The sequence below is a fragment of the Citrobacter sp. Cb031 genome (genome assembly GCF_030336725.1).
In the GTDB taxonomy this organism is placed as follows: Bacteria; Pseudomonadota; Gammaproteobacteria; order Enterobacterales; family Enterobacteriaceae; genus Citrobacter; species Citrobacter braakii.
Map to the genome: position 1 here is coordinate 112,445 of NZ_JAOWDA010000021.1, position 115,343 is coordinate 227,787.

General features: G+C 52.9%; 107 protein-coding genes, 1 tRNA gene and 1 riboswitch (2 of these 109 running past the window's edge). Of the genes, 54 read left to right on the forward strand and 54 right to left on the reverse strand.

All coding sequences use genetic code 11. The features are described from left to right. The 5 genes in view from OGV93_RS05000 to OGV93_RS05020 are tightly spaced (at most 53 nt apart) and all read left to right on the forward strand, a layout consistent with a single transcriptional unit that may run on beyond the window. Positions 1 to 109, forward strand: partial view of a PTS sugar transporter subunit IIB gene (locus OGV93_RS05000; RefSeq protein WP_016152439.1) — the 3' end only. Its footprint begins 167 nt before the window's first position; the window shows 109 of its 276 coding nt (coding positions 168-276); the start codon falls outside the window, past its left edge; it ends in the stop codon at positions 107 to 109. Between the two features lie 16 nt (positions 110 to 125). Then, on the forward strand, positions 126 to 1,391 hold the full coding sequence (gene ulaA / locus OGV93_RS05005; protein WP_046274698.1) for a PTS ascorbate transporter subunit IIC: 1,266 nt from the start codon (positions 126 to 128) through the stop codon (positions 1,389 to 1,391). Between the two features lie 12 nt (positions 1,392 to 1,403). Next, positions 1,404 to 2,201 (forward strand): transketolase, encoded by a 798-nt coding sequence (locus OGV93_RS05010; protein ID WP_287109419.1) that lies wholly within the window; start codon positions 1,404 to 1,406, stop codon positions 2,199 to 2,201. Further along, positions 2,201 to 3,112: a transketolase family protein gene (locus tag OGV93_RS05015; protein ID WP_103929067.1), complete on the forward strand. Its 912-nt coding sequence runs from the start codon at positions 2,201 to 2,203 to the stop codon at positions 3,110 to 3,112. Before OGV93_RS05010 ends, OGV93_RS05015 begins: the two co-directional genes overlap by 1 nt. Positions 3,113 to 3,165: 53 nt before the next feature. Next, on the forward strand, positions 3,166 to 3,642 hold the full coding sequence (locus tag OGV93_RS05020; RefSeq protein ID WP_047359387.1) for a PTS sugar transporter subunit IIA: 477 nt from the start codon (positions 3,166 to 3,168) through the stop codon (positions 3,640 to 3,642). A 45-nt stretch (positions 3,643 to 3,687) separates the two neighbouring features. Here OGV93_RS05020 and OGV93_RS05025 read toward each other — a convergent pair whose 3' ends face one another. Then, entirely contained in the window at positions 3,688 to 4,836 is a 1,149-nt protein-coding gene (locus tag OGV93_RS05025; RefSeq protein ID WP_019076392.1) for an MFS transporter, read from the reverse strand. Positions 4,837 to 5,221: 385 nt separating this feature from the next. Here OGV93_RS05025 and ycaC point away from each other — a divergent pair, with 385 nt between their 5' ends. Next, positions 5,222 to 5,848, forward strand: a complete 627-nt coding sequence (ycaC, locus tag OGV93_RS05030; protein ID WP_016152433.1) for an isochorismate family cysteine hydrolase YcaC — start codon at positions 5,222 to 5,224, stop codon at positions 5,846 to 5,848. Between the two features lie 29 nt (positions 5,849 to 5,877). On the opposite strand, the gene OGV93_RS05035 is transcribed toward ycaC, so the two are convergent. From OGV93_RS05035 to lrp, 8 genes are all read right to left on the reverse strand, one after another. Further along, positions 5,878 to 6,741: a dimethyl sulfoxide reductase anchor subunit family protein gene (locus OGV93_RS05035; RefSeq protein ID WP_016152432.1), complete on the reverse strand. Its 864-nt coding sequence runs from the start codon at positions 6,739 to 6,741 to the stop codon at positions 5,878 to 5,880. Between the two features lies 1 nt (position 6,742). Then, the gene (locus OGV93_RS05040) at positions 6,743 to 7,360 is read right to left on the reverse strand and encodes a DMSO/selenate family reductase complex B subunit (protein ID WP_046274693.1); all 618 of its coding nucleotides are present in this window, start codon (positions 7,358 to 7,360) and stop codon (positions 6,743 to 6,745) included. 10 nt (positions 7,361 to 7,370) lie between these two features. Further along, the gene (dmsA, locus tag OGV93_RS05045) at positions 7,371 to 9,815 is read right to left on the reverse strand and encodes a dimethylsulfoxide reductase subunit A (RefSeq protein ID WP_287109420.1); all 2,445 of its coding nucleotides are present in this window, start codon (positions 9,813 to 9,815) and stop codon (positions 7,371 to 7,373) included. 229 nt (positions 9,816 to 10,044) lie between these two features. Beyond that, positions 10,045 to 11,337, reverse strand: a complete 1,293-nt coding sequence (gene serS / locus OGV93_RS05050) for a serine--tRNA ligase (RefSeq protein ID WP_003831902.1) — start codon at positions 11,335 to 11,337, stop codon at positions 10,045 to 10,047. A gap of 92 nt (positions 11,338 to 11,429) precedes the next feature. Then, positions 11,430 to 12,773 (reverse strand): replication-associated recombination protein RarA, encoded by a 1,344-nt coding sequence (gene rarA / locus OGV93_RS05055; RefSeq protein ID WP_016152429.1) that lies wholly within the window; start codon positions 12,771 to 12,773, stop codon positions 11,430 to 11,432. A 10-nt stretch (positions 12,774 to 12,783) separates the two neighbouring features. Continuing rightward, a complete protein-coding gene (gene lolA, locus OGV93_RS05060; RefSeq protein WP_003831898.1) occupies positions 12,784 to 13,395 on the reverse strand; it encodes an outer membrane lipoprotein periplasmic chaperone LolA in 612 nt (203 codons plus the stop codon). Positions 13,396 to 13,506: 111 nt separating this feature from the next. After that, positions 13,507 to 17,328, reverse strand: coding sequence for a DNA translocase FtsK (locus tag OGV93_RS05065; protein WP_200083712.1), 3,822 nt, complete (start codon positions 17,326 to 17,328; stop codon positions 13,507 to 13,509). A 134-nt stretch (positions 17,329 to 17,462) separates the two neighbouring features. After that, a complete protein-coding gene (lrp, locus tag OGV93_RS05070; RefSeq protein WP_002439523.1) occupies positions 17,463 to 17,957 on the reverse strand; it encodes a leucine-responsive transcriptional regulator Lrp in 495 nt (164 codons plus the stop codon). 547 nt (positions 17,958 to 18,504) lie between these two features. On the opposite strand from lrp, the gene trxB reads away from it, so the two are divergent. The 5 genes from trxB (at position 18,505) to infA (ending at position 24,329) form a co-directional block, all read left to right on the forward strand. Next, positions 18,505 to 19,473: a thioredoxin-disulfide reductase gene (gene trxB, locus OGV93_RS05075; RefSeq protein WP_053388974.1), complete on the forward strand. Its 969-nt coding sequence runs from the start codon at positions 18,505 to 18,507 to the stop codon at positions 19,471 to 19,473. Positions 19,474 to 19,587: 114 nt separating this feature from the next. Continuing rightward, a complete protein-coding gene (gene cydD, locus OGV93_RS05080; protein WP_047359392.1) occupies positions 19,588 to 21,354 on the forward strand; it encodes a heme ABC transporter permease/ATP-binding protein CydD in 1,767 nt (588 codons plus the stop codon). After that, positions 21,355 to 23,076, forward strand: coding sequence for a heme ABC transporter ATP-binding protein/permease CydC (gene cydC / locus OGV93_RS05085; RefSeq protein WP_049283208.1), 1,722 nt, complete (start codon positions 21,355 to 21,357; stop codon positions 23,074 to 23,076). It abuts the gene before it with no gap. Positions 23,077 to 23,120: 44 nt separating this feature from the next. Then, positions 23,121 to 23,825 carry a leucyl/phenylalanyl-tRNA--protein transferase gene (aat, locus tag OGV93_RS05090; protein WP_016152424.1) on the forward strand — a complete coding sequence of 235 codons (705 nt, stop codon included), beginning with the start codon at positions 23,121 to 23,123 and terminating at the stop codon, positions 23,823 to 23,825. A gap of 285 nt (positions 23,826 to 24,110) precedes the next feature. Continuing rightward, positions 24,111 to 24,329 carry a translation initiation factor IF-1 gene (gene infA / locus OGV93_RS05100; protein WP_002211347.1) on the forward strand — a complete coding sequence of 73 codons (219 nt, stop codon included), beginning with the start codon at positions 24,111 to 24,113 and terminating at the stop codon, positions 24,327 to 24,329. A 79-nt stretch (positions 24,330 to 24,408) separates the two neighbouring features. Here infA and OGV93_RS05105 read toward each other — a convergent pair whose 3' ends face one another. After that, on the reverse strand, positions 24,409 to 25,320 hold the full coding sequence (locus OGV93_RS05105) for a LysR family transcriptional regulator (RefSeq protein WP_016152423.1): 912 nt from the start codon (positions 25,318 to 25,320) through the stop codon (positions 24,409 to 24,411). 108 nt (positions 25,321 to 25,428) lie between these two features. On the opposite strand from OGV93_RS05105, the gene OGV93_RS05110 reads away from it, so the two are divergent. From OGV93_RS05110 to OGV93_RS05120, 3 genes are all read left to right on the forward strand, one after another. Then, entirely contained in the window at positions 25,429 to 26,289 is an 861-nt protein-coding gene (locus tag OGV93_RS05110; protein ID WP_047359394.1) for a pirin family protein, read from the forward strand. Between the two features lie 16 nt (positions 26,290 to 26,305). Beyond that, positions 26,306 to 26,983: an isochorismatase family protein gene (locus OGV93_RS05115; protein WP_016156101.1), complete on the forward strand. Its 678-nt coding sequence runs from the start codon at positions 26,306 to 26,308 to the stop codon at positions 26,981 to 26,983. A gap of 149 nt (positions 26,984 to 27,132) precedes the next feature. Then, positions 27,133 to 27,220: transfer RNA gene (locus OGV93_RS05120), tRNA-Ser, on the forward strand. Positions 27,221 to 27,361: 141 nt separating this feature from the next. Here OGV93_RS05120 and rlmC read toward each other — a convergent pair. The 10 genes from rlmC to OGV93_RS05170 form a co-directional block, all read right to left on the reverse strand. Beyond that, positions 27,362 to 28,489, reverse strand: coding sequence for a 23S rRNA (uracil(747)-C(5))-methyltransferase RlmC (gene rlmC / locus OGV93_RS05125; protein ID WP_046274662.1), 1,128 nt, complete (start codon positions 28,487 to 28,489; stop codon positions 27,362 to 27,364). A 41-nt stretch (positions 28,490 to 28,530) separates the two neighbouring features. Then, positions 28,531 to 29,019, reverse strand: coding sequence for a YbjO family protein (locus OGV93_RS05130; protein ID WP_016152418.1), 489 nt, complete (start codon positions 29,017 to 29,019; stop codon positions 28,531 to 28,533). A 59-nt stretch (positions 29,020 to 29,078) separates the two neighbouring features. After that, complete coding sequence (gene potI, locus OGV93_RS05135; protein WP_016152417.1) at positions 29,079 to 29,924, reverse strand: putrescine ABC transporter permease PotI; 846 nt, start codon at positions 29,922 to 29,924, stop codon at positions 29,079 to 29,081. Next, positions 29,921 to 30,874 carry a putrescine ABC transporter permease PotH gene (gene potH, locus OGV93_RS05140; RefSeq protein ID WP_019076381.1) on the reverse strand — a complete coding sequence of 318 codons (954 nt, stop codon included), beginning with the start codon at positions 30,872 to 30,874 and terminating at the stop codon, positions 29,921 to 29,923. Before potH ends, potI begins: the two co-directional genes overlap by 4 nt. A 9-nt stretch (positions 30,875 to 30,883) precedes the next feature. Continuing rightward, the gene (potG, locus tag OGV93_RS05145; protein ID WP_016152415.1) at positions 30,884 to 32,017 is read right to left on the reverse strand and encodes a putrescine ABC transporter ATP-binding subunit PotG; all 1,134 of its coding nucleotides are present in this window, start codon (positions 32,015 to 32,017) and stop codon (positions 30,884 to 30,886) included. Positions 32,018 to 32,155: 138 nt separating this feature from the next. Further along, positions 32,156 to 33,268, reverse strand: a complete 1,113-nt coding sequence (gene potF / locus OGV93_RS05150) for a spermidine/putrescine ABC transporter substrate-binding protein PotF (protein ID WP_049040679.1) — start codon at positions 33,266 to 33,268, stop codon at positions 32,156 to 32,158. A 433-nt stretch (positions 33,269 to 33,701) separates the two neighbouring features. After that, positions 33,702 to 34,178 (reverse strand): type III secretion system chaperone family protein, encoded by a 477-nt coding sequence (locus tag OGV93_RS05155; RefSeq protein WP_029139469.1) that lies wholly within the window; start codon positions 34,176 to 34,178, stop codon positions 33,702 to 33,704. A 90-nt stretch (positions 34,179 to 34,268) separates the two neighbouring features. Next, the gene (gene rimK / locus OGV93_RS05160; protein ID WP_016152412.1) at positions 34,269 to 35,171 is read right to left on the reverse strand and encodes a 30S ribosomal protein S6--L-glutamate ligase; all 903 of its coding nucleotides are present in this window, start codon (positions 35,169 to 35,171) and stop codon (positions 34,269 to 34,271) included. A 59-nt stretch (positions 35,172 to 35,230) separates the two neighbouring features. Then, a complete protein-coding gene (gene nfsA, locus OGV93_RS05165; protein WP_016156098.1) occupies positions 35,231 to 35,953 on the reverse strand; it encodes a nitroreductase NfsA in 723 nt (240 codons plus the stop codon). Then, positions 35,937 to 36,227: a YbjC family protein gene (locus OGV93_RS05170; RefSeq protein ID WP_019076379.1), complete on the reverse strand. Its 291-nt coding sequence runs from the start codon at positions 36,225 to 36,227 to the stop codon at positions 35,937 to 35,939. The genes nfsA and OGV93_RS05170 overlap by 17 nt, the downstream gene beginning before the upstream one ends. A 172-nt stretch (positions 36,228 to 36,399) precedes the next feature. Here OGV93_RS05170 and OGV93_RS05175 point away from each other — a divergent pair, with 172 nt between their 5' ends. Beyond that, positions 36,400 to 36,663, forward strand: coding sequence for a GrxA family glutaredoxin (locus OGV93_RS05175; protein WP_016152408.1), 264 nt, complete (start codon positions 36,400 to 36,402; stop codon positions 36,661 to 36,663). 34 nt (positions 36,664 to 36,697) lie between these two features. Here OGV93_RS05175 and OGV93_RS05180 read toward each other — a convergent pair whose 3' ends face one another. Next, positions 36,698 to 37,078, reverse strand: a complete 381-nt coding sequence (locus OGV93_RS05180) for an inner membrane protein YbjM (RefSeq protein WP_016152407.1) — start codon at positions 37,076 to 37,078, stop codon at positions 36,698 to 36,700. Positions 37,079 to 37,347: 269 nt separating this feature from the next. Between OGV93_RS05180 and OGV93_RS05185 the strand changes: the two genes are divergently transcribed. Together OGV93_RS05185 and OGV93_RS05190 are read left to right on the forward strand one after the other, a co-directional pair. After that, positions 37,348 to 39,033 carry an aspartate:alanine antiporter gene (locus OGV93_RS05185; protein WP_016152406.1) on the forward strand — a complete coding sequence of 562 codons (1,686 nt, stop codon included), beginning with the start codon at positions 37,348 to 37,350 and terminating at the stop codon, positions 39,031 to 39,033. 268 nt (positions 39,034 to 39,301) lie between these two features. Beyond that, the gene (locus OGV93_RS05190) at positions 39,302 to 40,099 is read left to right on the forward strand and encodes an SDR family NAD(P)-dependent oxidoreductase (protein WP_046274660.1); all 798 of its coding nucleotides are present in this window, start codon (positions 39,302 to 39,304) and stop codon (positions 40,097 to 40,099) included. On the opposite strand, the gene OGV93_RS05195 is transcribed toward OGV93_RS05190, so the two are convergent. Continuing rightward, positions 40,086 to 40,646, reverse strand: coding sequence for a TetR/AcrR family transcriptional regulator (locus OGV93_RS05195; protein ID WP_029139468.1), 561 nt, complete (start codon positions 40,644 to 40,646; stop codon positions 40,086 to 40,088). The genes OGV93_RS05190 and OGV93_RS05195 overlap by 14 nt on opposite strands. Positions 40,647 to 40,731: 85 nt before the next feature. On the opposite strand from OGV93_RS05195, the gene OGV93_RS05200 reads away from it, so the two are divergent. The 3 genes from OGV93_RS05200 to OGV93_RS05210 all read left to right on the forward strand — a co-directional run bounded on the left by OGV93_RS05200 (position 40,732) and on the right by OGV93_RS05210 (position 43,143). Next, positions 40,732 to 41,940, forward strand: coding sequence for an MFS transporter (locus OGV93_RS05200; RefSeq protein WP_029139467.1), 1,209 nt, complete (start codon positions 40,732 to 40,734; stop codon positions 41,938 to 41,940). Next, positions 41,940 to 42,755, forward strand: a complete 816-nt coding sequence (locus tag OGV93_RS05205) for a Cof-type HAD-IIB family hydrolase (protein WP_016156094.1) — start codon at positions 41,940 to 41,942, stop codon at positions 42,753 to 42,755. The genes OGV93_RS05200 and OGV93_RS05205 overlap by 1 nt, the downstream gene beginning before the upstream one ends. Before the next feature lie 106 nt (positions 42,756 to 42,861). Beyond that, positions 42,862 to 43,143 (forward strand): hypothetical protein, encoded by a 282-nt coding sequence (locus OGV93_RS05210; protein WP_019076373.1) that lies wholly within the window; start codon positions 42,862 to 42,864, stop codon positions 43,141 to 43,143. 28 nt (positions 43,144 to 43,171) lie between these two features. On the opposite strand, the gene OGV93_RS05215 is transcribed toward OGV93_RS05210, so the two are convergent. Next, complete coding sequence (locus tag OGV93_RS05215; RefSeq protein ID WP_047501216.1) at positions 43,172 to 44,404, reverse strand: MFS transporter; 1,233 nt, start codon at positions 44,402 to 44,404, stop codon at positions 43,172 to 43,174. Between the two features lie 297 nt (positions 44,405 to 44,701). Here OGV93_RS05215 and ybjG point away from each other — a divergent pair, with 297 nt between their 5' ends. After that, positions 44,702 to 45,310 (forward strand): undecaprenyl-diphosphate phosphatase, encoded by a 609-nt coding sequence (ybjG, locus tag OGV93_RS05220; protein WP_094168573.1) that lies wholly within the window; start codon positions 44,702 to 44,704, stop codon positions 45,308 to 45,310. Positions 45,311 to 45,374: 64 nt separating this feature from the next. Next, on the forward strand, positions 45,375 to 46,133 hold the full coding sequence (gene deoR / locus OGV93_RS05225) for a DNA-binding transcriptional repressor DeoR (RefSeq protein ID WP_019076372.1): 759 nt from the start codon (positions 45,375 to 45,377) through the stop codon (positions 46,131 to 46,133). 45 nt (positions 46,134 to 46,178) lie between these two features. Here the strand turns inward: deoR and dacC are convergent, their stop codons facing one another. Next, a complete protein-coding gene (gene dacC, locus OGV93_RS05230; RefSeq protein ID WP_016156089.1) occupies positions 46,179 to 47,381 on the reverse strand; it encodes a serine-type D-Ala-D-Ala carboxypeptidase in 1,203 nt (400 codons plus the stop codon). 328 nt (positions 47,382 to 47,709) lie between these two features. Between dacC and OGV93_RS05235 the strand changes: the two genes are divergently transcribed. Then, positions 47,710 to 48,336 (forward strand): glutathione S-transferase family protein, encoded by a 627-nt coding sequence (locus tag OGV93_RS05235; protein WP_016152396.1) that lies wholly within the window; start codon positions 47,710 to 47,712, stop codon positions 48,334 to 48,336. Positions 48,337 to 48,341: 5 nt separating this feature from the next. Here OGV93_RS05235 and OGV93_RS05240 read toward each other — a convergent pair whose 3' ends face one another. Both OGV93_RS05240 and bssR read right to left on the reverse strand, forming a co-directional pair. Further along, on the reverse strand, positions 48,342 to 49,439 hold the full coding sequence (locus tag OGV93_RS05240) for a PQQ-dependent sugar dehydrogenase (protein WP_287109421.1): 1,098 nt from the start codon (positions 49,437 to 49,439) through the stop codon (positions 48,342 to 48,344). A 102-nt stretch (positions 49,440 to 49,541) separates the two neighbouring features. After that, the gene (bssR, locus tag OGV93_RS05245) at positions 49,542 to 49,925 is read right to left on the reverse strand and encodes a biofilm formation regulator BssR (protein ID WP_046274655.1); all 384 of its coding nucleotides are present in this window, start codon (positions 49,923 to 49,925) and stop codon (positions 49,542 to 49,544) included. 230 nt (positions 49,926 to 50,155) lie between these two features. On the opposite strand from bssR, the gene rimO reads away from it, so the two are divergent. Then, positions 50,156 to 51,481: a 30S ribosomal protein S12 methylthiotransferase RimO gene (rimO, locus tag OGV93_RS05250; protein WP_016152393.1), complete on the forward strand. Its 1,326-nt coding sequence runs from the start codon at positions 50,156 to 50,158 to the stop codon at positions 51,479 to 51,481. Between the two features lie 56 nt (positions 51,482 to 51,537). On the opposite strand, the gene gsiD is transcribed toward rimO, so the two are convergent. From gsiD to OGV93_RS05280, 6 genes are all read right to left on the reverse strand, one after another. Continuing rightward, positions 51,538 to 52,419 (reverse strand): glutathione ABC transporter permease GsiD, encoded by an 882-nt coding sequence (gene gsiD, locus OGV93_RS05255; protein WP_287109486.1) that lies wholly within the window; start codon positions 52,417 to 52,419, stop codon positions 51,538 to 51,540. Positions 52,420 to 52,451: 32 nt separating this feature from the next. Then, the gene (gsiC, locus tag OGV93_RS05260) at positions 52,452 to 53,372 is read right to left on the reverse strand and encodes a glutathione ABC transporter permease GsiC (protein ID WP_287109422.1); all 921 of its coding nucleotides are present in this window, start codon (positions 53,370 to 53,372) and stop codon (positions 52,452 to 52,454) included. Positions 53,373 to 53,418: 46 nt separating this feature from the next. Next, positions 53,419 to 54,957, reverse strand: coding sequence for a glutathione ABC transporter substrate-binding protein GsiB (gene gsiB / locus OGV93_RS05265; RefSeq protein ID WP_287109423.1), 1,539 nt, complete (start codon positions 54,955 to 54,957; stop codon positions 53,419 to 53,421). A gap of 28 nt (positions 54,958 to 54,985) precedes the next feature. After that, positions 54,986 to 56,857, reverse strand: coding sequence for a glutathione ABC transporter ATP-binding protein GsiA (gene gsiA / locus OGV93_RS05270; protein ID WP_049282698.1), 1,872 nt, complete (start codon positions 56,855 to 56,857; stop codon positions 54,986 to 54,988). Further along, the gene (gene iaaA / locus OGV93_RS05275) at positions 56,844 to 57,809 is read right to left on the reverse strand and encodes a beta-aspartyl-peptidase (protein ID WP_287109424.1); all 966 of its coding nucleotides are present in this window, start codon (positions 57,807 to 57,809) and stop codon (positions 56,844 to 56,846) included. The genes gsiA and iaaA overlap by 14 nt, the downstream gene beginning before the upstream one ends. Positions 57,810 to 58,001: 192 nt before the next feature. Then, complete coding sequence (locus tag OGV93_RS05280; protein WP_065554864.1) at positions 58,002 to 58,790, reverse strand: aminoglycoside adenylyltransferase family protein; 789 nt, start codon at positions 58,788 to 58,790, stop codon at positions 58,002 to 58,004. A 176-nt stretch (positions 58,791 to 58,966) separates the two neighbouring features. Between OGV93_RS05280 and moeA the strand changes: the two genes are divergently transcribed. Both moeA and moeB read left to right on the forward strand, forming a co-directional pair. After that, positions 58,967 to 60,202, forward strand: coding sequence for a molybdopterin molybdotransferase MoeA (gene moeA / locus OGV93_RS05285; protein ID WP_115190784.1), 1,236 nt, complete (start codon positions 58,967 to 58,969; stop codon positions 60,200 to 60,202). After that, positions 60,202 to 60,951 carry a molybdopterin-synthase adenylyltransferase MoeB gene (moeB, locus tag OGV93_RS05290; protein WP_049282695.1) on the forward strand — a complete coding sequence of 250 codons (750 nt, stop codon included), beginning with the start codon at positions 60,202 to 60,204 and terminating at the stop codon, positions 60,949 to 60,951. Before moeA ends, moeB begins: the two co-directional genes overlap by 1 nt. 119 nt (positions 60,952 to 61,070) lie before the next feature. Here the strand turns inward: moeB and fsa are convergent, their stop codons facing one another. Further along, complete coding sequence (gene fsa / locus OGV93_RS05295) at positions 61,071 to 61,733, reverse strand: fructose-6-phosphate aldolase (protein ID WP_019076360.1); 663 nt, start codon at positions 61,731 to 61,733, stop codon at positions 61,071 to 61,073. A 132-nt stretch (positions 61,734 to 61,865) separates the two neighbouring features. Here fsa and OGV93_RS05300 point away from each other — a divergent pair, with 132 nt between their 5' ends. From OGV93_RS05300 to OGV93_RS05315, 4 genes are all read left to right on the forward strand, one after another. After that, positions 61,866 to 62,765 carry a glycyl-radical enzyme activating protein gene (locus tag OGV93_RS05300; RefSeq protein ID WP_016152383.1) on the forward strand — a complete coding sequence of 300 codons (900 nt, stop codon included), beginning with the start codon at positions 61,866 to 61,868 and terminating at the stop codon, positions 62,763 to 62,765. A gap of 5 nt (positions 62,766 to 62,770) precedes the next feature. Then, entirely contained in the window at positions 62,771 to 65,203 is a 2,433-nt protein-coding gene (locus tag OGV93_RS05305) for a glycyl radical protein (RefSeq protein WP_287109425.1), read from the forward strand. 120 nt (positions 65,204 to 65,323) lie between these two features. Next, the gene (locus tag OGV93_RS05310; protein ID WP_016152381.1) at positions 65,324 to 66,139 is read left to right on the forward strand and encodes a Cof-type HAD-IIB family hydrolase; all 816 of its coding nucleotides are present in this window, start codon (positions 65,324 to 65,326) and stop codon (positions 66,137 to 66,139) included. A gap of 153 nt (positions 66,140 to 66,292) precedes the next feature. Then, positions 66,293 to 67,555 (forward strand): DUF1479 domain-containing protein, encoded by a 1,263-nt coding sequence (locus OGV93_RS05315; protein WP_019076358.1) that lies wholly within the window; start codon positions 66,293 to 66,295, stop codon positions 67,553 to 67,555. Between the two features lie 143 nt (positions 67,556 to 67,698). Here the strand turns inward: OGV93_RS05315 and OGV93_RS05320 are convergent, their stop codons facing one another. Continuing rightward, complete coding sequence (locus OGV93_RS05320; RefSeq protein WP_016156073.1) at positions 67,699 to 69,291, reverse strand: ABC-F family ATPase; 1,593 nt, start codon at positions 69,289 to 69,291, stop codon at positions 67,699 to 67,701. A 232-nt stretch (positions 69,292 to 69,523) separates the two neighbouring features. Here OGV93_RS05320 and ldtB point away from each other — a divergent pair, with 232 nt between their 5' ends. Next, positions 69,524 to 70,444: a L,D-transpeptidase gene (gene ldtB, locus OGV93_RS05325; RefSeq protein ID WP_003035268.1), complete on the forward strand. Its 921-nt coding sequence runs from the start codon at positions 69,524 to 69,526 to the stop codon at positions 70,442 to 70,444. Positions 70,445 to 70,524: 80 nt separating this feature from the next. Here the strand turns inward: ldtB and OGV93_RS05330 are convergent, their stop codons facing one another. Both OGV93_RS05330 and mntR read right to left on the reverse strand, forming a co-directional pair. Next, on the reverse strand, positions 70,525 to 71,634 hold the full coding sequence (locus OGV93_RS05330) for an anion transporter (RefSeq protein ID WP_115190787.1): 1,110 nt from the start codon (positions 71,632 to 71,634) through the stop codon (positions 70,525 to 70,527). Beyond that, the gene (gene mntR, locus OGV93_RS05335) at positions 71,631 to 72,104 is read right to left on the reverse strand and encodes a manganese-binding transcriptional regulator MntR (protein ID WP_003831586.1); all 474 of its coding nucleotides are present in this window, start codon (positions 72,102 to 72,104) and stop codon (positions 71,631 to 71,633) included. Before mntR ends, OGV93_RS05330 begins: the two co-directional genes overlap by 4 nt. A 186-nt stretch (positions 72,105 to 72,290) precedes the next feature. Here mntR and mntS point away from each other — a divergent pair, with 186 nt between their 5' ends. Both mntS and OGV93_RS05345 read left to right on the forward strand, forming a co-directional pair. Continuing rightward, positions 72,291 to 72,419 carry a manganase accumulation protein MntS gene (gene mntS, locus OGV93_RS05340; protein WP_016152374.1) on the forward strand — a complete coding sequence of 43 codons (129 nt, stop codon included), beginning with the start codon at positions 72,291 to 72,293 and terminating at the stop codon, positions 72,417 to 72,419. A gap of 276 nt (positions 72,420 to 72,695) precedes the next feature. After that, complete coding sequence (locus OGV93_RS05345) at positions 72,696 to 74,282, forward strand: phosphoethanolamine transferase (protein ID WP_046274643.1); 1,587 nt, start codon at positions 72,696 to 72,698, stop codon at positions 74,280 to 74,282. A gap of 63 nt (positions 74,283 to 74,345) precedes the next feature. On the opposite strand, the gene ompX is transcribed toward OGV93_RS05345, so the two are convergent. After that, positions 74,346 to 74,861, reverse strand: a complete 516-nt coding sequence (gene ompX / locus OGV93_RS05350; protein ID WP_016152372.1) for an outer membrane protein OmpX — start codon at positions 74,859 to 74,861, stop codon at positions 74,346 to 74,348. A gap of 411 nt (positions 74,862 to 75,272) precedes the next feature. On the opposite strand from ompX, the gene rhtA reads away from it, so the two are divergent. The 6 genes from rhtA (at position 75,273) to ybiO (ending at position 81,921) form a co-directional block, all read left to right on the forward strand. Further along, positions 75,273 to 76,160, forward strand: a complete 888-nt coding sequence (gene rhtA / locus OGV93_RS05355; protein ID WP_016156069.1) for a threonine/homoserine exporter RhtA — start codon at positions 75,273 to 75,275, stop codon at positions 76,158 to 76,160. Between the two features lie 303 nt (positions 76,161 to 76,463). After that, the gene (gene dps / locus OGV93_RS05360) at positions 76,464 to 76,967 is read left to right on the forward strand and encodes a DNA starvation/stationary phase protection protein Dps (protein WP_006685362.1); all 504 of its coding nucleotides are present in this window, start codon (positions 76,464 to 76,466) and stop codon (positions 76,965 to 76,967) included. Between the two features lie 365 nt (positions 76,968 to 77,332). Then, the gene (glnH, locus tag OGV93_RS05365; protein WP_016152370.1) at positions 77,333 to 78,079 is read left to right on the forward strand and encodes a glutamine ABC transporter substrate-binding protein GlnH; all 747 of its coding nucleotides are present in this window, start codon (positions 77,333 to 77,335) and stop codon (positions 78,077 to 78,079) included. 107 nt (positions 78,080 to 78,186) lie between these two features. Beyond that, positions 78,187 to 78,846 (forward strand): glutamine ABC transporter permease GlnP, encoded by a 660-nt coding sequence (gene glnP, locus OGV93_RS05370; protein ID WP_003035248.1) that lies wholly within the window; start codon positions 78,187 to 78,189, stop codon positions 78,844 to 78,846. Then, a complete protein-coding gene (gene glnQ / locus OGV93_RS05375; RefSeq protein WP_003035246.1) occupies positions 78,843 to 79,565 on the forward strand; it encodes a glutamine ABC transporter ATP-binding protein GlnQ in 723 nt (240 codons plus the stop codon). Before glnP ends, glnQ begins: the two co-directional genes overlap by 4 nt. A 118-nt stretch (positions 79,566 to 79,683) precedes the next feature. Continuing rightward, on the forward strand, positions 79,684 to 81,921 hold the full coding sequence (gene ybiO, locus OGV93_RS05380) for a mechanosensitive channel protein (RefSeq protein ID WP_275261954.1): 2,238 nt from the start codon (positions 79,684 to 79,686) through the stop codon (positions 81,919 to 81,921). Here the strand turns inward: ybiO and rlmF are convergent. Beyond that, positions 81,918 to 82,844, reverse strand: coding sequence for a 23S rRNA (adenine(1618)-N(6))-methyltransferase RlmF (gene rlmF, locus OGV93_RS05385; protein WP_047359435.1), 927 nt, complete (start codon positions 82,842 to 82,844; stop codon positions 81,918 to 81,920). The genes ybiO and rlmF overlap by 4 nt on opposite strands. Positions 82,845 to 83,054: 210 nt before the next feature. Here rlmF and mcbA point away from each other — a divergent pair, with 210 nt between their 5' ends. From mcbA to ybiJ, 5 genes are all read left to right on the forward strand, one after another. Further along, positions 83,055 to 83,315 carry a DUF1471 family periplasmic protein McbA gene (gene mcbA / locus OGV93_RS05390; protein WP_016152367.1) on the forward strand — a complete coding sequence of 87 codons (261 nt, stop codon included), beginning with the start codon at positions 83,055 to 83,057 and terminating at the stop codon, positions 83,313 to 83,315. A gap of 293 nt (positions 83,316 to 83,608) precedes the next feature. Continuing rightward, positions 83,609 to 85,894, forward strand: a complete 2,286-nt coding sequence (locus OGV93_RS05395; protein ID WP_287109426.1) for a catecholate siderophore receptor Fiu — start codon at positions 83,609 to 83,611, stop codon at positions 85,892 to 85,894. Between the two features lie 43 nt (positions 85,895 to 85,937). Continuing rightward, positions 85,938 to 86,615 carry a PKHD-type hydroxylase YbiX gene (ybiX, locus tag OGV93_RS05400; RefSeq protein ID WP_200083720.1) on the forward strand — a complete coding sequence of 226 codons (678 nt, stop codon included), beginning with the start codon at positions 85,938 to 85,940 and terminating at the stop codon, positions 86,613 to 86,615. A 75-nt stretch (positions 86,616 to 86,690) separates the two neighbouring features. Further along, positions 86,691 to 86,957 carry a DksA/TraR family C4-type zinc finger protein gene (locus OGV93_RS05405; RefSeq protein ID WP_003035233.1) on the forward strand — a complete coding sequence of 89 codons (267 nt, stop codon included), beginning with the start codon at positions 86,691 to 86,693 and terminating at the stop codon, positions 86,955 to 86,957. A 300-nt stretch (positions 86,958 to 87,257) separates the two neighbouring features. Beyond that, positions 87,258 to 87,518, forward strand: coding sequence for a DUF1471 family protein YbiJ (gene ybiJ, locus OGV93_RS05410; RefSeq protein WP_016152363.1), 261 nt, complete (start codon positions 87,258 to 87,260; stop codon positions 87,516 to 87,518). Between the two features lie 99 nt (positions 87,519 to 87,617). On the opposite strand, the gene OGV93_RS05415 is transcribed toward ybiJ, so the two are convergent. The 4 genes from OGV93_RS05415 to rhlE form a co-directional block, all read right to left on the reverse strand. Continuing rightward, positions 87,618 to 88,703, reverse strand: a complete 1,086-nt coding sequence (locus tag OGV93_RS05415; protein WP_019076349.1) for a malate/lactate/ureidoglycolate dehydrogenase — start codon at positions 88,701 to 88,703, stop codon at positions 87,618 to 87,620. A 161-nt stretch (positions 88,704 to 88,864) separates the two neighbouring features. Then, entirely contained in the window at positions 88,865 to 89,833 is a 969-nt protein-coding gene (gene ybiB, locus OGV93_RS05420) for a DNA-binding protein YbiB (RefSeq protein WP_016156063.1), read from the reverse strand. A gap of 29 nt (positions 89,834 to 89,862) precedes the next feature. After that, entirely contained in the window at positions 89,863 to 92,013 is a 2,151-nt protein-coding gene (gene dinG, locus OGV93_RS05425) for an ATP-dependent DNA helicase DinG (RefSeq protein ID WP_046274637.1), read from the reverse strand. Positions 92,014 to 92,109: 96 nt separating this feature from the next. Further along, the gene (rhlE, locus tag OGV93_RS05430) at positions 92,110 to 93,453 is read right to left on the reverse strand and encodes an ATP-dependent RNA helicase RhlE (RefSeq protein ID WP_016152359.1); all 1,344 of its coding nucleotides are present in this window, start codon (positions 93,451 to 93,453) and stop codon (positions 92,110 to 92,112) included. 221 nt (positions 93,454 to 93,674) lie between these two features. Between rhlE and cecR the strand changes: the two genes are divergently transcribed. The 5 genes from cecR to OGV93_RS05455 are packed head-to-tail and all read left to right on the forward strand — an operon-like array spanning position 93,675 to position 99,316. Then, positions 93,675 to 94,352 (forward strand): transcriptional regulator CecR, encoded by a 678-nt coding sequence (gene cecR / locus OGV93_RS05435; RefSeq protein WP_016152358.1) that lies wholly within the window; start codon positions 93,675 to 93,677, stop codon positions 94,350 to 94,352. After that, entirely contained in the window at positions 94,349 to 95,344 is a 996-nt protein-coding gene (hlyD, locus tag OGV93_RS05440; protein WP_016156061.1) for a secretion protein HlyD, read from the forward strand. The genes cecR and hlyD overlap by 4 nt, the downstream gene beginning before the upstream one ends. Continuing rightward, entirely contained in the window at positions 95,337 to 97,073 is a 1,737-nt protein-coding gene (locus OGV93_RS05445; RefSeq protein WP_065554857.1) for an ATP-binding cassette domain-containing protein, read from the forward strand. Before hlyD ends, OGV93_RS05445 begins: the two co-directional genes overlap by 8 nt. After that, the gene (locus tag OGV93_RS05450; protein WP_016156059.1) at positions 97,066 to 98,199 is read left to right on the forward strand and encodes an ABC transporter permease; all 1,134 of its coding nucleotides are present in this window, start codon (positions 97,066 to 97,068) and stop codon (positions 98,197 to 98,199) included. Before OGV93_RS05445 ends, OGV93_RS05450 begins: the two co-directional genes overlap by 8 nt. 10 nt (positions 98,200 to 98,209) lie before the next feature. After that, positions 98,210 to 99,316, forward strand: coding sequence for an ABC transporter permease (locus tag OGV93_RS05455; RefSeq protein ID WP_016152354.1), 1,107 nt, complete (start codon positions 98,210 to 98,212; stop codon positions 99,314 to 99,316). Here OGV93_RS05455 and OGV93_RS05460 read toward each other — a convergent pair. After that, positions 99,278 to 99,688: a YbhQ family protein gene (locus OGV93_RS05460; protein WP_016152353.1), complete on the reverse strand. Its 411-nt coding sequence runs from the start codon at positions 99,686 to 99,688 to the stop codon at positions 99,278 to 99,280. The genes OGV93_RS05455 and OGV93_RS05460 overlap by 39 nt on opposite strands. A 131-nt stretch (positions 99,689 to 99,819) precedes the next feature. Between OGV93_RS05460 and OGV93_RS05465 the strand changes: the two genes are divergently transcribed. From OGV93_RS05465 to OGV93_RS05475, 3 genes are read left to right on the forward strand one after another with little or no spacing between them, the layout of a single operon-like run. Continuing rightward, positions 99,820 to 100,581: an endonuclease/exonuclease/phosphatase family protein gene (locus tag OGV93_RS05465; RefSeq protein WP_016156057.1), complete on the forward strand. Its 762-nt coding sequence runs from the start codon at positions 99,820 to 99,822 to the stop codon at positions 100,579 to 100,581. Beyond that, a complete protein-coding gene (gene clsB, locus OGV93_RS05470; protein WP_287109427.1) occupies positions 100,578 to 101,819 on the forward strand; it encodes a cardiolipin synthase ClsB in 1,242 nt (413 codons plus the stop codon). The genes OGV93_RS05465 and clsB overlap by 4 nt, the downstream gene beginning before the upstream one ends. After that, a complete protein-coding gene (locus OGV93_RS05475) occupies positions 101,819 to 102,781 on the forward strand; it encodes a lysylphosphatidylglycerol synthase domain-containing protein (protein ID WP_287109428.1) in 963 nt (320 codons plus the stop codon). The genes clsB and OGV93_RS05475 overlap by 1 nt, the downstream gene beginning before the upstream one ends. A 39-nt stretch (positions 102,782 to 102,820) precedes the next feature. Here the strand turns inward: OGV93_RS05475 and OGV93_RS05480 are convergent, their stop codons facing one another. From OGV93_RS05480 to moaA, 6 genes are all read right to left on the reverse strand, one after another. Continuing rightward, positions 102,821 to 103,525: a Bax inhibitor-1/YccA family protein gene (locus OGV93_RS05480; protein WP_003831536.1), complete on the reverse strand. Its 705-nt coding sequence runs from the start codon at positions 103,523 to 103,525 to the stop codon at positions 102,821 to 102,823. Positions 103,526 to 103,566: 41 nt separating this feature from the next. Further along, positions 103,567 to 104,019: a molybdopterin synthase catalytic subunit MoaE gene (gene moaE / locus OGV93_RS05485; protein WP_046274634.1), complete on the reverse strand. Its 453-nt coding sequence runs from the start codon at positions 104,017 to 104,019 to the stop codon at positions 103,567 to 103,569. A 1-nt stretch (position 104,020) separates the two neighbouring features. After that, on the reverse strand, positions 104,021 to 104,266 hold the full coding sequence (moaD, locus tag OGV93_RS05490) for a molybdopterin synthase sulfur carrier subunit (protein WP_109017309.1): 246 nt from the start codon (positions 104,264 to 104,266) through the stop codon (positions 104,021 to 104,023). Further along, positions 104,259 to 104,744 (reverse strand): cyclic pyranopterin monophosphate synthase MoaC, encoded by a 486-nt coding sequence (moaC, locus tag OGV93_RS05495; RefSeq protein WP_003035188.1) that lies wholly within the window; start codon positions 104,742 to 104,744, stop codon positions 104,259 to 104,261. The genes moaD and moaC overlap by 8 nt, the downstream gene beginning before the upstream one ends. Before the next feature lie 2 nt (positions 104,745 to 104,746). Then, positions 104,747 to 105,259 (reverse strand): molybdenum cofactor biosynthesis protein B, encoded by a 513-nt coding sequence (gene moaB / locus OGV93_RS05500; RefSeq protein WP_016152347.1) that lies wholly within the window; start codon positions 105,257 to 105,259, stop codon positions 104,747 to 104,749. 19 nt (positions 105,260 to 105,278) lie between these two features. After that, positions 105,279 to 106,268, reverse strand: coding sequence for a GTP 3',8-cyclase MoaA (moaA, locus tag OGV93_RS05505; RefSeq protein ID WP_016152346.1), 990 nt, complete (start codon positions 106,266 to 106,268; stop codon positions 105,279 to 105,281). After that, positions 106,256 to 106,401, reverse strand: a riboswitch (molybdenum cofactor riboswitch). It overlaps the preceding gene by 13 nt. 392 nt (positions 106,402 to 106,793) lie before the next feature. Between moaA and yvcK the strand changes: the two genes are divergently transcribed. Further along, positions 106,794 to 107,702 carry a uridine diphosphate-N-acetylglucosamine-binding protein YvcK gene (yvcK, locus tag OGV93_RS05510; RefSeq protein WP_016156054.1) on the forward strand — a complete coding sequence of 303 codons (909 nt, stop codon included), beginning with the start codon at positions 106,794 to 106,796 and terminating at the stop codon, positions 107,700 to 107,702. A gap of 64 nt (positions 107,703 to 107,766) precedes the next feature. Here yvcK and nhaC read toward each other — a convergent pair whose 3' ends face one another. The 3 genes from nhaC to uvrB form a co-directional block, all read right to left on the reverse strand. Continuing rightward, the gene (nhaC, locus tag OGV93_RS05515; protein WP_049043054.1) at positions 107,767 to 109,233 is read right to left on the reverse strand and encodes a Na+/H+ antiporter NhaC; all 1,467 of its coding nucleotides are present in this window, start codon (positions 109,231 to 109,233) and stop codon (positions 107,767 to 107,769) included. Positions 109,234 to 109,248: 15 nt separating this feature from the next. Next, positions 109,249 to 110,460 (reverse strand): trans-sulfuration enzyme family protein, encoded by a 1,212-nt coding sequence (locus tag OGV93_RS05520; protein ID WP_200009994.1) that lies wholly within the window; start codon positions 110,458 to 110,460, stop codon positions 109,249 to 109,251. Between the two features lie 315 nt (positions 110,461 to 110,775). After that, positions 110,776 to 112,797, reverse strand: coding sequence for an excinuclease ABC subunit UvrB (uvrB, locus tag OGV93_RS05525; RefSeq protein WP_016152344.1), 2,022 nt, complete (start codon positions 112,795 to 112,797; stop codon positions 110,776 to 110,778). Between the two features lie 770 nt (positions 112,798 to 113,567). Here uvrB and OGV93_RS05530 point away from each other — a divergent pair. After that, on the forward strand, positions 113,568 to 114,290 hold the full coding sequence (locus tag OGV93_RS05530; RefSeq protein ID WP_287109429.1) for an ATP-binding cassette domain-containing protein: 723 nt from the start codon (positions 113,568 to 113,570) through the stop codon (positions 114,288 to 114,290). Here OGV93_RS05530 and bioD read toward each other — a convergent pair. Together bioD and bioC are read right to left on the reverse strand one after the other, a co-directional pair. Further along, complete coding sequence (bioD, locus tag OGV93_RS05535; protein WP_101699852.1) at positions 114,256 to 114,954, reverse strand: dethiobiotin synthase; 699 nt, start codon at positions 114,952 to 114,954, stop codon at positions 114,256 to 114,258. The genes OGV93_RS05530 and bioD overlap by 35 nt on opposite strands. Further along, a protein-coding gene (gene bioC / locus OGV93_RS05540) for a malonyl-ACP O-methyltransferase BioC (protein ID WP_016156049.1) crosses the window boundary here: on the reverse strand, positions 114,947 to 115,343 show its 3' portion. 359 nt of this gene lie beyond the right edge of the window; 397 of the gene's 756 nt are visible here — the last part of the coding sequence; the start codon falls outside the window, past its right edge; it ends in the stop codon at positions 114,947 to 114,949. The genes bioD and bioC overlap by 8 nt, the downstream gene beginning before the upstream one ends.

Here is a 115,343-nt window from a genome sequence, read left to right on the forward strand (position 1 = left end):
CCTGACCGATGAGGTAGAAGCCGCCGGGTTCAGAGCAATCGGTATCACCGATCTGATGAACAGCGAAGAAATGGAATCTGCGCTCACCAGCGTTGTTCAAAACAACTAACCTCTCCGGGGGAAATATGGATCTCCTAAAGTTCATTGTATTCGACATTTTGGGTGTAACCCCACTTTTAGTTGGCTTTATTGCGCTAATTGGTTTGCTTATCCAGCGTAAGCCCATCGAAAAAGTGCTTTCTGGTACCTTTAAAACCATCGTCGGATTTCTGGTATTTGCCGGCGGAGCAGGGATTGCGGTGACATCCTTAGGTAATTTTCAGACCTTATTCAGCGATGGATTCGGTCTGAAAGGTGTGATGCCGTTAGCCGAAGCGTTAACTGGGCTGGCACAGACCAAGTTTGCCATGTGCGTTTCACTCATCATGGTCGTTGGTTTCGGCTGGAACTTGTTTTTTGCCCGCGTAACGCCGTTCAAATACATCTTCCTGACGGGTCAACATAATCTGTATCTGTCTGCCCTCTTAACCGTTACGCTTAAGGCGCTTGGCTACAGCGATGTAACAACAATTATCGTCGGCTCCATACTGCTGGGGCTTGCGGCCTGTGTCTATCCAGCTATCGCTCAGCCGTGGATGCGTAAGATTACCGGTAATGATGAAATTGCGATGGGTCATTACGTTACTCTGGCCTACGCGCTATCGGGATGGATCGGTTCGAAAGTGGGCGATCCTAAGCAGTCAACAGAAAAGCTAAATCTTCCCGGATGGTTGGGGATTTTTAAAGACTACATCGTCTCCGTGTCCATCTCTGTCAGTATTTTCTATTACATCGCGGCGCTTGCCGCAGGCGAAGAAGCGGTAACGGCCGCCGCCGGTGGAATGCATTGGCTGGTTTATCCGCTATTCCAGTCACTCACGTTTACCGCATCGCTTTATATCATCATCACCGGCGTTCGCTTGCTGTTGTCAGAAATAGTCCCGGCATTTCTGGGCATCTCTGAAAAATTTATCCCGAACGCCAAACCCGCACTGGATTGCCCAGTCGTCTTTCCGTATGCCCCAACCGCCACCGTTTTAGGTTTCATCTCTTCCTTTGTGGGTGGATTGGTGGTTATGGGGGTACTCGCATTAATTGGGCAAACGGTCATTATCCCCGTCGCCATCCCCTACTTCTTCATTGGTGCTACCGCCGCCGTCTTCGGTAATGCGTCAGGAGGCTGGAAAGGGGCCATCGCCGGTAGCTTTGTCACTGGCATATTAATTGGTATTGGCCCGGCACTCATCTATCCCATCATGGAATCGGTGGGATTGTCCGGTACTAGCTTCCCGGAGACAGATTTTGTCGCCCTCGGCTTAGTGGTTTATTACATCGGCAAAATGTTGCCCTGATAAGGAATGAACATGAATATTGACGAATTAAAATCCGATGCGCTGGCTGCTCGCCGGGATATTGTCACCATGATTTATGAATCAGGCATTGGCCATCCTGGCGGTGCATTGTCCATCGTCGACATTCTGACCTGGATTTACGATCAAGAGGTGGACTTCTCCTGCGCCCCTCGCGCTCGCGTGGTCATGAGCAAAGGTCATGCGGTTGCTGCTCAGTACGCCATGCTGCATCAAAAAGGCAAAATTGAGCGCAGCGAATTTAAAACTTTTCGACAAATTAACTCACGTTTACAGGGGCACCCTAGCATCAAATCTCTGCCCGAAGTCGATGCAACAACCGGCCTGCTGGGCCAGGGATTATCCATTGCCTTTGGTATGGCGGCGGCCAAAAAACAGCGGGGGGAATCACAGCGCGTTTTCGCCATCATTGGCGATGGCGAAATGCACGAAGGGCAAATCTGGGAAACGCTACAACAGGCAGGCCATATGAAGATGGATAACCTGGTGGCGATTATCGACTACAACGGTTTTTCCTCCCACGACCCCGTTAATCAGGTGGTGAATCTGGAACCTCTGGCCGACAAAGTGCGTCTTTTCGGCTGGCACGTACTCGAACTCCATAACGGTAACGATATGCATCAGGTTGCCGACACGCTGATGCTTTCACGCCATCTGAAAGGAAAACCTGTCGCCATTATTGCGCATACCACCAAAGGCAGTGGCGTTAGCTATATGGAAAATAACGGTGACTGGCATTCAAAAACCCCAACCACCGAACAATATCAGCAGGCTATGGAGGAGTTGCAGTGATGAAAGCCCCACGTGATGAAATTGGTAACGCACTCATTGCCCTGAAAAAAAAGGGCTATCCCATTGTCGCCATTGATAGTGATTTAGCCAGCTCCACCCGCACTGACCAGTTCCAGGCCGTCTATCCAGACGCTTTCTTTGAAATGGGTATTGCGGAAGGATCGGCAATGAGCTTTGCCACTGGCCAGGCGTTGGAAGGAAATATTCCGTTCTACGTTAACTTTGCGATGTTTGTGACAGGCACCGCCTGGACTCAGCTGCGCCAGGCGTGCTACGCCAAAGCTAACATTAAATTAGTTGGTAGCCACCCAGGAATGGATGATGGACCTGACGGCGCATCGCATCATGCGCTGGAAGATCTGGCCCTGACGCGCGTACTGCCGGGGCTCACAATTCTAACACCTGCCGACGCTGAAGAAGTTGAGGCCGCATTTGAACAGGCAGTAAACATTCCCGGTCCGGTCTATATTCGCGTAGCCCGAGAACCGATGCCCGTGCGCGATAAATCTGCCGTTCCGCGAGTGACCGATATCGCCGCCGTGGAGGACTCAGGCAATGACTTCGCCATTTTCTATGAAGGGACCGTTCTGGAGCAGGCAAGCGCAGGTTATGTGCAACTGTGCGCCCAGGGAAAACGTGGCAAGCTGATTCACGTCGCCATGCTAAAACCGTTTAACCGCCAGCGCTTTCTGCAACTGATTGCCAACTGCCCGCAGATCGCAACGATTGAAAATCACACGATCACCGGTGGGCTTGGCGGACAGGTTGCTGAAGTATTGGCGGAGGAAGGATTAACCACGAGATTAATCCGACTGGGGACACAAGATACGTTTACGGAATCAGGCAATAGCCGCCAGTTGAAAGAGAAATACGGTATTTCGGCGACCGCACTCTTTGAAGCCCTCAGATAGTTCGGGTTGGCAGACCGCAATGCGGTCTGCTGCTCTGAAATAAGGAGAACACAATGACATCTGCGCTATTTTCTGCCTGTCAGTTTCGTAAACAATGCTACTCCTGGCAGGAGGCCGTGACGCTGGCTTGCCAGCCTCTGGAAGAACTGGGCGCGATTACGTCCGCCTACGCACAGGCAATCATCCGTGAAACAGAACAACTGGGTCCGTGGTACATCTTAAGCCCTGAGTTTGCCCTACCGCACGCTCGTCCGGAAGAAGGAGTGATAAGCAGTGAGACACATTTGTCGCTCTTGTGTCTGAAAGAGGCGGTGCCTTTTCCAGGGCATCCAGATGTGCGGTTAATTATTGTCCTGGCGGCTGCCAGCAGCACCCGACATATTGAAATGATTCAAAAACTGGTTTGCTGGCTGGATGAAGGGGAGCATTTACAACAGCTGACGAGTATGACCAGTCAGGCGCAGCTTCACTGCACGCTGAAAGCATGCGAATACCTCGCAACTTCCGGCATACCCGCAATGGGAAAATGAGTCACGGTATGCAAACATTTTGCCTTGCATACCGTCTGGCGCGCTTTATACGTGAGCCACCGGAGTCGGCGTATGTCTGGCGCTACGCAACAACATCAGCAGATAAATAAACGATACGCTGGCAATCATAATGAATAACAGATTATCGGAATAATTCTGCATCAGCATGGCGGTGAATGAAGGACCCAGCAGGCTGCCAACGGTATAGCTTAATAACAATGCCTGATTCATGGCGACCAGCTGATGATGTTCAACCTTTTCACAGGCCCAGGCCATCGCCACCGGATAGAGGGTAAAACCTGCCGCACCCAACATAAACAACGCAGGCGCCATCGCCGCCTGATTCAGCATGGCAATACTTCCGACGATAACCACGAAGACTTGGACGCGTAAAACCAGCAGGCGTCCCAGCTTGTCTGCCAGGCGGCCAATCGGCCATTGCCCCAGAATACCGGCGCTAACCAGAACCGCCATCCAGAAACCAATGCTGGCGTTGCTCACCCCTTGATGGTTGAGATACAGCGGCATCAGGCCATACAAAGACCCCAGCACAATCCCGGAAATAATACAGCCGTTAACGCCCAGACGCGCCTGACGCAGCCTCAGCATGGAGGTAATAGGAGTAGACTGCTGTTCATCACCCTGCTGATTGGCAATGCGCGTAAAGAGCAATGGCAAAACGCCAGCCAGGATCGTACCCGTCACCCACGGCAGGACGTTCATCAATTCTGTTGATACTTTACTGACCAGTAGCTGGCCTAAAAACGTCCCCACGTAATAGATCATCATATAGGCGGCAAGCAAGCGTCCGCGATTACGCGAATTCCCGCTGCACATCAGCGCACTTTCCACTACCACCCAAATCATGGCGCAGCCAACACCGGCGATAAAACGCCAGGTCATCCAGCTCCAGAACCCCACCATAACCCCCAGGCCGATACAGCCCGCGGCAAAAATAAGCGAGGCAATGTAATAGCTGCGATTAAAACCAAGGTGTTTTATTAAATACCCGGTCAGCAACGTCCCTACCAGATTGCCGGTAAAGTAGGAAGAACTCACCACACCTACCTGCCAGGTTGGCAGATTTTCATGGGCGAGCCAAAGCGGGACGAGCGTGTTTAACACGGCGATCGCCAGGGTCAGCAGAAGCAGCCCGCACAGCAACAGCATGACGGGACGGGTATAGATGGACATGAATAAAAACCGTGAGGAAGTTCAAATTTCATGCGCATCATGCCACTGCCAAAAACATTGTCAATCGGCGCAATCAAAGGGCTGAGGCGCTTTCCGGACGATCGATTTGCATTACTGATTCTTAATGTGAATAGATAAAAAACACAAAAACACATCTGCTTGTTTTTATTGATCTAAAACAAAAATCTCGCGTTGCGTTCAGTCGAAAAATTTCATGGACTCCCCTTACTTTTATTTCTTACTAAACTCTATGCGGGATGCAGATCTGCATTGTCTTCAAAATAGAACAGTGAGTTCTTATTTAGGTATCTAATCCATATATCGTTCTTTCTGTAGACTTAAACTCATCAAATTTCCCCCACTGATGCTGAACAGGAGAAATATCATGACTAAACCTTACGTAAGACTTGATAAAGATAATGCGGCAGTACTGCTGGTCGACCATCAGGCTGGCCTGCTCTCTCTGGTTCGGGATATCGATCCCGATAAATTTAAAAACAACGTGCTTGCCCTCGGCGACTTAGCAAAATACTTCAAACTCCCAACCATTCTGACAACCAGTTTTGAGACAGGACCAAACGGGCCACTGGTACCGGAACTGAAAGCTCAATTTCCCGATGCGCCTTATATTGCTCGCCCCGGAAACATTAACGCGTGGGATAACGAAGATTTCGTGAAAGCAGTGAAAGCGACCGGTAAAAAACAGCTGATTATTGCCGGTGTCGTGACGGAAGTTTGCGTTGCTTTCCCTGCGCTCTCGGCTATTGAAGAAGGTTTTGATGTCTTTGTCGTAACCGATGCGTCGGGTACATTTAATGAAATTACTCGCCATTCAGCATGGGATCGGATGTCCCAGGCCGGTGCTCAACTGATGACGTGGTTTGGTGTCGCATGTGAGTTGCATCGCGACTGGCGCAACGATATCGAAGGTCTGGCGACGCTGTTCTCTAATCACATTCCTGATTATCGCAATCTGATGACCAGCTACGACACGTTAACTAAACAGAAGTAAAAAACCGGGGCTATGCCCCGGTTTGTCATTTAGCTGGCAACCGCCATACCGACGGTCATATGCAGCCCGTAGAACACGCCACGACCAATCAACTCGCCGACTAACAGCAGAATAAACGCGACGGAAAGCAGCGGAACTGCAGGCTGGTAGCCTTTCACTTGCGGTACAATCCAACAGCACAGCGCTAATGCCAGAGCGACAATCCGCCACGCCATCAGCGAGCCGTAATCCGGAACCAGTGCAGACGCCTGTTGAATGGAACTGTGGATCGTCGCCAGTTCAGCCCCCTGCATTACAGACATGATGGCGCTCACGACCAGAGCAAGCACTGAAATAGCCGGCAACAGTCGCATCGCCCAACCGTCCACGCCAGCAATTCTCAGCAACAGATATCCCAGCAGCGGACCGCCCATAAACATCGTTAGGAAGAAGCCCAGCGGCGTCCAGATGCTGTACCAGGTCGGCACAGTATCGATGGTGTTATACACGCGCACCATCATCCAGACAAAAACCACGCCCAGTACCATGGTGACAACTAACCACAGATTGCGTAATACGGGCGACATTTTTTTCAACGTTGCCAGCAGCCAGCCGATGCCGCCAACGGCAAAGAAGATTGAGCCGCTGGCAATTTCATTACTCAACGCAGAAGACCCTACACGATTGAGTGAGTTAAAGGCGCGCATCGGTGAGCCCAGGTGGAGCATGGAAGCAATAAAGCCAATGCCCATTAATACCCACAGCCCGAACATGCAGGCAATCACGCGCTGCTGCGATTCAGGGCGTAAGTCCCCTTTCATCAACGCCAGCGCAAGAACGATAAAGCCACCAACTACACACTGTCCGAAGACAGTGAAGATCATCAGCGGCCATTCATGCCATCCACTTCCCATCTTACACCTCCTTCGGATTGGCCAGATAACCTGTAGTATCCCCGGTCGGGCGGCTATTGGCGTTAGGTTTGATGACAATACTTGGTTTGGTAAAGTGCGCGCCCGGCAGTGGCGCTACCGCAGCCAAAGTACCGTGTTTTTTGCGCAGCTCTTCAATCGGACCAAAATCCAGCGCACGCAGTGGGCAGGACTCCACGCAGATAGGTTTTTTGCCTTCAGCGACGCGCTCATGGCAGCCATCACATTTAGTCATATGACCTTTTTCAACATTGTACTGTGGCGCGCCGTAAGGACAGGCCATGTGGCAATACCGGCAGCCAATGCAAACATCTTCGTCGACAACGACAAAACCATCTTCACGTTTGTGCATCGCGCCGCTCGGACAAACCTTGGTACAGGCCGGATCTTCACAGTGGTTACACGCAATGGAGAGGTAATAAGCAAAGACGTTCTGATGCCAGACGCCGTTGTCCTCCTGCCAGTCGCCGCCTGCGTATTCATAAATGCGGCGGAAGCTGACTTCCGGGGTTAAATTTTTGAAATCTTTGCAGGCCAGTTCGCAGGTTTTGCAACCGGTGCAACGGCTGGAATCAATAAAAAATCCATACTGGGTTGTCATCGGTTACTCCTTACGCCTTTTCAACCTGAACAAGGTTCGTGTGTGACGGATTCCCCTTTGCGAGTGGAGACGGACGCTGGGTCGTCAGGACGTTAATACAACCGCCCTGATCCACGCGTTTTGCATCCGGGTCATACCAGGCCCCTTCGCCCAATGCCACCACGCCGGGCATCATACGTGGCGTCACTTTCGCCTCAATATGCACTTCACCACGATCGTTAAAGATACGTACCTTGTCGCCGTTGTTAATACCGCGTCGCTGCGCATCCATCGGGTTGATCCACATTTCCTGGCGGCAGGATGCTTTCAGGACATCGACGTTGCCATAGGTCGAGTGAACGCGAGACTTATAGTGGAAGCCGGTCAGCTGCAAAGGGAATTTCTCCACCAGCGGATCGTTTAAGCTTTCAAAGCCTGGGGTATAAATCGGTAGCGGATCAATTACATCACCTTCCGGCAGTTCCCAGGTTGCCGCGATCTCGGCAAGCTGCTGCGAATAAATTTCGATCTTACCTGACGGCGTGGTCAGCGGATTGGCTTTAGGATCCTCACGGAATGCCTTGTACGCCACATGATGTCCTTGCGGATCGCGCTGTTTAAAGATCCCTTGCTGACGGAATTCTTCAAACGTAGGCAGTTCAGGAATCGCTTTGCGCGACTGCTCATACAGATGGCGCATCCACTCTTCCTGAGTACGACCTTCTGTAAACTGCTGCTCAACGCCAAGGCGCTTCGCCAGCTCGCTAGTCATCTGGTAGATAGTCTTGCATTCGAAGCGTGGTTTGATCGCCTGATCGGTGAAAATCACATAGGACATGTTCCCGCATGAGGCATCCAGCGCAAAATCCATCTGTTCGGAGGCAGTGCAGTCCGGCAGCAAAATGTCTGCGTATTTCGCCGAGGAAGTCATATGACAGTCGATGACGACGATCATCTCGCACTTCTTCTCGTCCTGGAGGATTTCATGCGTGCGGTTAATATCAGAGTGTTGGTTAATCAGACAGTTACCGGCATAGTTCCAGATCATCTTAATAGGAACATCGAGCTTGTCTTTGCCGCGTACGCCGTCACGCAGGGCCGTCATCTCCGGGCCTCGCTCAATCGCGTCCGTCCACATGAACATCGAGATGCTGGTTTCAACAGGGTTTTCCAGCGTTGGCATACGCTCAAACGGCAAACTGTATGAGCCCTCACGCGCCCCGCTGTTGCCGCCGTTGATCCCAACGTTACCGGTCAGGATAGCGAGCATAGAAATGGCGCGGGTCGCTATTTCACCGTTAGCATGACGCTGCGGCCCCCACCCCTGGCTGATGTATGCCGGTTTAGCGCTACCTATTTCACGCGCCAGTTTGACGATACGTTCAGCGGGAATACCGGTAATCTGCGCCGCCCACTCCGGGGTCTTGGCAATGCCATCCTTACCCTGCCCAAGAATATACGCCTTATAGTGACCGTTCTTCGGCGCGTCGGCCGGTAAGGTTTTCTCGTCGTAACCCACGCAGTATTTGTCGAGGAACGGTTGGTCAACCATGTTTTCGGTGATCAGGACATACGCCAGACCATTGACCAGCGCCGCATCAGTACCAGGACGGATCGGGATCCATTCATCTTCACGCCCCGCACCGGTATCCGTATAACGGGGATCGATAATGATCATGCGGGCATTGGATTTCTGTCGGGCCTGTTCAAGGTAATAAGTTACCCCACCCCCGCTCATACGGGTTTCACCAGGGTTATTACCGAACAGAACCACCAGCTTGCTGTTTTCAATGTCGGACGGGCTGTTACCGTCAGCCCAGCCGCCGTAGGTATAGTTCAACCCGGCAGCGATTTGCGCTGAAGAGTAGTCACCGTAGTGATTAAGATAGCCGCCGCAGCAGTTCATCAACCGTGCCACCAGCGTTTTACCCGGCGGCCACGAGCGCGTCATAGTGCCACCCAGCGTACCGGTACCGTAGTTCAGGTAGATAGACTCATTGCCGTAGTCTTTGATAAGACGCTGCATATTGCTGGCAATGATGTCGTAGGCTTCATCCCAACTGATGCGCTCAAATTTTCCTTCGCCACGCTTACCAACGCGTTTCATCGGGTATTTCAGACGATCGGGATTATAGACTCGGCGACGCATGGATCGACCACGCAGACAGGCGCGTACCTGGTGCAGAGCGTCATAGTTGTCATCGCCGGTGTTGTCGGTTTCGACATACTTTATTTCACCGTCGACCACATGCATACGCAGTGGGCAGCGGCTGCCGCAGTTCACCGTACACGCGCTCCAGATCACTTTCTCATTAATCGGTGTCGGATTAAGGGCTTCTGCAGCATTTGCAATACGGGTAAATGGCAGGGTAAACGCGCTACTGGCCACCGCCAGTCCGCCTATCGCCGTCGTTTTCACCAAACCGCGGCGAGTAACCTCAGTTGCCAGCACGGCATCGGGGATCTTAGTTTTCATAGTGGCTCACTCTGCTGCTCACAATAAACAAATATTCGATGTATAGTTTTATATATAACGTTAATATCGATATACAGGCTGGTAAAAACTGAATTTGCTAAAAGACAGAGAAAAATACTGACTTTCATTCGAAGTCAGTATTACCCCTATGGGAGTAGTCGTTATTGTCCGACGTCAAACGGGCATAAAAAAAGCGCCCTGAGGCGCTTTTTTAGCAGAGAAAGGTAACTTAACCGATGAATTCCAGGCCATTCATGTACGGACGTAATACTTCCGGAACCTGAATGCGGCCATCAGCCTGCTGATAGTTTTCCATTACCGCAACCAGCGTACGCCCAACCGCCAGACCGGAACCGTTCAGAGTATGCACTAAACGGGTCTTTTTGTCGGATTTGCTGCGGCAACGCGCCTGCATACGACGAGCCTGGAAATCCCACACGTTGGAGCAAGAGGAGATTTCGCGATAGGTATTCTGCGCCGGGATCCACACTTCCAGATCGTAAGTTTTGCATGCGCCGAAGCCCATGTCGCCAGTGCACAGGATGATTTTGCGATACGGCAGACCCAGCAGTTGCAGGACCTTCTCGGCATGGCCGGTCATCTCTTCCAGCGCGTCCATCGAATCTTCCGGGCGAACAATCTGCACCATCTCAACTTTATCGAACTGGTGCATACGGATCAGACCACGCGTGTCACGACCGTAAGAACCTGCTTCAGAACGGAAGCACGGCGTATGCGCAGTCATTTTGATCGGCAGCGCATCTTCATCGATGATTTCGTCGCGCACCAGGTTGGTCAGCGGAACTTCTGCCGTTGGGATCAGCGCATAGTTGCTGCTATCAGCTTCTTCATCCAGCGGACGGGTATGGAACAGATCGCCAGCGAATTTCGGCAGTTGGCCTGTACCGTACAGCGTGTCGTGGTTAACCAGATACGGGACGTAGTTTTCGCTATAGCCATGCTGTTCAGTATGCAGATCCAGCATGAACTGAGACAGCGCACGGTGCATACGCGCAATCTGCCCTTTCATGACCACGAAACGAGAGCCGGTCAGCTTAACCGCAGCGGCGAAATCAAGACCCGTGTGCATTTCACCCAGGGTAACGTGATCGCGCACTTCGAAATCAAACTCACGCGGAGTACCCCAGCGGCTGACTTCGACGTTGTCATTTTCATCTTTACCCACCGGAACATCGTCCGCTGGCAGGTTAGGAATAGTCAGCGCAATGTCGCGGATCTCGGCCTGTAAGGTATCAAGTTCAGCTTTCGCGGCATCCAGCTCTTCGCCCAGTTTGTTCACTTCCAGACGTAAAGACTCGATATCTTCCCCGCGCGCTTTTGCCTGGCCGATGGATTTCGATCGCGAGTTACGCTCTGCCTGCAGGTTTTCAGTTTGTACCTGCAGAACTTTACGACGCTCTTCAAGAGCGCGCAGCTTATCTACATCCAGCTTAAAGCCCCGGCTTGCCAGTTTTTCTGCGACTGCGTCTGGCTCATTACGCAGCAGATTGGGATCGAGCATGCTTATCCTGTGCTTATCGAATTAAAATAGGAGAAAGTGACCACAGCCTGCGGTCACAGGGATACAGAGACAACATTACCGCAACGATAACACTAACGGTAGCGTTTTATAGGGCTATTTTGATCCTGTCCGGCGAGCCAGGCGAGCTTTTCGCCAATCTTGCCTTCAAGACCTCTGTTTGTGGGGCGATAATAGCGCGTTTGTGCCATTTCCTGCGGGAAGTACTCTTCTCCGGCGGCATAGGCATTAGGCTCATCATGGGCATAACGATACTCCTGACCGTAGCCCATCTCTTTCATCAGCTTAGTCGGCGCATTGCGCAGGTGAACCGGCACGTCGTAATCCGGACGTTCGCGGGCATCAGACAGCGCGGCTTTGAAGGCGGTGTAAACCGCATTACTCTTCGGCGCACAGGCCAGATAAACAATCGCCTGAGCAATCGCGCGTTCGCCTTCCGCGGGTCCCACGCGGGTAAAACAGTCCCATGCGGAAATCGCCACCTGCATGGCGCGGGGATCGGCATTGCCGACATCTTCTGAGGCAATCGCCAGACAGCGACGGGCAACGTACAGCGGATCGCCACCAGCGGTAATAATTCGCGCATACCAATAAAGCGCCGCATCTGGGGCGCTTCCACGTACCGACTTGTGTAATGCGGAGATGAGATCGTAAAAACGATCGCCTTTATTATCGAAACGCGCACTACGTTCACCGGCAATTTCGGTGAGCAATTCTGGTTTCAATACGCGCTTGCCGGAATCATCAACTTCGGCCATATCGGCCATCATTTCCAGCGTATTCAGCGCCCGCCGCGCGTCACCATTAACCAGTTCGGCAATAGCCCGACGCGTTTCTGGCGGCAGAACAATATCCTGGCCGCCATAACCACGCGCTTTGTCTGACATCGCCTGGTCCAGCACCTGTTCAATGTCGTCGGAAGTTAACGATTTCAGTAGATAAACGCGTGCACGCGACAACAGCGCCGAGTTGAGCTCAAACGAGGGGTTTTCAGTGGTGGCGCCAATAAACGTAATGGTACCGTCTTCAATATGCGGTAAAAACGCATCCTGTTGGCTTTTATTAAAACGGTGAACTTCGTCCACGAACAGGATCGTGCGTCGACCCGCGTTACGGTTCTGACGCGCACGCTCAATCGCTTCACGAATTTCTTTAACGCCAGACGTAACTGCCGAAATTCGTTCGACATCGGCGTTGGCGTAACGGGCAATAACTTCGGCAAGCGTCGTTTTCCCGGTCCCCGGCGGTCCCCATAAAATCATGGAGTGCAGATGCCCGGCCTCGATAGCGCGCGGCAAGGGTTTGCCAGCAGCCAGCAGGTGCTGCTGGCCGATATACTGCGCTAAATTTTCTGGCCGCATACGCGCGGCCAGCGGCTGAAAAGTATTATCAGAAAAGTCGAGCGACAGATTGCTCACTCACACGCCTCTACTTACGTTGATCGTCAACCGTTACACCTTGCGGCGGGGTAAAGGTGAATTTAGAGGGTTCAATCGCACCATTCTGCTGAGATTTCAGCTGATAGCTGCTGCGCTGATCGTCTTGTTCAACGGCGCTGAACTGGTGGATCGTCCCGTCACGCCCAACATTGATAGTAAACTGCTTAAGGTTACCGCTGCTGGTTTTTGGCGTCAGCACGAAATCATCGCCATTTTGCTTAATATTGTACTGCTGCCAGTCGCTGGCCTGGTTACGCGCAATCAGCATGAACGGCGTGTTGCCCGTGGCGTCTTTCAGCCATGTCGCAGTCGCCTGCTCAACAAACGGGTTAAAGAACCACAGCGTTTTACCATCAGAAACCAGGATGCTCTCGTCAGGCTGCGTCATATGCCAGTTAAACAGATTAGGACGTTTAACCCATAAGTCACCCTGACCTTCCTGCACCGCCGCACCGCTACCGTCCGTGACCTTCTGAGTAAAGCTGGCATGGAAGCTACTGACTTTATCCAGGCGGCTTTTCAGGTCGCTGGCAGCATCTGCCCAGACGCTGCTCACCACAAAGCTCGACAATAATGCACAGGTGATTGCGATTCTTTTCATCGTTATTCCTCAAAATACGTCACTCCCAACGGGGAGATCCCTCTGCTATCCATTTCAGGCCAAAAATCAGCATGAGGAAAGTAGAAAATACTGAATTACTTAACTTTGCAATCATTCGAAGGGCGGCGGAGCCAGCACTTCACGATTACCATTATGCCCTTGCTCGCTGACAATTCCCTGCGCTTCCATCTGTTCGATGATGCGCGCCGCTCGGTTGTAACCGATACGGAACTGACGCTGGACGCCGGAGATTGAGGCTTTGCGTTTCTGGGTGACAAAGTTTACCGCCTGATCGAACAGCGGATCCAACTCTTCGCCACCATCAAAGCCGCCACCGCCGCCTTCGCTTTCGCTATCAGACGTTATGCCGTCAACGTATTGTGGACGACCGCGCGCTTTCCAGTCCTGAACCACAGCGTGAACTTCTTCATCACGTACAAAGGCGCCGTGTACACGCACAGGGATCGTTGAGTTTGGTGCGGAATAAAGCATGTCACCCATACCCAACAGCGATTCCGCTCCGCCCTGGTCAAGGATGGTACGCGAGTCAATTTTACTGGACACGGTAAAGGCGATACGCGTTGGGATGTTCGCTTTAATCAGACCAGTGATAACGTCAACCGACGGTCGCTGGGTCGCCAGCACCAGGTGGATCCCCGCCGCACGCGCTTTTTGCGCCAGACGAGCAATCAGTTCTTCCACCTTTTTACCCACGGTCATCATCAGGTCGGCGAATTCATCCACCAGCACAACAATATACGGCAGTTTTTCCAGCACCGGATGCTGAACATCCATACTGTCGCCCGGCTTCCAGTACGGGTCCGGAATCGGACGTCCCATACGGGCGGCTTCAGCAATTTTTTCGTTATAACCGGCAAGGTTACGCACGCCAAGCGCCGACATCAGCTTGTAGCGACGTTCCATTTCATTGACGCTCCAGCGCAGGGCGTTGGCAGCATCTTTCATGTCGGTCACAACTTCAGTCAGCAAATGCGGAATGCCTTCATAAACCGACAGTTCCAGCATTTTCGGGTCAATCATGATAAAGCGAACGTCTTCCGGCTGCGCCTTGTATAACATGCTGAGGATCATGGCGTTCACCCCAACCGACTTACCGGAACCGGTTGTCCCTGCCACCAGCAAGTGCGGCATTTTCGCCAGATCGGCAACCACGGGTTCGCCCGCAATATCTTTACCCAGTACCACGGTCAGCGGAGATGAGTTATCACGGAATTTGGCGTTATCCAACACTTCGCGCAGATAAACGGTTTGACGTTTTTTGTTGGGTAACTCCAGCCCGACATACGGTTTGCCCGGAATGACCTCGACCACGCGTACCGCTGCGGTCGACAATGAACGCGCCAGATCTCGCGACAGGTTGGAAATACGCGCCGCTTTAACTCCAGGAGCAAGATTAAGCTCAAAGCGGGTAATAACCGGACCAGGTGAGTAGTTCACCACATCGGCTTTAATGCGGAAGTCCGCCAGACGAGCCTCCACCAGACGAGCCATTTGCTCCAGAGCGAAAGTATCTATCGGCTCAACCTCACTCGGCGGCGGCGTGAGCAGATCCAACGATGGCAGCGGCGTACTTGGACGGTGCGCCGGACGACTGTCGCCATTACGCATCAGGAGCGGATGGATCAGACTATCCTGCGGCGGCGCTGTAACAGGCTGCGCCGGTTGCTGATAATGCTGCTGCGGTGCGACTGGCTGCGCCGGTTGCTGGTAATGCTGTTGTGGTGCGACAGGCTGCGCTGGCTGCTGGTAATGCTGCTGCGGTGCGACAGGCTGCTGGTACTGCGGCGCAGGCTCCGGCATTACGCCTGGAGTAAATAGCGGCTCATGCGGACCATCATCCACCAGCGTTTTCATTGGCGAAAATTCAAAGTCCTCAAGCGAGAACGGATTCGCTCCGGCAGGCTGTTCACCGGAATAGCGCTGCTGCTGGGAAGAGGCAAACTGGCGAGCCAGTTCTGCTTCTGCGGCTGAATCATCATCAGTCTGACTGGCATCATCCTGATACTCCTCGCCATAGCGGTGCTGCTGCGACTGGGCGAACTGACGCGCCAGCTCATCTTGCTGCATTGCGTCAATTTCTTCGTCACTGTACGCATCTGTATCAAGATGCTCTTCGCGCGCTTTCTCTTCAGCCATACGTTGTGACGGCAGTTTTATGCCATACGACGCCAGCTCCCGACGAGTAGGCACGCGCACACGATTCGGACGCGGTAACTGCGGACCAATCCCCTCTTTCACCTGTGGACGCGGTGCACCGCTACCCGCAAGACTAAAGACAGGTGCAGCGGCAGCCGCACCCGCCCCTAAAGCGGCGTTTTTCACCCCGGCAGCCAGCGGCGCAACGGCAGCAACTGACTCAACGGGCGGTATGGATGCTGCCGTCGGCATAGATGGCTTAACACGTTCGGGCTCCTGAGCAGGCTCTGGAATCGGCTGATACCAGGCGGCCAGTTGCTCGCGCTCACGTGCACGTTTCTCTTCAACTTCTTCAAAATAGTAGAGTGGCGGACGAGTCGGTTTAACCTCTTCAACTACCGGCTCAGGTTCCACTACAGGCGGTTGTTCAACCGCAGGCTGCTGGAACGCGGCGTTTTGTTGAAAGGTTGATTCCGGCTGATAAACAGGTTGCTGCACGGGCTCCGGCTGATATGCAGGTTCCGGCTGCCAGTTGTGCTCCGCGGTAAATCCCTGCGGCTGCGGACTCTCCTCCACTACCGGCTGCTGCCATGGTTCATACTGCTGCTGCACCGGTGGCTGCGCGTAGTGGGCTGGCTGAGGATAACCCTCAGGCGCTGGCGCAATCACCGCATCACCGGTTTGCGGACCAGGCACGGCTTGCCAGGCTACGGCTGGGGCCGGTTGCTCCATAACGGTATTGGTCACTGGCGATGTTTGCAGCAGCGGATCAACCGGTGCGCTCCAGGCCTGAGCTGCCGTTGTCGCTGCAGCTGCGGCGGCAACTGGCTCTGTCACCGAATGACCATTCAGCAGTGGGTCAAGTTCGTCATATTCAGGCAGCGTCGCACGATTACCGGAGAACAGCACATCGTTAGGATCGGCAACAACGCCACGAGCGCTGTATTCAATTTCGTCTTCATCATCCATGCGTTTGCCGGAAAATAGCGCGGCATCAGTATGACGGCCAAGCGGGTTGGTAAATTTCTCCGCCAGACGCTTACGGCGTGCTAACGCACCGCGCAGAATACGCGCCCGACGCGATTCATCAGGTTTGCCATCAGCGGTGTCGAAAGACTCATCTTCATATTCTTCGTCATCGACCCAGGTATCGTCGCGACGGGTACGGTTGCTGGCAAACGTCAGGATATTGAGTAACCAGCCGCCCAGTTTTTCCGCAATGCTCACCCATGACCAGCCGGTAAACAACGTTAATCCCGCAGCCCAAATGCACAATAGCGTCAGAGTACCGCCGCTACTGTGCAGTAATGGTTGCAACGTGGTGCTGAGCAGGCTGCCGATCACGCCGCCAGAGGCGAAATACCAGATGTCATCGGCATTGATTGCGGCAAGCCCGCAGGAGGTAAGGATCAGCGCCAGAACGCCAATAATACGCAGCGAAACGGCAAAATAATCGACGTATTCGTCGCTGGCCTGGTGTCGCCATGCAAACCAGCAGCCGCCGACAATGATGACGGGAATGGTGTAGGCCATGACGCCAAAAATAAAGAACAGTGTGTCTGCCAGCCATGCTCCGGGTATTCCCCCCAGATTATGGATAGGTTCGTGCCACGCGGTTTGCGACCAACTAGGATCCGAAGGGTTAAAGCTGAGTAAGGCAGCCATCAACCAGACGGCAAAAAGGGCAATAAGGATCAGTAGCGCTTCCAGGAGTCGGCGCCCGCTGCTTAACTTCGTCAATGTGACGTCTTTGTCTTCAGTGTATTCCTGGCTCAAAAACGGCTCTCCAGGTTTCAGGCTTTTCCTGCCCGATGCTAAAACGGACAACAGCACCGGGTTGCCCCGGCACTGTTGCTGTATGGATTAACAGGAGTGTAATCAAACTGCGTCGATTTTGCACCTGTTCCGTGTTAGCGCGTCTTAATTACCAGACGATTGCTCTGTTTGACTTCTTCCATTACGACATAAGTACGTGTGTCATTCACGCCAGGCAGACGCAGCAGGGTTTCCCCCAACAGCTTACGGTACGCCGACATATCCGGTACGCGTGTTTTCAACAAATAGTCGAAATCACCGGAAACCAAATGACACTCTTGAATTTCTTCAAGTTTTTGTACTGCAGAGTTAAATTGCTCAAACACATCCGGGGCGCCACGATTCAGAGTAATCTCAACAAAAACCAGAAGTGATGCATCCAGATAATGCGGGTTTAACAGCGCTGTATAGCCCTGAATAAAACCCTGTCTTTCCAACCGACGCACACGCTCAAGGCAGGGCGTTGGTGAAAGTCCCACACGTTTAGAAAGCTCGACGTTAGAAATACGCCCATCCTTTTGCAGCTCATTAAGAATGTTACGATCGATACGGTCGAGATCTTTGCCAGGGCGCTTCTTACTATCTACCATTATTATTGTCTCTCTGTATTCCTTCCCTACTCCTGCCTGACTCTACCAACATCACTGTTCAGAGTCGCTACCCATCAAAATAAACCGCAACCCAGAGGGATTTTCGGTTTGTAATGCCTGGGCTTATGGTGAGAAGACCGTTGCCTGTCGGCGGCTATCGACATCACGAATGGCATCTGTCCACACCATGCGTAGATTTCGCTAACACGGTAAACATGGTAACTACATGCATGATTATGCAGCACATACATGACACATTTTTTTTCTTCCTTGACTGTTTTCGCAAAACAGCAGGTGATTGTCAAAGCAAAACATCAATTTTTAGTACAACATGCCAGTTATTCATTCGCAGCGATGGAAAATCGTCATTTTATCACCTTATAACTGACCGATTTTTAGTAGAAATCGTTATAGTATTACGACTTATTCCCCCGCTCATCGGTTTCTGCTATTACACAAATTGTTAACAAAATCGCCATACTCTTTTTTTACGCCTGTAAATTCCCTACAATCCTGCTCATTGCCTGCCAACAACTATGGGGATCTCATGGGCGTAACCAAACACAGTAAACTTCTTATTCTGGGCTCAGGCCCTGCGGGATATACCGCTGCGGTCTACGCTGCACGCGCTAACCTGCAACCGGTACTGATTACCGGTATGGAAAAAGGTGGTCAACTGACCACAACAACAGAAGTGGAAAACTGGCCTGGCGATCCGCACGATCTCACTGGCCCGCTGCTGATGGAGCGTATGCACGAACATGCGACCAAATTTGATACAGAAATCATTTTTGATCACATCAGCAAAGTTGATCTGCAAAAACGCCCTTTCCGTCTGACCGGCGATAGCGGAGAGTACACCTGTGACGCACTGATCATCGCTACCGGCGCTTCAGCACGTTACCTGGGCCTGCCTTCAGAAGAAGCATTCAAAGGCCGCGGCGTTTCCGCCTGCGCAACCTGCGACGGTTTCTTCTACCGTAATCAAAAAGTTGCGGTGATTGGCGGTGGCAACACTGCGGTTGAAGAAGCACTGTATCTGGCGAATATCGCATCTGAAGTGCATTTGATTCACCGTCGCGACAGTTTCCGCGCTGAGAAAATTCTCATCAAGCGTTTAATGGATAAAGTTGAAAACGGCAACATCGTGTTGCACACCCACCGCACGCTGGAAGAAGTAACCGGTGATCAAATGGGCGTAACCGGGCTGCGCCTGCGCGATACGCAAAACACTGACAATGTGGAGTCACTTGACGTTGCCGGATTGTTTGTCGCTATCGGTCACAGCCCGAATACCGCCATTTTCGACGGTCAGCTTGAACTGGAAAACGGCTACATCAAAGTTCAGTCCGGTATTCACGGTAATGCCACACAAACCAGCATTCCGGGGGTCTTCGCAGCCGGTGACGTGATGGATCATATTTATCGCCAGGCGATCACCTCTGCGGGCACAGGCTGTATGGCCGCGCTTGATGCAGAACGTTATCTCGACGGTCTGGCGGACGCTTGCAAATAAGTTTTACAAATCAGTAACAAAAGTAAAAAAGGCGACTATAAGTCGCCTTTATTTTTGCCTCGTTGTAACATTGCCCTGCCCAAAAATTCCAATAACTCACCTGCTAAGCGTGCAATGAATAAAACCCGTCAAAAAGAGCTGACCCGCTGGTTAAAACAGCAAAGTGTAATTTCCCAACGATGGCTGAACATTTCACGCCTGTTGGGGTTCGTGAGTGGTCTGTTAATCGTCGCTCAGGCCTGGCTCATGGCCCGCATTCTGGACCATATGATCATGGCCAATATTCCCCGAGAGGCGCTGCTGCTTCCGTTCATCGTGCTGGTATTGATTTTCATCCTGCGGGCATGGGTCGTCTGGTTACGCGAACGGGTCGGGTTTCACGCAGGGCAACATATTCGCTTTGAAATTCGCCGCCAGGTGCTTGACCGTCTGCAACAGGCTGGTCCGGCCTGGATACAGGGCAAACCGGCCGGAAGCTGGGCCACGCTTATCCTGGAACAGATTGACGATATGCATGATTACTATGCACGTTATCTGCCGCAAATGGCGCTGGCCGTATGTGTCCCATTATTGATTGTGGCGGCGGTATTCCCGTCAAACTGGGTAGCCGCCCTTATTCTGCTCGGAACAGCCCCGCTGATCCCGTTATTTATGGCAATGGTCGGTATGGGCGCTGCCGATGCTAACCGCCGCAATTTTCAGGCTCTTGCCCGCCTCAGCGGTCATTTCCTCGATCGTCTGCGGGGTATGGAAACGCTAAGAATATTTGGTCGCGGTGAAGCCGAAACGGAAAGCATCCGCGCTGCGTCGCAAGATTTCCGCCAGCGCACCATGGAAGTCCTGCGCCTGGCGTTCCTGTCATCCGGTGTCCTTGAGTTCTTTACCTCTCTGTCTATTGCGCTGGTGGCGGTTTACTTCGGTTTTTCCTACCTCGGAGAGCTCGATTTCGGCCACTACGGGACGGGCGTCACGCTGGCAGCAGGCTTCCTCGCGCTCATTCTGGCGCCGGAGTTTTTCCAGCCCCTGCGTGATCTGGGCACGTTTTATCACGCCAAAGCGCAAGCCGTTGGTGCAGCAGATAGTCTGAAAACCTTCATGGAAACCCCGCTGGCTCATCCAGAGCGTGGCGACATTGAGCTGGCGACGAAAGACGCCGTTTCAATTGAGGCACACGATCTGATTATCACTTCGCCGGAAGGTAAAGTGCTGGCCGGCCCGCTCAACTTTACCCTGGCTGCCGGGCAACGTGCGGTGCTGGTTGGACGCAGCGGTTCCGGTAAAAGTTCGCTGCTTAATGTCCTGTCCGGTTTCCTCTCTTATCGGGGATCGCTGCGAATTAACGGCTTTGAACTTCGCGACCTGTCACCTGATTCCTGGCGTAAACAGCTGTCATGGGTCGGGCAAAATCCGCAGCTTCCTGCCGCCACGTTACGCGAAAACGTTCTGCTGGCTCGCCCCGATGCCAGCGAAGAACAGCTACAAGCCGCACTCGACAGCGCCTGGGTCAGCGAGTTTTTACCGCTGCTGCCGCAGGGCGTGGATACGCCAGTCGGCGATCAGGCGGCCCGACTTTCCGTCGGGCAAGCGCAGCGCGTTGCCGTCGCTCGCGCCTTACTCAATCCCTGTCAGTTACTGCTGCTGGACGAACCCGCCGCCAGCCTTGATGCGCACAGCGAACAACGCGTGATGCAGGCGTTGAACGCGGCATCTCGCCGCCAGACCACGCTGATGGTAACGCACCAGTTGGAAGATCTTGCCGACTGGGACGCTATCTGGGTGATGCAGGATGGACAGATCGTTGAACAAGGTACCTGGACCGAACTTAGCTCAGCCAACGGGGCTTTTGCGACATTACTGGCTCATCGTCAGGAGGACATCTAAATGCGCGCTTTGCTACCTTATCTGACACTGTATAAACGTCACAAATGGATGTTAACGCTGGGGATCGTTCTGGCGATCGTCACGCTGCTGGCAAGTATTGGCTTACTGACGCTTTCAGGTTGGTTCCTGTCGGCTTCTGCGGTGGTTGGCGTCACCGGGATTTACAGCTTTAACTATATGCTCCCTGCCGCAGGCGTACGCGGCGCAGCGATCACCCGCACCGCGGGGCGTTATTTCGAACGACTGGTCAGCCATGACGCAACATTCCGTGTGCTGCAGCATTTGCGTATTTATACCTTCAGCAAACTGCTGCCGCTCTCCCCTGCGGGCCTGTCCCGTTATGGACAGGGTGAATTACTTAACCGCGTGGTGGCTGATGTCGACACGCTCGATCATCTGTACTTGCGCGTGATCTCCCCGCTGGTAGGGGCTTTTGTCGTCATCATGGTGGTCACGCTGGGTCTAAGCGTTCTCGATTTCACGCTGGCTATCACCCTCGGCGGTATTATGCTGCTGACCTTATTTATTCTGCCCCCACTCTTTTATCAGGCAGGCAAAAGCACCGGACAAAGTCTGACGCATCTGCGTGGGCAATATCGTCAGCAGTTAACCTCCTGGCTACAGGGCCAGGCTGAATTGACCATTTTTGGCGCCAGTGAACGCTACCGCGCTCAAATGGAAGCCACCGAGCTGCAATGGCACGAAGCCCAGCGACGCCAATCTGAATTAACGGCGTTGTCGCAGGCGGTCATGCTGTTAGTTGGCGCGCTGGCAGTGATTATGATGCTATGGATGGCCTCAGGCGGCGTGGGCGGTAACACCCAGCCAGGCGCACTGATCGCGCTGTTTGTCTTCTGTGCGCTAGCCGCGTTCGAAGCGTTAGCGCCTGTCACCGGCGCATTTCAACATCTCGGCCAGGTTATTGCCTCTGCGCTGCGCATCACCGAACTGACCGAACAGCAGCCAGAAGTGACCTTCCCGGATGCGGGTTCCTCGGTTTCAGAGCAGGTAACCCTTACGCTACGCGATGTATCATTCAGCTATCCAGGACAGGCGCAAAAGGCGCTCGATACACTTTCCCTGCAGGCCAACCCCGGTGAACACATTGCGATTCTCGGTCGCACCGGCTGTGGTAAGTCAACGTTATTGCAATTGTTAACCCGCGCATGGGATCCGCAGAGTGGCGAGCTCCTGATTAACGAACAGCCGATTGCGACCCTTAGTGAAGCCACGCTGCGCCAGAGTATCAGCGTCGTGCCACAGCGCGTGCATCTGTTCAGCGCTACGCTTCGCGATAACCTGTTGCTGGCGGCACCGCACGCCGGCGATGACGCATTAGCCGCGATGTTGTGCCGCGTCGGTCTGGACAAACTGCTTGAGGATGATGGACTCAACGCCTGGCTTGGCGAAGGCGGTCGTCAGCTTTCTGGCGGCGAGCTCCGTCGTCTGGCTATCGCCCGCGCCTTATTGCACGATGCTCCGCTGATGCTGCTGGATGAACCCACCGAAGGGTTGGATGCCACAACGGAAAGTCAAATGCTTGAATTAATTAGCGATGTCATGCGCAACAAAACCGTATTAATGGTTACACATCGTCTGCGTGGGCTGTCACGTTTTGATCAAATAATAGTAATGGACAACGGACAAATTATTGAGCAAGGTAATCACGCAGATCTGTTAGCCAGGCAGGGGCGTTATTACCAGTTTAAGCAACGTCTGTAAGCTATTATTGAACGATCAAACTCGCGTAGTGGAGTTTCGCTGTCATGCGCCTGGTGCAACTGTCCCGCCATTCCATAGCCTTCCCGTCACCGGAAGGCGCTTTACGCGAGCCTAACGGTTTGTTGGCGCTTGGCGGCGATCTCAGCCCTGCCCGCCTGCTGATGGCCTATCAGCGCGGTATTTTCCCATGGTTTTCACCTGGCGACCCCATCCTTTGGTGGTCGCCCGATCCGCGCGCCATTCTTTGGCCCGAGAAATTTCACCTCAGCCGCAGCATGAAACGCTTTCATAAAAATTCGCCTTATCGCGTGACGCTCAATTACGCGTTTGGTCAGGTGATTGAAGGCTGCGCGAATGACCGGGAAGAAGGCACCTGGATAACGCATGATGTAGTGGATGCTTACCATCGGCTGCACGAACTGGGGCATGCCCACTCAATTGAGGTGTGGCGACAAAATGAATTAGTGGGCGGTATGTATGGCGTGGCGCAAGGTACGCTGTTTTGTGGCGAATCGATGTTCAGCCGTCAGGAAAATGCGTCGAAAACCGCACTGCTTGTTTTTTGCGCTGAATTTATCCGTCAGGGCGGAAAATTAATCGACTGCCAGGTATTAAATAGCCACACAGCCTCGCTGGGCGCCGTCGAAACACCGCGTCGGGAGTACCTTGAGCACCTGAGCAGACTGCGCCAGCAGCGGCTACCGAGCCATTTCTGGATTCCCAGGACGTTATTTTCACCTCAGGAGTGAATGTTTTCGGCACATTTTTTGTCGGGGTGTTATAATTGTCGCGCAGAGTTGGTTTAGCCCATTACCCCGCCGCCGTTAAGGAACAGTTCGCGTCAGGCAACGCCTATCGTTTATCTCCTCGTTCCCTTACACGTTGCGCTTTAAGTGCGGCTTTGCCGTGTGTGGATAGAGTAATGCGCCAAACCCGATTTGCTGTGTTTTAAACGCACAAATCTTTACTTATTAAAAGAACTTCGGCATTATCTTGCCGGTTCAAATTACGGTAGTGATACCCCAGAGGATTAGATGGCCAAAGAAGACAATATTGAAATGCAGGGTACCGTTCTCGATACGTTACCTAATACCATGTTCCGCGTAGAGTTAGAAAACGGTCACGTGGTTACTGCACACATCTCCGGTAAAATGCGTAAAAACTATATCCGCATCCTGACGGGCGACAAAGTGACTGTTGAGCTGACCCCGTACGACCTGAGCAAAGGCCGCATTGTCTTCCGTAGTCGCTGATTGTTTTTAACGCCCGAATGGCGTCCAGATAATAAAAGGTCGGTTTAACCGGCCTTTTTTGTGGGCTAAAGCCTGGTATTTAATCCTCAATCATCCGCGCATATTCTTCCGTTAAGAAATCCACTAATGCGCGCACTGACGGTAATAATCCCCTGCGTGATGGAAAGACTGCGTGGATAATTTCTCGCTTAGGTTCCCAACCGTCGAGCAACGCCACCAACTCACCCGCAGCTAATTGATCTTTTACCATCAACTGTGGAAGTTGAACAACACCTACGCCGGCGACTGCGGCTTCGCGTAACGCCAGCATATCGGTGGTGATCATACGCGGCGTGAAATGCACCTCCGCCCGGGCGCCCTGCGGGCCGAATAACTCCCAACGATGCACATGTTTACCAGAGGCCAGACTCAAACCTGGCCAACGGGTCAGCTCTGCCGGAGAGTGTAGCGCCCCCATCTGCTCAATTAACTGCGGGCTGGCATACAAGCGATGTCCTCTGTCCGCCAGGACGCGCATCACCAGGTCGCTATCCTCAAATGGCCGAGGTCTGACGCGAATCGCCACATCCAGACCTTCTCCAACGACGTCAACACGACGGTTAGTGGCCTCCAGTTGTACTGATACGTCAGGATAACGTGCCATAAAACGGGCAAGCATTGGCCCGATATGCACATGCAGCAATGTGACAGGACAAGTCAGCTTCACAACGCCACGCGGTTCAACCTGTAACGCGGCAATGGCATCCTGCGCCGCCTGCGCCTCTACCAGCATCGCCTTACAGTGTTCGTAAAAGGTTTGCCCGACTTCAGTCACGTTAAATTGCCGGGTGGTTCGCTGAATCAGTCGTACCCCTAGTCTCTCTTCGAGTTGCGCTATTCGTCGGCTCAGTTTTGATTTAGGTTCATCAAGCGCCCGACCCGCCGCCGCGAATCCCCCTTCCTCTACAACATGCACAAACCATGCAAAATCATTGAGATCCGGCCTTGTCATTTCATTGTCCTATTTTTGAGACAGTGAGAGCTATTTTAGCTACTACTCAGCTCGCTGTCATGAATATAAGCTTATTTACATCAAAACAACGCCACTGAGGAGACACATATGAAACAAGTAACAGGCGTCTACACCGCACCTCGCCCACACTGGGTTGGCGATGGATTTCCGGTTCGCTCGATGTTCTCTTACCAGTCTCATGCTGAGCAATTAAGCCCGTTCCTGCTGCTTGATTACGCGGGTCCGCATACGTTCACGCCGGGTAACGAAAAACGCGGCGTAGGTGAACACCCTCACCGCGGTTTTGAGACGGTGACTATCGTTTACAGCGGCGAAGTTGAACACCGTGATTCAACCGGTCGCGGCGGCATTATCGGCCCTGGCGATGTGCAGTGGATGACCGCTGGTGCAGGAATATTACACGAAGAGTTCCACTCCCCGGAATTTACCCGTCAAGGCGGTGAACTGGAAATGGTGCAACTGTGGGTCAATCTGCCGGCAAAAGACAAAATGGCCGTACCGGGTTATCAGGGCATCAGCAGCGATGTTATTCCCACCGTCGCCTTGCCCGATGATGCAGGCAGCGTTCGCGTGATCGCGGGCAGCTATCAGGATACGAAAGGCCCGGCACACACCTTTTCACCGCTGAACGTCTGGGATATGCGCCTGCAACGTAATCATCCGCTGACGTTGTCCCAGTCTGAAGGGTGGAGCACCGCCCTGGTGGTATTAAAAGGGAATATCACCGTAAACGGCACCACGCCTGCCGGCGAAGCACAACTGGTAGTGCTAAGCCAGCAGGGGAAAACGCTACACATTGAAGCCACCAGCGACGCCAGCGTGCTGCTGCTGTCTGGCGAACCGTTGAACGAGCCGATTGTAGGTTACGGTCCGTTTGTGATGAATACGAAACAAGAAATCGCTGAAGCCGTCCGCGATTTTAACTCCGGCCGCTTTGGCCAAATCTGAATCGAAGGAGAAGAATATGTCCAGTCCTGCAAACTTTAATGGTTCACGTCCGGTCATCGATGTGAATGATTCCGTCATGCTGCTTATCGATCATCAGAGTGGGCTGTTCCAGACTGTCGGCGATATGCCCATGCCGGAACTGCGTGCGCGTGCCGCCGCGCTGGCTAAAATCGCAACCCTGGCGAAGATGCCGGTAATTACCACGGCATCGGTACCGCAGGGGCCTAACGGCCCGTTGATCCCAGAGATCCATGCCAATGCGCCACATGCCCAATACGTAGCACGTAAAGGCGAAATCAACGCCTGGGATAACGAAGACTTCGTGAAAGCGGTCAAAGCTACGGGTCGTAAGACGCTGATTATCGCCGGTACGATCACCAGCGTGTGCATGGCTTTCCCGGCCATCAGCGCGGTTGCGGAGGGCTACAAGGTCTTCGCAGTGATCGACGCTTCCGGTACTTACAGCAAAATGGCACAGGAAATCACCCTGGCACGTGTTGTTCAGGCTGGTGTGATACCGATGGATACCGCCGCCGTCGCTTCTGAAATTCAGGGGACATGGAACCGTGAAGACGCCGCTGAATGGGCGGAAGTGTATACCAAAATCTTCCCGGCTTATCAGTTGCTGATTGAGAGCTATAGCAAGGCCCAGGAAGTCGTGACCAACGGCGAAAAACTGGACTCGCAGCGCTAATCATATTCTCCGCGCCTGTCCGGGCGGAGGAATATGTACATTGCGTAACCAAACGAGAGTTAACACGTAAATTCTGCTTGACCGTTTTAGCGCAACTCCCTATAGTAGCGCCCCGTTGCCCCCCAAGCGGTCAGGCAGCAATACAATATGGTGAGGTGTCCGAGTGGCTGAAGGAGCACGCCTGGAAAGTGTGTATACGGCAACGTATCGGGGGTTCGAATCCCCCCCTCACCGCCATATTCGAGAAAGAGCTCGTACGTAAGTACGGGCTTTTTTTTCGCATGTTGCATTTGCCGGATGCAGCGCATGCGCCTTATCGGGCCTACATTTCAACATCTCTGCGTAGCCTGATAAGCGTAGCGCCATCAGGCATGTCGGTTATTGTCGGCTGAGCAGAGTTAACACTTCGTAATGCGCGGTATGTGGGAACATATCAAAAAGTTGGACGCGTTCAATGCGATATCCAGGCAACTCGCGGATATCCTTTGCCATGGTTTGTGCATTACAGCTGGAGTAAACGATAAAACGCGGTGCCATGCGGGAGAGAAAATCGCACAGCGGCTTCCCAATCCCCCGACGAGGCGGATTCACCAGCACCAGGTCCGGCACTTCTCCCTGCGCGGTAGCAAACTGGGTTGAATCCAGCGCCTGAAAATGCAGATTCTGCAACCCAAGCTCCTGCGCCGACTGTTTCGCACAGGTAATGGCCTCTGGCGCAATTTCAATACCCGTCAGTTTCATCTGCGGCGTGGCGCAGTGCAAACCAAAACCCCCGACGCCGCAAAACAGATCCCACATGTGATTAACCGGAAGCTGTCGCACCCAGTCGCGCGCCGTGGCATATAAATACCCAGCCACCACGGGGTTGGTCTGGAAGAAGCTCTGTGGGCGTATCCACAATGGCACATCGTTAAAGCGTTCAGCCAGCGCCTGTTGTTCCGTCAGGAAGATTTCGCTCTCCCCTTCCATAATCGCCATATGCACAGGTTGAATATTGGCGGTGATCACTTTTAACTGCGGAAGCTGCGCCTGTAACCATGGCAGCGCCGTACGCAGTTGTGCCAGTTTCGCATCGGAGCGCAGAACAAAACGCAGCATCATACCGCCATCAAACCGGCTTTCCGTTAACAGCAGATATTTCAGCTCCCCGCGTTTGCGCGCCACGTTATAGGGCGTCAACCCCGCACGGGCGATAAACGGTTTAAGTGCGGCAAACACCGGCGCAAAAGACTCAGGATAGAGCGGACACTCGCACAAATCCTCCGGCGTACCGTCACGATGCAGCATCCCCAGCAGCGGTTTTTCCACGCTGCCGCTGACCACCATTTTGGCTTTATTACGAAAAGCGCTCTCCGGGCCGCTGACCGGCGCGCACCATTCTCCGACCGGATAATCGGCCAGCAGATTCTGCAGATCGGCTGTTTTGGCGAAGAGTTGATCGGCGACAGGCTGCGTTATCCACTGACAAGAGCGGCAGCGTTCGGCGTCATAAAGTGCGCACTGCATACAAAAACCTACAAATTAACAGGGGGCGAAGATTATACACGTTATTGCAAGCGGAAGAACCGCCTGCTGGACGCAGGAACAAACAGCAGTAGCAACACCAGCATATCCGGTAATTTTTGCATCACCAGCGTATGCAGGATTTCACGTCTGGACTCTCCCGCAATACTGAACAGTTCCGGATATCCATAGCCCAATGAGGCCGCCCACAGATAGACGCTGGCGATAATCTGGGTCAGTAGATAGACCCAGCGTGCCCAGTTCCGACCTTTAACCAGCGAAAATGCGCAGTAAATTTCGATAAACAGCAGCACCAGGCTACCCAGAAACACCAGCGTCAAATTCCAGGTCTGGACGCTGCGATGAATAAACTCGCTGGTTCCGCGAAACCCGAGCGTATTAAAAATCATCAACAGATCGAGACAGCGGATCATGATAATAGCCAGCGCCGCCACCTGCACTAAAGTAGGGACGTTTAAACGGGCATGTGATGTGGATGATTTCTTAAAAAATCCCAACGCGTCGTCTTCCATGAAAACGGCGCAGCCACCGCAGCTGCGCCGTATAGACAGGTTGGCAGATTTTAGTTTTTTCAGCCGCGTCTTGCACGTTGGATATCGCGAATCCGTTGTTTTTCTGTTCGCGCCATCAGATACCACGCGATAAATCCGATAATTCCTACCACGCCAAGTATCAACGTCGCCAGCGCGTTGATCTCCGGATTGACCCCCATACGTACGCTGGAGAACACCAGCATGGGTAACGTTGTGGCGCCAGGACCAGAGACAAAACTGGCAATGACCAGGTCATCGAGCGACAGCGTAAAGGCCAGTAACCACCCTGAGATCACCGCCGGCATAATCATCGGCAGCGTGATGACGAAAAAAACCTTCAGCGGCGTGGCACCAAGATCCATCGCCGCTTCCTCAATGGAGTGATCCAGTTCGCGTAAACGCGAGGAAATCACTACCGCCACGTACGCTGTACAAAATGTGACGTGCGCCAGCCAGATGGTCAACATACCGCGATCCGCTGGCCAGCCGATGGCGTGCGCCAACGCCACAAACAGCAGCAGCAGCGACAAACCGGTAATGACATCCGGCATCACCAGCGGTGCGGTAATCATAAAGGCGAAACCATTTGATCCACGAAAACGACCAAAGCGCACCATCACCACGGCGGCGATGGTACCGAGAATTGCCGCCATCGTCGCAGCGCAGGCGGCAATCGTTAAGCTCATGCCGACGGCGCTTATCATCGCGCTATCGTGGAAAAGCTCACCATACCAACGCGTTGACCACCCCGCCCAGACCGTCACCAGCTTGGAGCTGTTAAACGAATAGATAACCAACATCAGCATCGGCGCGTACAGGAAGGTAAAACCCAGTACCAGGATAAAAATACGCCACGGTGAGCGAACGACCGGTAAGTTATTCATCCGTGTTCCCCCACGCTTTTTTGCTGATATTTATGAAACCACATGATCGGCACAATCAGTAACAGCAGCATAATAATGGCGACGGCAGAAGCCACCGGCCAGTCACGGTTATTGAAAAACTCCTGCCAAAGCACACGCCCAATCATGATGCTGTCCGGGCCGCCCAGCAGTTCCGGGATCACAAACTCCCCAACCGCCGGGATAAACACCAGCATTGACCCGGCGATAATCCCGCCCTTGGTCAACGGCACGATCACGCTAAAGAAAGTTTTCAACGGTCGGGCGCCTAAATCCAGTGCCGCTTCCACCAGCGAGTAATCAATACGCGTCAGCGCGGTATAAATCGGCAGCACCATAAAGGGCAAATAGGCGTAAACAATACCGATATAGACCGCCAGATTGGTGTGCAGAATCGTCAACGGTTGGTCGATAACGCCCAGCCACATCAGAACGTTGTTCAGGACACCGTTATTTTTCAGGATCCCCATCCAGGCGTATACACGAATCAAAAATGACGTCCAGGACGGCAGGATCACCAGCAGCAACAGAATATTGCGTGTCGAGGGTTTGCTGTGCGCGACCGCCCATGCCAGCGGATATCCCAATAGCAGGCAACAGACAGTCGAAACCCCCGCTACCTGCAAAGATTGCAGGTACGCATCAAAATAGAGCGGATCGTCCGTCAGTTGCAGGAAATTGCCTAAATTGAGGGTGATGGATAACTGGTCGTCAGCCCATGAAATGAGGTCAGTATACGGCGGAATAGCCCGCGCCATTTCAGCCAAACTGATTTTGAAGACGATCAGAAATGGCAGCAGAAACAGGAGCATCAGCCACACATACGGCAGCGCGATGACCAACTTGCGCCCGTGCTTCATTTGCAGCCGCGACATAAACAGCGTGAAACGCCCCACGTTATCCACGCGCGCCGGAGGTTCAAGTGTACTCATCTTCGCTCCTTAAACCGTCAACACCACACAGCTGTCCGCATCCCAACATAAACGGACTTCGTCACCCCAGGTTGGTAATCCCTTGCGATAACGATGTTCATTTTGTAACTGAGCGCTCAGCATCTGGCCACTTTTCAAGCGTACGTGGTACACCGACAAATCACCCAGATAGGCAATGTGCACCACTTCGCCTACCGCGAAGTTATATCCCTCTGGCGGAGGGGCTTCGCAGAGCATGATTTTTTCCGGGCGCAGCGCAACATACACCGGAACGTTATCGACAACGGAAGCGTCTGCGTCCACTTTCAGCGGATGTACCAGTCCTGGAGACTCAATAACCAGACCATCTTCCTGACGTTCTTTCAGCAGCCCCTCAAAGACGTTAACCGAACCGATAAATTCTGCACTGTAACGCGTAGTCGGATGTTCGTAGATCTCTTCAGGCTCGCCGATCTGGACAAATTTGCCACGGTTCATGATCGCAATGCGGCCCGCCATCGTCATGGCTTCTTCCTGATCGTGCGTCACCATCACGCAGGTCACGCCGACACGTTCAAGGATATCCACCACTTCCAGTTGCATGCGGTCACGGAGCTTTTTATCCAGCGCCCCCATCGGTTCATCCAACAGCAGCAGCTTCGGGCGTTTCGCCAGGCTACGCGCCAACGCCACGCGCTGACGCTGACCGCCAGAAAGCTGATGCGGCTTACGTTTGGCGAACTCCTGCATATGCACGAGGCCCAGCATCTCACTCACCCGGCTGGCGATTTCAGCCTTTGGCAGCTTGTCCTGCTTGAGGCCAAAGGCAATGTTCTGCTCTACCGTCATGTGCGGAAACAAGGCATAGGACTGAAACATCATATTAATCGGACGCAGATAAGGCGGAACATGCGCTAAATCGACGCCATCAAGCATAATTTGCCCGGTTGTTGGCTGTTCAAATCCCGCCAGCATCCGCAACAGGGTCGATTTACCGCAGCCGGACGCCCCGAGCAGAGCAAATATTTCGCCTTTGTAGATAGTAAGATTGACGTCATCAACGGCGTGCTGACCGTCAAAGGACTTGGTCAGGTTGCGAATTTCAAGCAGCGGGGTCAGCGCCTTGCGGATTTTCGCTTGTGGGCGTGGGGTTGCATCATTCAATTAGGCGCTCTCCGGCATAAAACAAAGAAACGGTGCAAATAACGCACCACAGTGGTGCGTATTGCCGGGTTATATGTGTCCGGGATCAACACTGCCCGGCAGGCGTAAATCCTGCCGGGTCACGTCCCGTACATCGGGTTATTTCCCGCTTTTTACCTTCGTCCAGGCGCGAGTACGTACACGGTCGATCTTCGGATCCTGTACTTTCAGCGTGAACAGCTTGGCGCGGACATCGGCAGGCGGATAAATGCCCGGGTTGTCGCGAACGTCCTGGCTGACCAGTGCTGTCGCTTCTTTGTTGGCATTGGCATAGAACACGTGGTCAGAAATATGCGCAATTACATCAGGGCGCAGCAGGTAGTTGAGGAACTGGTAGGCTTCGTCTTTGTTTTTCGCATCGGCTGGCATCGCGAACACATCAAAGAAGGCCATCGCACCTTCCTTAGGAATTGAGAAGGAAATATTGACGCCATTTTTCGCTTCTTTCGCCCGGTTTGCCGCCTGCCATACATCCCCGGCCCAGCCAATCGCCACGCAGGTATCACCGTTTGCCAGGTCGTTAATGTACTGCGAGGAGTGGAAGTAGCGAATATTTGGGCGCAGTTTCAACAGCAGATCGGTTGCCGGTCCGGTGTAATCATCCGCTTTGGTACTGTTTGGATCTTTACCCAAATAATTCAGCACGGTGGCAAACACTTCTTCGGGCGCATCGAGGAAAGAGACGCCGCAGCTTTTGAGTTTTTCCAGATTTTCTGGCTTGAGGATCAGATCCCAGCTATTAACCGGCGCATCCGGCCCCAGTACCGCTTTCACTTTATCCACGTTATAGCCAATACCGGTTGTTGCCCACATATACGGCATCGCAAACTTGTTGTCCGGATCGTGTTTACCCACCAGCTTCAGCAATTCAGGATCGAGGTTTTTCCAGCCAGGCAATTTGCTCTTATCCAGCGGCTGGAAGACGCCCGCGGTCAGTTGACGCTCAAGGAAACTGGCGGATGGAACGACAAGGTCAAAGCCGGTACTGCCAGCCATGAGCTTACCTTCCAGCACTTCATTGGAATCAAATACGTCATAGATAACTTTAATTCCGGTCTCTTTTTCAAAATTAGCCACCGTATCTGGGGCAATATAATCAGACCAGTTATAAATATGCAGCGTTTTTTGTTCAGCAGCGAGCGTGCCAGCAGAGATGGCCATCAGAGCACCCGCAACCAGGCTTGGTAACCATCGTTTATTTAAGGCGGTCATAATCTCTTTCCTTCTGAAAGTTCGTTAACAAACGAACAAAAATGTCACACTCTAATGATATGCAAGAAACGTGCATATTCTTTCAAGCGGCCCCCATGAAAAGAGAGGACTCTCCTCACGCCGCTATTGCGCGCTGTTATCCGCCCATGCATTCAATATGCATTGTGGCCACAGGTCAGGCCACAAGGGGCTGTTTGAATGATGACGTTGATAAGCTTCGCAAGAATAACTTTAGCCAGGATTTGTGGATATAGCCCAGATTAAAAAACGTCTTTTATCAATTTTTTATGCATGAATTGTCTATGACATACAGCGGAAGTCGCTTAATGGAGGTAAATAATTCTTTAATGAACGGTTAGATGCAGAATAAAAACAGGCAATACGCAACCGCTTTGGCAGCGGCTGCGCAATATATGTCCAGATTCAGGAAGAATTAATGGAGGAAATGAACTTCGGCGTTGCTGTTTTGCGCTTCTTCTTCAGCGTTAAATAACAGCTGATGCGCACCGGCCTCGAGGATCACCATCGATATTTGCTCTTCACTCTGGCGAACAAAATATTCGAACTGCTCAAACGTCACGCCCGGGATAACGGATAAAGACTGGCAGACCACCAGCTTTGGCAGATTATCATCCTGCATATCCAGAAAGGCTTTCACCGTCAATGAACTGGCGTTAATCGCAGACAAATCGGCGGCCAGCGGCAGTAGTGCAGAAGGTCTGACTTCTGCCATCGCGGAAAACAGAATGACGTTATCGACCAAATCAACTTTTGCATCAAAGATGCCGTCAAAATTCTGCATGTGCGGCAAATGCAGCGCCTGACAGGTATCGCATTCAAAAAAACTCATGCCCAGGTCGTCGAGCCATTGACGCAACGTATCCAGAGTGGGAACGACCAGTGATGTCATAATAATGTGCGACCTCTATTGATGAAAAAAATACCGGCACAGCTTACGCAAAAAGAGCGTGTCATACTACGATCGCAATCGATATTGTGCTTAGCCGCCGATTTTAAGGCAAAATTCAGGCGTAGCGTGACGCTCAATCCACTGGATCATCTTGCCGGCAATGTCTATTCCGGTGGTTTTCTCCACCCCCTCCAGGCCAGGAGAAGCGTTGACCTCCATGACCAGCGGCCCACGTTCAGCACGCAGAATATCAACGCCAGCAACGTCCAGACCCATTGTCTGAGCGGCTTTGAGCGCAATTTCCCTTTCGCGCGGCGTGATATTCGCAATAGTGGCAACCCCACCGCGATGGAGGTTAGAACGAAAATCACCTTCTTTGGCCCGGCGCTCAATGGCGGCCACCACCTCGTCACCCACCACGAAACAGCGAATATCTCGCCCTTTCGCTTCTTTGATATATTCCTGAACCAGAATATGGGCATTCAACCCACGAAAGGCATCCACCACGCTTTCTGCGGCCTGGCGCGTTTCCGCCAGTACCACGCCGATCCCCTGCGTACCTTCAACCAGTTTCACCACCAGCGGCGCGCCGCCAACCATGTCAATCATGTCGCTGGTATCGTCCGGAGAGTGAGCAATCCCGGTGATGGGTAAATCGATTCCCTGACGCGCCAGCAGCTGCAGCGAACGCAGCTTATCGCGCGCACGCGTAATCGCTACCGACTCATTCAGCGGATAGCTACCCAGCATCTCAAACTGGCGCAACGCCGCGGTACCGTAAAAGGTAATCGCTGAACCAATCCTTGGGATCACTGCATCGAAATGAGGAAGCTGGCGGCCCTTGTAATGAATAGAGGACGCCGCCGGGCTGATGTTCATATAGCAAGAAAGGGGATCGATAATTTCAACCAGGTGACCACGCTGCATCGCCGCTTCACGCAGGCGCTTACAAGAATAGAGCGTTCCGTCCCGGGACAAAATGGCAATTTTCACCCTGCACCTCTCTGAATGACCTGGTAAAAGCTGGCATATCATACACTGCGTTAAAATCTTTAGCGCGTAGCCCATCCCTGTTTATGCAAATATTCCAGGATAAAGGGACGACTTTCTTTAATGATGGTACGGCGAATATGGTCGCTCCAGGTGTCACGACGCGTATTGCTCCCGCGGGTCAGATAGTACTGCGCGAGCTGCTCATCATATTGCGACAAAACGTCTTTGTTGAGTGGCTGATACTGATTTTCGTGCACCACAAGCGACGCTGGCAGTCGCGGCTTGATATCCGGGTTATCAGCAGGCCAGCCGAGGCATAGCCCAAACAACGGCAGAACATGTTGCGGAAGCTTCAGCAGTTCAGTGACCGGCTCAATATTATTTCGCAGACCGCCAATAAACACGCCGCCAAGCCCCAAAGACTCTGCCGCCGTCAGCGCATTTTGCGCCATCATCGCGGTATCAACAACGCCCAGTAGCAGTTGTTCCGCCAGCCCGAGTTGCGCGTCAGGGCAAATCTGCAAATGGCGATTAAAGTCAGCGCAAAACACCCAGAACTCGGCGGCCTGCGCCACATGTTTTTGTCCGCCGGATAAAGTAGCCAGTGATTCACGCAGGGCGTTATCCGTTATGCGAACGATGGTTGTGCATTGTAAAAAACTGGAGCTTGAGGTCCCCTGAGCGGCGGCAATAATCGCCTCCCGCTGCGCATCCGAAATGGCATCATCGGTGAAATGGCGAATGGAACGGTGGCTACGAAGTAAATCAATGGTTGGCGTCATCTCTTTTTTCTCTGTCTGAACGTGAAGAATCACCGGGGGTTCGTGACATCAGCTGCGGCGCAACCAGTTGAGCAATACGCCACGTTAATACCACCGCGGCGGGAAGCATCAGCAGCACACCCAGAAATATCATCACCACGCAGGCTAACGGACTGCCAAGCGGTGCGGGTAAAGTGAGGTAATCGTTAAGCGACAGCAGCGCCAGCGATAACAAAACCATCCCGATTATTTCCAGCATCAATACGCTTTTGGGTAATGCACCAATTGCGCGCATAAGCGGCCTCCCGGCGAAATGGCTTTCATTATAAAACGTTCCGGCTTGTCGTGTTTAACAGTTATAGCTTGAGGATATCAAAGCAACAGGCTGAACCTGCTTTTCATCTGTCACAAATCGCGGCATCATAACAAGTATTGCCATCCGGCCTGATAAGTTCGAGGAGAGAGAGATGTTTGCCGTTATTTTTGGTCGTCCAGGGTGCCCGTATTGCGTGCGCGCAAAAGAATTAGCAGAAAAATTAAGCAATGAGCATGACGATTTTAACTTCCGCTACATTGATATCCATGCCGAAGGTATTACGAAAGCCGATCTGGAAAAGACGGTAGGTAAGCCAGTTGAAACCGTTCCGCAGATTTTTGTTGATCAAAAACACATCGGCGGCTGCACGGATTTTGAAGCGTGGGCAAAAGAGAACATGAATCTGTTCGCCTGATCGCCGTTTCTACGCCCTCCGCTGGAGGGCGTCTTCAGTTCTTTTTCCGTCGATGATGCTGATTGAACAAGTTGCTGATAAACAAAAAACACAATGCGCCAAGCGCGCACCAAAACACCGCACTAAACAACCACGCCAGCTCTTGCCACAATGAACGCGTCGGCATAAAAACGAACCGCATCAGTAACAGACAGCACGGCGCCGCCAACATGGCACCAAGAAGGGGTTTGAGCACCTCCCGACGATGGGAGAAAAAGCTTGCTGCAGCACCAGGCAGGATAAAAAACAACAATCCGACCTCAGGATGCCCTGCCGCTCTGAATGCCCCTTTCACGTTCAGCGTTAATGAAAGACACACCACAATAAAGAGCACAAAGCAGCAGACCGCACCCGCCCAACTTTGCTTATGTTTCAATTGTTCCTCCTGACACATTCTCTATCGAACACTCTTTTCGCCCGCAGGCGTCCAGTCAGATAAAGTAACCAGGCATTCCATGCCAAAAACACACTCACACGATTCTTATAGCCGTTGATACGTAATGAGATTAAACTAACCGCATATATTGTTATGCTGCATTATTCGGGGCTGTGTACGAAGCTGTCGCCCCTTAATTTCTGGCAAAAACATTAGCGTAAATTGCCATTTCTTTCAATAGCTTACTAGTAAACAAGAAGTTAGTCTCCGTGAATATAAACGTCGCAGATTTGTTAAATGGGAATTACATCCTGTTATTATTTGTGGTCCTGGCACTGGGCCTGTGTCTGGGTAAATTACGTCTGGGTTCAGTCCAACTCGGTAATTCCATTGGCGTTTTAGTGGTGTCCCTATTATTAGGTCAACAGCACTTTAGTATTAACACCGATGCATTAAATCTCGGCTTTATGCTGTTTATTTTTTGTGTCGGCGTCGAAGCCGGTCCCAACTTTTTTTCGATTTTTTTTCGCGATGGGAAAAATTATCTAATGCTTGCTCTGGTGATGGTCGGCAGCGCCATGCTGATCGCCCTGGGGCTGGGTAAGCTATTTGGCTGGGACATCGGCCTGACGGCAGGTATGCTGGCCGGCTCGATGACCTCAACGCCGGTGCTGGTCGGCGCGGGTGACACCTTGCGCCATTCCGGAATGTCGGGGACATCGCTTTCAACCGCCCTCGATAACCTGAGCCTCGGTTATGCGCTCACCTATTTGATTGGTTTGGTCAGTCTGATTGTTGGCGCGCGCTACCTGCCGAAACTTCAGCATCAGGATCTGCAAACCAGCGCCCAACAAATCGCACGTGAACGGGGTCTGGACACTGATGCCAACCGTAAGGTTTATCTGCCGGTAATTCGTGCCTATCGCGTTGGCCCGGAACTGGTGGCATGGGCCGATGGCAAAAATCTGCGCGAGCTGGGTATCTATCGCCAGACCGGTTGTTACATTGAACGCATCCGTCGCAACGGCATCCTGGCCAACCCGGATGGCGACGCGGTACTCCAAATGGGCGATGAGATAGCCCTGGTGGGTTATCCGGATGCGCATGCCCGCCTCGATCCCAGCTTCCGTAATGGTAAAGAGGTGTTCGATCGCGATCTGCTCGATATGCGCATCGTCACTGAAGAGATTGTGGTGAAAAATCACAATGCCGTTGGCCGCCGCCTGGCCCAGTTGAAGCTGACCGATCACGGCTGTTTTCTCAACCGCGTGATCCGTAGCCAGATTGAAATGCCTATCGATGATAACGTCGTGCTTAATAAAGGCGACGTGCTGCAGGTCAGTGGGGATGCTCGCCGCGTCAAAACCATTGCCGATCGTATCGGCTTCATTTCCATTCACAGTCAGGTGACCGATCTGCTGGCCTTCTGCGCCTTCTTTATCATCGGTCTGATGATCGGGATGATCACCTTCCAGTTCAGTAATTTCAGCTTCGGCATCGGGAATGCGGCTGGACTGCTGTTCGCTGGGATCATGCTGGGCTTCCTGCGTGCCAACCATCCAACGTTTGGCTATATCCCACAGGGGGCGCTGAACATGGTCAAAGAGTTTGGCCTGATGGTATTTATGGCAGGCGTCGGTTTAAGCGCGGGCAGCGGCATTGGCAATGGCCTTGGCGCCGTGGGTGGTCAAATGCTGATTGCCGGCCTGGTTGTCAGCCTGGTGCCGGTTGTCATCTGTTTCTTATTCGGTGCTTACGTATTGCGCATGAACCGCGCCCTGCTTTTTGGCGCCATGATGGGCGCGCGTACCTGCGCTCCGGCAATGGAAATCATCAGCGATACGGCACGCAGCAACATCCCCGCATTAGGCTATGCCGGGACATACGCAATTGCCAACGTACTGCTGACATTAGCGGGGACACTCATCGTCATTGTCTGGCCTGGGCTTGGTTAGCGCTGAAATTTACTCTTAAACGAAAATTTTTTGCAGGTAAGCAGAACTTTTCTTCAAGACGTCAGTCATAACTATTGCCACTGCTTTTCTTTGATGTCCCCAATTTGTGGAGCCCATCAACCCCGCCGTTTTGGTTCAAGGTTGATGGGTTTTTTGTTGCCTGAATTTTGCGTTCGCTGACTCCCTCCCCCGAAACTCTCTCACATTTGCAGCATGCTGGTTATGACACATACTTTTAGTCAGAGCTAAATGGTAATAGGTGGTTGCTATGTTACTCGCAGGCAAAGTCGCGGTAATTTTCGGTGGCAGCGGCGCTATAGGCAGTGCAGTTGCGCATGCTATGGCGCGTGAAGGCGCCCATGTGTATCTGGGCGCGCGCAGTCAGGAAAAGCTGGATTGGGCGGCCAGTAGCATTCGAACCGCGGGCGGTGCCGTCGAAACCTTTGTCACCGATGTACTCGACGAATACGGCACCTCAAAACAAGTTACTCAGCTTGCGCAGCAAACCGGTGGAATAGATGTGGTGGTTAACGCAACCGGCTTTATGCATGAACAGGGCAAACGCATCGAGGCGTTATCCCTTTCTGAGTTTATGAGCGGTATCACCCCTTTCCTCTCGGCGCAGTTCAATATCGCAAAAGCCGTAACGCCACACATGGGCGGCAATCGTGCGGGCGTCATTCTCACCGTTGTTGCGCCCGCGGCCCCGATGGCGATGCCTGGACATCTGGGACACATCGTTGGCTGTGCGGGAACAGAGGCCTTTATTAAAGCGCTTGCCAGCGAACTGGGGCCGGCGAATATTCGGGTCGTCGGCGTGCGCTCGCATGCGATTGTGGATGCCGTTCAGGCCGGTTCCTATACCGGGGAAATTTTTACCGCTAAAGCGCAGTCAATGGGTATTACCGTCGCACAATGGTTAGCTGGTGCGGCACAAAGTACCATGCTTGGGCGTCTGCCTACGCTTGCACAAATCGCTGAGGTAATGACCTTTCTGGCTTCAGACCATGCCGGAGCAATCACCGCAACGGTGGTGAATATTACCGGCGGTGCTACGCACAACTGACCGTTGCGGGCAACCCCGCAATACGCTCCACCATCAGCAAGATATCTTCTCGCCGCAGCGGCTTTTTGTCCGTGACAAAATGCAGCGTCATCCCTTCAATAAACGCATCCAGCGCCCGCGCCGTAACCGGAGCAAACCACTGCTCCAGCGTTTGTTGGCTGCGTAACATCCAGTTTTGCATCACCGTTTTTAGTGCCGGTTTACGGCTGGCGAAGGCATACAACTGATACATGAGTTCCATGTTATCGGGTGTCGTGACCTGGGAGCTGTAAATCATATCGGTAATCGCATGGCAAGCCTGCGACGCATCCGCAACGTCGGCAAAAAAAGCCTGATACTGCAGCATCATCCTGTCAGTAAAACGGTCAAACGCCTCCATTAAAAGCTCATCAATTCCCGAAAAGTAATAGGTCATAGAACCCAAGGGCACCTGAGCAATTGTCGCAATCTTCCGATGTGTAACCGCATGAATACCATGGGCTATTACCGCATCCAGAGTCGCCTGAACTATTTTTTCCCGCCGCTGCGGATCGTTCGCACGTCGCACTGCATTACCTCTTCTTGCATTTGTGTACAAATGTACACAACCTTGCTAAGGTTGTCTTCTTTCCTCTTTTCTTCGGCTCGAATTCATGACTGGCATCTCATCACGCAAAGCCTTAAGACGTCGCACCTGGGCACTGTTCACGTTCTTCTTTTTACCAGGATTATTAATGGCTTCCTGGGCAACGCGTACCCCTGCCATCAGAGATATCCTCTCCATCTCAACCGCCGAAATGGGCGCGGTGCTGTTTGGACTCTCAATTGGTTCGATGAGTGGCATTCTTTGTTCGGCCTGGCTGGTGAAACGATTTGGCACGCGTAAAGTGATCCGTACCACCATGTCTTGCGCTGTCCTCGGAATGGCAATCCTCAGCGTGGCGCTCTGGCTGCATTCCGCATGGCTTTTCGCATTTGGTCTGGGCGTGTTCGGCGCCAGCTTTGGCGCAGCAGAAGTTGCCATCAACGTCGAAGGTGCGGCTGTTGAGCGCGAAATGAATAAAACCGTACTGCCGATGATGCACGGTTTTTACAGCCTGGGAACGCTGGCGGGTGCCGGAGTCGGGATGATGCTTACCGCCTTCAGCGTACCGGCGACCGCGCATATCTTGCTGGCGGCGATGGTGGCTATCACCCCTATTTTCATCGCCATCAAAGCCATTCCTGACGGCACGGGTAAAAATGCCGCTGACGGGTCTCACTCCGGCGAAAAAGGGCTGCCTTTTTATCGCGATATTCAGCTATTGCTGATTGGCGTCGTGGTGCTCGCAATGGCATTTGCTGAAGGTTCCGCCAACGACTGGCTTCCGCTGCTGATGGTGGACGGACATGGATTTAGCCCAACCTCAGGCTCGCTGATTTATGCCGGATTTACGCTGGGTATGACCGTTGGACGATTTACCGGCGGCTGGTTCATCGACCGCTACAGCCGCGTCGCGGTAGTACGCGCCAGTGCGCTTATGGGGGCTCTTGGGATTAGCCTGATTATTTTTGTCGACAGCACTTGGGTGGCGGGTGTTTCCGTTATTCTGTGGGGACTCGGCGCATCACTGGGCTTCCCACTGACCATTTCGGCTGCCAGCGACACCGGCCCCGATGCGCCAACCCGCGTCAGCGTTGTCGCCACTACCGGCTATCTGGCATTCCTGGTTGGACCACCGCTGCTGGGCTACCTGGGTGAACACTACGGCCTGCGTAGCGCTATGCTGGTGGTGCTGGCGCTGGTGCTTGTCGCCGCCATCGTCGCGAAAGCGGTGGCAAAACCGGATCTCAAAAACACCACTGTGATGGAGAACAGCTAATGCGTATCAAACTGATTGCAGTCGACATGGACGGCACATTTTTAAGCGACCAAAAAACCTATAATCGTGAGCGCTTTATGGCGCAATACCGCCAGATGAAAGAACAAGGGATCCGCTTTGTGGTCGCCAGCGGCAACCAGTATTACCAGCTCATCTCCTTTTTCCCTGAACTGGCCAGTGAAATCTCATTTGTTGCCGAAAACGGCGGATGGGTGGTCAGTGAAGGGGAAGATGTCTTTAACGGCGAGCTGGCAAAAGACGATTTCCAGGCCATCGTGGAACATCTGCTGACCCGTACGGACATCGACATTATCGCCTGCGGTAAAAATAGCGCCTATACCCTGAAGCGGTACAGCGATGAGCATAAGACGGTCTCCGCCATGTATTATCATCGTCTTGAATTTGTGGATAATTTTGACAACCTCAACGACATTTTCTTCAAGTTCGGGCTAAATATTTCAGACGATCGTATCCCCCAGGTGCAGGCTGACCTCCATGAGGCGATTGGCGACATTATGGTGCCGGTACATACCGGCTACGGCAGTATCGATTTAATTATACCCGGTGTGCATAAGGCAAACGGTCTGCGTCTGCTGCAACAACGCTGGAATATTACCGACGATGAGGTTGTTGTGTTTGGCGATGGCGGCAATGATATTGAGATGCTGCGTCAGGCAGGATTTAGTTTTGCAATGGCGAACGCCCATGAGCCGGTTATCCAGGCGGCAAAATATCGCGCAGGGTCGAACAACGAAGAGGGCGTGCTGGATATTATCGACCGCGTGTTAAAGAATGAAGCACCGTTTACGCAATAACGCCTCAGCACAGACGGCAACAAAATGATGGCATGATCTATTCATAATCCGCCTCAAATTAACCCGCTGGATTATTACCTCCAGTGAATATTCAGACGAGCGGATTATGAAGAAAAGTGTACTGATAGCGACATTGTTGCTGGGTTTTGCGGGGACAACATTTGCGCAAAGCGTTACCGTTGATGTACCAAGCGGTTATAAGGTGGTGGTAGTGCCCTCTTCCGTCAGCGTTCCGCAGGCGGTCAGCGTCACCACCGCGCCACAAACGGTGTATGTTGCTCCGGCGCCTGCCCCGGCCCCTGTCTATCGCGCACATCCTTATGCGCGACATGTTGCAAGCGTCGGTGAAGGAATGATCATCGAACACCAGATTGACGATCACCACTAAGTTTTTGCCTGGCCCGGGCAACCGGGCTTTAACCTTCCCGTGAATCCCCTACCCGTTTATCTTTCAGGAAGATAACCATCAGAATCACCCACAGTACGCCGCTTGCCAGATTGAACAGGCTGAACAAGCCGTTTCCTCCGAGCAGATAAGCGTGTTTGCTCAGCTCAATACCGACGGTAAAAATCAGCATCTGCAACATACCCATGGCGGCAGAAACCGTGCCCTTACTCATTTCACTGGCAAACAGCGTCAGACGTACCAGTCCCGCATTCGCCACGCCAATACCAAACGCATAGATGCTTAAACCCGCCGTCATCCATAGATAAGCATGGGATGACACCACCGTGGCCGCAGCGGCAATCACCAGCCCGACGGCGATTGGCCAGCCGCCCATGATAATCAGCGAACGTACGGTTTTTCGCGAGGTCAGGCGCGCCAGTACCAGGTTACCGGCAATCAACGCGCCAAAAATCGGTACCTGCAACAGGCCATATTCGTAACTGCTGAGATGTTCGCCGCTGATGATAATAATCGGGGACTGCGCAATCCACGCCAGTAACGGCAGGCTGACAAAACCCAATGCCAGCGCGCCTGCAACGAAGCGCACGTTCCTCAGCACCAGCTTATAATCTTTGCCCAGCTCTTTAATCGACAGCTTTTCACCAAGCCGGGTTGCCGTTTCCGGCATCGCGCGTTGCAGACCAAAAAAAGAGATGGCGGCCAGGGCGGCAAACAGGATAAACATCCCTTCCCACGGCAGAACATGTACCCAGGCTGCGCCGACCAACGGCCCCAGCAGGGGCGCAATCAACGCTACGTTTGCCATCAGCGCGGTAATTTTTATGCACACCGCTTCTTCAAAGGATTCCTGAATTGCGGCGTAACCCACCGCGCCAATAAAGCACAGGCTTATCCCTTGTAAAAAACGCAGGAAGGTAAATTGCTCAATATTCTGCGCAAGCAGGGTTGCAAGGCAGGTCACAATGAACCAGAGCACGCCGGTTAACATCACCGGGCGACGTCCAATTCGATCCGACAGCGGTCCTAATAACCACTGCAAAAACATGCCGCCAGCCAGATAGGCGGTCATGGATGTGGGCACCCAATCTAATCCGGCATTATATTGCTCCACCACCGCCAACATTCCGGGCTGGATCATATCGTTGCCGATATAAGTAGAGAATTCGTAAAGCACCAGACAGAGAGGGAAAAGTAATGCCTGACGCCCCAAACGGGCGCCTGAAGATAAACGGTTCTGCATGCAGTCTCTTAACTATAGGAAAATCGCGCAAAGTGTAATAAATGCGCCGTACTGGTGATAGTGAATTATGTGATTTGCAAGCAAATTGCGCACATTTTTACACTCATTTGCTCAGGAACATTTTGCGTTAAGGTTAATTTAAGTTGAGGCCGCTATCATGTTCAATAAGTCTCATTAATTGTCTGAAAAATAGTCATTTAACAGACAAATAAGACAAGACCGCTTTTTATCCCGTGAAAGCAATTTTATGCTCTCCCCTCTTGGGGCTTTTTAACGATTACACTGAGTCTGGACGTTATGCTGGAAAATCTGAACAACTCACTTTTTTATCTCATCAATGCCACGCCGGACTCTGCGCAATGGATGATATCGCTTGCCATTTTTATTGCCAAAGACCTGATTAACATCGTACCGCTATTAGCCGTTGTGCTTTGGCTTTGGGGGCCGCGGGCCCAGGTTACTCTCCAGCGCCAGTTAGTTATAAAAATGGCGATTGCGCTGATCGTCGGTCTGACGATTTCATGGCTGATGGGGCATCTGTTCCCTCACGATCGTCCGTTTGTTAACCACATCGGTTACAACTTCCTGCATCATGCGGCGGATGACTCTTTCCCGAGCGATCACGGTACGGTTATCTTTACCTTTGCACTGGCTTTCTTGTTCTGGCATCGCCTGTGGACGGGCGCTCTGCTGATGGTCGTTGCTGTGGCGATTGCCTGGTCGCGGGTCTACCTTGGCGTACACTGGCCGCTGGATATGCTGGGAGGATTACTCGTCGGGCTGATTGGCTGCCTGAGCGCCCAGATGATCTGGCAGCGGTTTGGCACGCCCCTGTACCTCGGCTTGCAAAATGGCTATCGCGCCTGCTTCGCTCTGCCCATCCGTAAAGGCTGGGTGCGTGACTAACCCACGGTAAAAAGAGTAGTATTAAGCGCGATACTGAGCACTTATTCTACTCTCCAGGGGAACTATGGAAACTCGACGCGACGAGCGTATTGGTCAATTACTGCAGGCGCTGAAACGCAGCGATAAATTACACCTCAAAGAAGCCGCGACGCTGCTGGGCGTATCTGAGATGACCATTCGTCGCGACCTGAATAATCACGATGCTCCCGTCGTCTTGCTCGGGGGCTATATTGTTCTGGAACCCCGCAGCGCCAATCACTATTTAATCAGCGATCAAAAATCCCGACTGGTTGATGAAAAGCGCCGTGCCGCCCAGATGGCGGCAAGCCTCGTGCAGGCACACCAGACTATCTTTTTCGACTGTGGTACCACCACGCCGTGGATCATTGAGGCTATCGACAATGAATTGCCTTTCACCGCAATCTGCTACTCGCTGAATACGTTTCTGGTGCTACAGGAAAAACCGCAGTGCCGCGTCATTCTGTGTGGTGGCGAATTCCATGCCAGCAACGCAATTTTCAAACCGCTTGATTTCCAGGAAACGCTGAACAACCTGTGCCCGGATATCGCTTTTTATTCCGCAGCTGGCGTTCATATTGAGAAAGGCGCGACCTGTTTTAACCTGGAAGAGCTACCGGTGAAACACTGGGCGATGTCGATGGCGCAGCATCACGTGCTGGTGGTCGATCACAGCAAATTTGGTAAGGTGCGTCCTGCGCGGATGGGTGAAGTAAAACGCTTTAATACCATCGTCAGCGATAGCCGTCCTGACGAGGCGTTTGTTGAATACGCGAAAGCGCAACGTATCAAACTGATGTATTAAGCGATACTGCCGGATGGCGATAGCGTCATCCGGCAAACGCTAAGATTAAGAGAACCAGCCGCCAAACCACTGGTGGAATTTCATCATCACGAAGTCCCACATGCGACTAAAGAATCCCCCCTCTTCCACGGCCTCCATCACCATCAGTGGACGCTGCTCGATGGATTTCCCGTTCAACTGGAAGTCGATAGTCCCCACAACCTGGCCTTTCTTCAGCGGCGCGGTTAACTGTGGTTCGGTCAGGGTAAAGCTGGCCTTCAGGTTTTTGAGCTGACCACGCGGGATAGTCACCGAGCCCGCTTCTCCGGCGCCCAAATTAACTTCACTCTTATCGCCAAACCAGACGCGCTGCGTCACGAAAGTGGCATCCGGTTTAATCGGCGTAACGGTTTCAAAGAAGCGGAAGCCCCAGGTCAGCAACTTTTCTGACTCATTAAAACGAATGCGGTCGGTTTTCGCCCCCAACACCACAGAGATCAGGCGCATATCCCCTTGGGTCGCGGAAGCAACCAGGTTGTATCCTGCCCCGGCCGTGGTACCGGTTTTCATACCGTCCACGTTCAGGTTGGTGCTCCACAACAAACGGTTGCGGTTCGGCTGGCGGATTTTATTAAAGGTAAATTCTTTCTCTTTGTGGATAGCGTACTCTTCCGGTACATCGTGGATTAGCGCCTTCCCGAGCAGGGCCATATCACGTGCGGTACTGAACTGTCCTGCCGCATCCAGGCCATGCACGGTCTGGAAAGTGGTATTGGTCAGCCCCAGTTTTTTCGCGTAGCCGTTCATCAGACCAATGAAGGATTCCTGGCTGCCGGCAACGTAATCAGCCAGTGCGATACAGGCATCGTTACCAGACTGGATGATAACGCCTTTGTTCAGATCGGACACTGCAACCTGATCGCCGGGCTTGAGGAACATAACCGACGAACCGCGCAGGGCCGGATTACCGGTCGCCCAGGCGTCTTTGCCCACAGTGACCATGTCGTTGAGGTTAATTTTCCCGGCCTTCAGCGCCTGACCGACTACATAGCTGGTCATGATCTTGGTCAGACTGGCAGGATCCAGTTTCTCATCAGCATTACCTTCCGCCAGTACCTTACCGCTGGCGTAATCCATTAGGATCCACGCGCGCGCGTCGACGCTCGGTGGGGCCGTTGGTTGCTCCGCCGCCTGTACGCTCGGCGCCAAAAGGATTAAGAGTGCAGAACCTGCAGCAAAGCTGCGAAGTGAAGAGAAGTATTGCGTCATAAATGCCACCCGAGTATCCATTCCAAAAAACCACGTCATACCACACCGTGTTTACACAAAACCAGCTAGGCGACCCTGGCCAACCCATGCAGAAAAGGTCTGATGGATGACGTGTAAAATAAGTGCGGTGAGTAATAACGCACTAACGAGCTTAAAGAAACCGTAAGTTGGTAAAGTTTTTAAAGTTTATGCAATAACACCGCGCTGCGCTGCTCCCGGCACGATTTTTTTAGACTTTGTTGCGTAAATATTAGGTTTACCCCACCATGTGGGCTAGTCAGATGGCATCAGCAGCCATAAAGCTGCTCAATTAATTTGCGGGGTTACTATGATTACACTGTGGGGTCGCAATAACTCGACCAACGTAAAAAAAGTATTGTGGACGCTCGAGGAACTGGAACTGCCGTATAACCAAATTCTGGCGGGCGGACAGCATGGCGGTAACCGCGATGCCGACTATCTGGCACTCAACCCGAACGGACTGGTCCCGCTGCTACGTGATGATGAAACGGACGTTGTTCTGTGGGAATCCAATACCATTGTCCGCTATCTGGCAGCTCAGTACGGACAAAAGCGTTTGTGGATTGACGCCCCGGCCGCGCGCGCCGTCGGTGAAAAATGGATGGACTGGGCAAACCAGACGCTAAGTCCTGCGCATCGGGTTATCTTGTTTGGCCTGGTCAGAACCCCTGCCGAGAAACGCGATATGGCGGCAATCGAGGCGGGTAGTCAGGTGTGCGATAATCTGTTTGCTATTCTGGATAACGCGCTGGCGGACCAGCCATGGTTCTCCGGGGCTGAATTTGGCACTGCCGATATCGCCGTTGCGCCGTTTATCTATAACCTGTTCAACGTTGGCCTGAGCTGGACCCCGCGCCCACATCTGGAGCACTGGTATCAGCAACTGACCGAACGTCCGGCGTTTCAAAAAGTCGTGATGATCCCGGTCAGCTAACTAAATCAGGGACTCACTTTCAGTAATTCCCCGTCGGACTCGTCGGTTAGTACGTATAAGTACCCGTCTGGTCCGACGCGCACATCACGGATCCGTTGTCCCCTTTCCTGCAACAGACGACCCTCTTCGGTGACGGCATTCCCTTTGACGCTCAGCACGATCACTTCTTTATCTTTCAACGCGCCAATGAATAACTTCTGCCGCCACTGTGGGAAGGTATCGCTATTATAAAAAGCCATTCCGCTGACCGCCGGTGACTTTTCCCAGTAAAAGATGGGTTGCTCTGTTCCAGCAACAATTGGGCCTTTTGCTTCGGGAATTTTAAGACCACTGTAGTTAACGCCCCAGGTCGCAAGCGGCCAGCCGTAGTTTTTCCCTTTCTCCGGGATATTGATTTCATCGCCCCCGCGTGGACCATGCTCATTAAACCACAGCGTATCGCTCCAGGGATTCATCGCCATCCCCTGCGGGTTGCGGATACCATATGACCAAATCTCTGCCCGTGCTCCTGCCCGCTTCACAAACGGATTATCCGGCGGAATTTTTCCCTCATCGGTCAGTCGTACGACCTTGCCCTGCAGCTTATCCAGATCCTGTGCGGTAGAACGTTGATTGTTTTCACCAAGGCCAATAAACAGATAACCGTTGCCATCAAAAACCATACGTCCGCCAAAATGGTTTCCGCTGGAGAGCTTCGGCTGTTGGCGAAAAATGGTCTGGAACCCTTGCAGATGTTTAAGATCGTCGCTCAATCGTCCGTAACCAACCGCTGTCCCGGCGTTACCTTCACTGTCAGCTTCAGCAAAGCTAAGCCACACCCGGCGAGATTGTTTAAAATCCGGTGCTAATGCCACATCAAGCAATCCCCCCTGACCATTCGCCCAGACTTTGGGTACGCCGGTTAGCGGGTCGGAAAGCCCCTTTCCAGACTGCCAAAGTCGAAGCTGGCCGCCTTTGAGCGTAATGAGCATACCGCGATTGTCGGGTAAAAACGCCAGCGACCACGGATGATCGAGTTTCGTTTGCAGCACTTCCACCTCTACCGCGGCGGCATAAGAGGAAAATAGCGCAAGTGGGACAGCACAGAGAAAGAGTCGACGCATAACACCTCCTTAATGGCTCTGCATAAAGCGTAGCCAGCAAGGGGAATTATCCCGCCACATTTACATAATCTTAACGAAAAGGGGGAGCGCCCTCCCCCTGATTCAGACGTGTTCCAGCGTTGAATAAGATTGCAAACACTGGATACTTAGCGTCAGCGTTGTCAGGCAGTTTTCCAGTTTCTCTGCGTTAACGGCGATAAAAGTTGGACAATCGTGATGTCCACTCATAAGACAAACAGCGGCGGCGGCTAACGCCCCTTCAGCACGATGAAGGGCATTCCACTCTTCCTGATCAAGATGCATACCGTGAGGCTGTGATTGCTCGTGCAATTCGCGATTCAGTGCAAAAAAATTATCACGCAGACGATCGCTCTCGCTGACTGACATGTAGCCTTTCGCTTTTCTCAACAGCAGATAAGCGGCAAGTTCGACACGGGCGTTTATCAATTTGTTGAGAAGATCGGTTCTCAGTCTGTCAACAACCATACTTTGTTCCTCCTCTTTCCAACTATGGTGCAACTTAATAGTATGGTCATTTTTTGAACAAAGTCGTGTCCAGGATCAATCCATCACCGAAAATTAACACAATTTACAAATAATCTTTAATTCCACGCCGGGCGTGGCGACTGATGGTATGAGATTGCGATACAATTTTTATTCAGAACTCTGTAGAATCCGTGCCCTGAATATTCCAATAACTGAACAATTTTTACGCTATGAGCAATGTAACCCACCAGCCGAAAATCGGCTTTGTCTCCCTCGGCTGCCCGAAAAACCTCGTCGATTCTGAACGCATCCTGACCGAACTTCGTACCGAAGGCTATGATGTTGTGCCAAGCTACGACGACGCGGATATGGTTATCGTTAACACCTGTGGCTTTATCGACAGCGCGGTTCAGGAGTCGCTGGAAGCAATCGGCGAAGCGCTGAACGAAAACGGCAAGGTGATCGTCACCGGCTGTCTGGGCGCGAAAGTCGATCAGATCCGTGAAGTCCACCCGAAGGTGCTGGAAATCACCGGGCCGCATAGCTACGAACAGGTTCTGGAGCACGTTCACCACTATGTGCCCAAACCAAAGCACAACCCGTTCCTGAGCCTGGTTCCTGAACAGGGCGTCAAGCTTACTCCGCGTCATTATGCCTATCTGAAAATTTCTGAAGGCTGCAACCACCGCTGCACGTTCTGCATTATTCCGTCGATGCGTGGCGATCTGGTGAGCCGTCCGATTGGCGATGTCCTCAGCGAAGCCAAACGTCTGGTGGATGCGGGCGTAAAAGAGATACTGGTTATTTCTCAGGATACTTCCGCGTACGGCGTGGATGTGAAGCATCGCACCGGTTTCCATAACGGCGAGCCGGTCAAAACCAGCATGGTTGATCTGTGCGAGCAGTTATCAAAACTGGGGATCTGGACTCGTCTGCATTACGTCTATCCCTACCCGCACGTTGATGACGTGATCCCACTGATGGCGGAAGGGAAAATCCTGCCGTACCTGGACATCCCGCTGCAGCATGCCAGCCCGCGTATTCTTAAGCTGATGAAACGCCCAGGCTCCGTGGACAGACAACTGGCACGTATCAAGCAGTGGCGTGAAATCTGCCCTGAACTGACGCTGCGCTCAACCTTCATTGTCGGTTTCCCGGGTGAAACGGAAGAAGACTTCCAGATGCTGCTCGACTTCCTGAAGGAAGCGCGTCTGGACCGCGTGGGCTGCTTTAAATACAGCCCGGTAGAAGGCGCTGGCGCCAATGACCTGCCGGACCAAATCCCGGAAGAGGTGAAAGAGGAACGCTGGAACCGCTTTATGCAATTGCAACAGCAAATCTCTGCTGAACGTTTGCAGGAGAAAGTGGGCCGCGAAATTCTGGTTATCGTTGATGAAGTTGACGAAGAAGGCGCGATTGGCCGCAGCATGGCTGACGCCCCGGAAATCGACGGCGCGGTATACCTGAATGGCGAAACCAAGGTGAAACCTGGCGATATCATTCGCGTGAAGGTCGAAAACGCTGATGAATACGATTTGTGGGGCACCCGCGTTTAAATAAGCGCAACCCAACAGTAGGCCGGATAAGCGTTACGTCTTATCCGGCCTGTGATTTATCCTTTAATTTTCGGGTCCAGCGCGTCGCGCAGACCATCTCCGAGTAAGTTAAACGCCAGCACCGTCAGGAATATCGCCACCGCCGGGAAAATCGCCACGTGCGGCGCGATCACCATATCAGCGCGGGCTTCATTGAGCATTGCCCCCCACTCCGGGGTCGGCGGCTGCGCACCCAATCCCAGAAATGACAGGCTCGCGGCAGAGATAATCGACGTGCCAATACGCATGGTAAAAAAGACCACGATCGATGAAACCGTACCCGGCAAGATATGGTTGAAGATGATGGTCGCATCGCTGGCGCCAATACTGCGCGCGGATTCAATAAAGGTCTGCTGCTTTAGCACCAGCGTATTTGCGCGCACCAGCCGCGCGAAGGCCGGAATGGAGAAAATGGCCACGGCAATAATCACGTTTGCAATGCCGCTGCCCAGCACGGCGACCACGGCTATCGCCAGCAAAATACCCGGAAAGGCAAACAGCACATCGCAGATACGCATAATCAGTCGATCCCACCAGCCTTCGTAGTATCCCGCCAGCAGACCCAGCACGGTGCCAATCGCTGCGCCAATAAATACGGCAAAGACCCCCGCCGCCAGCGAGATTTGCGCCCCCACCAGCACGCGGCTAAAAATATCCCGCCCCAGCGAGTCAACGCCGAACCAGTGCAGCATCGACGGTCCGTCATTCAGACGGTCATAATCGAAGTAATTCTCGGCATCAAATGGCGTTAACCAGCGAGCAAAAATCGCCACCATTATCAGCAGCACGACAAATAACCCCGCTAACATCGCCATGCGCTGGCGACGGAAACGACGCCAGAATTCATGCCACGGCGTGCGTATCTGCTCAGGCTTAACAAGGGGCATCGCATTTAAAATCGCCTGTCAGCGCCAGTTAAAAAATCGCATCCTTACTTGTACCTGATAGCCGGATTAATGGCGGCATAGAGCACATCCACCACTAAGTTAATAAGAATAAACTCCAGAGAAAACAACAGCACCTCGGCCTGAATCACCGGGTAGTCGCGCATTTCGACTGAGTCCACCAACAGCCGCCCAAGCCCTGGCCAGTTAAACACCTTCTCAACCACAATCGAGCCGCCAAGCAAAAAGCCAAACTGTAGCCCCATCATGGTGACCACCGGGATCATCGCATTGCGCAAACCATGTTTTAACACCACCCAGGTTTCACTCACCCCTTTGGCCCGCGCGGTACGCATATAGTCTTCACTGAGCACATCGACAAACGAAGCGCGGGTAAACCGGGCTAACACCGCAGCCACCGCCGCACCCAGGGTAATAGACGGGAGGATATAGTGCCGCCAGGTATCAGCGCCAACGGTGGGCAACCAGCCAAGCTCAACGGAGAATATCTGCATGAGCAGCATGCCGAGCGCAAACGCCGGGAAAGAGATCCCGGTGACGGCGAGCGTCATACTCAATCTGTCCGGCCAACGATTACGCCATACAGCAGCAATGATCCCTGCCGTCATGCCGAATAACACCGCCCACGCCATGCTGGCAATGGTCAGCCATAGCGATGGCATAAAACGACTGGCTATCTCTTCGGAAACCGGGCGACGAGAAACCATTGAGGTTCCAAAATCGCCTTGCAACACGTTAGTAATGTAATGCCAGAACTGAATATGCAGCGGCTGGTCCAGACCCAACTGCTGACGCACCAGTTCGATCACCTGAGCATCAGCCTCCGGTCCGGCAATCAGCCGGGCCGGATCGCCGGGTAGCAGGTGAACAAATAAAAATACCAGCACCGCTACAATCAACAGAGTTGGAATCAACCCCAGCAGGCGCTTGAAAACATAGTTAAGCATCACACTCCCTTCGCCGGCCCCTGTGTGGCGGGGCCGGATGAATAGCTTATTTTAAATCCGCATCATCAAAGCTAAATCCGGTATCCGGCATGATCCAGAACCCGGTCAATCTGGTGTTGTGCGCCGAAATCAGTTGTTCCACTACCAGTGGGATCCACGGCGACTCTTTCCAGATAATATCCTGCGCATCCTTGTACAGCTTCGCTTTCTGGGCCGGATCGTTGGTTTGCAACGCTGCCGCTAAATCACTGTCCACCTGCTTATTGCTGTAGAACGCCGTATTAAACAGCGTTGGCGGCCAGTTTTGAGATGCAAACAGCGGTGACAGCGCCCAGTCTGCTTCACCCGTAGAGGCAGACCAGCCGGTGTAGAACATGCGTACCCCGCTCTCTTTCTGCGCTTTACCTTCGACTTGCGCCGCGCGCTGACCGGCATCCATCGCCGTCACCTGAGCCTTAACGCCCACCTGCGCCAGTTGCTGCTGGGTAAATTGCAGCACTTTTTGCGCGGTACTATGGTTATGAGAAGACCATAGCGTGGTGGTAAAACCGTTCGGATAACCCGCTTCTTTCAGCAGTTCGCGCGCTTTTGCCGGGTCGTATGGCCATGGCGTATAGCTTTGCGCATAGGCGATCGACGGAGGGAGAACGCCGGTTGCTGGCGTCGCGTAACCGGCAAACGCCACTTTCACCAGCGCCTGACGGTTGATGGCATAATTCAGCGCTTCACGCACCTTCGGGTTATCGAACGGTTTTTGCGTGACGTTCATGCTGATGTAACGCTGCATAATAGACGGACTAGCCACCAGTTCCAGGTTTTTATTCTTCGCCAGTAGCGCCGCCTGTTCGTAAGGGATCGGGAAGGCAAACTGCGCTTCCCCGGTCTGCAGCATTGCCGCACGCGTGTTGTTGTCGGTCACCGGACGCCAGGTAATCGTATCCAGCTTTGGCAGCCCTTGCTGCCAGTAACCCGCGAACTTCTTAACCTTTACAAAATCCGTCTGATTCCAGGTCTCAAGCTGATACCGCCCGGTCCCCACGGGATGAAAACCGATCTCCTTGCCGTATTTCTCCAGCGCGGCGGGAGAGATCATCGCCGTAGCCGGGTGCGCCAGAATATTGATAAATGCAGAGAACGGCTGCTTCAGCGTTATCTTCACCGTCGACGGATCGACGACCTCGGTTTTATCGATATTCTTATACAGGTTGTAGCGTTTCAGATGGTTTTCCGGGTTGCTGGCCCGGTCGAGGTTAGCTTTAACCGCATCGGCGTTGAAGTCGGTGCCGTCCTGAAACTTCACACCCTGTCGCAGCTTAAGGGTATAAGTCAGGCCATCATCAGAAACCGTATAACTCTCCGCCAGCACATTTTTCAGCTTCATCTCTTTATCAAGGCCAAACAGCCCCTGGTAAAAGGACTTCGCTACCGCCTGCGACAACGTGTCGTTTGCGTCGTAGGGATCGAGGGTGGTGAAATTGGATCCTACCGCCACTACTACATCTTTGGCGGCCCAGCCAGGTGTGGCGGCCAGCGCAGAGGCCACTCCCACAGCAACCAGCCATTTTCGAGCAACAATTTTTGTCATGTTATTCTCCTTAAACCCTGCCTGCCTGTTATAAACGCGAAAGCGCATTTTCTGGTTGCGGACGCGCAACATAATGCCCCGGGCCAACTTGCTGGAGTGAAACGGGGGAAATCTCTTCACCGCGTTTGCGGATATTACTGGGGATATCATCCGACAACAGCACGCGCTGGGGCCGGTGATGTGAGGGATCGGCGACCGGGACTGCCGCCATCAGTTTGCGGGTGTACGGATGCTGCGGATTTTCAAACACCGCGCGTCGGGTGCCGATCTCGACGATTTGCCCAAGGTACATCACCGCCACCCGATGACTGATCCGCTCCACCACCGCCATATCGTGGGAAATAAACAGGTACGCAATCCCCATTTCTCGTTGGAGGTCGAGCAACAGGTTGATAATTTGCCCGCGAATTGAGACATCCAGCGCCGAGACTGACTCATCGGCAATAATCACCTTGGGATTGAGCGCCAGCGCCCGGGCAATACAGATACGCTGACGCTGACCACCGGAAAACTCATGCGGATAGCGCCAGGCATGCTCAGGGAGCAATCCTACGCGTTCCAGCAGCCATGCAACTCGTTTTGCCGCCGCATCGCCTTGCAGTAGCCCATGCACCCGCAGCGGTTCTAAAATGGAATATCCCACGGTCTGACGCGGATCGAGCGAAGCATAGGGGTCCTGAAAGATAAATTGAATATCCCGACGCAGCGGCTGTAGCTTACTGGCGGCCAGGGTATCGATACGCTGTCCGTTGAAAACAATCTCCCCGCGCTGAGACTCGACCAGACGTAGCAGCGCCCGACCGGTGGTGGATTTCCCGCAGCCCGACTCCCCCACCAGCGAGAGCGTCTCTCCGGGCCACAGGTCAAAGCTAACGTTTTCCACCGCATGCACCTCGCGGGTCACCCGATTAAGAATGCCGCTGCGCAGCGGAAAACGCGTCACCAGATTACGTACCTGCAAAATAGGCTCGCCTTCAACCACGGTATCCTGTTCAGTCTGTGGTTCTACATGGCTGGGATCGTGTAACGAAATGAGTGGAAACCGGCGCGGGTACGCTTGTCCGGTCATCGCCCCAAGCTGCGGCACGGCTGCCAGCAGCGCTTTGGTGTAAGGATGCTGGGGAGCGTGAAAAATCTGCTCAACGCTGCCGGTTTCTACCGCCTCGCCCTGATACATCACCAGCACGCGATCGGCAATATCCGCCACGACGCCCATATCGTGGGTAATAAAGATCACTCCCATCGACATATCCTGCTGCAACACTTTTATCAGTTGCAGGATCTGTGCCTGAATAGTGACATCCAGCGCGGTAGTCGGCTCATCGGCAATTAAAACCGCAGGGCGACACGATAGCGCCATAGCGATCATTACCCGCTGGCGCATGCCGCCAGAAAGCTGGTGCGGATAGCGCGATAAAATAGCCTTCGCCTCGGGGATACGCACCTGGTCGAGCATCCGTTTCGCTTCCACCATCGCCTCTTCGTGGCTGGCCCCCTGATGCAAACGGATTGACTCAGCAATCTGCTCACCCACGGTAAATACCGGATTAAGCGATGTCATGGGCTCCTGGAAGATCATGGCGATATCTGCGCCACGCACGTGACGCATCCGCGACGCGCTCTGTTCACCCAGCTCAATAACCTGTCGGTTACGGCGTCGAAGGAGCATTTCATCGCAGCTCACCTCGCCGCCTGACTGTTCAATCAAACGCATCAGCGACAAGGCTGTTACCGACTTTCCTGAACCGGATTCGCCCACTATCGCCAGCGTTTCACCACGCTTCAGGCGAAATGACAGATTACGCACCGCACTGATGCGCTGCTGCTCCTGCTCAAAGACAATGTTCAGGTTGCTGACTGCCAGCACGTCGCTGGCGTCAAGCTCATCACTGTGTGGCAACGGTATCTCCTTTTTCCCGATAAATACCGGTGGTTGGCGTATCGCCTGCATATCCCCAGGCACGGTACATGCCTTCGCTGTTAAACGGCAAGGCGACGTTGCCCGCGTGATCGACGGCAATTAAACCGCCGCTACCGCCGAGCGCCGGTAATTTTTCCATTACTACGCGTTCGCACGCCTCCGATAAACTCAGGCCGCCATAGTCCATCAACGCCGCAATGTCATAGGCCGCCAGCGCACGAATAAAGACTTCACCGGTTCCGGTGCAGGAAACGGCCACACTTGCGTTATTGGCATAGCAGCCAGCGCCGACCAGCGGACTGTCACCTACCCGCCCCGGTAATTTGTTGGTCATCCCGCCGGTCGATGTTGCCGCCGCCAGATTGCCAAACATATCCAGCGCGACCGCACCCACAGTACCCATTTTGTTGTTTTCATCCAGCGGGGTCGCGCTATGATCCAGCACCGTTTCACCCGCCGATTGCGCTGCCAGCAGTTGAGCGTAGCGTTCTGGCGTCGAGAAAATATCCGCCGAAACGCGCTCCATACCCTGCGCAATGGCAAAGTTTTCAGCCCCTTCACCTATCATCATGACGTGGGGGCTGTGCTCCATCACCAGGCGAGCCGCGAGAATTGGATTGCGCAGATGGCTAACCCCGGCGACGGCTCCCGCGTTTAGCGTATTACCGTCCATCACACAGGCGTCCAGTTCATGGGTTTCATCACGGGTATACACCGCGCCAATTCCGGCATTAAACAACGGACACTCCTCCAACAAACGCACGGCTTCGGTGACCACATCCAGTGCGCTACGACCGTCTTCAAGCATCCGTTGGCCGGTTTCAACGATATCCGACAGCGCTTGTATATAACGCAATTCTTGCTCCTGGCTCAGTAACGCGCGGGTGATAGCCCCTGCGCCGCCGTGAATTGCAATGACTGCTTTACCCATTTTATTCGTCCATTAGGTGGCGGGTACCGGGGGGTTATAAATATCAGAATTTCGGTGACTTATTGATTCGATTTTTGAATATAGAAAGATGCAGACGTCATGTAAAGGTAAAGGCCTGCACCTCACACCCCGTCTCATCAGGTCATTCAGATGTGTTTAACGGAAAGGAGATCTCCCGACGTTGTTGCTAAATTATTCAAGCCGATCGGTAATCTGTTTTTTTGCATAAAACACAAAGCGTTCTACAGACGGCATACACGCTGCCCAGTTATGTTTGGTTAACCCCAGATATTCGGCACGCGCCGCTTGCAGCAAATCAGCATGCTCAGCGGGTAATTGCGGCAGAAGCCAGGATGCGGCCTCATCTTTAGCGACAATATTACCCGTAACCACGCTATACCAGATACGTGCCAGAGCAAGGATGATATTACGCTCGTCCCCCTCTAAATCAGCCGGTTTCTGCCACATCTCAAGGATATGCCGAAATGTTTGCAATACATCGCTAAACGGAATGACGTTAAATAACATCTCAGCCGGTTCACCGAACAGCGGTACGCTGGCGCGCCGGGCCTGGGTCAGCAGAATAGAAAGATCAGCATCCACCATTGCCGGTTCAAACACGCCAGCGCGAATATCATCACGCAGCCATTCGCCAAACTGCATTTCTCTCGCCGGTGGGAATCGCCACGGCACGATCTGCGAGTGCAGAACCACGGTCACTTCCAGCGCACGATATGGCCCGGAGGTGCCGGGAGGCGCTGAAATGGTCAGCAAATCCTGCATCAGTTTTTTTCTTTGTCGGGCATTTATTGGTTCACGCAGGGTGACCAATAAATCAATGTCGCTTTGGGGTTTTAAGCCGCCTTCAACCGCAGAGCCATACAAATGAAGGGCAATGAGATTCCCCTCGAAAATCTGACGGATGCACGCACTGGCGGCCTCCACCTGTCGTCGAATTGCGTCTGGAATAATATTAGCCATTTAGCCCCCAGGGAAAAATGAGCGGAAATATTGAGTCTATACTGCATTCTTCCTGCAGCGCTATCCCTGGCACAAAACCTTTACCAGATCTGATTCTAAGCCTGAGGTAGCATACTGCCCGCGTCCATTTTCTGACATAATGAGCAAATTCGATTTTGCCCCGCAGGAGTCTTCTCATGGAATTTACCGCCGGACTGATGCCGCTTGAAACGGCTCTCTCTCAGATGCTTTCGCGTATTACCCCGCTCACCGCCGTCGAAACGCTGCCGCTGGTTCAATGCTTTGGCCGCATTCTGGCCACCGACGTTGTCTCCCCCATTGATGTACCGGGATTCGATAACTCAGCAATGGATGGCTATGCGGTACGATTAGCCGATTTACAATCTGATCAGCCGCTTGCGGTGGCGGGTAAAGCCTTTGCCGGTCAGCCTTTCCATGGCGAGTGGCCTGCGGGAACCTGCATCCGTATTATGACCGGCGCCCCAGTGCCTGCTGGTTGTGAAGCGGTGGTGATGCAGGAGCAAACGGAACAAACTGACGACGGGGTGCGTTTTACCGCCGAAGTCCGCCGCGGGCAAAATATTCGTCTGCGCGGTGAAGATATTGCAAACGGCGCGGTGGTGTTTCCCGCCGGGACTCGCCTGACAACCGGCGAGCTTCCCGTTCTGGCTTCGCTCGGTGTTGCCGATGCTCCCGTTGTACGCAAAGTCCGCGTGGCGCTGTTCTCTACCGGTGATGAACTGCAGTTACCAGGTCAGCCGCTGGGAGACGGGCAGATTTATGACACTAACCGTCTGACCGTTCACCTGATGCTGCAACAGTTGGGCTGCGAAGTGATCAACCTGGGGATTATTCGCGACGATCCCAACGCGCTTCGTGCCGCGTTTATCGAAGCCGACAGCCAGGCCGATGTCGTCATCAGTTCCGGCGGCGTTTCAGTAGGCGAAGCGGATTACACTAAAACTATTCTGGAAGAGCTGGGAGAAATTGCCTTCTGGAAGCTGGCTATCAAACCGGGCAAACCGTTCGCGTTTGGCAAACTGAGCAACAGCTGGTTTTGCGGTCTGCCGGGTAATCCAGTGTCTGCGGCCCTCACCTTCTATCAACTGGTACAACCGCTCCTGGCGAAACTGAGCGGCAACACCGCCTGTGGACTACCGCCTCGCCAGCGCGTGCGCACCGCCTCACGCCTGAAGAAAACACCTGGCCGTCTGGATTTTCAGCGCGGTGTATTGCAGCGTACCGCTGAAGGCGAACTGGAAGTCACCACTACCGGGCACCAGGGCTCGCATATTTTTAGCTCTTTTAGCCAGGGTAACTGTTTTATCGTGCTGGAGCGCGATCGTGGTAACGTCGAAGCCGGCGAATGGGTTGAGGTCGAGCCGTTTAACGCACTGTTTGGAGGCCTGTAATGGCAGAACTCAGCGACCAGGAGATGATGCGCTATAACCGGCAAATCATTCTGCGCGGCTTCGATTTCGAAGGTCAGGAAGCGCTCAAGGAGGCGCGGGTACTGGTCGTTGGTGTGGGGGGACTGGGATGCGCAGCAACTCAGTACCTTGCAGGCGCTGGCGTCGGGCATTTAACCTTGCTCGACTTTGACACAGTCTCCGTGTCGAACCTCCAGCGCCAGACGCTGCACAGCGATGCGACCGTTGGACAGCCAAAAGTGCTATCCGCCCGCGACGCACTGGCGCGGATTAACCCTTATATCGCCATTACGCCGGTGAATGCGCTGCTGGACGAGAGCGAGATTCACACGCTTATTACCGAACACGATTTGGTGCTGGACTGTACGGATAATGTCAGCATCCGCAATCAGTTGAATGCCGGATGCTTCGCCGCCAGGGTTCCGCTGGTTTCTGGTGCGGCAATTCGCATGGAAGGACAAATTACCGTATTTACCTACCAGGAAGGAGAGCCCTGCTACCGTTGCCTGAGCCGTCTGTTCGGTGAAAACGCCCTGACCTGCGTAGAGGCCGGAGTGATGGCCCCGCTGATCGGCGTGATCGGCTCGTTACAGGCGATGGAAGCCATTAAGCTGCTGGCTAACTACGGTAAACCGGCGTCAGGAAAAATCGTCATGTACGACGCCATGACCTGCCAGTTTCGCGAAATGAAGCTGATGCGCAATCCCACCTGTGAGGTCTGCGGGAGTTAGCAGAGAAATCGTCGGCACCACACTATTGCCAGAGGGCGAGGCTAATGCCTCCAATCAGGCCTACAACAGCGCATTGTGTAGGCCGGATAAGGTGTCAGCCGCCATCCGGCAAAACAGACTTACAGAGAAGTGCGTCCAAATGCGCTCTGCCAGTCGTGCTCGAACTTCGCTACGGCAGCATCAACGGCCGGAGAGCTAATCATCTGCTGAGCGACATCCAGCGGCAGCGTGATGGACTCGCAGCCTGCCAGCAGGCAATCCAGCGCCTGACGCGGCGTTTTAAAACTGGCGGCCAGTACTTTGGCGTGCGGGGCATGCATTTTCAGTAAGGTCTGCAGATCGGTCACCGTCTGAATGCCGTCCCCCCCCTGCGCATCCACACGGTTAACATATGGCGCAACGTATTCGGCCCCCGCAAGCGCAGCTAATAGCCCTTGAGCAGCGCCGTATACCGCGGTACCCAACGTCGGGATCCCTTCTTCTTTCAGCAATTTAATGGCCGTCAGACCTTCTGCCGTGACCGGCACTTTGACCACGATATCCGCAATGATTGCCCGCAGCTTACGCGCATCGCTGACCATGCCTTCGGCGGTGGTCGCCATTACCTGAGCAAACAGGCGTCCTTGCCCTCCCATCGCTTCCTGCAGTTGCGGCAGTAACACGTCCAGCGTCTGCTTACCTGCCGCCACAATGCTTGGGTTAGTGGTCACCCCTGCCAGCGGAAAAACCCGCGCCAGAGCTTTTACCGCGTCAACGTCAGACGTATCTAAATAGAGTTCCATAACCTTTCCTCAAACGAATAATTAGCATGAATAAAAGGTAGCACGGCGAAACCTCACGGTTAGTTGACGTACGTCAATATAACTTTCATTCGAAAGTAATTTAATCTTTATACGAAAGACGAGAGGCCGCTTATGATTTTCAATATCCAGCGCTATTCCACACATGATGGTCCCGGTATCCGTACTGTGGTGTTCCTTAAGGGATGCTCACTGGGCTGTCGGTGGTGCCAGAATCCGGAAAGCCGCGCCCGCACGCAGGATCTGCTCTATGACGCACGTTTGTGCCTCGACGGTTGCGATCTCTGTGCTCAGGCCGCACCGAAGGTGATTGAACGCGCGCTGAGCGGATTGCTGATTCATCGCGAAAAACTGACCGATGATGCGCTCACGGCGCTGACCCACTGCTGTCCAACCCAGGCGCTGACCGTCTGCGGAGAGGAAAAAAGCGTGGACGACATCATGGCGACCGTAGTGCGTGATAAACCGTTTTACGATCGCAGCGGCGGGGGTCTCACCCTGTCTGGCGGTGAACCCTTTATGCAGCCAGAACTGGCGGCAGCGCTGCTCAAAGCCAGCCACGATGCAGGTATTCATACAGCGGTTGAAACCTGTCTGCATGTCCCGTGGAAGTATATTGAACCGTCATTACCTGACGTCGACCTGTTCCTGGCCGATTTAAAACATGTCGCCGACGCGCCGTTTAAACAGTGGACCGATGGCAGCGCCTCTCGCGTACTGGAAAATCTGAAAAAACTGGCCGCCGCCGGTAAAAAAATGGTTATCCGCGTCCCCCTGATTCAGGGGTTCAACGCTGACGAAGCCGCTATTCAGGCCATTACCGATTTTGCTGCCGACGAGCTTCACGTCGATGAGATCCATTTTTTGCCCTACCACACGTTGGGCATCAACAAATACCACTTACTCAGTCAACCCTACAACGCACCGGATAAACCGCTTGATGCGCCTGCGCTGCTCGAATTTGCCCAGCAGTACGCCAGCCTGAAAGGTTTAACCGCGACCCTACGAGGATAATCGCCATGACCACTCTGAAACTGGACACACTCAGCGACCGTATCAAAGCGCATAAAACGGCCCTGATCCACATCGTGAAGCCGCCGGTTTGTACCGAGCGCGCCCAGCACTATACCGAGATGTATCAACAGCATCTGGATAAACCTATCCCGGTTCGCCGCGCGCTGGCGCTGGCCCATCATCTGGCGGAACGCACCATCTGGATCAATCATGACGAACTGATCATTGGTAACCAGGCAAGCGAAGTGCGTGCCGCGCCAATCTTCCCGGAATACACCGTGTCGTGGATTGAAAAAGAGATCGATGACCTCGCCGACAGGCCGGGCGCGGGCTTTGCGGTAAGCGAAGAGAACAAACGCGTGTTGCACGAGGTGTGTCCATGGTGGCGTGGTCAGACCGTGCAGGATCGCTGCTACGGGATGTTTACGGACGAGCAGAAAGGGCTGCTGGAAACCGGCATTATCAAAGCCGAAGGTAACATGACCTCTGGTGATGCACACCTGGCGGTAAACTTCCCGCTGCTGCTGGAAAAAGGTCTCGACGGCCTGCGCCACAAAGTTGATGAACGTCGTTCCCGCATCAATCTGACATGTCTGGAAGACCTCCATGGCGATCAGTTTCTGAAAGCGATTGATATCGTGCTGGAGGCCGTCAGTCTGCACATTGAGCGCTTTGCCACGCTGGCACGTAAAATGGCGGCCACGGAAACTCGCGCCAGTCGTCGTGATGAACTGCTGACCATGGCGGACAACTGCGATGTGATCGCCCATGAGCCGCCAAAAACGTTCTGGCAGGCGCTGCAGTTGTGCTATTTCATCCAGTTGATCCTGCAAATTGAATCAAATGGTCACTCGGTGTCGTTTGGTCGCATGGATCAGTACCTCTATCCGTTCTACCGTCGTGACGTAGAACTGAACCAAAGCCTCGATCGTGAGCACGCCATTGAGCTGCTGCACAGCTGCTGGCTGAAACTGCTGGAAGTGAACAAAATCCGCTCCGGCTCCCATTCGAAAGCCTCGGCGGGTAGCCCGCTGTATCAGAACGTGACCATTGGTGGCCAAAACCTGGTTAACGGTCAGGCAATGGATGCCGTCAATCCGCTCTCCTACGCCATTCTGGAATCCTGCGGTCGCCTGCGTTCTACTCAGCCAAACCTGAGCGTGCGTTATCATGCAGGGATGAGTAATGATTTCCTGGATGCCTGTGTACAGGTGATCCGCTGCGGCTTCGGGATGCCTGCCTTTAATAACGACGAAATCGTCATACCTGAATTCATTAAGCTTGGCATTGAACCGCAGGACGCCTATGACTATGCGGCCATTGGTTGCATCGAAACCGCCGTTGGCGGCAAATGGGGCTACCGCTGTACCGGTATGAGCTTTATTAACTTTGCCCGCGTGATGCTGGCAGCGCTGGAAGGTGGTCGCGATGCCACCAGCGGTAAAGTATTTCTGCCACAGGAAAAAGCGCTCTCGGCTGGTAACTTCAACAATTTCGACGAAGTGATGGACGCCTGGGATACGCAGATTCGCTACTACACGCGTAAATCTATCGAAATTGAGTATGTTGTCGACACCATGCTGGAAGAGAACGTACACGATATTCTGTGCTCTGCGCTGGTAGATGACTGTATTGAACGCGCGAAAAGCATTAAGCAAGGCGGTGCGAAATACGACTGGGTATCGGGTTTGCAGGTGGGTATTGCCAACCTCGGCAACAGCCTGGCTGCGGTGAAGAAACTGGTCTTTGAACAAGGCGCTATCGGTCAGCAACAGCTGGCCGCCGCGCTGGCCGACGATTTTGACGGTCTGACCCACGAACAATTACGCCAGCGGCTGATCAACGGCGCACCGAAATACGGCAACGATGACGATAGCGTTGATACGCTGCTGGCCCGCGCTTATCAGACCTATATCAATGAGTTGAAACAGTATCATAATCCGCGTTACGGACGTGGCCCGGTTGGCGGCAATTACTACGCGGGTACCTCATCGATCTCCGCAAACGTACCGTTTGGCGCGGCAACGATGGCCACACCGGATGGTCGTAAGGCGCACACTCCGCTGGCAGAGGGCGCAAGCCCGGCTTCCGGAACGGACCATCTCGGCCCAACAGCGGTAATTGGCTCGGTGGGTAAACTGCCGACCGGTTCAATCCTCGGCGGCGTGTTGTTAAACCAGAAGCTGAACCCGGCCACGCTGGAGAATGAATCCGATAAGCAAAAGCTGATGATCCTGCTGCGTACCTTCTTTGAAGAGCACAAAGGCTGGCATATTCAGTACAACATTGTCTCCCGTGAAACGCTGCTGGAAGCCAAAAAGCACCCGGATCAGTATCGTGACCTGGTGGTCCGTGTAGCAGGTTATTCGGCCTTCTTCACCGCGCTGTCTCCAGATGCGCAGGACGATATCATCGCACGTACTGAACATATGCTGTAATCCCCTTACCCGGCGGCATTTCGCTTGCCGGGTATTCTTCTTTCGAATGAAATAAATTTGTGCTTTAGCTCACATTGTTATTAAAATGTTTCTGGTCGCAGTTATGAGCCAGGAGCAAGTATGACCATCAAAGTTATCGTCACTGATATGGACGGAACTTTTCTCGACGACGCCAAAAAATACGATCATGCACGTTTTATGGCGCAGTATCAGGAACTGAAAAAACGAGATATTGAATTTGTCGTGGCCAGCGGCAATCAGTATTACCAACTGATCTCCTTTTTCCCGGAACTCAAAAATGAGATCTCTTTTGTTGCCGAGAACGGGGCGTTAGTCTTTGAACATGGCAAACAGCTGTTTCACGGTGAGCTGACCCGCCACGAATCCCGCATTGTCATTGGCGAACTGCTCAAAGATACGCATCTCAACTTTGTAGCTTGCGGCCTGCAAAGCGCCTACGTTAGCGAAAATGCCCCCGAGTCCTTTGTCGCATTGATGTCAAAACACTACCATCGCCTGAAACCCGTGAAGGATTATCAGGACATTGATGATGTGCTGTTCAAGTTCTCGCTGAATTTACCGGATCAACAAATCCCATTAGTGATCGATCACCTTCATTCTGCCCTTGACGGTATAATGAAGCCCGTCACCAGCGGCTTTGGGTTTATCGACCTGATCATTCCTGGTTTGCATAAAGCCAACGGAATCAGCCGTCTGCTAAAGCGCTGGAACCTGTCCCCGCAAAACGTGGTCGCCATTGGCGATAGCGGCAATGACGCAGAAATGCTGAAAATGGCGCGCTACTCTTTCGCCATGGCCAACGCGGCAGAGAGTATCAAATCGATTGCCCGCTATCAGACCGACGACAATAACCATCAGGGCGCGCTGAACGTGATTCAGGCGGTGCTGGATAACACTTCCCCTTTTAATTGCTAATCCTGCCCAACCGGGGTATCCCCTTGCCCCGGTTTCCACGCTTTTTCATGTTTCTCACACCATCAAATTTTAAACTTGCGTTAACTAAATTTTAACTTATATTATCACCTGTAAGTTAAACAAGTTTCGAATGAAAGTTAATGCGAGGTGGATATGGCTTTTACTTTTACCAGCGACACGTTGCCCACCGATCACAAAGCGGCAATCCGGCAGATGAAAAAGCAATTGCGTGAACAGCTTGGAGATGTTCAGTCGATTTTCAATCAGTTGAGCGAGGCCATTGCTAATCGCGTGGCGGAAATCAACGCCCTCAAAGCGCAAGGCTCTCCGGTATGGCCTGTGTTGTCCTATGCGGATATCAAGGCGGGTCGCGTGAGCGCTGAGCAGCGTGAAGAAATTAAGCGTCGCGGATGCGCGGTCATTAAAGGCCATTTCTCTCGCGAACAAGCCCTCGATTGGGATAGGTCAATGCTGGACTATCTGGACCGCAACCATTTTGACGACGTTTACCAAGGACCGGGCGATAATTTCTTTGGTACCCTGAGCGCGTCGCGACCTGAAATCTACCCCATCTACTGGTCCCAGGCGCAGATGCAGGCCCGTCAGAGTGAAGAAATGGCAAATGCGCAGTCATTTCTCAACCGTCTTTGGACATTTGCAGGCGAAGGTAAGCAATGGTTTAACCCGGATGTCAGCGTTATCTACCCCGACCGCATACGCCGTCGTCCACCGGGAACGACGTCCAAAGGGCTGGGCGCGCATACGGATTCCGGCGCGCTGGAACGCTGGCTTCTGCCGGCATATCAGCAGGTCTTTGCTAATGTTTTCAATGGTAAGCTGGAAGATTACGACCCGTGGCAGGCCGCGCATCGCACTGAAGTAGAAGAGTACACGGTGGATAACACCACCAAATGTTCAGTATTCCGTACCTTCCAGGGCTGGACTGCTCTCTCTGATATGCTGCCAGGTCAGGGGTTGTTGCACGTGGTCCCTATCCCTGAAGCGATGGCCTGGGTACTGTTACGTCCATTGCTTGACGATGTGCCGGAAGATGAACTTTGCGGCGTAGCACCCGGCAGAGTTCTGCCGATTTCTGCGCAATGGCATCCGCTGCTGATTGAAGCGTTAACCAGCATTCCGCAACTGGACGCCGGAGACTCCGTCTGGTGGCATTGTGATGTGATCCACTCCGTCGCGCCGGTAGAAAATCAACAGGGTTGGGGCAACGTGATGTACATCCCTGCCGCACCGATGTGCGAAAAGAATCTGGCCTACGCCCATAAAGTGAAGGCCGCGCTGGAAAAAGGCGTATCGCCGGGTGATTTCCCACGCGAGGATTATGAAACTCACTGGGAAGGACGCTTCACGCTGGATGATTTGAATATCCACGGCAAGCGTGCGCTGGGGATTATTTAATTTGTAACTTACACAAGTTTCCCTAAGTATTTCGCGTTACAGGAAGGCGGCCAGCCTGTAAATCCCCGCAAGCTTACACAAGTAAGTGACCGGGGTGTACAGGTGCAGCCAACACACCTGTAACACGAAAGACGACGGGAAAATTATTCGACGCCCTTGCTACGCAGGTAATCTTCGTAGTTACCGGTGAAGTCGATTACGCGTTCCGGCGTAATTTCAATCACGCGGGTTGCCAACGAACTGACGAACTCACGGTCGTGAGAAACGAAGATCAGCGTGCCCTGGTACATTTCCAGCGCCATGTTCAGCGATTCGATAGATTCCATATCCAGGTGGTTGGTCGGTTCATCCATTACCAGGATATTCGGCTTCTGCATCATCAGCTTACCGAACAGCATGCGTCCTTTTTCACCACCGGACAGCACTTTAGCAGGTTTCTTGATATCGTCCTGGCTGAACAGCAAGCGACCAAGGAAGCTACGTACTACCTGCTCATCATCGCCTTCCTGTTTCCACTGACTCATCCACTCGAAGACCGTCAGATCGTTTTCGAATTCGTACTCGTGATCCTGCGCGTAGTAACCAACCTGGGCGTTTTCAGACCATTTCACGGTACCGTTATCCGGCTGTAATTCGCCGACCAGCGTTTTCAGCATGGTTGATTTACCCACGCCGTTGGCACCAAGAATGGCAATTTTCTCGCCAACTTCCAGCAGCAGGTTAAAGTTTTTAAACAACGGACCTTCATCAAAACCTTTCGTCAGCGCTTCCACTTCAAGCGCGTTACGGAACAGTTTCTTATCCTGTTCGAAGCGGATGAACGGGTTCTGACGGCTGGACGCCTTCACTTCGTCAAGCTTGATCTTATCAATCTGACGCGCACGAGAAGTCGCCTGACGAGATTTAGATGCGTTGGCGCTAAAGCGGCTGACGAAGGATTGCAGATCGGCAATCTGCGCTTTCTTCTTGGCGTTATCGGCCAGCAGACGTTCACGCGCCTGAGTTGCCGCCGTCATATATTCGTCGTAGTTACCCGGATAAACACGCAGTTCGCCGTAGTCCAGATCCGCCATGTGCGTACAGACCATGTTCAGGAAGTGACGGTCGTGCGAAATGATGATCATGGTGCTGTCACGCTCGTTCAGCGTCTGCTCCAGCCAGCGGATGGTGTCGATATCCAGGTTGTTCGTTGGTTCGTCGAGCAGCAGAATGTCCGGGTTAGAGAACAGCGCCTGTGCCAGAAGCACACGCAGCTTCCAGCCGGGGGCGACTTCGCTCATCGGGCCGTAATGCTGTTCTACCGGAATACCTACGCCCAGCAGCAGTTCACCCGCACGCGCTTCCGCAGAGTAGCCGTCCATTTCGCCATACTGAACTTCAAGGTCAGCAACTTTATAGCCGTCTTCTTCGCTCATTTCGGCCAGGGCGTAAATGCGATCGCGCTCCTGCTTTACTTCCCACAGTTCACCGTGACCCATGATCACGGTGTCAAGCACGGTGAACTCTTCAAAGGCGAACTGATCCTGACGCAGCTTACCAATACGCTCGTTCGGATCGAGGGAAACGTTGCCCAGCGTCGGTTCGAGGTCGCCGCCGAGAATTTTCATAAAAGTGGATTTACCGCTACCGTTCGCGCCAATCAGGCCGTAACGGTTGCCGCCGCCAAATTTGACGGAAATATTTTCAAACAGCGGCTTACTGCCGAACTGCATGGTGACGTTGCTGGAAACTAACACTGGCGTATCCTGAAAGAGAAAGAAATATGTGACGAACCGCTTATTATGCCATAAGTCTGCAATAAGATCGCGCCTTGATGCTGAAGGGATAAAGTGAAAGCAAAAGGAAAAAAATGTGATTTAGTACACATCCGAATTCCTTGTTGCTCAGATTGCACATATAATGCGTGCCCAACACTACATAAATCTCAACCCACTAGCCTGCCTGGCACTGAATCTCGCATACATGAACATGAATATGAAATTAACAACGCTTTTCGCGGCGGCACTCGCAATAGTTGGTTTTTGTAACACCGCTTCTGCCGTCACGTACCCGCTGCCTACCGATGGCAGCCGTTTGATCGGCCAAAACCAGGTCATCACTATTCCTGAAGGCAACACCCAACCGCTGGAGTATTTTGCGGCGGAGTATCAGATGGGTCTGTCTAATATGCTGGAAGCCAACCCGGGCGTGGATACCTTCCTGCCGAAGGGCGGCACCGTACTGAACATACCTCAGCAATTGATCCTGCCGGATACCGTGCATGAAGGTATTGTTATTAACAGCGCTGAAATGCGTCTGTACTACTACCCGAAAGGCACCAACACCGTTATTGTTCTGCCGATCGGTATTGGCCAGTTGGGCAAAGACACGCCAATCAACTGGACCACCAAAGTAGAACGTAAAAAAGCGGGCCCAACCTGGACGCCAACGGCAAAAATGCATGCGGAATACCGCGCTGCGGGCGAACCGCTGCCAGCTGTTGTTCCGGCAGGTCCGGATAACCCGATGGGCCTGTACGCGCTGTATATCGGTCGCCTGTACGCCATCCACGGCACCAATGCTAACTTCGGCGTCGGCTTACGCGTCAGCCACGGTTGCGTGCGTCTGCGTAACGACGACATCAAATTCCTGTTTGAAAATGTGCCGGTCGGCACCCGCGTACAGTTTATCGATGAGCCGGTAAAAGCCACGACTGAACCAGACGGCAGCCGTTACATCGAGGTACACAATCCACTGTCTACCACTGAAGCACAGTTCGAAGGCGGGGAAATCGTACCGATTACGCTGAACAAGAGCATTACCAGCATCACCGGTCAGTCTGACGTCGATCAGGCCGTCGTTGAGCAGGCGGTACAGAACCGTTCAGGTATGCCGGTTCGTCTGAACTAAGCATCAAAACTGCCCTTTCGCCTTATCGGGCCTACTTAACCTGTAGGCCCGATAAGCGCCAGCCACATCGGGCACAATCCTCACATCACCTGCAATAAACCATACCCTACCAGCGCCGCCCATATCAGCATCGGCACCGAATACCAATGAAAACGCCACCAGATCCGTCGATCGTTTGCCATCCGTAAAGCAATAAGATTCGCCAGCGATCCCGGCAACAACCCAAAACCGCCCACATTGACCGCCCAGGCCAGCAGCAGCGTTGGCGGGACGTAGTTCAGCAGCAAAATCGTGCTGGGAACATTACTGATAAACTGCGACAGGCCAATGGCCGTCAACCAAAGCCCCGGCGCTGAAAGCGTGCCAATCTGGTGGGTAATCTCCTGCAAGGCCGGGAGTTGCGTCAGCAAGTGCACATCAATGAACATCGCCATAAACACCAACAGCAGCGTCCAATCCACGCAGAGGATCACGCGGCGAGCCAGCACCATGAATCCTGCCGCGACGATCGCCAGGCCCCACAGCTCTTGTTTTAACTCCAGTGCCGCCAGGAAAATGATATACAGCCCCAGACAGCTCCACACCAGGCGCGGTTGCCAGTCAGGTGCGCGCGTACCGGTATGATAATGCAATGCTTTATGCGGGAAACTCAACCAGCACAGCACCACCAGCGTCAGCATCATGGTCCCCGCAAGCGGCGCCATCTGCCAGGTAAACGCGGTAAACGATAAGCCGGAGCGTCCCCACATCAGAATGTTTTGCGGATTACCTATTGGCGTGAGCAACGATCCGGCGTTTACCGCCAGCGCCTCAAAGATAATCAGGCGATTTACAGGAATGGCGCACAATTTTTTCAGGGTGATCGTCAGCGGAACAACAATAAACAGCGCAACATCGTTGGTCAGAAACGTCGACAGCAGCGCCGCCGCCAGCACCATAAATATCGCCAATTGACGTTCAGTGTTGAAGCGCCGGATCATCTTGCGCCCTAACACATCGAAGTAACCGCTTAGCTCCACGCCTTTGGTCAGTAACATCAGGCCGCTAAGCGTAATAATCGTGTGCCAGTCTATCGCCCCCGGCCACGACCGTGGTGTAAATGGCACGAACAGGCTCAGTACAACCCCGACGATGATTAACAGCTGAAAAAAGCGATCGCGCTGTAAGGCGCGTAGTAAAGGAAAACTCATTCAGAGCCTGTGCCTTGCTGTTGCGTAAACCGGCTAAAAGCCTCCAGCGTTTCCTTACTGACGTGATGCTCCATTCCCTCCGCGTCGCGACGGGCAATTTCCGGGCTGATACCTAACATCAGCAGGAAGTTCTCCACAATCTGGTGACGCTCCCGACTCTCCTGAGCCAGTCGCTCACCCTCTGCGGTTAAAAAAACGCCCCGCCAGGGGATCATTTCAATCAACCCAACTGAAGCAAGACGCTTAAGCATTTTAGCAACCGTCGGCTGGGAAACCCCAAGCCGTGCGGCCATATCGACCTGGCGCGCTTCACCCACCTCAATAATGAGATCGGAAATCAGCTCTACGTAGTCATCAATCAGCTCACGGCGATGTGCCTCCCGGACCTGACGAAATCCTTCAACGTGTTCTTCGACATTCACCAATTGCGTCACTTTTTTTGTTGTTGGCATACCTGCGCGACGACTCATTCTGCTTCCTCGTTACTGTGACGCGTTAACGGCATCTGATTAGAGAACGCTCATTGTAAACCAGAGTTGCGTGGGCACAAAAAATTAACGTTTTAGCAATAGCTATATAATATAGCCTGTGCTATATCTGTATATAATAAAGACATCCCTCAAGGACTGATGGGATCGTGAAGTCAGGAGGTTTATATGAATGAATTTAAGAGGTGTATACGCGTGTTTAGCCACTCTCCCTTTAAAGTACGGTTAATGCTGATCTCTATGCTGTGCGACATGATTAACAGCAAACCAGAGCAGGATAAACCTGCAGATAAATAATGCGGCGTCGCGGCACGCCGCTTTATTTTCCTGCCGTAACTCGGATACGGTGATCGTTTTCGTGCCAATAACCCTTCTTTTTGTCAGTTTTGCCACGCCCCTCGCAAAACAATTTCTTAGTAGTAGTTGACCTTCTCTTGCACACACTCTATCTTTTCGCAGCCCTGCATATATTGCGGCTCGCGGATGCGGACCCTATCCCCCTTCTCGCTCTCTCAGGCAGGCAATGACCCTTAGCGCCAGGGTAAGCACATGGCGTTTTTGTAACAGTGGCATATGAATTTAACCCTCAAAGATTCAATCATTGCTCGTAGCCGGGCGATTAGTCCGTGGACTGGCCTCTATTTCTTACAGTCTCTGCTGATCAACCTTGCGCTGGGCTATCCGCTTAGCCTGCTCTATAGCGTTGCTTTCACCTGTATATTGATGCTGCTGTGGCGCAGCGCGCCGCGTGCGCAGAAAGTGTTGATTGGCATTTGCTCGCTGATAGCGGCAATGTACTTCCCGTTTGGCCAGGCTTACGGTTCGCCGAACTTCAATACCTTACTGGCGCTGCACTCAACCAATATGGAAGAGTCTACTGAAATCCTCACCATCTTCCCCTGGTACAGTTATCTGGTTGGGGTGTTTATTTTCGCCCTCGGTGTTATCGCCGTACGCCGTAAAAAAGAGGTGCAGCAGCGTAGCTGGAACAAGTTCGACAGCATTTGTTTGCTGTTCAGCGTTGTCGCGTTCTTTGTAACCCCGGTGCAAAACCTGGCCTGGGGCGGCGTGTTCAAGCTGAAAGACACCGGCTATCCGGTTTTCCGCTTTGCCAAGGACGTTATCGTTAATAACAACGAAGTGCTCGACGAACAAGAGCGTATGGCGAAGCTGGCGAGCGTGAAAGACAGCTGGACGGTAACCGCCGTGAAGCCGAAGTATCATACCTACGTGGTGGTCATCGGCGAAAGCGCCCGCCGCGATGCGTTAGGCGCTTTTGGCGGCCACTGGGATAACACCCCGTTTGCCAGTTCCGTTAACGGCTACATCTTCGCGGATTACATTGCGGCAAGCGGTTCGACACAAAAATCACTCGGCCTGACGCTGAATCGGGTGGTCGACAATAAACCCCAGTTCCAGGATAACTTTGTCACTCTGGCCAACCGCGCGGGATTCCAGACGTGGTGGTTCTCCAATCAGGGACAGATTGGTGAATACGATACGGCCATCGCCAGCATTGCGAAGCGAGCTGATGAAGTTCAGTTCCTCAAAAGCGGTGATTTCGAAGCGGATAAAAATACCCGTGACGAAGCGTTGTTGAAGATGACCGCGCAGGTGCTGGCAACCGAGCGCACTCAGCCACAGCTTATCGTGCTGCATTTAATGGGCTCGCATCCGCAGGCCTGCGACCGTACGCAGGGTAAATACGAGACTTTCGTCCAGTCAAAAGAGACATCTTGCTATCTGTACACCATGACGCAGACGGATGACCTGCTGCGCCAGCTTTACGATCAGTTACGTAACAGCGGTAACAGTTTCTCAATGGTCTATTTCTCCGATCATGGCCTCGCGTTTAAAGAGCGGGGGAAAGAGGTGCAGTACCTGGCGCATGACGATCAGTTCCAGCAGAATTTCCAGGTACCATTTATGGTGCTGTCGAGCGATGATAAAGCGCACCGGGTGATTAAAGCCCGTCGCTCCGCCAATGATTTCCTCAGCTTTTTCTCGCAGTGGACGGGGATAAGCGCGAAGGAAATCACCAACAGCTATCGCTTTATTTCAGAGAAAAAGGCTGGCCCGGTGTACATCACCAACTTCAAATTGCAGAAGGTGGACTACAACCATCTGGGTACCGACATCTTTGAGATCAAATCTCGTTAATCTCTGAATTGCGCACAAAAAAAATCCGCCCCGAGAGGCGGATTTTTTGTATCACCGAAGTGATTAGAAGCGGTAACCCACGCCAGCGATCCAGGTGCCAACGTCAACGCTACGAATACGGCTCTGCTCGTAGGAGAAGTCCAGAGCAACGTTTTCGATCGGGTTGAACTGCAGACCAGCACCGTAAGAGAAACCGTAGTCACTGGTGGTGTGGTTATCAGCCGGGGATGCTGCGTTCTGGAATTTACCGTAGCCAACACCCACTACACCGTAGATGCTTGCCCAGTCGTTCAGACGGTAAGCCGGGCCAGCAGTGATGCCGTAGTACTGGGTTTTGTTGTAGTCGCCAGACGCATCGGTACGATCTTTTTCAGTGTAAGTGAAGGAACCGATAACACCCAGCGGATTGCTGTCCTGCTCGTAGCGATACTTCAGGTTAAAACCGTTCATTTTGTTCGCTGCGCCCTGAGCATCGCTCTGAGCGTAACCACCGGTAACGGTAGAAGTCGCAGCTACAGCAGTACCTGCGGAGAAAGCCAGAACAGCGGCCAGTGCTGAAAGACATGCAATTTTTTTCATAACCACCTCAAATGTGCTTCAAGTAAATCCTAAGTTTTAAATATACCAAAAATTGATGGGAAACTCTTTGCGATTCGCGATGTCTAACAGGGGCTTTCATGTAACAGAACGTTTCAGAAACCCGCTATCTCTTTCAATTAACATCACTTTTCTAACCAAAAATGCCATTATTGCGCGCACAATATGGCACATTCATCCAGAATATTCCTAATCACACAGATTATTAATCCATCACTTTCATGCCATTGTACGGAACTGAGCAATTTTTTTTTCAACGAATACTCAACCAGCGGTGCGTATTTCCATTACACTCGCTGTTTTACTTTTCTATACATCACGTCATCCGTGTCGTAGCAAATTTGCAACGTCGCGCAGATGAAGGCGTGTACTTATCATTTGACAGGAGAAAGGATGCCGGGGTCGTCACGTAAAGCGCCAGTCTGGTTGCCTATTTTGGTTTTGCTTATTGCTATGTCCTCCATTCAAAGCGGAGCATCTCTGGCAAAATCGCTATTCCCACTCGTCGGTGCGCCGGGCGTTACCGCATTGCGCCTTGCGCTGGGCACCCTCATCCTTATTGCCTTCTTTAAACCCTGGCGTTTGCGATTCGCCAAAGAACAACGCCTGCCACTGCTGTTTTATGGTCTGTCTCTGGGCGGGATGAACTATCTCTTCTACCTGTCAATCCAGACCGTCCCGCTGGGAATTGCCGTAGCGCTGGAATTCACCGGCCCGCTCGCGGTAGCGCTGTTTTCATCCCGACGTCCGGTGGATTTCATTTGGGTTGCACTGGCTGTACTCGGGCTTTGGTTCCTGCTGCCGTTAGGTCAGGACGTTTCTCACGTGGATTTAACCGGCGCTGCACTGGCGCTGGGCGCTGGCGCCTGCTGGGCAATCTATATTCTTACCGGGCAGCGTGCCGGCGCGGAACATGGTCCGGCGACCGTCGCGGTAGGGTCATTAATTGCGGCGCTGATTTTTGTACCCATCGGTGCGCTCCAGGCCGGGGATGCCTTGTGGCACTGGTCCATTCTACCGTTAGGCCTGGCCATTGCGGTCCTCTCCACTGCGCTTCCCTACTCGCTGGAGATGATTGCGTTGACGCGGCTGCCAACTCGCACTTTTGGTACTCTGATGAGTATGGAACCCGCACTGGCTGCGGTTTCAGGAATGATCTTCCTCGGTGAAACGCTGACGCTTGTCCAGACGCTCGCTCTGGGCGCCATTATTGTCGCATCAATGGGTTCGACGCTCACTATTCGCAAAGAACCACAAATTAAGCAAGTTGACGTGAATTAACCACTTAATATTCTGCATGGTTTGCATAATCATGCAGAATATTCAATTGTAAATCTGCGTGATAATTATTCTAATAAATATGATTTTCTCATCTGCATATTTCTTGAAATTTTTACATTAACATAAAAATAACACACCTCCATTAATAACCACTATATCCATATGATTTTATTAGTTATTTCATACCCACCCCTCTCTTCGCTATTAAAGTGATAGGTAACACCAGAAAAATAAATCCAAAATTCACGCTATACTTATTCCCGTTGAAGAGCTGGGACATAATTATCAAGAGGATATGAAAATATGAGTACCGCAAAACTGGTAAAAACAAAAGCATCTGCCCTCCTTTATACCCGCAACGATGTAACAGATAGCGAAAAGAAAGCGACCGTAGAGCTGCTGAATCAGCAAGTGATCCAGTTCATCGACCTGTCTTTGATCACCAAACAGGCTCACTGGAACATGCGCGGCGCGAACTTCATTGCTGTGCATGAAATGCTCGATGGCTTCCGTACTGCCCTGACCGACCACCTCGATACCATGGCTGAGCGCGCCGTACAGTTAGGCGGTGTGGCATTGGGTACCACCCAGGTTATTAACAGCAAAACGCCTCTGAAAAGCTATCCGCTGGATATCCATAGCGTACAGGACCACTTAAAAGAGCTGGCCGATCGTTATGCCGTCGTCGCTAACAGCGTCCGTAAAGCCATTAGCGAAGCAAAAGACGAAGATACAGCAGATATCTTCACCGCCGCTTCACGCGACCTCGACAAATTCCTGTGGTTTATCGAAGCCAACATTGAATAACAGCAGACATAAGAATTACCTATATAACCCTCGCCCTGGCGGGGGTTTTGCACATCTATGGTGCATGACATTGATCGTTCGTCACTCCAAAGTAAATTATTTGTAATAATCACTTCACACAATCGTTAACGAAAGATTGTTTTATCAACAATTTTTACGCTAAATAGTCATACCGTTTGCACTGTGTCAGGTACGCACCAAATGAGTGCCCCAAAACAGTGCAGATTACCCACTTTGCCCTACTTATTGTGCAGAGAAACGAGACACCCTCTTGTTAAAACAATGAGTTGCAAAACTGGCACGATTTTTTCATTAAGCCATATGTTCTCGCAGGGGATCGCCCCGTGGATAAAAAAGGAAATCCTATGAAGTCTGTATTAAAAGTCTCACTGGCTGCACTTACCCTGGCTTTTGCGGTGTCCTCCCATGCCGCAGATAAGAAACTGGTTGTCGCAACCGACACCGCATTTGTACCGTTCGAATTCAAACAGGGTGACAAATACGTTGGTTTTGATGTGGATCTGTGGGCTGCCGTGGCCAAAGAACTGAAGCTGGATTATGAACTGAAACCAATGGATTTCAGCGGCATCATCCCGGCTCTGCAAACCAAGAATATCGACCTGGCGCTGGCGGGTATCACCATCACTGATGAGCGTAAAAAAGCGATCGACTTCTCTGACGGCTACTACAAAAGCGGTCTGTTAGTGATGGTCAAAGCGAATAATAACGACGTGAAAAGCGTGAAAGATCTGGATGGTAAAGTCGTCGCTGTGAAGAGCGGCACGGGTTCCGTTGATTACGCGAAAGCTAACATCAAAACCAAAGATCTGCGTCAGTTCCCGAATATCGATAACGCATATATGGAACTGGGCACCAACCGCGCAGACGCCGTACTGCACGACACGCCAAACATTCTTTACTTCATCAAAACCGCTGGCAACGGTCAGTTCAAAGCAGTAGGCGAATCCCTGGAAGCCCAGCAGTACGGTATCGCCTTCCCGAAAGGCAGCGATGAACTGCGTGAGAAAGTGAACGGCGCGCTGAAAACGCTGAAAGAGAACGGCACATACAACGAAATCTACAAAAAATGGTTCGGTACCGAACCTAAATAACAAGAACGTTCTGTAACGCCCGGTAGCGCCAGCGCCGCCGGGCCTGCAATTTTGAGTCATCACGTTATGGCTCATTACTTTTCTCACCACGGTAACAGGAACGAAATATGCAGTTTGACTGGAGTGCCATCTGGCCCGCCATCCCGCTTTTGATTGAAGGCGCCAAAATGACCCTGTGGATCTCGGTCCTCGGTCTCGCAGGCGGTCTGATAATCGGGCTTGCAGCAGGGTTTGCGCGTACTTTCGGCGGTTGGATAGCCAACCACGTAGCGCTGGTGTTTATCGAAGTCATTCGCGGTACGCCAATCGTTGTGCAGGTGATGTTTATTTACTTTGCCCTGCCAATGGCATTTAACGATTTACGCATTGATCCCTTTAGCGCCGCCGTTGTCACCATCATGATCAACTCCGGCGCCTATATTGCGGAAATCACCCGCGGCGCGGTGCTCTCAATCCATAAAGGATTCAGCGAAGCCGGACTGGCGCTTGGGCTTTCACGTACAGAGACTATCCGCCACGTTATTTTACCTCTCGCGCTGCGTCGTATGCTGCCACCGCTGGGCAACCAGTGGATCATCAGCATTAAAGATACCTCGCTGTTTATTGTCATTGGCGTCGCTGAACTGACCCGTCAGGGCCAGGAAATCATTGCCGGTAACTTCCGCGCACTGGAAATCTGGAGCGCCGTTGCGGTGTTCTATCTGATCATTACGCTGGTGCTGAGCTTCATTCTGCGTCGTCTGGAAAGAAGGATGAAAATCCTGTGATTGAATTTAAAAACGTTTCTAAGCACTTTGGCCCAACCCAGGTGCTGCACAATATTGACCTGAACATTCAGCAGGGCGAAGTGGTGGTAATTATCGGGCCATCCGGGTCCGGCAAATCAACCCTGCTGCGCTGCATTAACAAACTGGAAGAGATAACCTCTGGCGATCTGATCGTCGACGGTCTGAAGGTAAACGATCCAAAGGTAGACGAGCGGTTAATCCGCCAGGAAGCCGGGATGGTGTTTCAGCAGTTCTACCTGTTCCCGCATCTGACGGCGCTGGAAAACGTCATGTTCGGACCGCAGCGCGTACGCGGGGCGAATAAAGAACAGGCCGAGAAACTGGCTAAAGAGCTGCTGGCGAAAGTAGGTCTGGCCGAGCGTGCGCATCACTACCCTTCTGAACTGTCTGGCGGTCAACAGCAGCGTGTGGCGATCGCCCGTGCGCTGGCGGTGAAGCCGAAAATGATGCTGTTTGATGAGCCAACCTCAGCGCTGGACCCGGAACTGCGCCACGAAGTTCTGAAAGTTATGCAGGATCTGGCGGAGGAAGGGATGACCATGGTGATTGTGACCCACGAAATCGGCTTTGCCGAAAAAGTGGCTTCACGCCTGATTTTCATTGATAAGGGACGTATTGCCGAAGACGGTAATCCGCAGGCCCTGATTGAAAATCCGCCCAGCCAACGTTTACAGGAATTCTTGCAACACGTTTCCTGATAGCTCTCCCTCCCTTCGCCTGAAGGGAGGTTTTTCACCAGAATCCTCTCATTTCATTTCTCCCCCGCCCTGACATCTATACTTATCCTTTTGAATTTATTTTCTCATGGGAGGAGTCATGCGCTGGATCCTGTTCATCTTTGTTTGTCTGGTGAGTCTCCCGACTCAGGCGGTGACGATACCTGGCGTCACTACGCCAACGTCAACCAACGCGCAAACCGCGCCGGCGAAAGAGCCGGATGTTGAACAGAAGAAAGCGGCCTACGGCGCACTGGCTGATGTGCTGGAAAATGATGCCTCGCGCCAGGAACTGATCGGTCAGTTACGCAAAGTGGCGACAGCCCCCCCTGCCGAGCCGGTGCCAACCATTGTTCCGCCCACGTTAACGGAAGAAAAAACGGTGCTGGAAAACGTCACGGATGTCACCCGCCACTACGGTGAGGCGCTCTCCAGCCGCTTTGCTCAGCTTTACCGCAATATTACCGATGCACCACACAAGACCTTCAACCCGCAAACGTTCACCAATGCCCTGACCCATTTTTTAATGCTGGCGGCGTCAGTGTTCGGTTTTTTCTGGCTGCTTCGCCTGTGCGCGCTGCCGCTGTATCGCAAAATGGGGCAATGGGCACGACGGAAAAACCGCGAACGCAGCAACTGGCTCCAGCTTCCGGCGATGATCGTCGGCGCATTCATTATCGATTTGCTTCTGCTGGCGCTGACTTTGTTTGTCGGGCAGATACTGAGTGACAGAATGAACGCCGGTAGCCGCACTATCGCCTTTCAGCAAAGTCTGTTTCTCAATGCCTTTGCGTTGATTGAGTTCTTCAAAGCCATTCTGCGCCTGATATTTTGCCCAACGGTGGCCGAACTGCGCCCGTTTAACATTCAGGATGCCGGTGCGCGCTACTGGAATCGCCGTTTAAGTTCATTGAGCAGCCTGATTGGATACGGACTTATCGTTGCCGTTCCCATTATCTCGAATCAGGTCAACGTGCAGGTCGGCGCGATGGCAAACGTCATCATCATGCTCTGTATCACGCTATGGGCGCTGTACCTGATTTTCAGAAACAAGAAAGAGATAACGCAGCATTTGCTGAATCTGGCGGAAAGATCGTTAGCGTTTTTCAGCCTGTTTATCCGCGCCTTTGCGCTGGTATGGCATTGGCTGGCCAGCGCCTACTTCATTGTGCTGTTTTTCTTCTCGCTGTTTGATCCGGGCAACAGCCTGAAATTCATGATGGGCGCTACGCTGCGCAGTCTGGTAATCATTGGAATTGCCGCCTTTGTTTCCGGCATGTTTTCCCGCTGGATAGCCAAAACTATTACCCTTTCGCCACACACCCAGCGCAGCTATCCGGAATTACAAAAACGGTTGAATGGCTGGCTGTCGACGGCGTTAAGCGTGGCCAGGATCCTGACGGTGTGCGTCGCGGTAATGCTGCTACTGAATGCCTGGGGATTGTTCGACTTCTGGAACTGGCTGCATTACGGCGCAGGAGAAAAAACGGTGGATATCCTGATCCGTATCGCGCTGATTTTATTCTTCTCCGCCATCGGCTGGACGATCCTTGCCAGCCTGATTGAAAATCGTCTGGCTTCCGATATTCACGGCCGCCCGCTCCCCAGCGCCCGTACCCGCACCCTGCTGACGCTGTTTCGCAACGCGCTGGCGGTGATCATCAGCACGATCACCATCATGATTGTGCTATCCGAAATTGGCGTCAATATCGCGCCCTTACTGGCCGGGGCCGGGGCGCTGGGGCTGGCTATCTCTTTCGGCTCGCAAACACTGGTAAAAGATATTATTACCGGGATCTTTATTCAGTTCGAAAATGGCATGAACACAGGTGACCTGGTGACCATCGGTCCACTCACCGGTACGGTTGAACGGATGTCCATCCGCTCTGTGGGCGTCCGTCAGGACACCGGGGCGTACCATATCATTCCCTGGTCATCGATAACGACCTTCGCCAACTTTGTGCGCGGGATTGGATCGGTCGTCGCCAATTACGACGTAGACCGCCATGAGGATGCAGATAAAGCGAATCAGGCGTTGAAAGACGCTGTGGCTGCAGTGATGGAACAGGACGATATTCGCGGGCTGATTATTGGCGAGCCGTCGTTTGCCGGGATTGTGGGGTTAACCAATACGGCCTTCACGCTACGGGTCTCATTTACCACATTACCGCTGAAACAGTGGACGGTACGTTTCGCGCTCGACAGCCAGGTGAAGAAATACTTCGATCTGGCCAACGTACGCGCGCCGGTACAGACCTATCAGGTCTTGCCTGCACCGGTGAATGGCCCTGCGTCGGCAGCAAGCGAACCGCTGCCGCCAACCGAGCCAACGCTTTAGCGTTTACGCGCCATAAAACGGCGACGCTGATCGTTATCCATAAAGGTCCAGGCAATAAAGCGACTCTGCTTTTGCCCCTGGGCCATCTCTTTCTTAACCACTTTCACCGCACCCGCATCCGTTAACGCGTGGTACAGCGGAGGCAAATTCTCACCGCGCGAAACCAGCGTGGTGAACCACATCACCTGACGGCCAAAGGCCTGGCTTTCGGCGATCATTTTTTTGATGAACGCCACTTCACCGCCTTCACACCACAGCTCCTGCTGCTGCCCGCCAAAGTTCAGCGCATCATCTTTATCCTGCCCCAGATTACGACGTTTGCGCTCGCTTCCGGCGCGGGCTGAAGCCGCAGAATCATGGAAAGGCGGGTTACACAATGTGGCTTCATATTGCTCATTCTTGTGAATGATACCGTTGAAGATTGCCGTAGCATCTTTCTGGCGACGCAGACGAATAGCACGGGTTAACCCCGGATTGGCGTTTACGATCGCCTGAGCGCTGTTAAACGCTTCGCTACTGGTCTCACTACCGGTGAATCGCCAGCCGTATTCATGCACGCCGATCAGCGGATAAATACAGTTTGCCCCAACTCCCACGTCCAGCACGCTCGCATTTGCCGGAATGGTTCCGCTGGTTTCACCTAACAGGTCGGCCAGATGGTGAATGTAGTCAGCGCGACCAGGAACCGGCGGGCACAGAAAACCGTCTGGAATATCCCAGTTTTTCACCGCATAAAAATGCGCCAGCAGTGCTTTATTGAGCGCCTTCACTGCCTGCGGATTCGCGAAATCAACACTCTGCTCGCCGCCTGGCGTGAGGGTGAGAAATTGCGTCAACTCGGGTGTAACCTGGCATAAAGTCGCAAGATCATAACGGCCATTGTGGCGGTTGCGTGGGTGTAATCCCGGTTTCTGGGGGGGCATAGCATTCTCCTTTTAACAGCGGCGTAAGATACCCGCATAACGCCACGCGGTAAACACACAGCAAGGAAATTTGCTTTTTTTATACCTATTTGATGGCTTGCTGATTGTTCAAAAAACAGACACCTCATCACCAGTTTTTTGCGGTAAATGTCATCCGCTGACGGCCTAAACTTATCAGGCACGACCTGTTGTTTCTCAGAGGATATCACCATGAAGAAATGCCTCACATTCCTTGCCGCTACCGTACTGACCGGCATGACATTTGCGTCCTTTGCTGCACAGCCCTACACCAGCCCTCAAACCGGCCAGCTACAAGCTTCCGGCACTGTTTTCGCTACCGGAGCCTCTAACCTGAGCGATCTCGAAGACAAGCTGGCAGAGAAAGCGAAAGAGCAAGGCGCAAAAGGCTTTGTCGTCAATTCTGCGGGCGGTAAAAACCAGATGTACGGCAGCGCAACTATCTATAAGTAGTCCCTCACCTTAGCCCAACTGCATTCACCCCGAATGCAGTTTGCTACCTGCTGTTCACGTCGTTCACCGCTCAAATTGTAATCATCGTGTAGCAATTTTGAATCCAATGTAAATAAATGTATTTATTTTTGAATTAATGAATGCTAAAACGTCGCACTGATTAGTAATGCTTATCAAAATCATTATCAATTACACATTCACTCCCGCGAGGCCTGCAGGGTATAACATCCACAGAGATGTCCCTTCGCGCGAGTGAAACCGTCTACTCAAAAAATAATAAGTCACTCACTAACATGGATAAAAATCGCAATTTGCCTGCCAGTAGTTTTCATTCACTGACTTTTTTTGCCGGTCTGTGTATTGGCCTGTCTCCGGTAGCTCAGGCTGTCGCCGCGGGCGATCAAGATAAAAAACAAGAAGATACGTTGGTTGTTGAAGCGGCCAAACCTTCGTTATACGCCCCAACGCAGTCTGCCGACCCTAAGTTCTCCCGCCCGCTAGCGGATACAACCCGCACCATGACAGTGATTTCTGAGCAGGTGATTAAGGATCAAGGTGCAACCAATCTGACCGATGCGCTGAAAAACGTACCGGGCGTTGGCGCGTTTTTCGCCGGTGAGAACGGTAACTCCACCACCGGTGACGCGGTGTACATGCGTGGTGCGGATACCTCGAACAGTATTTATATCGACGGTATCCGAGATATTGGCAGCGTTACGCGCGACACTTTCAATACCGAACAGGTTGAAGTGATCAAAGGCCCCTCCGGCACCGACTATGGCCGTAGCGCGCCAACGGGCTCCATCAATATGATCAGCAAACAGCCGCGCACCGACTCAGGGATCGATGCCTCGGCCAGCGTCGGTAGCGCCTGGTTCCGCCGTGGTACGCTGGACATTAACCAGGTCATTGGCGAGACCACCGCTGCACGGTTAAACCTGATGGGTGAAAAAACGCATGATGCCGGTCGCGATAACATTAAGAATGAACGTTATGGTGTGGCCCCCTCTCTCGCCTTTGGCTTAGGCACTGAGAACCGACTGTATCTGAACTATCTGCATGTCACCCAGCACAACACCCCGGATGGCGGTGTCCCCACCATCGGTCTGCCGGGATATTCCGCGCCTTCCGCGGGGACTGCTGCACTGAATCAGTCAGGAAAAGTGGATACGCATAACTTCTACGGTACCAACTCGGATTACGACGATTCGACGACCGATACCGCAACGATGCGTTTTGAACATGACCTGAACGACAGCACCACTATTCGCAACACCACCCGCTGGTCACGCATTAAGCAGGATTATCTGATGACGGCGGTGATGGGTGGCGCGACTAACATCACTCAACCCACCAGCAGCGTCGACACCTGGACCTGGTCACGCCTGGCAAATACCAAAGATGTCAGCAATAAGATCCTGACCAACCAGACCAACCTGACCTCAAAATTTTACACGGGAGCCATCGGTCACGACATCAGCACCGGCGTGGAGCTAACGCGTGAAACGCAAACCAACTATGGTGTAAACCCGATCACTCCGCCGTCGGTAAATATCTATCACCCCAACAGCAATGTGAATATCGGCGGATTGTCTCGTAACGGCGCTAATGCTAACGGGCAAACCGATACCTTCGGTGTATACGCCTTTGATACGCTACAGATTACCCGTGAGTTTGAACTAAACGGTGGTATTCGCCTCGACAATTACCGCACGGAATATGACAGCGCCACCGCTTGCGGCGCTTCTGGTCGCGGCGCGGTCGCGTGTCCGACAGGCGTGGCGAAAGGTTCTCCGGTCACCACCGTGGATACTGCCAAATCAGGCAATCTGGTGAACTGGAAAGCGGGCGCGCTGTATCACCTGACCGATAACGGTAACGTTTACATTAACTACGCCGTTTCTCAGCAACCGCCGGGCGGCAGCAACTTTGCCCTCGCTCAGGGTGGAAGCGGTAACAGTGCGAACCGTACCGATTTCAAACCGCAGAAAGCGAAAACCAGCGAGATCGGCACCAAATGGGAGGTGCTGGATAAGCGCCTGCTGTTAACTGCCGCGATTTTCCGTACGGATATTGAGAACGAAGTTGAGCAGAACGACGACGGCACATATTCCCAGTACGGGGAGAAGCGCGTTGAAGGTTACGAACTCTCGGTAGCAGGGAACATCACTCCCGCATGGCAGGTTATTGGGGGTTACACCCAGCAGCGCGCGACGATCCACAGCGGCAAAAACGTTGCTCAGGATGGTTCTTCATCCCTGCCGTATACGCCAGAACATGCGTTCACGCTGTGGAACCAGTACCAGGCTACCGATAATATTTCCGTTGGCGCGGGCGCTCGCTACGTGGGCAGTATGCATCGCGGTTCCGACGGGGCCGTGGGTACGCCATCCTACACCGAAGGTTACTGGGTCGCCGACGCGAAACTGGGTTATCGCGTGAATCGCAATCTCGATTTCCAGTTGAACGTCTATAACCTGTTCGACACCGATTATGTATCCTCCATTAACAAGAGCGGATACCGTTACCATCCGGGTGAGCCAAGAACCTTCCTGCTCACGGCAAATATGCATTTCTGATCTTTTACGTGGGGCGTAAGCCCCACTTTCAGGAGAAACACTGATGATGTATCACATTCCCGGCATTCTGTCGGCGCAGGATGTCGCCTGGTTTCGCGAACAACTGGACGCTGCCGACTGGGTTGATGGCCGCGCAACCACCGGCGCTCAGGGCGCGCAGGTTAAAAACAACCAGCAGGTGAATACGCAAAGTGAGCGTTACGGCGTTTTACACCAGGCGGTACAAAACGCGGTGAACAACAGCGCGTTATTCTTCGCCGCTGCATTACCGAAAACGCTCTCCACACCGCTGTTCAATCGCTACCAGGACAACGAGACCTACGGTTTTCACGTTGACGGCGCGGTGCGTAGTCATCCGCAAAACGGCTGGATGCGCACAGATCTTTCCGCCACCTTATTCCTGAGTAATCCTGACGATTATGAGGGAGGAGAGCTGCTGGTCAATGACACCTACGGCCAGCATGCGGTAAAACTTCCGGCAGGCGATCTGGTACTTTACCCTTCCAGCAGCCTGCACTGCGTTACGCCAGTGACCCGTGGGGTTCGGGTGGCATCCTTTATGTGGATCCAGTCGATGATCCGGGACGATAAAAATCGCGCCATGCTTTTTGAACTGGATAAAAACATCCAGTCCCTGAAGACACGTCATGGGGAGAGTAGCGAGATCCTGTCGCTTCTCAATCTCTACCATAACCTGCTGCGCGAATGGTCTGAAATCTGATACCGCTGACACGTGGTCGTTTTTCAGCCATCACATTCGCTATACTTATTCTGTAGACATCAGCAGGAGGTAGGTATGGCATCCGGATGGGCAAATGACGACGCTGTTAACGAACAGATCAACAATACTATTGAAGATGCTGTAGCCCGCGCCCGCGGTGAGTTACCGACGGGGGAAAGTCTGTATGAATGCGAAGAATGTGGCAATCCAATCCCTCAGGCCAGACGGGAGGCCGTGCCCGGCGTACGCTTGTGCATCACATGCCAGCAGGATAAAGATTCACATAGCGCAGCATTTTCAGGATATAATCGCAGAGGTTCGAAAGACAGCCAGCTACGTTGACTTATCTTTACCGAAAGTTTCAGCGCATACGATTTCCTTTACGAGCACGCTTTTTTGCACTCTGTGTAGCAAAATGTGCCGTTGTCGGTTTCTCTGTAAAGCGCAATGACAAGAACTGTAAATCCCTCTTTCGAATTTATTAATATTCAATAAGTTATTTGTCATTCAATTTTTTTGATTGATGCCGTCAATTCTATTCGATTTTATCTCGCATAAAAAAACGTGATACTTCTCACATCGACGAAACAACGTCTTCTTAAAGAACACTGACTAACAGAACAAACCTGCGAGAAATTAATCATGAAAAATATCAAATTTGCTGTTGCCGCCATCGCTCTGTCTACCCTGTCATTTGGCGTTTTTGCTGCCGAGCCAGTTTCCTCTACTCAGGCGCAAAACATGAACAAAATTGGTGTGGTATCTGCTGACGGCGCCACCACGCTGGACGGCCTGGAAGCAAAACTGGCTGAAAAAGCGACTGCTGCTGGCGCAACGGGTTACAGCATCACTTCTGCTATCGGCAAAGACAAAATGAGCGGCACCGCGGTTATCTATAAATAACCGAAAGATTACCTGTACGACCCAATGCTCCAACCCTCATTGACCCTGTTTGTTACCCTTTGTTTGCCCGTCCGCCACTGGACGGGCTTTTTTTTTTGCTTAGTGTTCCAGTCGTTGACGGAATTCCTGCAACACGGCGTCTGGCATCCCTATTTGCAACGCCGCCTCGCAAATCGCCTGCCAGCTTCCGGCATCCAGCGGAATACCTTGCTCCAGCCGTTCTTCACGAGTATTCACCTCCCACTCCCCTGGCAACAGGATCGGGGCATCTTCAGCATGGGGGGACGCTTTCACCCACTTAGCAAAGGCCGTGACCTGGTTGTCGCAGTCCGGCGCGCCAAACAGTTCCGGATTCATAATGATGGTCGTCATACAGTTAATGATGGCATCCGCGCTGGTCTGCAGGCTCTCTTCATGTGTGGTTTTACCACCAGAAAGCGCTCCCCCCATAATTTCGCACATTGCCGCCAGCGCATAACCCTTGTGTTGGGCGAAGGTCAGCAACGACCCCAGCGGAGAGACCTGCATTACGGCGGGATCGGTTGTGGGTACCCCATTAGCATCAATCAGGCATCCCGGAGCCACCGGCTCCCCCTTGTGCCATGCCACGCGGGTTTTGCCAAACGCGATGGCGCTGGTTGCATAGTCCAGCAACAACGGGAACGTATTTTTACGTGGGAACACCACACAGAAGGGGTTGGTGCCAAATCGACTATCGCGGCCATGAAACGGTGCGACCATCGGGATCCCTACCACATTCACAAAGTGCACCGAAACAAAACCCGCCGCCGCACATTGCTCCGCCCAGTAGCCAATGCGTCCAATATGGTGCGAATTATGTAATGCCACGGCAGCGATACCGTACTGGCGCGCTTTTTCGATCCCAAGCGTAATTGCCTCGTGGGCCGCCACCTGACCAAATGCGCAGTCGCCGTCAAGCGTAATCACCGCTCCCGCATCGTTGACCACTTTGGCATGGCGGTTGATCTGCAGGTGTCCCTGCGAAAATGAGCGAATATAGCTTGGGATCATGCCGATACCGTGGGAGTCGTGGCCGGCGAGGTTAGAGGCTATCAGATGATCGGCCACCAGCCGCGCCTCCAGCTCATTGCTTCCCATCTGGTGAAAAACGGCCTGGATAAAGGCGTGCAGCGTTGGCACATGGAAGCGATGTCCACTGTTCATTATTATCTCCTGTTGTGTCGCGTGTTGATTGTGTTTCTTATTTTTCAACAAACTATGCTGCGCCACAGCGCTCAGGAGATCAATAAACGTGCAGAAATTTCACGTTGCCGGAAAGCGTGAACCGACGGGACTGGCAAATGACCCGTCGGGAGAAAGAAAAATCAGAAGCTTTGCTCGACGCGGCCAAGTCCTTCAGCCAGCGTCGCGGATTCACCGGTTGCTACCAGGCAGCAGGCCATCTGGATCTTCAGCGATGCCGGAACCGGCTCACTGCCCGCCAGACAACGCTCAATCCAGCGCGCGGTAGTTTCCGGGTCTTTAGCCACCGGCAGCGGGACCGGCTCATCGGGCATCTCGCTCTGCCGGTCCTGTAGCACTCGCACGCCGGACGAATCTATCAGGCTTATCTGCGGGCAGCGCTGCGGGTTGGCGTACACTTCACCCTCGGTACCGTGCATCAACAGGGCACGCCCACCGATATCGCCGAAAAATTTAGCCACGCGCGATACGTATTCCGGGTGGGAAACGCTGGAAAGACGCAGCGCGGCATCTTCGGCAAACGGCGTGGCTAATTTAGCCAGCGTATGCGCACTGTTACGCACGCCCATTCGCCAGCGCATCGCCAGCTGTTTTTCCAGCGGAGGACACAGCGCACTCACCGGGATAAACACCGGCTCATGACCATCCAGCTTTGCCTGCGCCTGCCCGGCATGCAGCGTCGGCGCAATCCCCATCAGTTCGAAAATGGTTTCAGTCAGCACGCGGGTTGGATCCTCGCTGACACCGTGCACCACCACCGGGAAGCCAAGTTTATGCAGTAAAATCGCCAGCAGCGGAGTCAAATTTGCCTGCTTGCGCGCGCCATTGTAGCTGGGAATGACAATCGGCATGGGTTTGGCCACTGGCGGAGTCAGGCGAATGGTGTGGTTCTGCATCGCTTCGTAAAAGCCCAGCATCTCCGCTTCGCCTTCGCCTTTAATGCGCAGCGCAATCAGTACACCGCCCATCTCAAGATCGGGCACCTCGCCGTTCATCATATGGGTATACAGTCCGCGAGCAGTATCCTTATCCAGGTCACGCGCGTGATTTTTTCCTCGCCCAATCTCTTTGATGATTTTGCGGTAATCCATCGATAACTCCTTGCCTGTTGCTCGCATCGTTAACGCCGACGGCGACGCGTGGGTTTCGCTTTTTCTTTTGGTTTTACTATAACGTCTGGCACAGCAGGTTGCTCTATCGGAAATATGGGTAATGCGTTCAGTAAACGCTTGCCATAGCTTTTGGTCAATAAACGCTTGTCATAAATAACCACTTCTCCCCAGCAGCCGTGGCTACGAATGAGTCGCCCAACCTGCTGGATCAAATTGAATGACGCCGCGGGCAAGCTCTGCACCTCAAAGGGGTAGCGGTTCAGGCTTTTCAGCCACTCGCCCTCGGTGATCACCACCGGGCTGTCGATAGGCGGAAAAGCAATTTTGTGAATATGCACCTGGGTCAGCAAGTCGCCTTTCAAATCCAGACCTTCGGCAAAAGATTGCAGCCCAATCAGTACGCTACGCTCGCCGTTGGTCACCCGCTTGCGGTGCAGCTCCACCAGTCGATAGCGCGGCTGGTCGCCCTGTACCAGCAACAGCAGACGCAGATCGGTAACGTGCTCAAGAAAACGCTGCATTGCCCGACCGCTGGCAAAGAGTACCAGCATGCCCTGATGCTTTTTACTTTCCAGCTGTTCGCGGAAATAGGCGGCCATTTCCGCGATATGCTGCTCTTCGTTATCAATTGACGGTTCGTAGCGCATCTGCGGAATGACGATTTTGCCTTGCTCAACGTGATTAAACGGTGAATCCAGCGCGATAAACCGGTCCCCTGCTTTTTCTTTCAGCCCGCTCATCTCCTGCAAACGCGAGAAGCTGTTGAGCGAACGCAGCGTGGCGGAGGTCACGATAATATGCGGTACGCTGCGCCACAGCAGTCGTTCAAGCTGATCGCTCACGCGGATCCCCACACAGTGGAACCAGACGTGGATCTGCCCGTCACGCACTTCGCGCGTCGCCCATTTACTCACCGGCGCGCCTGACGACTGCGCGAGCGAAGCCAGCCGCCACAGTTTGCTTTGCGCCTCAAACATGCCCAAAGCCCGATTCATCTGCAAAATAACCCGATGCAGACGCACAATATCGTGGGTGCCGGTTTTTTCGCTGAGATCGTTGAGGAACAGTTCCGCCAGACCGCGCAGCATTTCTGTTAGCTTCGCCAGACGCTGACAAATCTCCATCACTTCCGCAGGCAGTTCGCCCATCGCGAAGCGGTGTTCCGCCTCCTGGGTCGCAGGCATATACAGATTAAGAATGTTATTGAGCGATGAAATCAGCTCATACAGTTCCTCACAGTGACCGTTCAGACGCTCGGCATTCGCCAGCGGCGGCGTGGTTTTTGGACGAAACTGTTCCAGGCAGGTGGCCACTAATTTGCAAAACAGATCCAACTGCAGTCGATACCAGGGGGCGCTGATTTCTGCGCTCATCTCCAGCGCATCGCGCGCGACGTCCGGCAAATGGTGACCTTCATCAAGGACCAGCAGCAGGTTCTTCGGCTCCGGCAAAACAGCTTCGCTTTCCATGGCCGCCATCACCAGCGCGTGGTTAGCCACCACCACTTCGGCTTCCTGAATCTCACGGCGGGCGACAAAAAAGGGGCATTCACGATAGTAGTGACAGTTACGATTCAAACAGCTGGCTTTATCAGTGCTCAGGCGCTGCCAGAGTCCGTCGTCGATAGCGATATCCGTGTGATCGCGCAGCCCGTCCCACTTGTAGCTATCGAGATCGCCTTTTAGCCTGGCGCAGCGCTTTTGTTCTTCCTGGTTGTTGGGCGTCAGGTCATCGTCGAGAAAGGCCAACAGATCCTGCTGATTGGGTTCGCTACTGGCCAGCGCCGCTAAATTACGCGGGCAGACATAACGCCCGCGACCAAACGCGGCGGTAAAACGCAGATCGGGGATAATTTTGCGCAGCAGCGGTAAATCTTTGCTGTAGATCTGATCCTGTAAAGCAACGTTGGCGGTACTGACCACCAGCGTTTTTTGTTCTTCACGCGCTATGGCAATACCGGGAATCAGGTACGACAGCGTTTTCCCCACCCCGGTCGGCGCTTCAATCGCCAGATGCCGCCCTTCTTCCCCAGTGAGCGTTTTCGCGACGTCAGCAATCATCTGCCGCTGCGGCGCACGGGGAATAAAGTCGGGGATCTGTTCCTGAAGCGCCTTATACCAGGCGGCAATTTGCGCTTTTAGCGCAGCCGTTAGTGCCATGAGAAAACCTGAAATACTGTATAAACAGCCACTATTGTGGCACTTTCTGATACGTGTCGCAAAAAGAAAAGCCCGACCTTTCGGCCGGGCTCGCAATTACTGCGCTGAAGACGGTTTGCGCGGACGGCGCGGTGGACGAGGCTTATCGCCCGCCGGTTTGCCTTCGCCGCTACGCGGTTTCGCTTTTGGCGCACCGCCATCCTGACGACGCGGCTGCTGACCACGCCCTGCTCCACCCTGACCGCGACCACCGCCGCCACGCTGCTGGCGACCATTCTGGATCGGCTCGGCTTTGATGGACGGGTCTGGCTCGTAGCCTGGCATCGCAATTCGCGGGATCTCTTTTTTCAGCAGCTTCTCGATGTCACGCAGCAGCTTGTGTTCATCGACGCACACCAGAGACAACGCTTCGCCGGTAGCGGCCGCACGACCGGTACGACCAATACGGTGCACGTAATCTTCCGGGACATTTGGCAGCTCGTAGTTCACCACGTGCGGCAGCTCTTCAATATCCAGACCGCGCGCGGCAATATCGGTCGCCACCAGCACACGAATATCACCGGATTTAAAATCAGCCAGCGCACGCGTACGCGCCCCCTGAGATTTGTTACCGTGGATCGCCGCGCTGCGAATGCCGTCTTTATTCAGCTGTTCCGCCAGATGGTTCGCACCATGTTTGGTACGGGTAAACACCAGCACCTGCTGCCAGTTGCCCTGACCGATCATCTGCGACAACAGTTCACGTTTACGCTTTTTATCAACAAAATGAACGTGCTGAGTCACCTGCTCTGACGCGGTATTACGGCGCGCCACTTCGATTTCCAGCGGATTGTGCAGCAGCTTTTCGGCCAGCGACTTAATATCATCAGAGAACGTTGCTGAGAACAGCAGGTTCTGGCGTTTTGCCGGCAGTTTCGCCAGAACGCGACGGATATCATGAATAAAGCCCATATCCAGCATGCGGTCAGCTTCATCCAGTACCAGAATCTCAACCTGATCCAGTTTCACCGCATTCTGGTGTTCCAGATCGAGCAAACGACCAGGCGTGGCGATCAGCACATCCACACCGCCGCGCAGCTTCATCATCTGCGGGTTAATGCTCACGCCGCCGAAGACCACCAGCGAGCGAATATTCAGATACTTACTGTAATCACGTACGTTTTCGCCAATCTGGGCCGCCAGTTCGCGAGTTGGCGTAAGGATCAGCGCACGCACCGGACGACGGCTTTTGCCATGCGGCTGATGGGTAATCAGGTGCTGCAACAGCGGCAGGGTAAAACCTGCCGTTTTCCCCGTACCGGTCTGGGCGCTAGCCATCAGATCGCGGCCTTCCAGCACGGCAGGGATCGCCTGCTGCTGAATAGGGGTAGGTTCACGGTAACCCTGCTCGGCAACGGCACGTAAAATATCAGGGTTTAAACCAAGGGAATCAAAAGACATAACAACTCCGAACCACCCTGACCGTTACCGGTGTCGTTTTCAGGGAGATACATATAATAAAGATGACAAAAACCACAATGTCATGAAGGGGCGGAGTGTAGCAGTTTTTGTGATGTGCCGCATAAATTATCCCTGCGCTGAAAAATAACGGTCCGGACTGGACAAGGTTACACATCAGTCATAATCTTAATCAATCGATTGATTAAGATCTGAGTCGTGCTATGAATACACCCACCATGACAACCAAAGGTGAACAGGCGAAAAATCAGCTCATTGCCGCCGCGCTGGCGCAGTTTGGCGAGTATGGTCTGCACGCCACAACGCGCGATATCGCTGCGCAGGCCGGGCAAAATATTGCTGCCATCACCTACTATTTTGGCTCAAAAGAGGATTTATATCTCGCCTGCGCCCAGTGGATTGCGGATTTTATCGGCTCACAGTTTCGCCCGCACGCTGAAGAAGCCGAGCGTCTGTTTGCTCAGCCGGAACCGGATCGTGGCGCGATGCGCGAACTGATCCTCCGCGCCTGCAAAAATATGATCATGCTGTTAACCCAGGACGATACCGTTAACCTGAGCAAATTTATTTCGCGCGAACAGCTTTCCCCCACCGCGGCTTATCAACTGGTGCACGACCAGGTTATCAATCCGCTACATACTCACCTGACGCGCCTGATTGCTGCCTATACCGGCGGCGATGCCAACGATACCCAAATGATCCTGCACACCCACGCCCTACTCGGCGAGGTACTGGCCTTTCGTCTGGGGAAAGAAACCATTCTGTTGCGTACGGGCTGGTCACAATTTGATGAGGATAAAACCGCGCTGATTGACCAAACGATCACCTGTCACATCGATCTTATTCTGCAAGGTTTAACGCAAAGGAGTCTGGAGTCATGAAAAAACCTGTCGTTCTCGGGCTGGTCATCGCGGCCCTCGTTGCCGTGATTGCCGGTGGAACGTGGTGGTATCAAAGTCGGCAAGATAACGGTCTGACGCTGTACGGCAATGTCGATATCCGTAGCGTCAATCTGAGTTTTCGCGTCGGCGGCAGGCTGGCCTCGCTGGCGGTTGACGAAGGCGATGCCATTACCGCCGGTCAGGTGCTGGGCGAACTGGACCGTGCACCGTATGAAAACGCATTAATGCAGGCAAAAGCGAATGTTGCCGCCGCGCAGGCGCAATACGATCTGATGCTGGCAGGGTATCGTGAAGAGGAGATCGCGCAAACCGCAGCGGCAGTCAAACAGGCGCAGGCAGCCTATGATTACGCGCAAAACTTTTACAATCGGCAGGTGGGATTGTGGAAAAGCCGCACTATCTCCGCCAACGATCTGGAAAACGCCCGTTCATCACGCGATCAGGCGCTGGCCTCTCTGAAGTCCGCACAGGATAAACTCAGCCAATACCGCAGCGGTAATCGTGTGCAGGACATTGAGCAGGCGAAAGCCACGCTCGAACAAGCTCAGGCCGAGCTGGCCCAGGCAGAGCTTAATTTGCATGACACCACGCTGACCTCGCCGTCTGACGGCACGTTACTCACCCGTGCGGTCGAACCCGGCAGCATGTTGAACGAAGGGGGCACGGTACTGACGCTGTCACTCACGCGTCCGGTATGGGTTCGCGCCTACGTTGACGAACGAAATCTGAGCCAGGCGCAGCCAGGACGCGAAATCCTGCTTTACACCGATGGCCGTCCGGACAAACCGTATCACGGTAAAATCGGCTTCGTGTCGCCCACCGCCGAGTTTACCCCAAAAACAGTCGAGACCCCTGACCTGCGCACCGACCTGGTTTATCGCCTGCGTATTGTGGTGACCGACGCGGACGATGCGCTGCGCCAGGGAATGCCGGTAACGATAAAGTTCAGCGATGAGGCACGGCATGAATGACGCCGTCATTACACTGAATGGACTGACGAAAAACTTTGCCGGAATGGATAAACCGGCCGTCGCCCCGCTCGACTGTACCGTTCATGCGGGCTACGTGACCGGGCTGGTCGGGCCGGATGGTGCTGGCAAAACCACGCTGATGCGAATGCTGGCAGGGCTGTTGAAACCCGACGCCGGAAGCGCAACGGTAATTGGTTTTGATCCCATCAAAGACGACAGCGCGCTGCATGCGGTACTGGGTTACATGCCGCAGAAATTTGGTCTGTATGAAGATTTGACCGTCATGGAGAACCTCAATCTCTATGCAGATTTACGTAGCGTTACCGGTGAAGCGCGAGAAAAAACCTTTGCCCGGCTACTGGAATTTACCTCGCTGGGGCCGTTTACCGGACGCCTGGCCGGCAAGCTTTCCGGCGGCATGAAACAGAAGCTCGGACTTGCCTGTACGCTGGTCGGTGAACCCAGCGTGTTGCTGCTGGATGAGCCTGGCGTGGGCGTCGACCCTATTTCCCGTCGCGAACTGTGGCAAATGGTTCATGAACTGGCCGGGGACGGCATGCTGATCCTCTGGAGCACGTCGTATCTGGATGAAGCTGAACAATGCCGTGATGTGCTGCTGATGAACGAAGGTGAATTGCTGTATCAGGGCGATCCCACTCAGCTTACGCAAACCATGTCGGGTCGCAGCTTCCTGATGAGCAGTTCGCAGGAAAATAACCGCCGACTGCTGCAACGCACGTTAAAACTGCCGCAGGTTAGCGACGGGATGATTCAGGGGAAATCCGTCCGCTTAATCCTGAAAAAAGAAGCGACGGCCCAGCAGATTCAAAACGCTGACGGCATGCCGGAGATAACCATCAACGAAACCGCCCCCCGCTTCGAGGATGCCTTTATCGATTTACTCGGCGGGGCCGGAACATCGGAGTCCCCGCTGGGCGCTATCCTGCATACCGTGGAAGGCACGCCAGGTGAAACGGTGATCGAAGCCAAAGCGCTGACCAAAAAATTTGGCGATTTTGCCGCTACCGACCACGTAGACTTTGCCGTGCAGCGCGGCGAGATTTTTGGTTTGTTAGGACCCAACGGTGCGGGCAAATCCACTACCTTTAAAATGATGTGCGGCCTGCTGGTCCCCACTTCGGGTAAAGCGCTGGTGCTGGACATGGACCTGAAGGTCAGCTCCGGTAAAGCGCGTCAGCATCTGGGTTATATGGCGCAGAAATTCTCCCTGTATGGCAACCTGACGGTTGAACAGAATCTGCGCTTTTTCTCCGGCGTCTACGGCCTGCGCGGTCGGGCGCAGAAGGAGAAAATCGAGCGGATGAGCGAGGCATTCGGCCTGAAGAGTATCGCCTCCCACGCCACCGACGAACTGCCGCTGGGCTTTAAACAGCGCCTGGCGCTGGCCTGTTCGCTGATGCATGAACCCGACATTCTGTTCCTCGATGAACCCACTTCCGGGGTCGATCCCCTCACCCGTCGGGAGTTCTGGTTACATATCAACAGCATGGTGGAAAAAGGCGTCACGGTGATGGTGACCACCCACTTTATGGATGAGGCAGAATACTGCGATCGCATCGGGCTGGTGTATCGCGGCAAACTGATTGCCAGCGGTACGCCGGACGACCTGAAAGCTCAGGCTGCTGACAATGAGACGCCAGACCCGACCATGGAACAGGCGTTTATCACGCTAATCAATGACTGGGATAAGGAGCATACGCATGAGTAACTCCGTTCTCTCCTGGCGTCGCGTACGCGCGCTGTGCGTGAAAGAGACGCGCCAGATCGTCCGCGATCCCAGCAGTTGGCTGATTGCGGTGGTGATCCCGCTGCTGCTGCTGTTTATCTTCGGCTACGGGATCAACCTCGACTCCAGCAAGCTGCGGGTAGGGATTCTGCTCGAACAGCAAAGCGAAGAGGCGCTGGATTTTACCCATACCATGACCGGTTCACCGTATATTGACGCCACCATCAGCGATAACCGTCAGGAATTGATTGAGAAAATGCAGGCCGGGCGCATTCGCGGGCTGGTGGTGATCCCGGTGGACTTCGCCCAGCAGATGGCGCGACCCAACGACGTGGCGCCGATCCAGGTGATCACCGACGGCAGTGAACCGAATACCGCTAACTTTGTGCAGGGTTATGTCGAAGGCATCTGGCAGATTTGGCAACAACAGCGGGCGGAAGATCGCGGAGAATCATTTGAACCTTTGATCGACGTGCAGACCCGCTACTGGTTTAACCCGGCGGCCATCAGCCAACATTTTATTATTCCCGGGGCGGTAACCATCATCATGACGGTTATTGGCGCTATCCTCACCTCATTAGTGGTGGCGCGCGAATGGGAGCGCGGAACCATGGAAGCGCTGTTGTCTACCGAAGTCACCCGCGTCGAACTGCTGCTGTGTAAACTGATCCCCTATTACTTTCTGGGCATGCTGGCGATGCTGCTGTGTATGCTGGTGTCGGTGTTTATTCTCGGCGTGCCCTATCGCGGTTCGTTGCTGATCCTGTTTTTCATTACCAGCCTGTTTCTGCTCAGCACGCTCGGCATGGGGTTGCTTATCTCCACCATCACCCGCAATCAGTTTAACGCCGCGCAGGTCGCGCTAAACGCCGCCTTCCTGCCTTCGATTATGCTGTCGGGTTTTATCTTCCAGATAGACAGCATGCCGGCGATTATCCGGGCAGTAACCTATATTATTCCGGCTCGTTATTTCGTCAGCACCCTACAAAGCCTGTTTCTGGCGGGAAATATTCCGGTGGTGCTGATTATCAACGTGCTGTTTTTAATCGCTTCGGCGGTGATGTTTATTGGCCTGACGTGGCTTAAAACCAAACGTCGGCTGGATTAAGGGGACGGGCATGTTTCATCGCTTATGGACATTAATTCGTAAAGAGCTGCAATCACTGTTACGTGAACCGCAGACGCGAGCCATTCTGATTTTACCGGTGCTGATTCAGGTTATTCTGTTCCCGTTCGCGGCCACGCTGGAAGTCACCAACGCCACTATCGCTATCTATAACGAAGACAACGGTAAACATTCGGTGGAACTAACCCAGCGCTTCGCTCGCGCCAGCGCCTTTACGCACGTTCTGCTGCTGAAAAGCCCGCAGGAGATCCAGCCCACCATCGACACGCAAAAAGCCCTGTTGCTGGTGCGCTTCCCGGCCAACTTTTCGCGTAATCTGGATACCTTCCAGCAGGCTCCCATGCAGATTATTCTCGACGGGCGTAACTCTAACAGTGCGCAAATTGCCGCGAATTACCTGCAACAAATCGTTAAGGAGTATCAGCAGGAGCTGATGGACGGCAAGCCGAAACCGAACAACAGCGAGCTGGTGGTGCGTAACTGGTATAACCCGAATCTGGATTACAAATGGTTTGTGGTTCCGTCGCTGATCGCCATGATCACCACCATCGGCGTCATGATCGTCACTTCGCTCTCGGTTGCCCGCGAGCGCGAGCAAGGCACGCTGGATCAGTTGCTGGTCTCCCCGCTTACCACCTGGCAGATATTCATCGGTAAAGCGGTGCCCGCGTTAATTGTGGCAACGTTTCAGGCCACCATTGTGCTGGCGATCGGCATCTGGGCTTATCACATTCCGTTTGCCGGTTCATTGGCGCTGTTCTATTTCACGATGGTGATTTACGGGCTGTCGCTGGTCGGCTTTGGTCTGCTGATTTCATCACTGTGTGCCACCCAGCAGCAGGCGTTTATCGGCGTGTTTGTGTTTATGATGCCGGCGATTTTACTTTCAGGCTACGTCTCGCCGGTCGAAAATATGCCGGTCTGGCTACAGAATCTGACGTGGATAAACCCAATCCGCCATTTTACGGACATCACGAAACAGATTTACCTGAAGGATGCGAGTCTGCAGATTGTGTGGGGAAGTTTGTGGCCGCTGTTGGTAATAGCGGCCACGACCGGCTCAGCGGCGTATGCGATGTTTAGACGCAAGGTGATGTAGCTTTTTGTCTTTCGCCAACAGCGAGACCACGGCGGGTCCGGCAAGGATCACCAGCCCCGCCAGGGCCAGCAAGACGTTGTTTTGCAGCACGCGCGACAGCAACCACAGTACGATCATCGCGGCACCGAAATACCACGTGGTAGTCAGCTCTTCCAGCACATCAGCTACGTCGCGCCAGCGCTGTTCATGGTGACGTTGCAAGGCCAGCATTAATAAAACCGTTACGCCGTAAACGACGCATAATCCCAGGCCGACGCGCACCAGCGTACCGCTCATCCAGCCCATTACCAGCAACGCCACTACCAGTAAATGCAACACAATCTGCCAGCAACTTAGACCCGTTGCGACACGAACACGTTGTTGCCACCTCATGGCTTTTCTCCTGAAGGATTTTCAACTAATTATTCAGAGTACCGGACTTTACGGAAAATTCCGCAACACCGCATCTTTTTGTGACGACGACTACACTATTTTATTTAGGAAGTGACGCCAACGGGAGGCTCATGAGCGGATCGGGAGTTCAATTTTCATTCAATGTGCTCACTATTAATACTCACAAAGGGTTCACCGCCTTCAACCGGCGTTTTATTTTGCCTGAGCTACGGGAGGCTGTCAGAACGGTCGGTGCAGATATTGTCTGCCTGCAGGAAGTTATGGGCGCGCACGATGCTCACTCGCTGCAAATTGAGAACTGGCCGGATACCACCCACTACGAATTTCTGGCGGACACCATGTGGAGCGACTTCGCCTACGGGCGTAACGCCGTGTACCCGCAAGGGCATCACGGTAACGCGGTGCTGTCGCGTTATCCCATTGAACATTATGAAAATCGCGATGTGTCCGTCGGCGCGAGTGAAAAGCGCGGGGTCCTCTACTGCCGCATCGTGCCGCCAATGCTCTCGCACCCAATCCATGTCATGTGCGTGCATCTCGGTTTGCGTGAAGCACACCGTCAGGCCCAGCTCGCTATGCTGGCTGACTGGGTCAATGCCCTGCCCGACGCGGAGCCTGTGGTGATCGCCGGAGATTTTAACGACTGGCGGCAAACGGCCAATCACCCGCTGAAAGCCAGGGCCGGCCTTGACGAGATTTTTACCCGCGCCCACGGTCGCCCGGCGCGGACGTTTCCGGTGCAGTTTCCCCTGCTGCGTCTGGACAGGATCTACGTGAAAAACGCGAATGCCAGTACCCCAACGACGCTGGCGCTGCGTCACTGGCGACATTTGTCCGATCATGCCCCCCTGAGTGCGGAGATTCATTTATGAAAAATGGCTGGCGTGAAGGCAATCAAATTCAACTGCTGGAAAATGGCGATCAATACTATCCCGCCGTCTTTGACGCCATTGAACAGGCACAGCAAAAAATTATCCTTGAGACCTTTATCTGGTTTGAAGATGCGGTCGGAAAACAGCTGCATGCCGCCTTGCTCGGAGCCGCCCAGCGCGGAATCAAAGCAGAGGTGCTGCTGGACGGTTACGGCTCGCCGGATCTTAGCGACAGTTTTGTCGAAGAGTTGACCATAGCTGGCGTTGTTTTCCGCTACTACGATCCGCGCCCGCGTCTGTTCGGTATGCGTACCAATCTCTTTCGCCGTATGCATCGCAAAATTGTGGTCATTGATGACCGTGTTGCCTTTGTCGGCGGCATCAATTATTCCGCTGAACACATGTCTGATTACGGTCCCGAGGCCAAGCAGGATTACGCTGTTCGCGTGGAAGGTCCTGTCGTGGCCGACATCCTGAAATTCGTGCTGGAGAACTTACCGGGACAGAGCGCCGTACGACGCTGGTGGCGACGTCATCACCGGGCAATTGAGAATCATCGGCCTGGCGAAGCGCAGGCGCTGTTTGTCTGGCGCGATAACGAAGAGCATCGCGATGATATTGAACGCCACTATTTGAAAATGCTGACCCAGGCCCGGCGGGAAGTGATCATTGCCAATGCCTATTTCTTTCCGGGTTATCGCCTGCTGCATGCCCTACGAAAAGCTGCGCGACGCGGCGTTCGGGTAAAACTCATCGTCCAGGGTGAACCGGATATGCCGATTGTGAAAGTGGGTGCCCGCCTGCTGTATAACTATCTGGTTAAAGGCGGCGTCCATGTCTATGAATACCGGCGTAAGCCCCTGCATGGTAAAGTCGCGCTGATGGACGATCATTGGGCGACGGTAGGTTCCAGCAATCTCGACCCGCTCAGTCTGTCGCTCAATCTGGAGGCGAATCTTATTATTCATGACCGCACGTTTAACCAGACCCTGCGTGACAACCTGAACCCCATTATTGCGCAGGACTGCAAGCGAGTTGATGAATCAATGCTGCCAAAACGCACCTGGTGGAACCTGACCAAAAGCGTGCTGGCCTTCCACTTTTTACGCCACTTCCCGGCGCTGGTCGGCTGGCTACCGGCGCATACCCCGCATCTGGCCGAGGTAGAACCACCCGCACAGCCAACTCTGGAAACCCAGGATCGTATTCCAACTGAGGATGCAGGAGGGGAAACCTGATGCCAAAACATCACCGACGCTGGCGCTTAGCGAAAAAGATCCTCACATGGCTATTTTTTATTGCGGTCATCGTATTGCTGGTCGTTTATGCCAGTAAGGTCAACTGGCAGGAAGTGTGGACGGTAATCCGCGATTACAATCGGATCGCCCTGCTCAGCGCCGTAGGGCTGGTGATCGTCAGTTATTTACTTTACGGCTGCTATGACCTGCTCGGGCGCTACTACTGCGGGCACAAGCTGGCAAAACGCCAGGTCATGCTGGTGTCGTTTATCTGTTACGCCTTCAACCTGACGTTAAGCACCTGGGTGGGCGGTATTGGGATGCGTTATCGTCTCTACTCGCGTCTCGGATTACCGGGGAGCACAATTACGCGAATTTTTTCACTGAGCATTACCACCAACTGGCTGGGCTATATTCTGCTGGGCGGTTTTATTTTCACCTTCGGCGTCGTTGAACTGCCCGCGCACTGGTATATCGATGAAGGTACGCTACGCCTCTTAGGCATTGCGCTGCTGCTGATAATTGTTGTTTATCTGTGGTTTTGCGCTTTCGCGAAACATCGCCACATCACCATCAAGGGCCAAAAACTGGTGCTGCCCTCCTGGAAATTTGCCCTCGCGCAAATGGCGATATCCGGTACTAACTGGATGGTAATGGGGGCGATTATCTGGCTGTTGCTGGGTCAGAATATCAACTATTTCTTCGTGCTGGGCGTGCTGCTGGTGAGCAGTATCGCCGGTGTTATCGTGCATATTCCGGCGGGGATTGGCGTGCTGGAGGCGGTCTTTATGGCGCTGCTGGCGGGAGAGAACACCTCTCAGGGGACAATCATTGCCGCCCTGCTCGCGTATCGCGTGCTGTACTATTTTATTCCGCTGTTGCTGGCGCTGATGTGCTATTTGCTGCTGGAGAGTCGGGCGAAAAAGTTGCGGGTAAAAAACGAGAAGGCGATGGCGAAATGATTCACCGGATGGCGGCTTACGCCATCCGGCAACAGAGAGTTAACGACGATTGCCGAAGATACGCAGCAGCATCAGGAACAGGTTGATGAAGTCCAGATACAGCGTTAAGGCCCCAAGAATTGCGTATTTACGCAGATTGGAGCTGTCACGCAGGTCGATCTGCTCACCGATATTTTTCAGCTTCTGCGTGTCATAAGCGGTCAGGCCGACAAACACAATCACCCCAATATAGGTCACCGCCCACATCAGCGCTTCGCTCTTCAACCAGAAGTTAACCAGCGAGGCCAGCACAATACCGATCAGCGCCATAAACAGCATATTGCCGAAGCCGCTGAGATCGCGTTTGGTGGTGTAGCCGTACAAACTCATGATCCCGAACATCCCGCCGGTGACCACGAAGGTGCTGGCGATAGACGAGTAGGTATAGACGATAAAAATGCTTGATAGCGTCAGCCCGGTTAATGCCGAATAGAGCATAAACAGCGTGGTCGCCATTCCCGCGCTGAGCCTTTGCACCATGCCGGACAGGACGAACACCAGCGCTAGCTGGGCGATGATCAGTCCAAAGAAGGTGATTTTGCTGGAGAAGACAAACATCATCACCGCGGGCGTATTTGCCGCATACCAGGCGATAAACGCCGTCAGCAACAGTCCGCAGGTCATCCAGCCGTACACCTGCGCCATATACGTTTGCAGGCCGGAACGGGCCTGTACAATAGAATCGGATCGTGGGAATCGGTCCATGACAATCTCCTGAATCAGTATGAGCCTACACCAATTGTACTCTACCAGCGTTTTGCTGCTAGCTTATCGCTGTCGCGGGCATCAACCCAGCGCTCACCTTCTGGCGTGGCCTCGCGCTTCCAGAACGGTGCGCGGGTTTTCAGATAATCCATAATGAACTGCCCGGCATCAAACGCGCTGCTGCGATGCGCACTGGTCACGCCAACAAAAACGATTTCGTCACCCGGCCACAGTTCGCCAATGCGATGAATGACCGTTACTCGTCCCAGCGGCCAGCGCGCACGCGCTTCGTCGACAATCTCCGCCAGCGCTTTTTCGGTCATTCCCGGATAGTGTTCCAGCGTTAACGCCTGCACGCTATCGCCGAGATTGTGATTGCGGACTTTACCGGTGAAAGTGACCACCGCGCCATCTTCATCGCGTTCGGCCAGCCAGGGATACTCATCCCCGACGCTGAACGGCGCATGACCAACAACAATTCGCGTTTCAGCCATCTTAGCCTCCGGTTACCGGTGGGAAGAAAGCCACTTCGTCCCCCACCTTAAGGGGATGGTCAAAACTGACCAGCGTCTGATTTACCGCGGCCAGCAGCTTGCCGTCTTCCAGCGCCAACGCCCAGCGATCGCTTTTTGCCGCAAGACTCCGGCGCAGCGCTTCTACCGTTGCAAACTCAGCGGCGACTTCTATCGCATCCGTGTTCACCAATTCCCGTACCTGAGCAAAGAAAAGAACCTTAATCATGCGCATCCACCTTAAAATCTCCCGATTTGCCACCGCTTTTAGCCAGCAAACGCACCGGACCAATCACCATATCCTTTTGCACCGCTTTGCACATATCGTAGATGGTCAACGCCGCCACGGAGGCCGCCGTTAACGCTTCCATTTCGACGCCGGTTTTCCCAGTCAGGCGACACAGCGTTTCAATGCGTACGCGGTTGTGTTCCGGCTCGGCGTGCAGATTAACTTCAACCTTGCTCAACATCAGCGGATGGCACAGCGGGATAAGATCCCAGGTCCGTTTGGCGGCCTGAATACCGGCAATACGCGCCGTGGCGAAAACGTCGCCCTTATGGTGGCTGCCGTCGATAATCATCGCCAGCGTTTCGCTACGCATGGTCACGAATGCTTCTGCACGCGCCTCGCGTACGGTTTCCGCTTTGGCGGAGACATCCACCATATGCGCTTCGCCAGCGGCGTTAATATGAGTCAGTTGCGACATACTTATTTCTTCAAATGTGGGTGGAAATTACACGGACGCGTACGGGCATCGAGCTGCGGCGCAATGATATTTTCCCATGCGGTACGACACGCCTTAGTCGACCCAGGCATGGCGAAAATCAGCGTTTTGTTGGCCACTCCGGCAATCGCCCGGGATTGCAGCGTCGCGGTGCCAATCTCTTCAAACGACAGCATACGGAATACTTCACCAAACCCTTCGACTTCTCTGTCGAACAGCGGTTGCAGCGCTTCTGGCGCCTGGTCCCCTTCGGTTAAGCCCGTGCCGCCTGTAATGAGCACAACCTGCACATCCTCACTGGCAATCCATGCAGAAACCTGGGCGCGAATGGCGTAGCGGTTCTCTTTGACGATCGCCTTGTCGACAATCTGATGACCCGCCTCTTGCGCCGAGTCACGCAGATAATGGCCGGAGGTGTCATCTTCTTCGCCGCGACGGTTGGAAACAGTAAGAATAGCAATGCGTGTCGGGATAAATTCAGCGCTTACCTGACTCATGAAAAACTCCTTTTAGCGATCAGCCGCCAATGTAAGATAAGTTTTGCGTAATACCGGTATTGTTCTGATGCAGGAAATGAGTCTGCTTTTTCTCCAGCAGCGCGGCTGAAATGCGTTCTTCCAGCGCCGACTGCTGAGCGTCATCTTCCAGCAAATCACGCAGGCTTACGCCGCCTTCACCAAATAAACACAGATGCAGCTTGCCGACAGAGGAAACGCGCAGACGGTTGCAGGTGGCGCAGAAGTCTTTCTCATAAGGCATGATCAGACCAATTTCACCAGCATAGTCAGGATGACAGAAAACCTGAGCCGGGCCGTCGCTGCGCTGTCGGATCTGGTGGATCCAGCCGCGACGCAGCAGCTCATCACGCAGGACCTGGCCTGAGATATGGTGTTTACGGAAGAGAGAGCTGCCCTCGCCCGTTTCCATCAGTTCAATAAAGCGTAGTTGGATAGGACGGGGCTGAACCCACGCCAGGAAGGTGTCCAGTTGATGATGGTTTACGTCGCGCATCAGCACGGTATTGACTTTCACTTTTTCAAAACCCGCATCGAAGGCGGCGTCAATGCCTGCCATCACCTGCTGAAATTTGTCCTGCCCGGTAATGGCGTGAAACTGACGGGCATCGAGGCTGTCGACGCTGACGTTAAGTGCGGTCAGTCCGGCATCGCGCCAGGCAGCGGCATCTCGCGCCAGACGATAACCATTAGTGGTCACCGCAATCTGACGGATGGCGTGGTTTTCGCGCACGGCGGCGATAATGTCGGTAAAGTCGCGACGCAATGAAGGTTCGCCCCCTGTCAGACGCACTTTTTCCGTTCCCAGACTGGCGAACGCGCGCGTAACGCGGCGAATTTCATCAACGGTCAAAAAGCCGTTATTGGTGACACCGCCGGGCTTATAGCCATCCGGCAGGCAGTAGGTGCAACGAAAGTTACACACATCGGTAATCGACAAACGTAAGTAGTAAAACTTACGTGCGAAAGCATCGGTAAGTTGAGAGCCCATGTACACCTTTCCAAATACGGGAGACGTAGTCATTTCTTCCTACGCCCTGGTGACAAACTTATTCAAGTATTGTCACGGCCAAAGCACCGTATCATTTGACCCAGGTGCAGAGGCTAGAGTGTTTATTCTCGTCATACTTCAAATTGCAGAAGCGTGGGCTTTGTTCGTTCACCCCAGTCACGTACTTATGTCCGCTTACGGGGGATTCTCTCCCTCACTGCCTTCCTGCAACTCAAATTATTCAGAGTACATTGTGGTTATGCCGATACTAGCGTGTAAATGACGCTTTTGCCATGTACACTTTCGTTGTATAAACACATACATAGCGACATGATCGTGCAATTTCGCTACAGAATAAGCAAAAACCACAGTTTTGCATTGATATACATCATCTTGCCAGCAGGTGAATCTCGTCAGAAAGGAGTAGATCGCAGAAAAAAATTACGCCAGATTCCGCCTGGATAATTGCTGAAAACACACTATTTACGTTACTGTAGCGCCGATTAATTCATATCAGGAAAATATATGCGCACTCGCACGCTGGCAGATCTGGACCGCGTTGTCGCTCTCGGCGGAGGGCATGGACTGGGACGCGTTCTCTCCTCTCTTTCCCCTTTAGGTTCACGCCTGACGGGGATCGTCACCACGACCGATAACGGCGGGTCGACAGGTCGTATTCGTCGCTCTGAAGGAGGAATTGCCTGGGGAGACATGCGTAACTGTCTGAACCAGTTAATTACTCAACCCAGCGTTGCATCCGCCATGTTTGAGTATCGTTTTGGCGGTAATGGTGAGCTTTCCGGGCATAACCTCGGAAATCTGATGTTAAAGGCGCTCGATCACCTCAGTGTGCGGCCTCTGGAAGCCATCAATTTAATTCGTAATCTGCTGAAAGTTGACGCGCATTTAATTCCGATGTCGGAGCTGCCGGTGGATCTGATGGCTATCGACGATCAGGGACATGAAGTCTATGGCGAAGTGAATATCGATCAGCTCACCATCCCGCCTCAGGAACTGATGCTGTCGCCAAAAGTCCCCACCACGCGGGAGGCAGTTGAAGCTATCGCCGAAGCGGATTTGATTTTGATCGGACCCGGCAGTTTTTACACCAGCCTGATGCCGCTCCTGCTACTCGACGAATTGGCGCAGGCATTACGTCGCACACCTGCCCCGATGGTCTACATCGGCAATCTGGGTCGTGAATTAAGCCTGCCAGCAGCCAGCCTGACGCTTAACGATAAGCTGGCAATCATTGAACAGTACGTTGGCAGGAAAGTGATTGATGCGGTGGTTGTGGGCCCGAAAGTAGATGTATCCACCGTTACCGACCGCGTTGTTATTCAGGAAGTGCTGGAAGCCAGCGACATTCCCTACCGCCATGACCGCCAGCTATTGCATTACGCGCTGGAGAAAGCGGTACAGGCGCTGGGGTAATCCCAAGTGCGTGATTAGCATACAATCCTCATCGTAATGAGGATTGTACTTGTAGCTTACTGCATTAACCTCTCAGCACAGGTACCTGCTCGGCGGATATTGGCTCTTCGTATCTTGTGCCAAAATTAGACCACCGGGCAAGAATGGCAAAGAATACGGCCATAACCAGGCAACTTAAATTGAACAAAACCCAGGGTGCATAATCCAGCGTCGCCACCCCCAGCGTTTTCGCCATGAACATACCAGATATTGTCCAAGGGAAAAGCCCTTCAAGTAGCGTGGCTCCAGACTCCATTGATCGGGACATATTAACCATATGCAATTTTTTGTTTTTAAAACAAGGATCATAAATATTCTTCACCAGAAAGAAACTGATGACTGCATTGCCAGTGCAGGCAACTAATAAAGAACTTGTGAACATTGTCGCCAACAGAGTACTGGTCACCGTTTTTAATTTCTGAACCAGTCGCCCAAGCAGTACATTAAGGCCACCAGAAACATCAAGTGCCGAAGCGAACATAAATGCACAAAGCATAACCACAATTGGGCTAACCATTGAATACATACCGCCACGATTAAGCAATATATTAATATTTTTAGTCGTAGATTCATTCATCGCGACATCTGAAAAATTGCTGATCATATTGGTATTAAAGCCATTAATCGATGCTTGAACAAGGTCCATCATGGTAAACGGCTGAAAAATTGCGCATATTGCCAGAGCAAAAAAAGAAGATGCGATCAAAACAATAATGGTATCCCATTTTTTTATCGCACCAATAAAGACCAGCAATGTCGGTAATATTAATAAAGGGTTAAGCCAGAATAATGAGTTTAGCGCTTTTTTCATGACCGGGATAGTATCTAGTTGGATTGAATTTACCACATTTAAATCTAACCCCGCGATATAAAACCCCAGGCAGGCAAACAAAAAAGCAGGAACCGATGTATACAACATATTTCTAATACTTTGATAAAGCTCAGCCCCCGCAGCTAACGCGGCCATGTTTGTGGTATCTGATAAAGGAGATAATTTATCACCAAAATAGGCACCGGAGATAACGGCTCCAGCAGTAATCGGCAATGACACATTCATCGCCGCAGCAACGGCAACCAACGCCACACCAATTGTTCCTGCGGAACCCCATGAAGTGCCTGTAAATGTCGAGATGCAAACCGTCACTAAAAAAGCTGTAAGATATAAGTAAGCTGGGTTGATAATTTCCAGGCCATAATAGACCATTAACGGAATGGTACCACTAACCATCCAGCATCCAATCAACATACCGATCGACAGTAGAATTAACATTGCAGGGACGGCATCTTTTATTTTTTCTATAAAAGTCTGGAGAATTTCCTTCCAGCCCGCGCCATAGTATCTGGCAAAAAAACCTGTAATAATCGTAATAACAATTAAGATAAATTCAACTGGGTAATTTAAAATCCCAATACCTATAAAGAAAACCAGGAAAATAGCCACTAATAACATCAATGCTGCATAAAAGCTCGGTTGCTTATTTGTGCTTACCATGTTATTTTCCCGCTATTAATATGTTTTTATAGAATCAAACGCATTCTCTAAGTCCGCGATTAACATCTCTGGAGATTCTTGTCCAATTGAAATCCTAATTAAACCAGGCGCCATCCCATCTTTGCATATTACATCCTGGTTATAACCGCGATTAGGAGAAATAATCAGGCTTTCATATCCCCCCCAACTGCACCCCGGTTTGAAAATTCTACAACTATCAATGATGGCTTTAACTTTTTCAAAACTGCCATCTTTAAGTTCAAAACTAATGAGACCAGAAGTACCAAACATTTGTTGTGAAACAATTTCACGTTGTTTTGCATCTGCCATAAGAGGGTGACAGATATTCTCAACCTCTGCTCTGCTATTGAGAAAAGTAAGAATTGCATAGGTATTATTCTGATGTTGTCTCATGCGCAGCGGCAACGTTCGTAAACCGCGAATCACTAACCATGCACTATCTGGGGCCAGCACTGCGCCAAGAAGCTGATGTGAAAAATCACGAATAATATCAAGATAGACTTTTGCGCCTACCACAGCACCCGCCGTTAAATCACTGTGACCGCCGATATATTTAGTACAAGAGTGGAGCACTAAATCGAAACCAAGAGTCAATGGCTTTTGGAAGAGTGGCGTAGCCCATGTATTATCAATGGCAGTAATAATATTATTCTCTTTCGCCAACCCTGCTATCATCTGCAGATCTACAACTCGCATGGTCATTGTTCCTGGGGATTCCGTGTATATCATGCGAGTATTCGGCTTTATTTTCTGCCGAATATCCTCGACATCGCCACTGAGAACAATGTCATAGTCAATACCAAATCGTTGTTGCATTTGCTTCACCAGCACAACTGTTGGACCATAAACATTATTCACCAGAATAATATGGTCGCCACTTTTCAGCAGGCCAAACAATGTTGCGCTTATCGCGCCCATGCCCGAGCCAAAAACTTTGCAGGCCGCGCCACGCTCCAACGCTGCCAGTTTATGCTCTAACAGTTCCGTTGTTGGGTTAAGCCCCCGGGAATAGATGTACCGTTCAGCTTCGTGCTGCATATCATCACAGTATTGCTGATAGCTCTGCTGCACAAACAGACTGGTTTTTACTAGCGGAGGGCTGACTGCACCAAAATTTTTCTGGTGTTGTTCACCAACGCCAGAACATATCATGGCGTCCTGAATGGCATAATCATTCTCAGCGTAATTGCATATTATCTCTTTCATAATTTTCCTTTATATTTTCGTCAGGGAAATTTCTATAACAGGACAATTATAAAAAAAGGAACAATGACAGCCTTTTTCTTGCTGCCAAAATGCTGAAAGAATCGTCAGAAATGTAAAGAATAAAACGATGAGGTTCACAAAGTGGAAAAACAAAAATCAATTCAGCAAAGAATAAATTAGAGTGAGTGCATTAATTTTAAGAATAATAAATGGCAATAGAAAAACGAATAATATAATTATAAATGATAATAAATTCTGTATTTTTCCAATCGCCATGGCATTTACGCGATGGCGAATTGGAAAACGGAAACAATCTTACGATGCCGCGATAAACAACTCGCGCAACTGATGCAACTGGTCGCGGATTGTCGCAGCCTCTTCAAATTCAAGATTCTGCGCATGCTGCATCATCTGCCCTTCCAGCTCATGAATCTTCTGCTGCAGCGCTTTTGGCGTCATATCCAGTTCGACAATTTCAGACTTCGCGCCTGCGCGTGACTTCCCTTTGCCTTTCGCCTTAGTCTTCGCAATATTCTGACCCAGCGCCAGAATATCGACCACTTTCTTGTTCAGCCCCTGCGGCGTAATACCGTGTTCTTCGTTGTAGAGCTGCTGTTTCTCACGACGGCGTTCAGTTTCACCTATCGCCTTAGCCATTGAGGCGGTAATTTTGTCGCCGTAGAGAATAGCCTTCCCGTTGATATTACGCGCCGCACGACCGATGGTCTGAATAAGCGAACGTTCAGAACGCAGGAACCCTTCTTTGTCTGCGTCCAGAATCGCCACCAGTGAGACCTCAGGCATGTCCAGACCCTCACGTAACAGGTTGATACCCACCAGCACGTCAAACTCGCCCAGACGCAGGTCACGAATGATTTCCATACGTTCCACGGTATCGATGTCTGAGTGCAGATAGCGCACCCGCTCACCGTGCTCTTCGAGGTATTCGGTGAGATCCTCTGCCATCCGTTTCGTGAGCGTAGTGACCAGCACACGTTCGTTAATCGCCGCACGGATGCGGATCTCAGACAGCAGATCGTCAACCTGCGTCGCCACCGGGCGTACCTCAATGATCGGATCCAGCAGGCCGGTCGGTCGTACTACCTGATCGACGACGTCATCACCGGATTTCTCCAGCTCATAGTTGCCCGGCGTCGCTGAGACGTAGATGGTCTGCGGGGCCAGCGCTTCAAACTCTTCAAATTTAAGCGGACGGTTATCCAGCGCCGACGGCAGACGGAATCCGTATTCGACCAGAGTCTCTTTACGCGCCCGGTCACCACGATACATACCGCCAATTTGCGGGATAGTGACGTGGGATTCATCCACCACCAGCAGGCCGTCGGCAGGCAGGTAATCAAACAGCGTCGGCGGCGGCTCGCCGGGGCCACGCCCGGACAGATAGCGGGAGTAGTTTTCAATCCCCGAGCAGTAACCCAGCTCATTCATCATTTCCAGATCGAACTGCGTACGCTGACTTAGCCGCTGTTCTTCCAGCAGTTTGTTATTTGCCAGCAGGACCTTACGCCGCTCTGCCAGCTCCACTTTGATTTCTTCCATCGCCTGCACGATACGTTCGCGCGGCGTCACGTAGTGCGTTTTAGGATAGATGGTGTAGCGCGAAATCGTGGATTCAACCTGCCCGGTAAGCGGGTCAAACAGCGATAAACGTTCGACCTCTTCATCAAACAGTTCCACGCGCAGCGCGATATCGTCGGATTCAGCCGGGAAAATGTCGATCACTTCACCACGCACGCGGAAGGTTCCGCGCTGAAATGCCTGATCGTTGCGGGTATATTGCAGTTCCGCCAGGCGGCGCAGGATCGCACGCTGGTCGATAATCATCCCCACCGTCAGATGCAGCATCATTTTCAGATACAGATCCGGATCGCCCAAACCATAGATAGCGGAAACTGACGCGACGACGACGACATCCCGACGTTCCAGCAGCGCTTTGGTCGCAGACAGACGCATTTGCTCAATATGTTCGTTAACCGAGGCATCCTTCTCGATGAAGGTGTCAGAACTTGGAACGTAGGCTTCCGGTTGATAATAGTCGTAGTAGGAGACGAAATACTCCACCGCGTTATCCGGGAAGAACTCTTTCATCTCACCGTACAGCTGCGCGGCCAGCGTCTTATTGGGAGCCAGCACCATGGTAGGCCGCTGCAAGTCCGCAATTACGTTAGCGATGGTGAATGTCTTCCCCGAGCCCGTCACCCCCAGCAGCGTCTGATGCGCCAGACCATCCTCCAGCCCTTCTTCCAGACGGCGAATAGCCTCAGGCTGATCGCCAGAGGGTTTAAAAGCGGAATTTAGTTTGAACGGTTTACTCATGAGCAGCTACCTGAAGCAATGGGCGGGCAGGTGTGTAATTTTACTCGCAGTCGTATATTTTGCCAGTAAAATATACTGGATGAAAAAACAGTAACGCACCAGAATATTTCTGATACGCCATCAGAATGACCGTGACCGCAGGCTAAAATTTGGCCTCAGACAAGATAAAACACCAGCAAAAACGTGTTATCCCCAAAGCAATGACTTTTTTAACATTTGTCAAGCCGCCCGATGAAAGTTTTGTGGCAACGCATGACACTTCTGCGACAGCCATTGATTTTATCTAACACTCTGTAATTTAATGACTATTATCCCGAGCCGTCTTTCGCATCAATTTAGTCGCAGGCCGCGTCTTCTCTCGCTTACATTGTGTTTTCTAACTCTAATACACAAGGTTATCCACAGGAATAGTGGATAACTGCCTCCAGCCCGTATGGACTGTAGCCTGGCAAAAACGCCCTCACTCCCTTTTCCGGAGGGATAAAAAAAATTTATCGCTATTTTTTGATATTTATCAGCTAACGAAGCGGCCTGGAATGGCCGGGATCTTGCTCGCATTTTCATCATTTTCTTGCCTGCACCATTACGACACCACCAGGCACTGGCAATGTGCACAAAACAACGCCAGCCCTCCGGCCAGCCAGACGTTACCGCCAGCGCGGCACACTCTCCTGCTGTTTTTTGACCCCAATCCCTCTTCTGGCAAGAGAATTGCAATTTTCTTCCGACGACCTGTACGTGGGGCGGATAACATCATGCTGGAGGAATCTATGTTGAGTCTTCGCGCAGTGAATCATTATTACGGTAATCAACACTCCCTATGGGATGTGGATCTCGACCTGCTGCCCGGTAAATGTACCGGTGTGCTGGGGCTTCCAGGGATGGGAAAGACTACGCTGACCAATTGCATTATCGGCAATTTACCGATCGAAAGCGGCACCATGTTCTGGCATCAGGCTGGCGCGCCGCCGCGCGATCTGAGTCCCATTCCGGCGGCAAATCGCATCGCGCTGGGCATTAACTACGTTTCACAAGAGAGACGGATTTTTTCGCAATTGACGGTAGAGGAAAATCTGCATATTGCGCGCCAGGCGGTTGAGGAAAGCGAAACGATGAACAGCAGTGATATTTACCGCCTGTTTCCACAGTTGTTCGTTCTGCGTCAGACCAAAGGAGCGGCATTATCGGAAGATGATCAGCACCAGCTTGCGCTCGCCAGCGCGCTGGTCACACGCCCGCGCCTGCTGATCCTCGATGAGCCCACGCGGGGAAGTGGCCAGGCATATATCCACAAACTGGGGAACCTGGTGGTAAGGTTAAGCCAGGAGCTCGGCATCGCCATAATGCTCGCGGAGCAGAGCCTGCCGTTTATTCGTCGGGTCGCTGACTGCTACTGCCTGTTACACCGTGGGCGCAACGTGGCTCAGGGGCAAATCACACAGCTCAGCAACCCGCTAATCAACGACTGGGTGACGCCACAGACAAAACGCTAAGATCGATATAACGTCCTGTTGATGCCCGCTCCGGCTCTTCTGCCAGCCAGGGAATCTCCCCCAGCAGCGGAGCCGCAAGCACACGCCTGAGCGTTGCCATATATTCAGCATGACGCTTGCCAGGTGGCGTCACATCATTGGCGACCCATCCGGCAAGCGTCAGTCCGGCCTGCTGCACCGCCTGGGCGGTCAGCACAGCGTGGTTGATGCAGCCGAGCTTAACGCCAACCACCAGAATGACCGGCAACTGCTCTGTTTTCACCCAGTCAGCAAAACTCAGCGTTGGCGAAAGCGGCGTAAACCACCCGCCGGCACCTTCCACCAGCACCCAGTCAGCCTGTTGTTCCAGCGCGCGTAAACCCGCAGACATTACAGAGGCCTGAATGGGGCGACCTTCGTCCGCGCTGATGATATGCGGTGAGGTAGGTTCTGCGAAGGTATAGGGGTTGATAGCCGCATAATCCACCGTCACAACGCTATTGCGCTGTAATGCCAGGGCATCGCTATTACGCAGACCTTCAACCGTCATTTCACTGCCCGACGCCACTGGCTTATAGCCGACGGTTCGCAATCCCCTCTGCCCCGCCGCCTGCAGCAACGCGCAGCTGGCGATAGTTTTCCCCACTTCGGTATCCGTCCCGGTGACAAAAAAAGTGTTAGTCACGTTGAATCACTCCCAAAAATAGATGATAGGTCAGCGGATATTTCCCCTGCTGGCAGGGCCAGGCTAGCTGTAGCTGGCGCAACTGTGAGCGGGTGAGGACGCGCGGCTCGCGGCCATCATGCAAATGCGTCGCGCCAATGCCCTTCAGCGAGCGCATGGCGCTCAGCGCATCGTCAAACCACAGCGTGACGGCATGAGACTGGTATTCAACGTCCCACCCATGCAGGGCGTTTTCCAGTTGCTCCACGGGCAAAAAACGATTGGCGTGCTCCCGCTCATCAACTGCTCGCCACGCCTGACGAAGCTCCGGCATTGACCCCTGCGCCAGGGTACTAAACGCCACCGTCCCGCCAGGACGCACCACCCGGTAAAGCTCACGTAACGCGCCG

Bases quoted from the DNA above. Each gene is read 5' to 3' on its own strand.
- ulaA (WP_046274698.1), top strand. From the start codon at position 126: ATGGATCTCCTAAAGTTCATTGTATTCGACATTTTGGGTGTAACCCCA.
- OGV93_RS05010 (WP_287109419.1), top strand. From the start codon at position 1,404: ATGAATATTGACGAATTAAAATCCGATGCGCTGGCTGCTCGCCGGGAT.
- OGV93_RS05015 (WP_103929067.1), top strand. From the start codon at position 2,201: ATGAAAGCCCCACGTGATGAAATTGGTAACGCACTCATTGCCCTGAAA.
- OGV93_RS05020 (WP_047359387.1), top strand. From the start codon at position 3,166: ATGACATCTGCGCTATTTTCTGCCTGTCAGTTTCGTAAACAATGCTAC.
- OGV93_RS05025 (WP_019076392.1), bottom strand. From the start codon at position 4,836: ATGTCCATCTATACCCGTCCCGTCATGCTGTTGCTGTGCGGGCTGCTT.
- ycaC (WP_016152433.1), top strand. From the start codon at position 5,222: ATGACTAAACCTTACGTAAGACTTGATAAAGATAATGCGGCAGTACTG.
- OGV93_RS05035 (WP_016152432.1), bottom strand. From the start codon at position 6,741: ATGGGAAGTGGATGGCATGAATGGCCGCTGATGATCTTCACTGTCTTC.
- OGV93_RS05040 (WP_046274693.1), bottom strand. From the start codon at position 7,360: ATGACAACCCAGTATGGATTTTTTATTGATTCCAGCCGTTGCACCGGT.
- dmsA (WP_287109420.1), bottom strand. From the start codon at position 9,815: ATGAAAACTAAGATCCCCGATGCCGTGCTGGCAACTGAGGTTACTCGC.
- serS (WP_003831902.1), bottom strand. From the start codon at position 11,337: ATGCTCGATCCCAATCTGCTGCGTAATGAGCCAGACGCAGTCGCAGAA.
- lolA (WP_003831898.1), bottom strand. From the start codon at position 13,395: ATGAAAAGAATCGCAATCACCTGTGCATTATTGTCGAGCTTTGTGGTG.
- lrp (WP_002439523.1), bottom strand. From the start codon at position 17,957: ATGGTAGATAGTAAGAAGCGCCCTGGCAAAGATCTCGACCGTATCGAT.
- trxB (WP_053388974.1), top strand. From the start codon at position 18,505: ATGGGCGTAACCAAACACAGTAAACTTCTTATTCTGGGCTCAGGCCCT.
- cydD (WP_047359392.1), top strand. From the start codon at position 19,588: ATGAATAAAACCCGTCAAAAAGAGCTGACCCGCTGGTTAAAACAGCAA.
- cydC (WP_049283208.1), top strand. From the start codon at position 21,355: ATGCGCGCTTTGCTACCTTATCTGACACTGTATAAACGTCACAAATGG.
- aat (WP_016152424.1), top strand. From the start codon at position 23,121: ATGCGCCTGGTGCAACTGTCCCGCCATTCCATAGCCTTCCCGTCACCG.
- infA (WP_002211347.1), top strand. From the start codon at position 24,111: ATGGCCAAAGAAGACAATATTGAAATGCAGGGTACCGTTCTCGATACG.
- OGV93_RS05105 (WP_016152423.1), bottom strand. From the start codon at position 25,320: ATGACAAGGCCGGATCTCAATGATTTTGCATGGTTTGTGCATGTTGTA.
- OGV93_RS05110 (WP_047359394.1), top strand. From the start codon at position 25,429: ATGAAACAAGTAACAGGCGTCTACACCGCACCTCGCCCACACTGGGTT.
- OGV93_RS05115 (WP_016156101.1), top strand. From the start codon at position 26,306: ATGTCCAGTCCTGCAAACTTTAATGGTTCACGTCCGGTCATCGATGTG.
- rlmC (WP_046274662.1), bottom strand. From the start codon at position 28,489: ATGCAGTGCGCACTTTATGACGCCGAACGCTGCCGCTCTTGTCAGTGG.
- OGV93_RS05130 (WP_016152418.1), bottom strand. From the start codon at position 29,019: ATGGAAGACGACGCGTTGGGATTTTTTAAGAAATCATCCACATCACAT.
- potI (WP_016152417.1), bottom strand. From the start codon at position 29,924: ATGAATAACTTACCGGTCGTTCGCTCACCGTGGCGTATTTTTATCCTG.
- potH (WP_019076381.1), bottom strand. From the start codon at position 30,874: ATGAGTACACTTGAACCTCCGGCGCGCGTGGATAACGTGGGGCGTTTC.
- potF (WP_049040679.1), bottom strand. From the start codon at position 33,268: ATGACCGCCTTAAATAAACGATGGTTACCAAGCCTGGTTGCGGGTGCT.
- OGV93_RS05155 (WP_029139469.1), bottom strand. From the start codon at position 34,178: ATGACATCACTGGTCGTTCCCACTCTGGATACGTTGCGTCAATGGCTC.
- nfsA (WP_016156098.1), bottom strand. From the start codon at position 35,953: ATGACGCCAACCATTGATTTACTTCGTAGCCACCGTTCCATTCGCCAT.
- OGV93_RS05170 (WP_019076379.1), bottom strand. From the start codon at position 36,227: ATGCGCGCAATTGGTGCATTACCCAAAAGCGTATTGATGCTGGAAATA.
- OGV93_RS05175 (WP_016152408.1), top strand. From the start codon at position 36,400: ATGTTTGCCGTTATTTTTGGTCGTCCAGGGTGCCCGTATTGCGTGCGC.
- OGV93_RS05190 (WP_046274660.1), top strand. From the start codon at position 39,302: ATGTTACTCGCAGGCAAAGTCGCGGTAATTTTCGGTGGCAGCGGCGCT.
- OGV93_RS05200 (WP_029139467.1), top strand. From the start codon at position 40,732: ATGACTGGCATCTCATCACGCAAAGCCTTAAGACGTCGCACCTGGGCA.
- OGV93_RS05205 (WP_016156094.1), top strand. From the start codon at position 41,940: ATGCGTATCAAACTGATTGCAGTCGACATGGACGGCACATTTTTAAGC.
- OGV93_RS05210 (WP_019076373.1), top strand. From the start codon at position 42,862: ATGAAGAAAAGTGTACTGATAGCGACATTGTTGCTGGGTTTTGCGGGG.
- OGV93_RS05215 (WP_047501216.1), bottom strand. From the start codon at position 44,404: ATGCAGAACCGTTTATCTTCAGGCGCCCGTTTGGGGCGTCAGGCATTA.
- ybjG (WP_094168573.1), top strand. From the start codon at position 44,702: ATGCTGGAAAATCTGAACAACTCACTTTTTTATCTCATCAATGCCACG.
- deoR (WP_019076372.1), top strand. From the start codon at position 45,375: ATGGAAACTCGACGCGACGAGCGTATTGGTCAATTACTGCAGGCGCTG.
- dacC (WP_016156089.1), bottom strand. From the start codon at position 47,381: ATGACGCAATACTTCTCTTCACTTCGCAGCTTTGCTGCAGGTTCTGCA.
- OGV93_RS05235 (WP_016152396.1), top strand. From the start codon at position 47,710: ATGATTACACTGTGGGGTCGCAATAACTCGACCAACGTAAAAAAAGTA.
- OGV93_RS05240 (WP_287109421.1), bottom strand. From the start codon at position 49,439: ATGCGTCGACTCTTTCTCTGTGCTGTCCCACTTGCGCTATTTTCCTCT.
- bssR (WP_046274655.1), bottom strand. From the start codon at position 49,925: ATGGTTGTTGACAGACTGAGAACCGATCTTCTCAACAAATTGATAAAC.
- rimO (WP_016152393.1), top strand. From the start codon at position 50,156: ATGAGCAATGTAACCCACCAGCCGAAAATCGGCTTTGTCTCCCTCGGC.
- gsiC (WP_287109422.1), bottom strand. From the start codon at position 53,372: ATGCTTAACTATGTTTTCAAGCGCCTGCTGGGGTTGATTCCAACTCTG.
- gsiB (WP_287109423.1), bottom strand. From the start codon at position 54,957: ATGACAAAAATTGTTGCTCGAAAATGGCTGGTTGCTGTGGGAGTGGCC.
- iaaA (WP_287109424.1), bottom strand. From the start codon at position 57,809: ATGGGTAAAGCAGTCATTGCAATTCACGGCGGCGCAGGGGCTATCACC.
- OGV93_RS05280 (WP_065554864.1), bottom strand. From the start codon at position 58,790: ATGGCTAATATTATTCCAGACGCAATTCGACGACAGGTGGAGGCCGCC.
- moeA (WP_115190784.1), top strand. From the start codon at position 58,967: ATGGAATTTACCGCCGGACTGATGCCGCTTGAAACGGCTCTCTCTCAG.
- moeB (WP_049282695.1), top strand. From the start codon at position 60,202: ATGGCAGAACTCAGCGACCAGGAGATGATGCGCTATAACCGGCAAATC.
- fsa (WP_019076360.1), bottom strand. From the start codon at position 61,733: ATGGAACTCTATTTAGATACGTCTGACGTTGACGCGGTAAAAGCTCTG.
- OGV93_RS05300 (WP_016152383.1), top strand. From the start codon at position 61,866: ATGATTTTCAATATCCAGCGCTATTCCACACATGATGGTCCCGGTATC.
- OGV93_RS05305 (WP_287109425.1), top strand. From the start codon at position 62,771: ATGACCACTCTGAAACTGGACACACTCAGCGACCGTATCAAAGCGCAT.
- OGV93_RS05310 (WP_016152381.1), top strand. From the start codon at position 65,324: ATGACCATCAAAGTTATCGTCACTGATATGGACGGAACTTTTCTCGAC.
- OGV93_RS05315 (WP_019076358.1), top strand. From the start codon at position 66,293: ATGGCTTTTACTTTTACCAGCGACACGTTGCCCACCGATCACAAAGCG.
- ldtB (WP_003035268.1), top strand. From the start codon at position 69,524: ATGAATATGAAATTAACAACGCTTTTCGCGGCGGCACTCGCAATAGTT.
- OGV93_RS05330 (WP_115190787.1), bottom strand. From the start codon at position 71,634: ATGAGTTTTCCTTTACTACGCGCCTTACAGCGCGATCGCTTTTTTCAG.
- mntR (WP_003831586.1), bottom strand. From the start codon at position 72,104: ATGAGTCGTCGCGCAGGTATGCCAACAACAAAAAAAGTGACGCAATTG.
- mntS (WP_016152374.1), top strand. From the start codon at position 72,291: ATGAATGAATTTAAGAGGTGTATACGCGTGTTTAGCCACTCTCCCTTT.
- OGV93_RS05345 (WP_046274643.1), top strand. From the start codon at position 72,696: ATGAATTTAACCCTCAAAGATTCAATCATTGCTCGTAGCCGGGCGATT.
- ompX (WP_016152372.1), bottom strand. From the start codon at position 74,861: ATGAAAAAAATTGCATGTCTTTCAGCACTGGCCGCTGTTCTGGCTTTC.
- rhtA (WP_016156069.1), top strand. From the start codon at position 75,273: ATGCCGGGGTCGTCACGTAAAGCGCCAGTCTGGTTGCCTATTTTGGTT.
- dps (WP_006685362.1), top strand. From the start codon at position 76,464: ATGAGTACCGCAAAACTGGTAAAAACAAAAGCATCTGCCCTCCTTTAT.
- glnH (WP_016152370.1), top strand. From the start codon at position 77,333: ATGAAGTCTGTATTAAAAGTCTCACTGGCTGCACTTACCCTGGCTTTT.
- glnP (WP_003035248.1), top strand. From the start codon at position 78,187: ATGCAGTTTGACTGGAGTGCCATCTGGCCCGCCATCCCGCTTTTGATT.
- ybiO (WP_275261954.1), top strand. From the start codon at position 79,684: ATGCGCTGGATCCTGTTCATCTTTGTTTGTCTGGTGAGTCTCCCGACT.
- rlmF (WP_047359435.1), bottom strand. From the start codon at position 82,844: ATGCCCCCCCAGAAACCGGGATTACACCCACGCAACCGCCACAATGGC.
- mcbA (WP_016152367.1), top strand. From the start codon at position 83,055: ATGAAGAAATGCCTCACATTCCTTGCCGCTACCGTACTGACCGGCATG.
- OGV93_RS05395 (WP_287109426.1), top strand. From the start codon at position 83,609: ATGGATAAAAATCGCAATTTGCCTGCCAGTAGTTTTCATTCACTGACT.
- ybiX (WP_200083720.1), top strand. From the start codon at position 85,938: ATGATGTATCACATTCCCGGCATTCTGTCGGCGCAGGATGTCGCCTGG.
- OGV93_RS05405 (WP_003035233.1), top strand. From the start codon at position 86,691: ATGGCATCCGGATGGGCAAATGACGACGCTGTTAACGAACAGATCAAC.
- ybiJ (WP_016152363.1), top strand. From the start codon at position 87,258: ATGAAAAATATCAAATTTGCTGTTGCCGCCATCGCTCTGTCTACCCTG.
- OGV93_RS05415 (WP_019076349.1), bottom strand. From the start codon at position 88,703: ATGAACAGTGGACATCGCTTCCATGTGCCAACGCTGCACGCCTTTATC.
- ybiB (WP_016156063.1), bottom strand. From the start codon at position 89,833: ATGGATTACCGCAAAATCATCAAAGAGATTGGGCGAGGAAAAAATCAC.
- dinG (WP_046274637.1), bottom strand. From the start codon at position 92,013: ATGGCACTAACGGCTGCGCTAAAAGCGCAAATTGCCGCCTGGTATAAG.
- rhlE (WP_016152359.1), bottom strand. From the start codon at position 93,453: ATGTCTTTTGATTCCCTTGGTTTAAACCCTGATATTTTACGTGCCGTT.
- cecR (WP_016152358.1), top strand. From the start codon at position 93,675: ATGAATACACCCACCATGACAACCAAAGGTGAACAGGCGAAAAATCAG.
- hlyD (WP_016156061.1), top strand. From the start codon at position 94,349: ATGAAAAAACCTGTCGTTCTCGGGCTGGTCATCGCGGCCCTCGTTGCC.
- OGV93_RS05445 (WP_065554857.1), top strand. From the start codon at position 95,337: ATGAATGACGCCGTCATTACACTGAATGGACTGACGAAAAACTTTGCC.
- OGV93_RS05450 (WP_016156059.1), top strand. From the start codon at position 97,066: ATGAGTAACTCCGTTCTCTCCTGGCGTCGCGTACGCGCGCTGTGCGTG.
- OGV93_RS05455 (WP_016152354.1), top strand. From the start codon at position 98,210: ATGTTTCATCGCTTATGGACATTAATTCGTAAAGAGCTGCAATCACTG.
- OGV93_RS05460 (WP_016152353.1), bottom strand. From the start codon at position 99,688: ATGAGGTGGCAACAACGTGTTCGTGTCGCAACGGGTCTAAGTTGCTGG.
- OGV93_RS05465 (WP_016156057.1), top strand. From the start codon at position 99,820: ATGAGCGGATCGGGAGTTCAATTTTCATTCAATGTGCTCACTATTAAT.
- clsB (WP_287109427.1), top strand. From the start codon at position 100,578: ATGAAAAATGGCTGGCGTGAAGGCAATCAAATTCAACTGCTGGAAAAT.
- OGV93_RS05475 (WP_287109428.1), top strand. From the start codon at position 101,819: ATGCCAAAACATCACCGACGCTGGCGCTTAGCGAAAAAGATCCTCACA.
- OGV93_RS05480 (WP_003831536.1), bottom strand. From the start codon at position 103,525: ATGGACCGATTCCCACGATCCGATTCTATTGTACAGGCCCGTTCCGGC.
- moaE (WP_046274634.1), bottom strand. From the start codon at position 104,019: ATGGCTGAAACGCGAATTGTTGTTGGTCATGCGCCGTTCAGCGTCGGG.
- moaD (WP_109017309.1), bottom strand. From the start codon at position 104,266: ATGATTAAGGTTCTTTTCTTTGCTCAGGTACGGGAATTGGTGAACACG.
- moaC (WP_003035188.1), bottom strand. From the start codon at position 104,744: ATGTCGCAACTGACTCATATTAACGCCGCTGGCGAAGCGCATATGGTG.
- moaB (WP_016152347.1), bottom strand. From the start codon at position 105,259: ATGAGTCAGGTAAGCGCTGAATTTATCCCGACACGCATTGCTATTCTT.
- moaA (WP_016152346.1), bottom strand. From the start codon at position 106,268: ATGGGCTCTCAACTTACCGATGCTTTCGCACGTAAGTTTTACTACTTA.
- yvcK (WP_016156054.1), top strand. From the start codon at position 106,794: ATGCGCACTCGCACGCTGGCAGATCTGGACCGCGTTGTCGCTCTCGGC.
- nhaC (WP_049043054.1), bottom strand. From the start codon at position 109,233: ATGGTAAGCACAAATAAGCAACCGAGCTTTTATGCAGCATTGATGTTA.
- OGV93_RS05520 (WP_200009994.1), bottom strand. From the start codon at position 110,460: ATGAAAGAGATAATATGCAATTACGCTGAGAATGATTATGCCATTCAG.
- uvrB (WP_016152344.1), bottom strand. From the start codon at position 112,797: ATGAGTAAACCGTTCAAACTAAATTCCGCTTTTAAACCCTCTGGCGAT.
- OGV93_RS05530 (WP_287109429.1), top strand. From the start codon at position 113,568: ATGTTGAGTCTTCGCGCAGTGAATCATTATTACGGTAATCAACACTCC.